At 40.8% G+C, this 115,343-nt stretch carries 94 protein-coding genes and 3 pseudogenes (1 of these 97 cut by a window edge); 49 read left to right on the top strand and 48 right to left on the bottom strand.

Annotated elements, in window-relative coordinates; genetic code table 11:
• Positions 1 to 27 precede the first annotated feature (27 nt).
• The 12 genes from V7K50_RS09400 (at position 28) to V7K50_RS09345 (ending at position 14,476) form a co-directional block, all read left to right on the top strand.
• Complete coding sequence (locus V7K50_RS09400; protein ID WP_334959343.1) at positions 28 to 1,602, top strand: GMC family oxidoreductase; 1,575 nt, start codon at positions 28 to 30, stop codon at positions 1,600 to 1,602.
• 113 nt (positions 1,603 to 1,715) lie between these two features.
• Entirely contained in the window at positions 1,716 to 2,096 is a 381-nt protein-coding gene (locus tag V7K50_RS09395; protein ID WP_334959341.1) for a hypothetical protein, read from the top strand.
• 451 nt (positions 2,097 to 2,547) lie between these two features.
• Positions 2,548 to 3,282, top strand: a complete 735-nt coding sequence (rppA, locus tag V7K50_RS09390) for a two-component system response regulator RppA (protein ID WP_334959339.1) — start codon at positions 2,548 to 2,550, stop codon at positions 3,280 to 3,282.
• Positions 3,283 to 3,580: 298 nt separating this feature from the next.
• Positions 3,581 to 4,915, top strand: coding sequence for a two-component system sensor histidine kinase RppB (rppB, locus tag V7K50_RS09385; RefSeq protein ID WP_334959337.1), 1,335 nt, complete (start codon positions 3,581 to 3,583; stop codon positions 4,913 to 4,915).
• A gap of 112 nt (positions 4,916 to 5,027) precedes the next feature.
• Positions 5,028 to 6,038 carry a DUF389 domain-containing protein gene (locus V7K50_RS09380; RefSeq protein WP_334959335.1) on the top strand — a complete coding sequence of 337 codons (1,011 nt, stop codon included), beginning with the start codon at positions 5,028 to 5,030 and terminating at the stop codon, positions 6,036 to 6,038.
• A gap of 323 nt (positions 6,039 to 6,361) precedes the next feature.
• Positions 6,362 to 7,363 (top strand): mechanosensitive ion channel family protein, encoded by a 1,002-nt coding sequence (locus tag V7K50_RS09375; protein WP_334959333.1) that lies wholly within the window; start codon positions 6,362 to 6,364, stop codon positions 7,361 to 7,363.
• Between the two features lie 72 nt (positions 7,364 to 7,435).
• Positions 7,436 to 8,833, top strand: coding sequence for a pentapeptide repeat-containing protein (locus V7K50_RS09370; protein ID WP_334959331.1), 1,398 nt, complete (start codon positions 7,436 to 7,438; stop codon positions 8,831 to 8,833).
• A 100-nt stretch (positions 8,834 to 8,933) separates the two neighbouring features.
• On the top strand, positions 8,934 to 10,505 hold the full coding sequence (locus tag V7K50_RS09365) for a Na+/H+ antiporter (RefSeq protein WP_334959329.1): 1,572 nt from the start codon (positions 8,934 to 8,936) through the stop codon (positions 10,503 to 10,505).
• Between the two features lie 444 nt (positions 10,506 to 10,949).
• On the top strand, positions 10,950 to 11,480 hold the full coding sequence (locus V7K50_RS09360) for a DM13 domain-containing protein (RefSeq protein WP_334959327.1): 531 nt from the start codon (positions 10,950 to 10,952) through the stop codon (positions 11,478 to 11,480).
• A 91-nt stretch (positions 11,481 to 11,571) separates the two neighbouring features.
• A complete protein-coding gene (locus V7K50_RS09355) occupies positions 11,572 to 12,147 on the top strand; it encodes an NADPH-dependent FMN reductase (RefSeq protein ID WP_334959325.1) in 576 nt (191 codons plus the stop codon).
• A 272-nt stretch (positions 12,148 to 12,419) separates the two neighbouring features.
• The gene (locus tag V7K50_RS09350) at positions 12,420 to 13,739 is read left to right on the top strand and encodes a 2Fe-2S iron-sulfur cluster-binding protein (protein ID WP_334959323.1); all 1,320 of its coding nucleotides are present in this window, start codon (positions 12,420 to 12,422) and stop codon (positions 13,737 to 13,739) included.
• Positions 13,740 to 13,828: 89 nt separating this feature from the next.
• On the top strand, positions 13,829 to 14,476 hold the full coding sequence (locus V7K50_RS09345; protein WP_334959322.1) for an MOSC domain-containing protein: 648 nt from the start codon (positions 13,829 to 13,831) through the stop codon (positions 14,474 to 14,476).
• Positions 14,477 to 14,589: 113 nt separating this feature from the next.
• Here the strand turns inward: V7K50_RS09345 and V7K50_RS09340 are convergent, their stop codons facing one another.
• The gene (locus tag V7K50_RS09340; RefSeq protein ID WP_334959320.1) at positions 14,590 to 15,093 is read right to left on the bottom strand and encodes a GNAT family N-acetyltransferase; all 504 of its coding nucleotides are present in this window, start codon (positions 15,091 to 15,093) and stop codon (positions 14,590 to 14,592) included.
• 140 nt (positions 15,094 to 15,233) lie between these two features.
• Between V7K50_RS09340 and V7K50_RS09335 the strand changes: the two genes are divergently transcribed.
• From V7K50_RS09335 to msrA (V7K50_RS09320), 4 genes and pseudogenes are all read left to right on the top strand, one after another.
• Positions 15,234 to 15,818, top strand: coding sequence for a TetR/AcrR family transcriptional regulator (locus V7K50_RS09335; protein WP_334959318.1), 585 nt, complete (start codon positions 15,234 to 15,236; stop codon positions 15,816 to 15,818).
• 290 nt (positions 15,819 to 16,108) lie between these two features.
• A pseudogene (locus V7K50_RS09330) lies at positions 16,109 to 16,650 on the top strand (hypothetical protein); the annotation flags it as partial.
• 316 nt (positions 16,651 to 16,966) lie between these two features.
• Positions 16,967 to 17,983 carry an L-histidine N(alpha)-methyltransferase gene (gene egtD, locus V7K50_RS09325; protein WP_334959316.1) on the top strand — a complete coding sequence of 339 codons (1,017 nt, stop codon included), beginning with the start codon at positions 16,967 to 16,969 and terminating at the stop codon, positions 17,981 to 17,983.
• Between the two features lie 122 nt (positions 17,984 to 18,105).
• On the top strand, positions 18,106 to 18,783 hold the full coding sequence (msrA, locus tag V7K50_RS09320; RefSeq protein WP_334959314.1) for a peptide-methionine (S)-S-oxide reductase MsrA: 678 nt from the start codon (positions 18,106 to 18,108) through the stop codon (positions 18,781 to 18,783).
• Positions 18,784 to 18,832: 49 nt separating this feature from the next.
• Here msrA (V7K50_RS09320) and msrA (V7K50_RS09315) read toward each other — a convergent pair whose 3' ends face one another.
• Both msrA (V7K50_RS09315) and V7K50_RS09310 read right to left on the bottom strand, forming a co-directional pair.
• Entirely contained in the window at positions 18,833 to 19,324 is a 492-nt protein-coding gene (gene msrA / locus V7K50_RS09315) for a peptide-methionine (S)-S-oxide reductase MsrA (RefSeq protein WP_334959312.1), read from the bottom strand.
• Positions 19,325 to 19,674: 350 nt separating this feature from the next.
• Positions 19,675 to 20,271: a peroxiredoxin-like family protein gene (locus tag V7K50_RS09310; protein ID WP_334959310.1), complete on the bottom strand. Its 597-nt coding sequence runs from the start codon at positions 20,269 to 20,271 to the stop codon at positions 19,675 to 19,677.
• An 84-nt stretch (positions 20,272 to 20,355) separates the two neighbouring features.
• On the opposite strand from V7K50_RS09310, the pseudogene V7K50_RS09305 reads away from it, so the two are divergent.
• Positions 20,356 to 20,577: pseudogene (locus V7K50_RS09305) on the top strand (AIPR family protein); the annotation flags it as partial.
• 188 nt (positions 20,578 to 20,765) lie between these two features.
• On the opposite strand, the gene V7K50_RS09300 reads toward V7K50_RS09305, so the two are convergent.
• Positions 20,766 to 21,248, bottom strand: a complete 483-nt coding sequence (locus V7K50_RS09300) for a hypothetical protein (protein ID WP_334959308.1) — start codon at positions 21,246 to 21,248, stop codon at positions 20,766 to 20,768.
• 258 nt (positions 21,249 to 21,506) lie between these two features.
• Between V7K50_RS09300 and V7K50_RS09295 the strand changes: the two genes are divergently transcribed.
• From V7K50_RS09295 to V7K50_RS09255, 9 genes are all read left to right on the top strand, one after another.
• Entirely contained in the window at positions 21,507 to 22,589 is a 1,083-nt protein-coding gene (locus V7K50_RS09295) for a tyrosine-type recombinase/integrase (RefSeq protein WP_334959306.1), read from the top strand.
• A 142-nt stretch (positions 22,590 to 22,731) separates the two neighbouring features.
• Positions 22,732 to 23,421: a hypothetical protein gene (locus V7K50_RS09290; protein WP_334959304.1), complete on the top strand. Its 690-nt coding sequence runs from the start codon at positions 22,732 to 22,734 to the stop codon at positions 23,419 to 23,421.
• A gap of 347 nt (positions 23,422 to 23,768) precedes the next feature.
• On the top strand, positions 23,769 to 24,062 hold the full coding sequence (locus V7K50_RS09285; protein ID WP_094345565.1) for an HNH endonuclease: 294 nt from the start codon (positions 23,769 to 23,771) through the stop codon (positions 24,060 to 24,062).
• Positions 24,059 to 24,235: a hypothetical protein gene (locus V7K50_RS09280; RefSeq protein WP_334959302.1), complete on the top strand. Its 177-nt coding sequence runs from the start codon at positions 24,059 to 24,061 to the stop codon at positions 24,233 to 24,235. Before V7K50_RS09285 ends, V7K50_RS09280 begins: the two co-directional genes overlap by 4 nt.
• A 79-nt stretch (positions 24,236 to 24,314) precedes the next feature.
• A complete protein-coding gene (locus V7K50_RS09275) occupies positions 24,315 to 27,710 on the top strand; it encodes an ATP-binding protein (RefSeq protein ID WP_334959300.1) in 3,396 nt (1,131 codons plus the stop codon).
• A 1-nt stretch (position 27,711) separates the two neighbouring features.
• Positions 27,712 to 28,140, top strand: coding sequence for a DUF7680 family protein (locus V7K50_RS09270; protein ID WP_015130210.1), 429 nt, complete (start codon positions 27,712 to 27,714; stop codon positions 28,138 to 28,140).
• 62 nt (positions 28,141 to 28,202) lie between these two features.
• Positions 28,203 to 28,493 (top strand): hypothetical protein, encoded by a 291-nt coding sequence (locus V7K50_RS09265; RefSeq protein WP_094345577.1) that lies wholly within the window; start codon positions 28,203 to 28,205, stop codon positions 28,491 to 28,493.
• Positions 28,490 to 28,987 (top strand): PIN domain-containing protein, encoded by a 498-nt coding sequence (locus tag V7K50_RS09260; protein ID WP_334959289.1) that lies wholly within the window; start codon positions 28,490 to 28,492, stop codon positions 28,985 to 28,987. The genes V7K50_RS09265 and V7K50_RS09260 overlap by 4 nt, the downstream gene beginning before the upstream one ends.
• A 5-nt stretch (positions 28,988 to 28,992) precedes the next feature.
• Positions 28,993 to 31,857: a DUF1156 domain-containing protein gene (locus V7K50_RS09255; RefSeq protein WP_334959287.1), complete on the top strand. Its 2,865-nt coding sequence runs from the start codon at positions 28,993 to 28,995 to the stop codon at positions 31,855 to 31,857.
• A gap of 34 nt (positions 31,858 to 31,891) precedes the next feature.
• Here V7K50_RS09255 and V7K50_RS09250 read toward each other — a convergent pair whose 3' ends face one another.
• A complete protein-coding gene (locus V7K50_RS09250; RefSeq protein ID WP_334959285.1) occupies positions 31,892 to 32,257 on the bottom strand; it encodes a clan AA aspartic protease in 366 nt (121 codons plus the stop codon).
• Positions 32,254 to 32,526, bottom strand: coding sequence for a hypothetical protein (locus tag V7K50_RS09245; protein ID WP_334959409.1), 273 nt, complete (start codon positions 32,524 to 32,526; stop codon positions 32,254 to 32,256). Before V7K50_RS09245 ends, V7K50_RS09250 begins: the two co-directional genes overlap by 4 nt.
• 117 nt (positions 32,527 to 32,643) lie before the next feature.
• Here V7K50_RS09245 and V7K50_RS09240 point away from each other — a divergent pair, with 117 nt between their 5' ends.
• The 5 genes from V7K50_RS09240 to V7K50_RS09220 all read left to right on the top strand — a co-directional run bounded on the left by V7K50_RS09240 (position 32,644) and on the right by V7K50_RS09220 (position 37,555).
• Positions 32,644 to 33,306, top strand: coding sequence for a Uma2 family endonuclease (locus tag V7K50_RS09240; RefSeq protein ID WP_334959283.1), 663 nt, complete (start codon positions 32,644 to 32,646; stop codon positions 33,304 to 33,306).
• 55 nt (positions 33,307 to 33,361) lie between these two features.
• Positions 33,362 to 33,580, top strand: coding sequence for a hypothetical protein (locus tag V7K50_RS09235; RefSeq protein WP_334959281.1), 219 nt, complete (start codon positions 33,362 to 33,364; stop codon positions 33,578 to 33,580).
• 158 nt (positions 33,581 to 33,738) lie between these two features.
• Positions 33,739 to 34,086, top strand: a complete 348-nt coding sequence (locus V7K50_RS09230; RefSeq protein ID WP_334959279.1) for a hypothetical protein — start codon at positions 33,739 to 33,741, stop codon at positions 34,084 to 34,086.
• The gene (locus V7K50_RS09225; protein ID WP_334959277.1) at positions 34,074 to 34,364 is read left to right on the top strand and encodes a type II toxin-antitoxin system RelE/ParE family toxin; all 291 of its coding nucleotides are present in this window, start codon (positions 34,074 to 34,076) and stop codon (positions 34,362 to 34,364) included. Before V7K50_RS09230 ends, V7K50_RS09225 begins: the two co-directional genes overlap by 13 nt.
• A 35-nt stretch (positions 34,365 to 34,399) precedes the next feature.
• Complete coding sequence (locus tag V7K50_RS09220) at positions 34,400 to 37,555, top strand: DEAD/DEAH box helicase (RefSeq protein ID WP_334959276.1); 3,156 nt, start codon at positions 34,400 to 34,402, stop codon at positions 37,553 to 37,555.
• Positions 37,556 to 37,670: 115 nt separating this feature from the next.
• Here the strand turns inward: V7K50_RS09220 and V7K50_RS09215 are convergent, their stop codons facing one another.
• From V7K50_RS09215 to V7K50_RS09200, 4 genes are all read right to left on the bottom strand, one after another.
• Entirely contained in the window at positions 37,671 to 37,886 is a 216-nt protein-coding gene (locus V7K50_RS09215) for a hypothetical protein (RefSeq protein ID WP_334959274.1), read from the bottom strand.
• Positions 37,887 to 38,163: 277 nt separating this feature from the next.
• A complete protein-coding gene (locus V7K50_RS09210; protein ID WP_094345574.1) occupies positions 38,164 to 38,466 on the bottom strand; it encodes a hypothetical protein in 303 nt (100 codons plus the stop codon).
• A 473-nt stretch (positions 38,467 to 38,939) separates the two neighbouring features.
• Positions 38,940 to 40,718, bottom strand: coding sequence for a bifunctional 3'-5' exonuclease/DNA polymerase (locus tag V7K50_RS09205; RefSeq protein WP_334959272.1), 1,779 nt, complete (start codon positions 40,716 to 40,718; stop codon positions 38,940 to 38,942).
• 279 nt (positions 40,719 to 40,997) lie between these two features.
• Complete coding sequence (locus tag V7K50_RS09200; protein WP_334959270.1) at positions 40,998 to 41,540, bottom strand: hypothetical protein; 543 nt, start codon at positions 41,538 to 41,540, stop codon at positions 40,998 to 41,000.
• 410 nt (positions 41,541 to 41,950) lie between these two features.
• Here V7K50_RS09200 and V7K50_RS09195 point away from each other — a divergent pair, with 410 nt between their 5' ends.
• The 4 genes from V7K50_RS09195 (at position 41,951) to V7K50_RS09180 (ending at position 46,970) form a co-directional block, all read left to right on the top strand.
• Positions 41,951 to 43,162 (top strand): RNA-guided endonuclease InsQ/TnpB family protein, encoded by a 1,212-nt coding sequence (locus V7K50_RS09195; RefSeq protein WP_190881523.1) that lies wholly within the window; start codon positions 41,951 to 41,953, stop codon positions 43,160 to 43,162.
• A 670-nt stretch (positions 43,163 to 43,832) separates the two neighbouring features.
• Positions 43,833 to 44,141 carry a hypothetical protein gene (locus tag V7K50_RS09190; RefSeq protein ID WP_334959264.1) on the top strand — a complete coding sequence of 103 codons (309 nt, stop codon included), beginning with the start codon at positions 43,833 to 43,835 and terminating at the stop codon, positions 44,139 to 44,141.
• Between the two features lie 111 nt (positions 44,142 to 44,252).
• Positions 44,253 to 46,244, top strand: coding sequence for a M23 family peptidase (locus tag V7K50_RS09185; protein ID WP_334959262.1), 1,992 nt, complete (start codon positions 44,253 to 44,255; stop codon positions 46,242 to 46,244).
• A gap of 3 nt (positions 46,245 to 46,247) precedes the next feature.
• Positions 46,248 to 46,970: a hypothetical protein gene (locus tag V7K50_RS09180; protein ID WP_334959260.1), complete on the top strand. Its 723-nt coding sequence runs from the start codon at positions 46,248 to 46,250 to the stop codon at positions 46,968 to 46,970.
• 305 nt (positions 46,971 to 47,275) lie between these two features.
• Here the strand turns inward: V7K50_RS09180 and V7K50_RS09175 are convergent, their stop codons facing one another.
• The gene (locus tag V7K50_RS09175; RefSeq protein WP_334959258.1) at positions 47,276 to 48,379 is read right to left on the bottom strand and encodes a DUF5895 domain-containing protein; all 1,104 of its coding nucleotides are present in this window, start codon (positions 48,377 to 48,379) and stop codon (positions 47,276 to 47,278) included.
• Positions 48,380 to 48,560: 181 nt separating this feature from the next.
• Between V7K50_RS09175 and V7K50_RS09170 the strand changes: the two genes are divergently transcribed.
• Together V7K50_RS09170 and V7K50_RS09165 are read left to right on the top strand one after the other, a co-directional pair.
• Positions 48,561 to 48,758: a hypothetical protein gene (locus V7K50_RS09170; RefSeq protein ID WP_334959256.1), complete on the top strand. Its 198-nt coding sequence runs from the start codon at positions 48,561 to 48,563 to the stop codon at positions 48,756 to 48,758.
• Between the two features lie 164 nt (positions 48,759 to 48,922).
• On the top strand, positions 48,923 to 50,785 hold the full coding sequence (locus V7K50_RS09165; protein ID WP_334959254.1) for a type IV secretory system conjugative DNA transfer family protein: 1,863 nt from the start codon (positions 48,923 to 48,925) through the stop codon (positions 50,783 to 50,785).
• Between the two features lie 160 nt (positions 50,786 to 50,945).
• On the opposite strand, the gene V7K50_RS09160 is transcribed toward V7K50_RS09165, so the two are convergent.
• The 8 genes from V7K50_RS09160 to V7K50_RS09125 all read right to left on the bottom strand — a co-directional run bounded on the left by V7K50_RS09160 (position 50,946) and on the right by V7K50_RS09125 (position 64,209).
• Positions 50,946 to 54,650: a helicase-related protein gene (locus V7K50_RS09160; protein WP_334959252.1), complete on the bottom strand. Its 3,705-nt coding sequence runs from the start codon at positions 54,648 to 54,650 to the stop codon at positions 50,946 to 50,948.
• A complete protein-coding gene (locus V7K50_RS09155) occupies positions 54,640 to 57,789 on the bottom strand; it encodes a hypothetical protein (RefSeq protein WP_334959251.1) in 3,150 nt (1,049 codons plus the stop codon). The genes V7K50_RS09160 and V7K50_RS09155 overlap by 11 nt, the downstream gene beginning before the upstream one ends.
• Positions 57,790 to 58,303: 514 nt before the next feature.
• Positions 58,304 to 58,960 carry an N-6 DNA methylase gene (locus V7K50_RS09150; RefSeq protein WP_334959249.1) on the bottom strand — a complete coding sequence of 219 codons (657 nt, stop codon included), beginning with the start codon at positions 58,958 to 58,960 and terminating at the stop codon, positions 58,304 to 58,306.
• Complete coding sequence (locus V7K50_RS09145; protein WP_334959247.1) at positions 58,960 to 59,814, bottom strand: hypothetical protein; 855 nt, start codon at positions 59,812 to 59,814, stop codon at positions 58,960 to 58,962. The genes V7K50_RS09150 and V7K50_RS09145 overlap by 1 nt, the downstream gene beginning before the upstream one ends.
• Positions 59,815 to 59,862: 48 nt before the next feature.
• Positions 59,863 to 60,606 (bottom strand): hypothetical protein, encoded by a 744-nt coding sequence (locus V7K50_RS09140; protein ID WP_334959245.1) that lies wholly within the window; start codon positions 60,604 to 60,606, stop codon positions 59,863 to 59,865.
• A 180-nt stretch (positions 60,607 to 60,786) separates the two neighbouring features.
• Positions 60,787 to 61,125 (bottom strand): type II toxin-antitoxin system RelE/ParE family toxin, encoded by a 339-nt coding sequence (locus tag V7K50_RS09135; protein WP_094344623.1) that lies wholly within the window; start codon positions 61,123 to 61,125, stop codon positions 60,787 to 60,789.
• Positions 61,122 to 61,376, bottom strand: a complete 255-nt coding sequence (locus tag V7K50_RS09130; protein ID WP_094333544.1) for a hypothetical protein — start codon at positions 61,374 to 61,376, stop codon at positions 61,122 to 61,124. The genes V7K50_RS09135 and V7K50_RS09130 overlap by 4 nt, the downstream gene beginning before the upstream one ends.
• 220 nt (positions 61,377 to 61,596) lie before the next feature.
• Positions 61,597 to 64,209: a DEAD/DEAH box helicase gene (locus tag V7K50_RS09125; protein WP_334959242.1), complete on the bottom strand. Its 2,613-nt coding sequence runs from the start codon at positions 64,207 to 64,209 to the stop codon at positions 61,597 to 61,599.
• Positions 64,210 to 64,485: 276 nt separating this feature from the next.
• Between V7K50_RS09125 and V7K50_RS09120 the strand changes: the two genes are divergently transcribed.
• From V7K50_RS09120 to V7K50_RS09095, 6 genes are all read left to right on the top strand, one after another.
• Entirely contained in the window at positions 64,486 to 64,779 is a 294-nt protein-coding gene (locus V7K50_RS09120; RefSeq protein WP_069069438.1) for a hypothetical protein, read from the top strand.
• The gene (locus tag V7K50_RS09115) at positions 64,776 to 65,126 is read left to right on the top strand and encodes a helix-turn-helix domain-containing protein (protein ID WP_069069437.1); all 351 of its coding nucleotides are present in this window, start codon (positions 64,776 to 64,778) and stop codon (positions 65,124 to 65,126) included. Before V7K50_RS09120 ends, V7K50_RS09115 begins: the two co-directional genes overlap by 4 nt.
• Before the next feature lie 44 nt (positions 65,127 to 65,170).
• A complete protein-coding gene (locus tag V7K50_RS09110) occupies positions 65,171 to 66,040 on the top strand; it encodes an ImmA/IrrE family metallo-endopeptidase (protein WP_334959239.1) in 870 nt (289 codons plus the stop codon).
• Entirely contained in the window at positions 66,033 to 66,848 is an 816-nt protein-coding gene (locus V7K50_RS09105; protein WP_334959238.1) for a hypothetical protein, read from the top strand. The genes V7K50_RS09110 and V7K50_RS09105 overlap by 8 nt, the downstream gene beginning before the upstream one ends.
• A gap of 91 nt (positions 66,849 to 66,939) precedes the next feature.
• Positions 66,940 to 68,058 (top strand): nucleotide kinase domain-containing protein, encoded by a 1,119-nt coding sequence (locus tag V7K50_RS09100; RefSeq protein WP_334959236.1) that lies wholly within the window; start codon positions 66,940 to 66,942, stop codon positions 68,056 to 68,058.
• 205 nt (positions 68,059 to 68,263) lie between these two features.
• Positions 68,264 to 69,154, top strand: coding sequence for a nucleoside triphosphate pyrophosphohydrolase family protein (locus V7K50_RS09095; protein ID WP_069069434.1), 891 nt, complete (start codon positions 68,264 to 68,266; stop codon positions 69,152 to 69,154).
• A gap of 245 nt (positions 69,155 to 69,399) precedes the next feature.
• Here V7K50_RS09095 and holA read toward each other — a convergent pair whose 3' ends face one another.
• From holA to V7K50_RS09035, 12 genes and pseudogenes are all read right to left on the bottom strand, one after another.
• Positions 69,400 to 70,383, bottom strand: coding sequence for a DNA polymerase III subunit delta (gene holA, locus V7K50_RS09090; protein ID WP_334959234.1), 984 nt, complete (start codon positions 70,381 to 70,383; stop codon positions 69,400 to 69,402).
• Positions 70,380 to 71,867 carry a DNA polymerase III subunit gamma/tau gene (gene dnaX / locus V7K50_RS09085; RefSeq protein ID WP_334959232.1) on the bottom strand — a complete coding sequence of 496 codons (1,488 nt, stop codon included), beginning with the start codon at positions 71,865 to 71,867 and terminating at the stop codon, positions 70,380 to 70,382. Before dnaX ends, holA begins: the two co-directional genes overlap by 4 nt.
• Before the next feature lie 246 nt (positions 71,868 to 72,113).
• A complete protein-coding gene (locus V7K50_RS09080) occupies positions 72,114 to 72,467 on the bottom strand; it encodes a XisI protein (RefSeq protein ID WP_094344630.1) in 354 nt (117 codons plus the stop codon).
• Between the two features lie 19 nt (positions 72,468 to 72,486).
• Positions 72,487 to 72,564: pseudogene (locus V7K50_RS09075) on the bottom strand (element excision factor XisH family protein); the annotation flags it as partial.
• A gap of 320 nt (positions 72,565 to 72,884) precedes the next feature.
• Entirely contained in the window at positions 72,885 to 74,336 is a 1,452-nt protein-coding gene (gene dnaN, locus V7K50_RS09070) for a DNA polymerase III subunit beta (RefSeq protein ID WP_334959230.1), read from the bottom strand.
• A gap of 203 nt (positions 74,337 to 74,539) precedes the next feature.
• Positions 74,540 to 75,091, bottom strand: a complete 552-nt coding sequence (locus V7K50_RS09065; RefSeq protein WP_334959228.1) for a WGR domain-containing protein — start codon at positions 75,089 to 75,091, stop codon at positions 74,540 to 74,542.
• A gap of 104 nt (positions 75,092 to 75,195) precedes the next feature.
• Positions 75,196 to 76,812 carry an AAA family ATPase gene (locus V7K50_RS09060; protein ID WP_334959226.1) on the bottom strand — a complete coding sequence of 539 codons (1,617 nt, stop codon included), beginning with the start codon at positions 76,810 to 76,812 and terminating at the stop codon, positions 75,196 to 75,198.
• Positions 76,809 to 77,066, bottom strand: coding sequence for a hypothetical protein (locus tag V7K50_RS09055; RefSeq protein ID WP_334959224.1), 258 nt, complete (start codon positions 77,064 to 77,066; stop codon positions 76,809 to 76,811). Before V7K50_RS09055 ends, V7K50_RS09060 begins: the two co-directional genes overlap by 4 nt.
• 45 nt (positions 77,067 to 77,111) lie before the next feature.
• Complete coding sequence (locus V7K50_RS09050) at positions 77,112 to 77,336, bottom strand: DUF2997 domain-containing protein (RefSeq protein WP_334959222.1); 225 nt, start codon at positions 77,334 to 77,336, stop codon at positions 77,112 to 77,114.
• A 3-nt stretch (positions 77,337 to 77,339) separates the two neighbouring features.
• Positions 77,340 to 77,786, bottom strand: coding sequence for a DUF1257 domain-containing protein (locus V7K50_RS09045; protein ID WP_334959220.1), 447 nt, complete (start codon positions 77,784 to 77,786; stop codon positions 77,340 to 77,342).
• A 185-nt stretch (positions 77,787 to 77,971) separates the two neighbouring features.
• A complete protein-coding gene (locus V7K50_RS09040; RefSeq protein WP_334959218.1) occupies positions 77,972 to 79,048 on the bottom strand; it encodes a hypothetical protein in 1,077 nt (358 codons plus the stop codon).
• Positions 79,049 to 79,547: 499 nt separating this feature from the next.
• A complete protein-coding gene (locus V7K50_RS09035) occupies positions 79,548 to 80,996 on the bottom strand; it encodes an ATP-dependent DNA helicase (RefSeq protein ID WP_334959217.1) in 1,449 nt (482 codons plus the stop codon).
• 363 nt (positions 80,997 to 81,359) lie between these two features.
• Here V7K50_RS09035 and V7K50_RS09030 point away from each other — a divergent pair, with 363 nt between their 5' ends.
• Positions 81,360 to 84,059 carry a hybrid sensor histidine kinase/response regulator gene (locus tag V7K50_RS09030; protein ID WP_334959215.1) on the top strand — a complete coding sequence of 900 codons (2,700 nt, stop codon included), beginning with the start codon at positions 81,360 to 81,362 and terminating at the stop codon, positions 84,057 to 84,059.
• On the opposite strand, the gene V7K50_RS09025 is transcribed toward V7K50_RS09030, so the two are convergent.
• Positions 84,040 to 84,180 (bottom strand): hypothetical protein, encoded by a 141-nt coding sequence (locus tag V7K50_RS09025; protein WP_334959213.1) that lies wholly within the window; start codon positions 84,178 to 84,180, stop codon positions 84,040 to 84,042. The two genes, V7K50_RS09030 and V7K50_RS09025, sit on opposite strands and share 20 nt — an antisense overlap.
• 119 nt (positions 84,181 to 84,299) lie before the next feature.
• Here V7K50_RS09025 and V7K50_RS09020 point away from each other — a divergent pair, with 119 nt between their 5' ends.
• The 3 genes from V7K50_RS09020 to V7K50_RS09010 all read left to right on the top strand — a co-directional run bounded on the left by V7K50_RS09020 (position 84,300) and on the right by V7K50_RS09010 (position 86,404).
• Entirely contained in the window at positions 84,300 to 84,521 is a 222-nt protein-coding gene (locus V7K50_RS09020) for a hypothetical protein (RefSeq protein ID WP_094346945.1), read from the top strand.
• Between the two features lie 94 nt (positions 84,522 to 84,615).
• Complete coding sequence (locus V7K50_RS09015; protein ID WP_334959211.1) at positions 84,616 to 85,929, top strand: AAA family ATPase; 1,314 nt, start codon at positions 84,616 to 84,618, stop codon at positions 85,927 to 85,929.
• Positions 85,922 to 86,404 (top strand): type II toxin-antitoxin system VapC family toxin, encoded by a 483-nt coding sequence (locus V7K50_RS09010; protein ID WP_196514204.1) that lies wholly within the window; start codon positions 85,922 to 85,924, stop codon positions 86,402 to 86,404. The genes V7K50_RS09015 and V7K50_RS09010 overlap by 8 nt, the downstream gene beginning before the upstream one ends.
• Before the next feature lie 248 nt (positions 86,405 to 86,652).
• Here the strand turns inward: V7K50_RS09010 and V7K50_RS09005 are convergent, their stop codons facing one another.
• The 14 genes from V7K50_RS09005 to V7K50_RS08940 form a co-directional block, all read right to left on the bottom strand.
• Positions 86,653 to 87,423, bottom strand: coding sequence for a hypothetical protein (locus V7K50_RS09005; protein ID WP_334959208.1), 771 nt, complete (start codon positions 87,421 to 87,423; stop codon positions 86,653 to 86,655).
• A gap of 172 nt (positions 87,424 to 87,595) precedes the next feature.
• A complete protein-coding gene (locus V7K50_RS09000; RefSeq protein ID WP_334959206.1) occupies positions 87,596 to 89,230 on the bottom strand; it encodes a hypothetical protein in 1,635 nt (544 codons plus the stop codon).
• A 17-nt stretch (positions 89,231 to 89,247) separates the two neighbouring features.
• Complete coding sequence (locus tag V7K50_RS08995) at positions 89,248 to 89,979, bottom strand: hypothetical protein (RefSeq protein WP_323198144.1); 732 nt, start codon at positions 89,977 to 89,979, stop codon at positions 89,248 to 89,250.
• Between the two features lie 197 nt (positions 89,980 to 90,176).
• The gene (locus tag V7K50_RS08990; protein WP_179075923.1) at positions 90,177 to 91,295 is read right to left on the bottom strand and encodes a hypothetical protein; all 1,119 of its coding nucleotides are present in this window, start codon (positions 91,293 to 91,295) and stop codon (positions 90,177 to 90,179) included.
• Between the two features lie 457 nt (positions 91,296 to 91,752).
• Positions 91,753 to 92,568, bottom strand: a complete 816-nt coding sequence (locus V7K50_RS08985) for a hypothetical protein (protein ID WP_334959201.1) — start codon at positions 92,566 to 92,568, stop codon at positions 91,753 to 91,755.
• A gap of 33 nt (positions 92,569 to 92,601) precedes the next feature.
• Entirely contained in the window at positions 92,602 to 95,937 is a 3,336-nt protein-coding gene (locus tag V7K50_RS08980) for a hypothetical protein (protein WP_334959199.1), read from the bottom strand.
• Between the two features lie 87 nt (positions 95,938 to 96,024).
• Positions 96,025 to 96,660 carry a hypothetical protein gene (locus V7K50_RS08975; protein ID WP_094353286.1) on the bottom strand — a complete coding sequence of 212 codons (636 nt, stop codon included), beginning with the start codon at positions 96,658 to 96,660 and terminating at the stop codon, positions 96,025 to 96,027.
• A 22-nt stretch (positions 96,661 to 96,682) separates the two neighbouring features.
• Positions 96,683 to 98,707: a hypothetical protein gene (locus V7K50_RS08970; protein WP_334959197.1), complete on the bottom strand. Its 2,025-nt coding sequence runs from the start codon at positions 98,705 to 98,707 to the stop codon at positions 96,683 to 96,685.
• Between the two features lie 396 nt (positions 98,708 to 99,103).
• Positions 99,104 to 100,015 (bottom strand): hypothetical protein, encoded by a 912-nt coding sequence (locus tag V7K50_RS08965; protein ID WP_334959195.1) that lies wholly within the window; start codon positions 100,013 to 100,015, stop codon positions 99,104 to 99,106.
• A 146-nt stretch (positions 100,016 to 100,161) separates the two neighbouring features.
• Positions 100,162 to 101,619: a lipase/acyltransferase domain-containing protein gene (locus V7K50_RS08960; protein WP_334959193.1), complete on the bottom strand. Its 1,458-nt coding sequence runs from the start codon at positions 101,617 to 101,619 to the stop codon at positions 100,162 to 100,164.
• Between the two features lie 398 nt (positions 101,620 to 102,017).
• Positions 102,018 to 102,650, bottom strand: a complete 633-nt coding sequence (locus V7K50_RS08955) for a hypothetical protein (protein ID WP_334959191.1) — start codon at positions 102,648 to 102,650, stop codon at positions 102,018 to 102,020.
• A 36-nt stretch (positions 102,651 to 102,686) separates the two neighbouring features.
• On the bottom strand, positions 102,687 to 106,493 hold the full coding sequence (locus tag V7K50_RS08950) for an AAA family ATPase (protein ID WP_334959189.1): 3,807 nt from the start codon (positions 106,491 to 106,493) through the stop codon (positions 102,687 to 102,689).
• A gap of 413 nt (positions 106,494 to 106,906) precedes the next feature.
• Positions 106,907 to 107,332: a hypothetical protein gene (locus tag V7K50_RS08945; protein ID WP_334959188.1), complete on the bottom strand. Its 426-nt coding sequence runs from the start codon at positions 107,330 to 107,332 to the stop codon at positions 106,907 to 106,909.
• Positions 107,333 to 107,717: 385 nt separating this feature from the next.
• Entirely contained in the window at positions 107,718 to 111,089 is a 3,372-nt protein-coding gene (locus V7K50_RS08940) for a hypothetical protein (RefSeq protein ID WP_334959186.1), read from the bottom strand.
• Between the two features lie 252 nt (positions 111,090 to 111,341).
• Here V7K50_RS08940 and V7K50_RS08935 point away from each other — a divergent pair, with 252 nt between their 5' ends.
• The gene (locus tag V7K50_RS08935; protein ID WP_334959184.1) at positions 111,342 to 111,668 is read left to right on the top strand and encodes a hypothetical protein; all 327 of its coding nucleotides are present in this window, start codon (positions 111,342 to 111,344) and stop codon (positions 111,666 to 111,668) included.
• Positions 111,669 to 111,797: 129 nt separating this feature from the next.
• Here the strand turns inward: V7K50_RS08935 and V7K50_RS08930 are convergent, their stop codons facing one another.
• The gene (locus V7K50_RS08930; RefSeq protein WP_334959182.1) at positions 111,798 to 112,937 is read right to left on the bottom strand and encodes a hybrid sensor histidine kinase/response regulator; all 1,140 of its coding nucleotides are present in this window, start codon (positions 112,935 to 112,937) and stop codon (positions 111,798 to 111,800) included.
• 738 nt (positions 112,938 to 113,675) lie between these two features.
• On the opposite strand from V7K50_RS08930, the gene V7K50_RS08925 reads away from it, so the two are divergent.
• On the top strand, positions 113,676 to 114,395 hold the full coding sequence (locus V7K50_RS08925; protein ID WP_162398328.1) for a response regulator: 720 nt from the start codon (positions 113,676 to 113,678) through the stop codon (positions 114,393 to 114,395).
• Between the two features lie 70 nt (positions 114,396 to 114,465).
• Here V7K50_RS08925 and V7K50_RS08920 read toward each other — a convergent pair whose 3' ends face one another.
• Positions 114,466 to 115,343, bottom strand: the 3' portion of a protein-coding gene (locus V7K50_RS08920; RefSeq protein ID WP_334959180.1) for a ThiF family adenylyltransferase. Its footprint extends 31 nt past the window's final position; the window shows 878 of its 909 coding nt (coding positions 32–909); its start codon lies beyond the right edge, outside the window — the gene reads right to left on this strand; it ends in the stop codon at positions 114,466 to 114,468.

Raw genomic sequence — 115,343 nt, 5'->3', positions numbered from 1 at the left:
TTAATCTGAAATTACTAATTATCAATTATGACTAGCATCACAGAACATTACGACATCATTATTATCGGTACAGGGGCCGGTGGAGGTACATTAGCCCACCGCCTTGCACCCACAGGTAAAAAAATTATAGTACTGGAAAGAGGCGACTTTTTGCCGAGAGAAAAAGCTAACTGGAATCCAGAGGAAGTCTATCAAAAACATCGCTACCATACTGATGAGCAATGGTATAACAAAGAAGGTAAAGCCTTTAATCCTCAGACAGGCTACTGGGTTGGTGGCAATACCAAACTCTACGGTGCAGCCCTAATTAGATTCCGGGAGCGAGATTTTGAAAGGGTAATTCATAAAGGAGGAATTTCTCCAGAATGGCCTTTGAAGTATCAAGACTTTGAGCCATACTACACCCAAGCAGAAAAGCTCTATGATGTGCATGGACAGGAAGGGGAAGACCCCACTGAACCACCTCGCAGCGAACCATATCCTTATCCGCCAGTCAGTCATGAGCCAGATATGCAGTCTCTTGCTGATGGCATCCGGGAACTGGGTTATTATCCATTTCACCTGCCATTAGGATTAAAGCTGAATGAAAGCGATCGCCTAAATAGTCCCTGTATTCGCTGCGATACTTTTGATGGATACCCCTGTCTGGTACAGGCAAAAGCCGATGCTGATATCAACGCCATTCGTCCCGCCCGCGAAAAGTATGCCAATGTTACTCTCTTAACTAATGCCAAAGTCTTGCGGCTGCATACCAGTGAGTCGGGGCGAGAAGTGACGAAGGTAGAAACTGAAATTGCCGGAGAGCAACATTGGTTCACAAGCGATATTGTGGTTGTCGCCTGTGGTTCTGTCAACTCAGCTGCTTTGCTGTTACGCTCTGCTAATGACAAACATCCCAACGGATTAGCAAATAGTTCCGATCAAGTGGGGCGGAATTTCATGAAGCAACTGGAAACGGCCATAGTTTCCATACATCTAGAAGTGAATCACGCCAACTTTCAAAAAACGATCGCTGTCAACGATTTTTACTGGGGAGAGCCAGATTTTCCTTATCCGATGGGCATGGTGCAGAATACAGGTAATGTACTTGCCGATATGATTCCCGGAGAAGCACCGCCACTGATGGCTCCATTTGTCAAGCTGATTCCTCATTTTGAGCGCCATTTGCTGGCCGAGCGATCGGTTGGTTGGTGGTTGCAGACAGAGGATTTACCAGATCCGAATAATCGGGTTCGGGTGGTGGGTGACAAGATTCATCTTGATTATACACTGAACAATACCGAAGCAAGCGATCGCTTAATTCACCGATGGACATCTGTACTCAAGTCAATCCCTCACTCTGCTAAACACGTTCTGCCATTTAGCCTTTATCCCCGCACTCACCTACCTGAACAAGCAGTTGCTCATCAATGTGGTAGTTGTCGATTTGGCACAGATCCCAAAACCTCAGTTCTTGACATCAATTGCCGTACTCATGATGTCGATAATCTCTACGTGGTAGATAGTAGTTTCTTTCCGTCAAATTCTGGTGCTAACCCAACACTTACAATTATGGCGAATGCATTGCGTGTTGGCGATCTGCTTGCAGCACGCTCCGCGTAGCAAAATCCCGTTCGCCCTTGGCATCTCGTAGGGAAGGGTACACTAACGCATAGCTTAACGACTGAAATGAACAGGTTATTGGTCAAGAGTAAATAGCAAAAAGGAGAAACATTATGACGAAGGATGAACGACAAATTACACCAATTGAGCAACCACAGATTCAATCTCAACAGGACGAGTCAGAACAGATAGATTCTGATTCCTTAGCGACAGGTCTAGGTGTTGTGGGAGGTGGCTTTGCAGGAGCCGCACTGGGTCGCTCAATTGGTGGTAAGATGGGTGCTGCAATTGGTGGGCTTGCAGGGGCAATTACTGGTGGGCTTGCAGCCAATAAGTTGGCAGAATATGTAGAGGAATTTACTGAAGAACTCGAACCGACAGTTGGATTGGGATTAGGAGCAAATCACAAACCAATTGAATTACCTAGTCACTATAGTTGGGAAGAACTACAAGCACTATCAAAACCTCAAGGTGAAAAAATGCAAGCTACATAAACAAAAAATTAATTACGAATTACGAATTAATCCAAAATAATCATGTCAATAAAGGCAACCCACAGTCACAATTGAGTCATATTCTTACGAATAAAATGTTTTTGTGACAACTATCAACAACATAGTTGTCACCTCATTTATAAAATAGCTCTACCAGTCCTAAATCATTCGTAAAAATCCCTATTTATTACCTCTCTTTGTCCTCTATATCTCTGTGGTTCGATTCAAAAAATATTTTCCAAAACTCATTTATGATTGCTATATAAAGTTTGCTTCCTACTATTGAGATAATAAATATTGATAACTTAACAAGCAGAAAAACTTTATTTTTGTATGAATCAAAAATTATGGAGGCATCAATATTTATTTCTTAAGTAGAATCAAAATTTCATAATGATTTCACTTTTTCGTGAAAGCGTAATTAAAGAAGGCTTTTAGCACTGGGTTGACTATGCGGCTGATATTAGTTGAGGATGAAGCAGATTTAGGCGCAGCAATAAAACAAGTCCTGAGCCATGAGGCGTATATAGTTGACTGGTTTCTAGATGGTACTCAGGCATGGCAATATTTAGAAACTGGTTGGACTGAGTACACACTTGCGATTTTTGATTGGATGCTGCCTGGAGTATCGGGGATAGAGTTGTGTAAATGGTTGCGAGATCGCCAATTAACTCTACCTGTATTGATGCTAACGGCTAAAGACCGAATGGAGGAAAAGATTATTGGTCTAGATAGCGGTGCAGATGATTATTTGGTTAAACCCTTTGATATGGCAGAACTGTTGGCAAGATTGCGGGCATTACAACGGCGCTCCTCTTACGTAGGAACAACGCTGACACCTCAAGTCCAACCCCGACGCTTACAAGTAGGTTGCCTGACTCTCAATTACAGCACTCATCAACTTACTCGTCAGTATTGTCACGGTGAAAATCAAGTATTCTCTTTAACTGTCAAGGAATTTCAATTGTTGGAATATTTCATGAGACATCCTAACCAAATTATCAGCCGCGACCAAATTATTAATCAGCTTTGGGAAATTGGTGCAGAACCAGTTAGCAATGTCGTAGCAGCACAAATTCGCTTATTGAGACGCAAATTAGGAGAAGAAGAGAACGAATCTTTAATTGAAACTGTTTATGGTGTGGGCTATCGTCTCAATATTCCAGCTGCGGAAATAGGCAGATGATTTCTGTTAACTCGACAGCGACCGAACAATTCGCAATTCGCAGTGACGCTCCTTCTCCTGACGGAGACGCTACGCGAACGTCGCTAACGCAATGGGCTAACGCCCCGCTCCGCTAACGCAATGGCGGACGTAATTGAATAATTGATTCATCCTTCAAGGTCATTGCCCCTAATTTTAATTATGTAAAAATCAAAACACTTAGTATCAAGATCCAAGCCCCTAACTAAAGTTAGGGGATAATAATTGCGAATTGGAAATTGCGAATTGGAAATGACACTTTCAGTAAGGTTATAGAAATATGGAACGCAACCCGATTTTCCACCAGACTAGGTTGCGCCTGGCAGCTTGGTATACCCTCGTCATGGGCGGTATTTTAGGGCTATCTAGTTTGGGGGTTTATAGTGTGGTTGCCCATGCCTACTATGAAACCATAGACCAGGGATTGCAATCAGTCGCAAATGCACTTCATAAAAGTATTGAACCGGCTTGGCAGCAACCCGGACAATTACAACGCCTTGCGAAAGAATTTTCTTTAGAATTATGTGTGGCTCAGACAAATTGCTTGCCTAAAACAACAGCCATTAAAAAATCAATCACAGAGGCGGCGAATCCAGTTAATTACTATATACGCTTATTGGATAGCTCAGGAAAACTTTTTGCTAGTGGAGGCATGGAATTTGACAAGTTACCGATTACCTCAGAATTACAGCATTGGCAAATCTTAACAGATTCCTCTGGTACTCGATACCGCGAAATCACTTTACCTTTGTATACTCAAAAACAGGTTTCGGGTTATCTACAAGTGGCGCGTAGTATCACTGATTTAGACCAACATCTGGCTTATTTAAGATTAGCTTTGGTGTTAGGATTACCAATTTCCATGATTTTCGTTGGTTTGTCTAGTTGGTGGTTGGCAGGAAGGGCAATGCAACCTGTATATCTTTCCTACCAACAAATGCAACAATTTACTGCTGATGCTGCCCATGAGTTTCGCACACCTTTAGCAGCAATGTACTCTACTATTGAAGCTGCTATTAAGTTACAGCAAGAACCAAAATCCAATGGTGGAATTTTAGATGTACTTAAACGCCAAAATCGGCGACTATCACAATTAGTCGGAGATTTGCTGTTATTAACGAGGATAGATCAAAAACAACTAACAGGAGAATATCAGTCTTGCTGTTTAAATGATTTAATTAGCGATTTAACTGAGGAATTAGCATTTTTGGCAGTAGAAACTAAAGTCAATCTCTCTAAACAGGTGCAAGTCTCAGAAAAACTGTATGTGATGGGAAATGAAGAACAGCTTTATCGCTTAATTTCCAACTTAATTGCCAATGCAATTCAAGCCACATCTAGCGGTGGAAAAGTCACGGTTTTTTTGGAAAAAAGTGAGCTTTACGCCATGATTAAAATTCAAGATACAGGAATTGGTATTGCTGTTGAACATCAACAGCGAATTTTCGATCGCTTCTACCGAGTAGATCGCGACCGCTCTCGCACCTCTGGCGGTTCGGGTTTGGGATTAGCGATCGCCATCGCCATCGCCAGAGCGCATAAAGGCAATATTCACGTTCAAAGTCAACCTGGGCTAGGTAGTACATTTACAGTTCGGCTTCCTCTTTCATCGTGATTTCTGGAAATAAATGTTGCTATCTAGTGCATTATTTATCTTGATAACGATATTCTATGCTAAAGCTTTTGTTTAAAATCCAGAATCTAAAACCATTTGATTTGGAGGAGTTTTGATAAATAATATTCGTAATCGCTTCAGAGGTTTTAAGCACAAAAGGGTTGAACCATCACAACTAAAACAGTTAGTACATGAATTGTTGTCAGAGTCTAGTCTCGACGCAACATATTTGGTTTTGATTATTGGCTCATGTGCGATCGCTACATTTGGTCTACTTGCCAATAGCACTGCTGTAATTATCGGCGCAATGATTATCGCACCTCTGATGTTGCCAATTCGAGGTTTAGCCTTTGGTGCATTAATTGGAAATATTAACCTATTTCGTAAAGGCGTAATAGCAGTATTCTTAGGCACATTACTAGCACTTTTAATTTCTTGCAGTATCGGTTGGATCGTTAATCTACCTAGTTTCGGCAGTGAAGTGCTATCTCGCTCCAAACCTAACCTGCTTGATTTGGGTATTGCAGTCGCAGCAGGTTGTATCAGTGGCTACGCTAAGGTTAATTCAAAAATCTCTGCTAGTGTGGCAGGGACGGCAATAGCTGTTGCCCTTATGCCCCCAATTTGCGTCATCGGTTTAGGTCTAGCAAAATTTAACTTGTCACTCAGCTTAGGAGCGACTTTGCTCTACCTAACGAACCTTTTGGGTATTAGCCTTGCTTGTATGCTGACATTTTTATTCACCGGTTATTCTCCTGTCGATCGCGCCCAAAAAGCGCTGCTATGGGCATTGGCGTTAACAGGTGCTTTATTAATACCTTTAACTGTGAGCTTTACCCGATTAGTTAGACAAGCAGAACTCGAAACCCATTTGAGAAAGGCACTGCTGAACCGAACTGTAACTTTTCAACGTTTGGAACTACTGAAAACTGATACTAATTGGCTGAGTAATCCGCCTCAAGTTCGCTTGAGTGTTAGCGCACAAGAACCTGTAACATCAAAGCAAGTAAGCCTTTTAGAAGCGTTTCTTGAAAAAGAAACTGGGCAACGTTTTTCCCTGATTTTTGAAGTTAGTCAGGTGAAAGAAGTCAGAGGAGAAAAATCAGATTCTCCTCACAAATAAAATATCTAAAATCCTATTATCTTGCCCTAAGATAAATGGTTCTTCCGTACCTGTTATGCCAAATTATTAGTTAAACATCAAAACTTGCTTGAAAAATATAGGTAAAAAACCCAAAACCCAACCAACCGCCTAAAATGTTATTAAATAATTCTTATTTTTTGTTTTAGCAAGAGTTTCATGTTTATTACGAAGGAGATTTAGCATAATATGTCAACTAAATTTTTCATCCTATTTATAGATAGGAAAAACTAACTAAAGGTGGAGTTAGATATCAGGATATTTTTATATCCTTATTAAGGTTGACTAATTAAGCAAGTAAGATCATGAATGCAGATATATCCGCACTCTGGGACAGAATCCAGGGAATGATTAACGGATTCATTGTCCTACTGCCGAATATCGTGCTGGCATTGATTGTCTTTGCAATCTTCTTCGTGGTGGCTAGAGCGATTAAGAGAGTAGTTAAACGATTAACTCGCGATCGCCACCAAGCTCGGAATCTAGGACTAGTACTGGGACGCTTGGCGCAAGGTACAATACTATTAATCGGGCTATTTGTGGCTTTGTCGATTGTAATACCGACATTTCGAGCCGGAGATTTGATACAACTACTGGGGATTAGCGGCGTAGCGATCGGCTTTGCCTTTCGTGACATCCTACAAAACTTCTTGGCTGGGATTCTGATCCTCTTGACAGAGCCGTTCCAAATCAATGACCAAATAGTTTTTCAAGGCTTTGAGGGAACTGTAGAAAATATTGAGACACGAGCGACAACAATTAGAACTTACGATGGTCGTCGCATTGTCATTCCTAACTCAGAATTGTTCACTAATTCGGTAACTGTAAACACTGCCTTTGACAGTCGCCGACTACAGTATGATGTCGGTATTGGTTACGGCGATGATATAGACCTAGCCAAGGAGTTAATGCTTGAAGCATTGCATAGTGTGCCGGAAATACTGAAAGACCCTGCACCTGATGTGCTGCTCATGGAACTTGCCGAAAGTACTGTTAATATCCGCATTCGTTGGTGGATTAACCCGCCACGACGTGCAGATGACCTCGCCTCACGGGACAAGGTACTTTCTACAATTAAGAAAACGTTAGTTCAAAACGGCATCGATTTACCCTTTCCCACACAGCAAATTTTATTCCATGACCAGACAGAAGAGATAGATGGCGATCGCTCTCGTCAGCGTGAAGGTTGGCCATCTGGTAAAGGCAAAGTACCAAAACCCCGTAACATTGGTGATTCACTCAGGTTACTTGCTCAAATGCAGACACAAAGAGATGATAATGGTAACGTAGATTCTCCACAAGCGTAGTCCTTGCACCGACTGCATTAAGTAGGATTAGTTGGGTACAAGTTTCTTTACACAACTTTGAGAGGTTCATCAATGAGTAATAATACTAATACCAATACCAATAAACTTGTAATTGTGGGTGTGGGTGTTGTAATCATTGTAGTAATTATAGTATCTTACCGCTTCTCCTGGTCAGGATTTGGGGAAAGTACTACTATAAATTCATCGACTATTACGGAAAAGCAAGCCGATAACAAGGGAGTTGAGAAGATAACTAAGAAGACAACTACCGATAAGCTTGAATCTGCAAAAACGCTTTGGGACTGGATAGGGTTATTAATCGCCCCTGTCATGTTAGCTTATTTGGGTTGGTTTTTTAAGGACTTACAGGACAAGGCTCAAGGTGCTGCTAAACTAGATGCTGATGCTAAAGCTGCTGCTAAACTAGATGCTGATGATAAAGCTGCTACTGCTCAAAAACATGAAGTAACTTTACAGGATTACTTGAAAATTTTGTCAGAGTTTACTGTCGATAAAAGATTAATGAAAATACTGAAAGCCGAAGCATCATATATTGATATTGATTCTGAAGCAGCAATATCTATCATTACAGCAAAAACATTATCCCTATTACGTTTGTTTAAATATGACATTGAGCGTAAAGCAAGTGTTTTATCCTTCCTTGGTGATAGCGGCCTTTTAGAACACTTGAAAAATTTAGACTTATCAGAGTTAAATTTTACAGGAGCCAATCTCAAGAAAGTCAATCTCAGGGGAATTATCCTGCCGGGAGTTATCTTCACTAGTGCAAACCTCACTAGTGCAGACCTTACGAAAGCCAACCTCAATAAAGCTGATTTCACTAGTGCAGACCTTACGAAAGCGGACTTCAAGGAAGCTAACCTCACGGAAGCGAAATTCGGTAAAGCTATCCTGAGCGAAACGGACTTCCGTGGAGCTCTATATGAGCATGGGGACTTTACGATAGCTAACCTCATTTCTTTTGGCTTCAAGGAAGAAGAGTTAACAAAATCTAATGTTAAATTTGGGAAGATTCAGAGCAGAGAGGAAGTTTGTCAGCGTAGTGATGCCCAAAAAATTACTTATGATTTTACCGTTAGGATAAAATCTGGTTCTAAACTTGGACAAATTTTTGTTGGTTTCTTCAGCTATGATCCCTCATCACATATTACAGAAAGAGAAGGAGAAGAATTAATCACAGTTTCCGAGATAAAATTCGATTATATGAGTATATATGACAAAGATAAACCTAATATTGTATTGGATAATAAAAAATTTAAGAGATTAGAGTGGGTTGGGGGTATACCTACTCAGAGATTTGGATTTAATGCTGGCTTTAACCGAGAACAATTCGGTCGGGATGAAGAAGCTTTTGTCAGAAACAAAGAAGATTATTTTGGCTATCTTGATAGAAACACTTATGTTGACGGTGTTGGAAGAATAGAATACAAACTGAGAGAGACAACATAAACGACATATTAGACAAGAGCTATAGGATGTAAATTTTGTGTGTTTTGGGGCAATTTTATAGAAATTGATCCTAAATATTCTATTTAACTGGAATCCCATTATGGTCTTAGATTCTACTACGGGTAAAGTTGTAATTGCAGAACAACTCAAGCAATTTCTACTAGTACTATCTGTCTCATTGGGTGTAGCAACACTACCGCAAATTTTTAGTTGGTTGCGCCGCATTCCTTATACACTCTTACTCGTCATAGTGGGATTAGGGTTAGCATTCGTGAATGTGCGATTGATTAATCTCTCTCCTGAATTGATTTTGATGATTTTCTTACCGCCACTGCTGTTTGAAGCTGCTTGGAATTTGAAATGGTCAGACTTAAAGCGGGATTTGTTCCCTATTTGTCTGTATGCAGTAGTTGGGGTGATAATTTCTATTGCCGGAGTAGCAATTGGTCTTCATCAATTCGCTGGACTTGAACTTAGCATTGCTCTATTAGTTGGAGCTAGTCTATCAGCAACCGATCCGGTTTCGGTAACGGCTCTATTTCGGGAACTAGGAGCAAGCAAACGTCTAAGAACGCTGATGGAAGGAGAAAGTTTATTTAATGATGGTATGGCCGTTGTGGCTTTTGGCTTATTAGTTGCTCTGCCGTTAGGTACTGCCAAACTTGATTTACAGTCTGCTTTATTAGAATTTTTTCAAGTAGTAGGCATTGGTATCAGCGTAGGAGGACTAATTGGGTTTGGTATTTCCTATCTAACCCAACGTTTCGACTTACCATTAGTAGAACAATCTCTTACCCTGGTTTCTGCCTACAGCACTTACCTAATTACAGAATATTTAGGTGGTTCTGGAGTGATTGGAGTTGTCACCACAGCTTTAATTTTAGGCAACTTTGGCTCACGCATTGGGATGAATCCGCGCACGCGGATCATTGTTACTGAATTTTGGGAATTTCTAGCTTTTTTTGTGAATTCGATTGTTTTTCTCTTAATTGGCGATCAAATTCGCTTTGCCGTCTTAGGAGATAACCTAAAAACTATTGCAGTGACGATCGCAGCTATGATTGTGGGACGGGCAGTATCTATTTATGCTTTAAGTAGTCTCAGCAACTGGTTAGCTAAATCCCAAATTCCTTTATCTGAACAAACTGTATTGACGTGGGGTGGGCTACGCGGCTCTGTCTCCATCGCCCTGGCCTTGAGTGTACCAGCCATACTCCCCCAAAGGGAAGAAATTATTGCCACAGTATTTGGAGTAGTTTTATTTACCCTGTTAGTACAAGGTTTAACCATCCAACCATTATTAGAGAAACTCCAACTTTTAGGTTCGCAACCGCTACGTCAAAAATACACCGAAGCAATTGCCCGTCAAGTTGCTCTCCAAAGGGTACTGGAATATTTAGAAACAGCACAAAAGCGTCCCGGCATTCTGCCAGAGTTTTATGACTACCAAAAGACGCTACTTTCAAGTGAAATTACCTGTTTGCAAGAAGAAATTGATAAGTTACTTGATGAATACCCAAATTTACAAGAATTTACAACCGAAGAACTGCGAGGGGAACTGCTGGCAATTGAAGCTGATACCTACGCTGAGTTTGTCCGCGCAGGTAAGTTAAATAAAGAACTCTCACCTTTTTTACAACCAACCCATGACAGAGCAGATGGGAAGGAATAAATATGCTAGCTAAAGTAAAAAAGTATGAAATTTTACTTAAATAAATGCAAATGCTTACAACAAATAGCAAGCAAAAGCCAGGGTGGTTATTGCTAAATTACCGTATCTTTTTTTACATTTAATTACCCGTAACCTAAAAATTTAAATTTTGCTGAGAAATCTCTAAGAACTTTCTAAGGAAAATATCAGTTTTTTAGATATCAATCCTTATATATTCATAATTCTTAGATGAATTATTTAAGCAATAATCAGTTTAAAGTTCAAGCTAAGATTTATAGCGCTTCTCGGTTGAGTCCAATACAGACCTAACCCCCAGCCCCTTCCCTACTAGCGTTGGGGAGCAAGATTCCATTCCTCTCTCCTTTTAGGAGAGAGGTCAGAGTGTATTGCATCCACGCGAGAACCGCTACATATTACTGATTGATACATTGAGGAATTGATATTATGAAATCAAGATATTTATTAATACTGGGCTTGTCTTCTCTTCTCATGGTTGGCTGCGTCCCCGAAGTATCAAAGAACCAGGCTAATGAAAGTCCTATAGCTGTGAATGCCTCTGTTCCCGTGTCTTCAACTCAGGTGAAAGCATTAGCAAACTCAGCACAATCTCCAGATTCAACTGCTATTAAGTCAGGCACGTTTGTTTCTGGAGAACATACAACTCAAGGGAAAGTTAGTATCACCACTAAAGATGGCAAATCATTTTTAGAGCTTGATGAGTCATTTAAGACTTCTGAATCAGGGCCAGATTTAGTAGTAATTTTGCATCGTTCAGATAACGTGATTAATTCAACTAAGCCACCATCATATCCCTTACAAAACGGAGATTATTTTATCCTAGCTCCGTTACAAAAATATAGTGGCGCTCAAACTTATGCTATTCCTAACAATATTCATTTAGCAGACTACAAATCCATCGCTATCTGGTGTCGCAAGTTTAATGCTACTTTTGGCGCTGCTAGTTTGAGTCAGTAAATATTAACCAACAATTCAACAATAAATTACCAGGAGAAAGTTGATGAAACTAGAAGGTAAAGTAGATCAAGAACAGTAGGGAGAAAAAACTATGTCAGATTCATCCTTATTTATTCCAGTTATCCTTGGTACTTCTCGTCAAGGTCGCCAGAGTGAACACGTTGCTAAATTTATCGTTGAGCAGGTTGCACTACGCGATCGCTTAGAAACCGAACTGATCGATATTAGAAATATAGCGATCGCTAATGATGATGCAGGTGAACCACTCAAAGACCCTCAATTTTCTGCAACAATGGAACGGGCAGATGGATTAATTATCGTTGCACCAGAGTATAACCACGGTTATCCAGGTTTACTCAAACACATACTTGACACCTGCCTTAAAGAATACATTCATAAAGCCGTTGGGCTGTGTGGCGTTTCCGCAGGCCCCTTTGGTGGTACAAGGGTAATCCAAAACCTTTTACCTGTGATGCGGGAGTTGGGGCTAATGACTATTTTCTACGACCTCAACTTTAGCAACGTTCAAAAACTATTTGATGATTCGGGTAATTTGATTGACAAACCAACCTACATTCGTCGTATGGAAAGGTTTATGGACGAATTGGTTTGGATGTCAACTGTCCTAAAATATGGGCGACAAGAAGTCAGCCTGGAGAAAAAGTGAAAGCTACCCCAGTTACTTAATTCATAGCGAATTAACTTTGGCAAAACTCTGCGTACCTTTGCGTTTACCTCTGTGTTCCTCTGCGTTTAAAAAGTTTTTCATAGAAGTGGGTGTGCCAGTTTCAGAGAGGATTTCATCACCTACTGTCACTCCCGCAGACATCGAAAAAGTTTTGGCTGCGGCTCCGAGGTATGGTATGGTCTTGAAATTATTCCTCCACCTGCTGAATTTTCGCAGATATAGTCACTAAAAGTATTAGACAGGAGACAACAATGCTAGAAAGTCTGGGAAGAATTAAGAATCTAATAGTCAGAAGTATAGCCGCAGCAGCTACAGTTGGTTCAGTAATCACCTTATCTGCTGCTGTTGTAATTGGAGTAACCAATGCCAAAGCTAAATCTGCCTATCAACTTGGTGTCTATTCCTCACTATTTGGAACAGCTAGTGGTGCAGTATTTGGCTTAGTTTATACAAGCAAAGCAATTGGAAATAAATCTACTCCAGACCTCAAAGCATCAGATAGTCATGTTTGGCAAGATTGGCGAAATTTTGTTGTTGTTCGTAAGGTGAAAGAGAGCGAAGAAATTACTTCTTTCTATTTACAACCTGAAGATAAAGGGGAAATCCCCAACTTTAAACCAGGTCAATTTTTAACCATCAAACTTGATATTCCTGGACACGATAAGCCTGTAATTCGTACTTACTCGCTTTCAGATTATCCTGAAAACTGTGAATACTATCGCCTCTCAATTAAGCGGGAACCTGCACCGAATGGATTAGATGTTATGCCCGGTATAGCATCTAATTTTATGCACGATCGCATTCAAGAAGGTTCAGTAATTCTAGCAAAACCACCAAACGGTAAATTTGTTTTAGATGTCCAGAAACCTATCCCCGCAGTCTTGATTAGCAATGGTGTGGGAATTACGCCGATGATTAGTATGGCGAAAGCTTGTACTCTCATCAATCCTACTCGTCCTATTTGGTTCGTACATGGTGCTAGAGACGGAAATTTTCATGCTTTTCGGGATGAAGTTAGGGAAATTGCAGGGCAAAATCCTAATCTGAATGTGCATTTTCGCTATAGTCGTCCCACACCTGAAGATGCAGGTGAATATCACAGTGTTGGTTATGTTGATGCTGCTCTGATTCAAGAGTTAGTACGACAAGAAGCTGAGTATTTTTTGTGTGGTTCTCCATCTTTTATGCAGTCCATAATGCAAGGGTTGAAGGAATCGGGAGTACCTGACAGTAGAGTATTCTTTGAATCTTTCGGTAAACCGATGAAAAGTGTATCTGAGAAACAAACTCAAACGGCAACTGGAGATGAGAAATTTGCAGAAATTGTCTTTGCTAAATCTGGCAAAACTTTGACATGGCAACCTAGTGATGGCACTATCCTAGAATTTGCCGAAGCTAATGATATTAATCCACCTTTTAGTTGTCGTGTAGGTGTTTGTGGTACTTGTATGTGTAAAATCAGCGAAGGTGCAGTTGCTTACCAAGAAGAACCAACTGCAACAACTGATCAGGGTTCGGTGTTGATTTGTATTTCTCAACCTGGAACGGCAAAATTGGTGTTGGATATTTAATAAATTCCTCTAATAATCCAGTAATATCAAGCTTATGATCTATCAGGCTTAATATCGGTACAAAATTTGATTAGAGGAGATATGAAATTGTGCAAGTTATCTCAGTCAATGTAGGACTTCCCCGTGAAGTACTTTGGAAGGGCAAAACAGTTACAACTGGGATTTTTAAAGAACCAGTTGAGGGACAAGTGATGATGCGATCGCTCAATTTAGATGGGGATAGACAAGCTGATTTGAGTGTCCACGGGGGGAAAGACAAGGCAGTTTATGCTTATCCATTCGAGCATTACGACTATTGGCGGCGCAAGTTACCTGACATGGATTTGCCCTGGGGAATGTTTGGTGAAAACCTTACCACAGTTGGGCTGTTAGAAGATGAGGTTAATATTGGCGATCGCTTCCAAATCGGTAGCGCAGAGGTAATGGTGACTCAACCTCGAATGCCTTGTTATAAACTCTTAATTAAGTTTGGAAGGGCTGATATAGTTAAACAGTTTTTAGATAGCCGCCTAACTGGGTTCTACTTTTCGGTGCTGCAAGAGGGTAAAGTAGGAAATGGTGATACTTTGTCGTTAATCAGTCGAGACTCAAATAATGTCACTGTTGCTGATATTACCCGACTTTATTCACGGGAAACACACGACTTAGAATTGTTACACCGCGCCGTACAAGTTGAGGCTTTACCTACAGGTTGGCAAGATTACTTTCAGCAGCAAATTGAAAAGTTTAAAAGATGAATTTCATTAATGTTAGAAAATAAAGCTGTAACCCGTTCTCTGTATAAATTATTTTATTTTTCAAGAGTTATGTAGGAGATTAATCTGTCACAGCGATCGCATCAAGCGGGCGCCTACTGCTCCTGAGCAGACAGCGCCTTACGGTAAACGATTTTGTCAGCGCCCGCTTGATAGAAGTCGCGTATCCGTGCTTCCTCTTCATAACCGCACTTGCGGTAGAAAGCTCGTGTGCGCTCGAAGTCCGGCGTACCCGAAGTTTCCACCAGCAGCACACGCCCGCCGCGTGCCATCAATGTTTGCTCAACGTAGCGTAGCAGGGTTGCACCACGTCCTTGTCCTTGGCGGTCGGGTCGGATAGCAATCAACTGTAGATTCCACGTCTCATCAGTCATCCGTTCCATCTCACAGTAAGCGACCCCCACCGCCCCGTTGTCGTCGTCGGTAATCCAAAAGCGTTCGGCTTTGCCGTCTCGTGGAGAATGGCTGTCGTTGATACCACCGAAGTAATCGGACAGCATTTCGCCAAGCTCCTCAAGTTGGTTCGGTTGGAACAGTCCGGTTGCATCGGCTAAGGCAATCAGCGCGGTTGTGTCATTGGGTATGGTCGGTCGAATCATCGCAAACTCCGTGTGTGTGTAAAACAGGTTAGCCTTTGAAGGAAATATTACAACAGTTGTTATGTTGCATTAAAACATAACAACTGTTGTGATAAGATGTCAAGATACTTGTTTCATGTTGCTGTAAATCGAGGAAAGCTATGAGTTATGACGATCGCCGTATTGAAGTCACGAAAGCGGCATGGCGGGTGATTGTCCGTGAAGGATTGGATCGTGCCAGTATGCGGGCGATCGCGCAAGAACTTGGCTCTTCGACTGGGGTTGTTACCCATTACTTTCGAGATAAAGAAGAACTCACCTTATTTGCGCTGGAACAGGTGTTTGAAAACGTCCTAGAGGACATGAAAACCTGTGCCGAGGGACAACAAGGAATTGACAGACTAGCACAGATGATTTTTGTGGCTCTACCTCTGGAGGACATTGACAAAGCTGATTGGAAGGTTTGGGTGGCATTTTTGGGCTATTCTATCGGGCGCGATCGCCTTGTTCAGGAACACCGAAAACGCTATGACCTTCTACGGCAGCTTATTTGTCAAGAGTTAGCTGACTTACAAAAAGCCAAGCTGATTCGAGCCGATCTTGATTTAACCCTCGAAGCCAATGCACTTATCGCCCTTGTGGATGGCATTGGCACTGGTGTTGTTATTTGTCCTGAGCAGTTCTCCGCAGATCAACAAAAATATCTTGTGCGGCGACATATCAATGCAATACTTGCATCATCTTGAACGCTGACGAGCAGATAGTATCGAATGATCATTTATTTTGATAATAAAAACTAATATAAATTTTTCCTGAGTTTATCCTAAATTTTTATTTATCAATTCACCTAGCAAATTTTAATCAAAATATCAGCCCCATCTTTGATAAAAACGTGATACTCAATATAGCAAATTAATTAAAATAAAGTGCAGATATGCAGAGGGTGAGATGATGACAACTCCAACCCAAGAAGAAATCAGATTAGCAGAAGCCCAAAATCACATAGCCCATTGGCGCAGATGGAGGCCATATTTAAGCGATCGCTCTAGAATTAGCCAAGACTAATCCTGTTTATGAAGATATTGCCACAAAATTCTTTGAGCATTTTCTCTACATAGCCGATGCGATGAATAAAATTGGCGAAATGGAAGCCAGTTTGTGGAATGAATCAGATGGATTTTACTACGATGTGCTACATTTACATGAACGGCAAATTACCTTTATTACCTGGGCGATGATTTCAAGGTGGAATGTCCTACCGGCTCTGGTAAGATGATGACGCTTTGGGAAGTTGCATCAGAATTATCTCAAAGGTTAACTAGAATTTTCTTGCAAAATGCCTCTGGTCAACGACCTGTTTATGGTGGAATACAAAAGTTTCAAAATGACCCACACTGGCAGAATTTAATTTTATTCCATGAGTATTTTCATGGTGATAACGGAGCCGGAATTCGAGCCAGTCATCAAACTGGATGGACAGGATTAGTTGCTCAACTTATTCAGCAATTTGGTGAATATGAAGCACAACATCAGGAACCAAAAATTCAGCAGGATAAAAAGGCGATCGCTATAGCATAAATCCCCTCAAATCACTGCTTTCATAACAGGAGATCGGGCTATAAGTTTGCATATCGAGCTTTTCTATACCTCAACGAAGAGGCAGGGAGCAGAGGGAAATGACCCCAACCGAGAGCCGTAAAGCAGAGCGGAACATGAGTCTGAGTGCCCCCACTTCTTACAAGTAGTTCTCGTACCCTACGGGATTGAGCGCAACAGGTGGGGTGGTCACTGAGCACAGCCTCTCCAAGAGTTGTGTCGAATCCCCTTTCTGTTCTGTCCCCCCTGCTCCCTTGCCTCTTTTTCAATCCAAAAATAAATTAAGGAGAGCAATAAATTGAGGATTCAACAAAAAGAAGATTCTCGCTTTCGCTGGATTAATTTACATTCGTCTCAGCTATCAATTCAGGAACACACAGATATTATTCAAGGACTAAGCAATCAACCTAAAACCTTACCATGCCGTTACTTATACGATGACCAAGGTTCAGAACTATTTGAGCAGATTTGTGAACTGCCAGAATACTATCCAACTCGCACCGAGCAAGCAATTTTAGAAACATCTGCCCTAGAAATCGCCCAAATGACAGGTTTATGTACCTTGATAGAACTAGGTAGTGGTAGTTCTCGCAAAACTCGCCTGTTGTTAGATGCATACAGTCAATTTCAACAAGAACTGCAATATTTCCCCATTGATGTTAGTGCCGGAATTCTTCAAACTACTGCTTTAGATTTGCTTCATCAGTACCCGAAATTAAAACTTTGCGGTTTAGCAGGAACTTACGAACAAGCGCTAGCACAGCTTCCACCTGCTGAATTTGAGAATCGAATGTTAATTTTTTTGGGGAGTACGCTAGGGAATTTAAATGAGCAAGAATGCAACGACTTTCTCACTCAAATTCAACGAGCATTAAAACCTGGAGAATTCTTTTTATTTGGGGTGGATTTGCAAAAGCCAATAGAAATTATCGAGGCAGCTTATAATGATTCCCAATCTATAACAGCAGCTTTTAATTTAAATATTTTGCACCATCTCAATCGACGCTTTCAAGGTAATTTTGAAGTCAACCAATTTGAACATTGGGCTTTCTACAACCCAGTAGCTCACCAAATTGAAATGCATCTACGAAGTCTCAAAAATCAAACCGCAGTCCTAGAAGCTTTGGATTATCAGGTTTCTCTCCAGTCTGGGGAAACAGTTCGTACCGAAATATCCCGCAAGTTTCATCTACCAACTTTAGTTTCTGTTTTAGAGAATCATGCACTCCAGCCATTACAAATCTGGTCAGATCCTCAAGGTTGGTTTGGGTTAATATTATGCCAACGTCAGATTACAACTCATGAATATCTATAAGCAGAAAAATACTTCTGCCCAAAGTTTTTATCGCCGAGTTGGGTTTGAAGATTGCTATCTAATGACAAAATAGCTGAATAAACTCGGTTCTTCGTCTATTAAATAAAGGAGTTCACAACCTTATGTCAATTCATAACTTTACTCTCTCCCGCCAGTTATTACGCAACTTGTCCATCATTTCGCTGACTGTTGTACTCCTATACGGTGCATCTCGTGTGATACTTTCTGCTCCCGCCACTGATATCTCGAATGCTGCACCGCAGGGAAAGCAAGTAGCGGTTTTCGCTGGTGGCTGCTACTGGGGAATGGAAGCGGTTTTTGAGCATCTCAAAGGTGTTTCTGATGTTGTTTCTGGCTTTTCTGGAGGCGATGCAAAAACCGCAGACTACGCAATTGTTAGTGCTGGATTAACTAATCATGCTGAATCTGTGAAAATCACCTACGATCCATCAAAAATATCATATAACCAGCTTCTAAAAGTCTACTTTTTGGTAGCCCATGACCCGACAGAGTTAAATCGACAAGGCCCAGACTCAGGTAAGCAATATCGTTCGGCGATCTTTTTTGCTAACGATGAGCAGAAACAGGCTGCACAAAAATATATCGCTCAACTCAACAAATCGCGAATCTTCGACAAGCCGATTGTGACAGAATTAGATCCTTTGAAAGGTTTTTATCAGGCTGCGGCATACCATCAGAATTATATAGTGCATCATCCGAGCGATCGCTATGTGGTAGTGAATGACTTGCCGAAGCTGGCTAAACTTCAAGCAAAGTTCCCTGATATGTATAGCAAGTAAGGGGATTTACAGCATTCGACTTTTAACATCCCCTCAATCCAGTGAAAGATTAGCCTATCTTGTAAGACGCTCGTCCATGCTTCTCCAGATATTGCTGATGATACTCTTCCGCTCTATAGAATTGCGATGCAGATACAATCTCCGTCACAATTGGATTTTTGTGATAACGAGAACTATTTTCAAGCTGCTCCTTGGAGGCTCTTGCTAATAATTCCTGCTCTGGAGTGTGGAAAAATATTACTGACCGATATTGATAACCAACATCTAGCTCCTGATGGTTTGATGCTGTGGGATTGTGCTTATTCCAAAACACATTTAGCAGTTCATTATAAGATACTATTGCTGGATTGTATTCCACTTCCATTACCTCAGCGTGTCCAGTTTTGCCTCTACAGACATCTTCGTAGGTTGGATTATCAAAGTGTCCGCCACTGTAACCAACTGCTGTAGAAGTTACTCCTTTTACTTGACGAAATGCTGCTTCAACTCCCCAGAAACAGCCTGCTCCAAATGTCGCTTTTTGTAGATTAGCGTTTTGCATATCTTTGACAACTATTTTGTGATAATTTTAAATGAAACTCATCAAATCAGACAGATACTTGAGAAGGAAATATTTTCTAAATCCTGCCTGATTTATTTTAATTATTAGAATTACAGATTATCCTGATACGAGTATGATATAAAGCTGAATATTATCTAAGAATTGGAAAAAATAGTGAAATCTAAAATTAATATACTGCTACCGCAGGGCAGAATTAAAAATGAATGCAGCATAAGCATTTCATGGTAACAGAGCTTGCCGTAAAGCCTGCGGCATAGCTACGCTTAAGGCGTAGCCTCTCCAAGAGTTGTATTGATTTGGAATGGGTGGTTTATTTACGCCGTACTGTACTAGCTTTTGCTAACTATAGGAATATTTCTTAGAATACTCACTATTTCAATTGGGTCTAACCGTTTAGTATAATCTGCATCAACAAAAGCATAAACGATTTTTCCGTCTCGATCGACTACAAATGTAGCTGGAATAGGTAGTTCAAAAGACTCATCTCCATTGTATCTAGGTAACACATGACCCTTTGACTCTAATATAGGTCTTAGATACTCCGGGATTTGAAACACAATTCCAAATTGACGAGCAATCATATTGCTGCGATCGCTCAATACTTCATAAGTTAGTTCATGTTTTTCTACAGTTGATATGGTATGACGAGTAGTTTGAGGTGAAATAGCAATTATTGATGCTCCTAATGTTTTAATTGCAGGTAATGCTTGTTGGAGTCCTGCTAGTTCCAAGTTACAGAAAGGACACCAAGAACCTCGAAAAAAGGAAATAACTACAGGCCCACTAACTAGTAGTTTTTGTAATTCTACTGCTTGGCTGAAAGCATTAGGTAGAATGAAATTAGGAATAATATCTCCTACCTTTAAAGCTTGTTCAATTATACCTGAAGATATCAGCTCATTTTTGAGAGACTCTGTAAAATTCATCGTAATTTTCCTGAAAGTTAACTTATACTTTTATGTACCTTTCTAGAGAAATACTGTTGCAGTGAATTTACTGAAATAAGAAAAGACGAATTTGCGGAAAACTTTCTCCAACACCTGTGGGGTAACTATTACCGTAAATACTTGATATCGGAAAAAACAGCAGGAAATACAGTGGGGACTAAAATTTGTCGCAATCAAGAAATTTGGGAAAGTCTGTACATTTCGGCCCAAAGTTATTTAAACCAGCATTTGGTGAAAATTGTCAATTCCGCCAAGCGTGAAGAATTAACGCTCACACAAGGCTAAAATCTCCACTAAATAATTACAGCAGATTTCAAGTCAGGTGAACTACACCAAGTGTTCTGCTGCGGGGACACCTGGTGCTTGAAAGCATGGAAGAAAGGCGCAGGCGAATTTATTCTCTACGAGACGCTGCGCGTTAAGCTTAGCTATGCCGCAGGCTTTACGCCGTCCCCATTCTTCAATTCCCATGCTTAAGTTAACGGTAGTTCAGCACCGGAGTCTTCCCCAAAAAGCCAATCGCCATCACTGTTTGAATTTACCTCGCCATCCACTTGAAGATTTAAGGAAGGCACCAACTGTTCAATTTGGCTTTCAAGCCGGGAGAGCGCCAACGTCAAAGAAGCAAGTTGCTCCCTATCCTTCTTAATTTCATTTGAAATCCCCACCCGCAATTGATTTAACCGCTCCTGGAGGGTATGCACTTCCGTTTTGCTTGCAGAAGGAATGCTCACTTTCTCTGACAGGGCGGCGATTTGAGCTTTCAAAGCTTCAATTTCAGCAGCAGTTACACTATCTGCACTATCGGGACTCTCTTCCACGAGTGCATTTCTAATACAATCCAGCACAAACTCTTTAAAAGTTAAGCGCAAATCCTCAGCACGCTGCTTGGCCCTCTTCACCAACTCCCGGTCTTCTTCAGACAGAAGTTTTATATTTATCTGCGGATATTCCACCAGTCCCTCGCGCTTTTGTTGTGGAAAAGTGATTTCTAATCAGTTCTTTAACCATTTGCTTCGAGTTCTAATATTTACTTACTCCCCCTACCTCTCTATCTCCCCCTACTATCATCGCATACGGGATATCCGCGTATATACGATATAGATGATTCTAGATGGGCAATTGGATCGTGTCTGGGAAACAACTATCATAAAGATACCGGGAATTATAGTTCTCGGCATCATAATTATCAGTGGGGGTTGGGGATTTATCTTATGGAAAATTTACCTGTATTAAGCGTGGAATCACTTGCAGTGGAGGTGGTGACTCTGCCGCTTGATGAAGCTCGTGTCGCGCTTGTGGATTATTATTTTCCCAACCGCCAGAGAATTAATTCGACGGAGCAGCTAATTGAGCTATGGGTACATTCTGTCACTATTAAAAGCGACCAAACGCGACGGGCATATCGGCAAATTGGTTATGAGCTTGCTGATTATATGCAGTCGCGGTTTGGGATATCTGATTTGAGGATGGTAACGTTATTCCATCTACACGCAAATCTTGCTTGGCTAAAGGATGAAAAGCCAGTACGGGGGCAGAAAAATACTTATGGAATTAGTAAAAATACGGCAGCTAAATACACGGCGGCGATTAAAAGTTTGTGGGAGTGGGGTACTAGAGCTTCTATTGGTTATTTTGCTATCGACTTGGGCAAGGACTTAAGTATCCAATGGGACGATAAGCTCGCAGAGCGCATTCTGTCGGAACGCGAGATTGCTAAGTTGGAAAAAGCGGCGATTGAAGTAGATTTGCAACACAACACTAATAAGATGCATTGGCTGCTGTTGACTCTCGTCTTTTACAGTGGGGTGAGGGCGGGAGAAATTGCGCGGCAAACTTCTGATTATGGTAAGCGCATAGTTACACCGGGGTTATTTTGGCGGCAGTTTCGGGAGGATGGAGATTGTCTGTTATTAACTGTGACGGGGAAACGAAATAAAACCAGAACCATTAGTCTCGATCCGGAGACGAGTGCGGTGCTACTGGATTACCGTGGCAATGCCAGCAATGATGAGCCGGTATTTCCTAGTCCCAGTCGTCGAGACAGAGGTAAACCTCTAAGCGATCGCGGATTGCGGTTAATGATGGCGGAAATTTCTGCTTTTGCGGGAATTAAGTTCAGCGCCCACTTTCTGCGCCACACTCATGCGACGCTGGCTAAGAAAAATGGAGCTTCTGATTTTGACTTGCAAGCAGATTTGGGCCATGCTTCGCCGGCGACGACTGCAAAGTACATTCACCATGTCGGGCGTGTTGGGACTTCTCACGCACTGCGTAAAAAAAGCAAACATCGGTAAAAAAGCAATCGCCACCGGTTCATGGCGGGTACGCCATCGCACTCATGCGCTCCAAAATGATAGTGTCAAGGTAGTTATCTTTTCGGGATGACGCGCTCACTCAGCCGCGTCCAGTCACGGTTTACCTAGATAGTACCTAGACATGAGCCAAACAGGGAAAAACAAGAAGCTGGCATCTTTTAACTGCGACCAAAAGATGTGGTCGCAGTTTATTGCCCGTTGTAAGTCGAAAGGGACGACGGCAACAGCCACGCTGACCCAATTTATCGAACTCTACCTAGATGATATAGATAACCTTGATGCAATTGGTGGCAATGATTTAGATAAACGCCTCGACTCTAAGATTAAGGCAAGTGTTGAGGAGTACTTGGTTGCTGGTAACAATAGTAACGTCAGTCTTACGAATGAAACGATATTAGCTATTTGCTCACGACTTGATAAGCTGGAGTCACAGTTTTCAAGTGAATCTAATAGCAACGAAACCGGAGCAATCCATAATCTCGCCGATTTATCAGAAAAAATTGAGGGGATAACAGCCCGAATGACACAGTTTACTGAGGCGATTATTAAAATTCAAAATCATCTCAATAACCAACCGAGGCGGGGCAATAAATCGTACAATAATTCATCCTTCAAAGTGCATACTCCCCGAATCCAACCATTAAGCGAAGAAGGTTTAGCTTCCAGACTTGGTGTAAGTCAAGAAACTGTACGCGAACAGCGAATTAAGCTGCACCCACCGCTTTTTGTGGCATGGTGCAAGGGCAAGGATAGATCGGGTATGGGGTGGGAATTTAACGAAAATACTGGATTATATCATCCGGTAAGTTAGTATTTTTATTAATTTTAAATACGCCTACACACTTGTTGATTTTTGGCATAACACCAGCTTAATTTCTCTCACGAGTGCTAGAATTTTTTTTGTTCAAAATAGCAGCTTTAAATATTAATATTATTGAAAGCGTAATAAATATTCTTTTTTACTTAGGAGATAGTTAGGCGATCGCCTTCTGCCTCACCACTTCTCAATCACTTTTAGTCCTGATTCTATTGTTGGTATAAAAGCTGTCTGTACTATACTCATCAAAGCTCTAAACACGTTTTTGTGCCACAAATACTACCTTAAGAGTACTTAATCGATTAGAATTACCTCATGTTGTTGCTCTCTCAAGTATTTTCATGAGTACCAGCCGCTATCCCCAGAATTGGAAAGAAATCGCCACCTCTATCAAAGAATCTTTTGATTGGCGCTGTACTAGATGCAATCGCGTTTGCCTGCGTCCTGGACAAAAGCCACCAGAGCTAACCTTATCCCAGCGCCGAGTCTATACACTTCAGGTACACCACTTTAATTTTGATCCTTCTGACAATCGCTTAGAAAATCTTGCCCCGTTATGTAGTGGTTGTCATCTTTACTACCATCGATTCCGACGAGGCAATATTTCTCCTGGTCAATTGTCATTGTTCAAATGAGTGATGCACAAACATTACAGAACCTTGATGAACGCACCCTGGCAGTACATGAAGTGCGATGGCGTACCCGCTCTTTTCGGTGGCGATCGCAAATCTCTGCTTTGGGGACTTTGCCCAACTTACACTGTTGCTTACAATATTATGGAAATCAGAATTTTAAAACTTATACTTAATATAAGTTGTATATTTAACAACAAGCTACTGTTGGCGGTTGTTAGTTAACTGTCAATTAACAACTATTGATATATACCAATGCTTTCGCCAGTATTTCAAACGTGTCTTCCCAGAGAAGAAATTTTAGCAGGGGAACTCTCCCCCGAATTATTCGCCGCCAAGCTACGACTGGTTGTGGAAGGGAAAGCGCCGCAAGTCTACCAAGACCCCACAGCCTTTTTCGCCAATACATTTGCTACCGATGGTTTGAAAACCCTAATTTCTGAAGTGTTTGGGCGGTTAGTCGGGGAAGCTGTCGGTTCTCCTATTATTCGACTGGAAACCAGCTTTGGTGGCGGTAAAACCCACGATGAAATTGCTTTGTGGCATATTGCTAAACATGGACGAGAGATTCCTGGACTAGACCGTTTTACTGATAACATTAATTTAATTCCAGACCGACCGATTCAAGCAGCTGCGATCGCTTGCCAAGACCTTGATCCAGTTAACGGTGTTTACCATGCGGACACTGGCGTTACCACTTATACCCTTTGGGGAGAAATTGCTTATCAAATTAATGGTGTAGCGGGTTATAGCTTGCTTAAAGGTTCTGACGAACAGCGAGTCAGTCCAGGCACAGTGGTTTTAGAAAGGATAATCCAAGGGCAACCCACAGTCATTATCATCGACGAAATTGCCTCATACCTGAGAAAAGCCAAGGCTACTCTAGTTGGTAACAGCAATTTAGCCGGACAGGTAGTTGCTTTTTTATTCGCCCTCATGGATTTAGCGGCATCTTGTAATAATTTAGTATTTGTTTACACCCTGGCTTCTTCCACTGACAGTTTTGGCGAAGAAACCACCGAAATCCGGGAAACCATTTCCGCTACCGCTAGGCAAGAGCGGATCATTAAACCCAGCACTGATATTGAAATTTACAATATAGTTAAACAGAGGATGTTCAGCAGTATTGAAGCTAACGCTGCCAATAATGCTTCAAAAGAATATTTACAAACTTATAAAGCTAGTCGGATTAATTTACCAGATGGTTGCAAAGATGCACGTTATGCCGACAGTATCGAGCAGAGTTATCCCTTCCACCCAGAATTATTTAATCTGCTGACTAAAAAGATTGCCTCAATTCCTAACTTCCAACGCACCAGAGGCGCTTTGCGGTTATTTGCTGGAGTTATACGTTATCTGTGGCAAAATGCTGACGGTTCACAGTTAACTGTTGACGGTTCACGGTTGACGGTTAACCGGAAAAATACAGTCAACAATCAACAGTCAGCAGTCAACAATCAACAGTCAGCAGTCAACAATCAACAGTCAGCAGTCAACAATCAACAGTCAACAGTCAACAGTCAACAGTCAAGAAATTGGATACCGCTAATTCATTCTCACCACATTCCTGTTGGTATTGAAGAAGAAATCACCAGCGATTTAACAGCCCGTTTAGAACGTCCTTTGATGCGGATTACGATCCAAGCAGATATTTACAACAAAGATGGTAGAGAGGCACACGCTCAGTTACAAGATGCAGAATGGATTGCTGCTGGTAAACCTCCCTTTTCAACTTGGGTAGCCCGGACTATTTTTTTGCATTCCATCACTCAAGGTATATCTGCGGGTATTCGTCGCGCCGAATTAAATTTGTCTTTGTTGACACCAGGGCTAGAAATTGGTTTTGTTGATACTGCCTTAGAAAGGTTGAGTGAAGTTGCTTGGTACTTGGAAAATGATCCGATGACAACTCTGGCTCGTTTCAAGGAAGAACCATCAATCAATAAAATTATTGCTGAAGAAAAAGCCCAAGTTGGAATTACCGAGGCGAAGGATGATTTACGAAGTCGCCGCGATGCCATTTTTGCTAATAGACTACTGACGTTAGTTATTGCACCGGAATCACCAGCAGATGTGGATGATGTGTCTGATAGCATCGCCCTGTGTTTAATTGACTTTAACGAGGCGACTATTTCTGTAACTACCGAAGGGCCACCGCCAATGGTGGAGAAAATTTTTAATGAAACAGGTGAGTCGGGTAAATTCCGTACTTTTAGAAATCGGTTGTTATTTTTAGTTGCCAACAGGCAAGAATTAGAACGAGCAATTGACAATGCTAGAGAGTTTCGGGCTATTCAAAATATTCTAAATTCTCCCAATCGCTTGCAAGATTTATCAGAAAATCAGCAAAAGCAACTCAAAGATAAAAAAGGTTCTCTTGATTTAGGGGTAAGAGTATCTTTAACAAATGCCTACCGCCATTTATTTTACCCTGCTAATGACCCAGTAAAAGCTCCCAAGGGTTTGATGCACTATACCCTTCCCGCCCAAGATTCTAGCGATGTTAAGGGTAAAAATAATCAACAAGATGTCATCTTAAAAGCACTGAAAGATTGTCAGAAAATTCGTGCTGATGACGCACCATCTTACGCCCCTGCTTATATTTTGCAGAAGGTATGGCTGTCTGGGTTAAACCATTGGACAACTAAAGCATTAAAAGAAGCTTTCGCTAAAGATTTGAGTTTAAATATATTCGTCGATGCCGAAATCTCAAAGCTGCGAGATACCATCCGCCAAGGTTTGCAGACTGGTAACTGGGATATGAAAGTAGGAGAAAAGCTGTTTATTAAAACTGATGACGGGAAGTTTACCCTACCCGACTCCATAGAATTTTCTGAACGGATGGAACTCTATCGCCGGGGAATTCTGGAACCACCGAAACCGCGAGAAATTGAACTGAATGCTCAAGTCTTGTCCAGTACAGAATCGGTAAAACCTGTACGGATACGGTGGAAAGCATCGGGCGCTTTGACGATTAAGCTGTATCAAGATGGGAATTTGGTTACAGGGGAGTTTCGCCCTAGTGATGAGTACGAAACAGCGATCGCTAAAACCACAACTTTCAAAATTGTAGCTGACTACGGCAATGGCGAAGTAGAGGAAAGGGAAACCCTAGCGAAGATATTGGCTTATGGTACTGGAACACCCAGCACACCAAGCGCAGGCGAGGATGGGAACGGTTCGTGGGATGATCTGTCTATATTTAAAGCCAAGCCGGAAGAATTTGATTTGGAGGGAACACTTGATCGGGTGTTTAATGAATTAGGCGATCGCATCCAAGATAATCAAGTTCAGGGTATCCAGTCGTTGGAAATCTCCGTTGGGCAAGTGATGGACTACCGCAAGTTGATGACGGCTTTCCCTATGTTGATCAAGCTACCCTTGCAAATAGACCAAACGGCAACTATTACTGTTAATGAACAGTTTATCAGGTTAGAGTATCAAGGGCCAGTTAAAGGATTTCAGAGTTTTCAGGGGGCTGTTAACACTTTGCTAAGTAGCCCGGATGTAAAAGCTGACGTTTCGCTGAAGCTAGTATTTGAATTTTCATCTCCAGTGCAACCAAACGGCGCAGAAATCAGTAATATCAAACAAGCCCTGAATCGTAATCCGGTTGACAGGCTGAATTTGACGGCTAAAGTAACGTACTGAGATGCAAGAGTTTCAATTGCGAGTGGTTCCTACAGATAATAATAACTTTGCCCTGGAGTTGTATCAATGTGCTTATAAAAAAGCCGGTGAAAAAAAGCGTCCTTCTGCCAAACGCATTGGGCGTTTAAAGGGCAATGCTTTAATTCAGGTGAAACAGGCAATTTATGATTCTTTGAAGGCGAATAATTATGACCCTAAAACCCTAAGTCACAATCGCCAAACTCCTTATGTTTTGAATGAGGAATCAGGGATAAATCTGGCATTATTGTTTCAGACTTTGCAACCGCTTTCTAAAATAGAACGCATTGCGAATATTGCCCAAGGGATTAGAGCTATGAGTTATGAAGAATCGCACTACTGGTTTGCCAAGATTAGCAATGGTAAACGTAATCAGGCTTTGAAAGCGATTCGTGTACTTTTGGGGGATTAGTTGACGGTTGACGGTGAACAGTTATAAATAAAGTTATAACTATAAATCAGGAGATAAAATATATGAAAATTGACGTGCGTGGTGCTGTTCTAGCTGCTAAAAAATATTTTGAAGATATCCAGGATATGATAGGTAATTCTATCAATGATATCTTGCTTGAAGAAGTAGAATTGTCAGAGAATAAAAGGTTTTGGTATGTAACTTTAGGTTTTAGTCGCCCTGTTGCTAAGACTGAAAGAACACTTATCCCTGAAGCTATTTCTTTAGCTACTAAATATGAACGTGAGTATAAAATATTTACCGTAGATGCCGAAACGGGGGAAGTAAAATCGATGAAAATTCGTGAGGTATGAAAGATTATATTAGCTCGTTGTTTAAAACTTACAAACAAAAAGGAATTTTAATTGACACAAATATTTTATTACTTTGGTTTGTTGGGACTGTAAATCGGGGGCGAATATCACAATTTAATCGGACTGAAAAGTTTTTACCGGAAGATTACGATTTGCTAGTGAGTATCTTGTCATATTTCTCAAAAATTGTTACAACTCCTAATGTGCTGACTGAAGTGAATAGTCTGGTTAACCAGATTGGTGAACCAGAACGTTCTCAATGTTACTCTGTATTTGCTCAAGCGATGACTGCATTAGATGAATTTTATATTGAAAGTGTCAATGCTGTTCAGCTAGATAATTTTACTAAATATGGGCTGACTGACTGTGGAATTGTGACTTTAGCAAAAAATAAATATTTAGTGCTTACAGATGATTTCAAGTTAGCTAATTATCTGCAAAAAGTAGGTATTGATACAATTAATTTTAATAATATTCGGACTTATGGTTGGTAATAAAAATGTCTGACTCAACTTCTAAACGCCCTACTGTATTTATTGAAAAAATGATGCCTGTGCAGGTATTAAATGAGCAAGTTAATTTTGAACACGGGGGAAATCCATTTAAAGGATTACATCGCTGGTATTCGCGTAAGCCATTATCTTTTAGTCGCGCCAGTGTGTTGGCTTCTTTATTACCAGCAGATATCACAATGCAAGAATTTGAATATTTGCTGGGGTTAGTACCGGGGAAGGAGGTAAAGCTATATAAAACACCGCCTAATTCTGTGCAAATTAAGAAGGTGCAGGATTATTGTGAAAAGGTTTGGGGAACTCGCACACCAACTGTTTTAGATGCCTTTGCAGGTGGTGGAAGTATACCTTTTGAGGCGGCGAGATATGGGTTAAATGTGCTGGCTTCTGATTTAAATCCTGTGGCGGTGGTGACGATGAAGGCGGCGATGGAATATCCGCTAAAGTTTGGCCCAGATTTGCAGCAGGATATTGATAAATGGGTGAAGTGGGTAGGGGATGAGACGGAGAAAAGGCTAGCTGAATTTTTCCCTTCTTTACCTGGGGAAACTGTGCAGAATTATTTATGGGCGCATACGGTTGTTTGTCCAAGTTGTGAATCTGTTGTACCGCTTAGTCCAAATTGGTGGTTATACAAACGCCCAGAAAAGCAGAATTTACATAAGTGGTGTGGTGTCAAGCCAATTCCTAATCTAGAAAATAAGCGGGTTGATTTTGAATTGGTTAAGGGTGGGAAGGGTCAGGGGACGACAATACAAACTGAGGTGGGAGATTTTGACCCAAATGATTATAGCACCATGAGCAGAGGTGTAGGCAAATGTCCTAATTGTGGAAGTGTAATTGAGGATGATGTTATTAAATCTCAAGCACAAGCTGAAGGGTTAGGACATCAACTATATGCAGTGGCTTATAAAAAAGGCAAAGGAAGTTTAGAGTTTAGGACATTGCAAGATATTGATATAGAAGGAGTTGAACTAGCAGTATCGACATTAGAAAAGAATCGTAGTAAACCAGATAACTTTATTCCTGATATTCTTATTCCTTATAGTAATAGAGTTTACGAAAGAGATTGTGTTGATAAATTAGGCTTGATTAATTGGGAAAGATTTTTCAACCCCCGTCAACTTTTAACCCTAATTACCTATGTAGAAATTATCAATGAAGCAAAAGTATTAATTCGATCTGAGTATGAATGGGAAAAAGCAGAAGCTATTTCAACTTATTTAGCTTTAGTTTTTGACAGGTGTGCTGATGCTAATTGTAGGTTAGCTCACTGGCAATCATCGAGAATATCTGCTCAAGGCGCATCTGCTCAACATTCACTTAACCTCATGTGGAATTATCCAGAAACTAGCGGTATTGATGAATTATGGTATAGATGTGTCGATGCTTGTGCATCAGACTACAAAAACTTATGCACATTAATTGGAACTAAACCAGGTTCAACAGGTATTCCAGGAATTGAACAACACGATCCAAAATCAATTCAAATTGATGCAGCGTCAGCTGATAATTTAATTCACATTGCTGATAACTCTGTAGATGCAGTTATCACAGATCCACCTTACTACGGTACAATCCAATACGCCGAACTATCAGACTTCTTCTACATCTGGCTCAAACGCACTCTTGGCGACATCTTCCCAGAATTATTTTACCTAGAACTCACCGACAAAGACCGCGAAGCTGTCGCCAACCCTTCGCGCTTCCGCAACATGGGAGTATCACCCGAAGAACTCGCCAACCAAGACTATGAAGCAAAAATGGCAATGGCGTTCGCCGAATACCACCGAGTCCTCCGCGACGACGGCGTAATGACAGTACAATTTAACCACAAAGACTCCGGCGCGTGGGATGTGTTAGCCAAATCCCTCATTGATGCTGGTTTCGAGATTACCGCATCTTGGGCAGTCAATACTGAAAACCCCCAAAACTTGCACCAAGCGCAGAAAAACGCAGTATCCAGCACCGTGCTTTTAGTATGCCGTAAACGCGATCCAAATGCCGAACAAGCTTGGTGGGATGATGTGCGAATTGACGTGCGAAATATCGTCTTTGAAAAAGCACCAGAACTCGAAAAATGCTTAACTGAAGATTCTCGTCCTGCTGCTGATAGAGTAGCAGATCCACAACGCCGCATTAAACCCCCTGGTATAAACTTGTGCTTAAGTGCTTTCGGTTCAGCTTTAAGTGTGTTTACCAAATATAGTTCCATCCTCGACAGCGCCGGGAATCAAGTTGAACCTAAAGCAGCATTTGAAGAAGTACGCCAAGCAGTAGTCGAATACCGACTACAAAAGCTATTAGAAGGTAAAGACTTCAACGGTATCGACCCCTTAACCCAATGGTACATCTTGGCATGGGATACCTTTGAAGCGCGAGAATTCCCCTTCGATGAAGCGAGACAACTGGCTTTAGCAGTGGGTGGTTTTGATGTTTCCGATTTAGTCAAAAAACACAAATTACTCGATTCTGCAAGTGGTTACTGTAAATTACTCACCCCGCAACAACGCTTGAAAAAACGCGCCTTCTCCGTCACCGATACTGAATTTTCTGCCAGATATTTAGTTGATGGACTCCACGCCATTATCGCCCTTTACCAAGAGGAAGAAAATACAGAACCAGTCCGTAGATTTATGAAAAATACAGGCTTAGTTAGCAACGATTTATTTATGCGGACATTTGAAGTAGCGTTGAAAGTCATTCCCCGCATCGGTGATGAAAAGAAACGCCTGACTGAAGAAAAAGCCTTATTAGATTTGTGGTTGGCTATGGATGAAATCAAAGCCAAAGTGTCTTATGTGCAACCTGAGATACCATTTAATGAAGGTGGACAATTGAACTTATTCTGATAATTCCGAACCCGCCCAAACAACAAATAATCGATTAGAGTTTCTTTAAGGAAACTAAACCATTGTCTTGAAAATCTATTTCTAGATGATATCCTGCCATCAGAGAAGTCCCAAGCAAAGGTTTATAACCAGCAGCTAAAACTGGAACTAATCTTTCTATACCGTCCCATACAATTGTTGCCAAATGTATAGACAATAAAGCTTGACTACCGTCGGCTAACCTTGCTTCGGTACTAGAATATAAGGGAAGGTTCATCGCACTGACTGCCTGTGATGGTAAAGTAAGATGGTCATTAAATCCAGTATCAATGACAAAATCCAAATTAAAATCTGGCTGCGAAGGTAAACGAAAAACCACTGGAATTATTGCCCTACCATCGATTACTTTTCCATAAATCATTCAGCAGTACGCTCCATTGCACCACCAAAACTTACAGCAACATCATAACCAATCCGTATAGTAAACAATCTAGCATTAGGGTTTTTCTGTTTTAACTTTAACGCTGTCTCTACACCAGTTGGATCAATCCCATATTCACCCGTTTCTGCATCAATCACAATCATCTTGCCGATATTGTCACTAGACTCGACATTTTGACGAATACCGTTTTCATAAAACTGTTTAGCTCTTAGGGCTACTTCTTCTACACTCCAGAAAATTGATTGCATCACAATTACACCTATTTTTACTTATTAAAGCATTGTAGTATTTAGTAGTATTTATTTGATAAAATTTGATGTAGGCGTTAGCCTGTAGTGACAGTATTCTGTCTTCGCTTAAAAGTTATGTATAAATACAATCCCCTACATTGCCTACCTTCATCGGCAGAATTACCAGATTCAGATGATACCCCTGTGGATAACGAACTGCAAATATTAATTCCTAACTTATTGTTAGCTATCTTAGCCGCTATTTGGCAAAACCGCGATGACTGGTTTTTCGGCATTAACATGGGAGTTTACTATACACCCAATAAAAGAGCCATAGTCCCGGATGGATTCCTGAGTTTGGGTGTTGAACGTTTTGTGGGAGAAAATGGACGTTCTAGTTATGTTTTGTGGGAAGAAGAGGGTATTCCACCAATTTTAGCTTTAGAAGTTGTTTCTCAAACTTACAATGGCGAATATGAACAGAAAAAAATTGATTATGCACAATTAGGCATTTTGTATTATGTTATTTATGCACCAACACGGTTACGTCGTAAGCGTCAACGTTTAGAAGTTTATCGCTTAATTAATGGTGAATACATTTTACAACCAGGGGATAAAATTTGGATGCCCGAAATTGGTTTAGGTATTGGACGGGAACAGGGTAATTATCAAGGACGAACAAGAGAATGGCTATTTTGGTATGACGAAAATGGGAACAGATACCAAACCCCAGAAGAACAATTGCAAAATTTATTAGCCAGATTACAACAGCAAGGAATTGACCCAAATACACTTTAATTTTGTTGACGGTTAACAGTTAACTATTATTTAGCAAATATAGGAGTAAATAGCAATGAGAATTAGAGGAGTTAAGCGTGGTAAAACTATAGAATTATTAGAACAAATCAACGAGATTCCTGATGGTAAAGAAATTATTATTGATTTAAAAATTAGTGCAGCTTCAATTGAACAAACAAAACAGTCTTTAACAGATTCAGAGAGATTAGCAAGACTCAACAAATTATTCGGTGCGTGGAAAGACCAACCTGAGTTAATAGAAATATTTGAATAAATAGAAGAGCATAATTATTGATTATTAAAAATTTGGTAAACCGCCAACAACAAAAGCTCCTAAATTTGCTCAATTCTGGTCTTTTAGCTAAAATTAGATGAGAGTTAAGTGAAAAATGTTGTAATTAATAGTAGAGATACTAATAAAATTAAAAGCTTATGACAGCAAGCAATATTAGGCAGCAAATTTTAGAGCATATTGAAACTTTACCCCCAGAACAGGTAAAAACTCTCCTGTTAACATGGCTAACTAGTTCATCAGGGGATTTAGAAGATTTTGAGCAGTTAGTGACAAATCAAGTTACTCAAACCACAGAAGAATCATTTGAGTACGGTGAGATAGACGCAGCATTAAATTTTCAACCTCTTACTGAAGCCCAAATGGTTCAGCAGAGCCAATCCGCTCTCGAAGCGTACCGTAGCACAGGTTCAGGAGTGGCGCATGACCGTGTGCGCGAATGGGCAGACAGTTTAGGAACTGAACAAGAACGCCCATGTCCCAGATAGTTTGGACACAAAGTGCAATTGACGACTTAAATCGTCATTACGATTTTATCAAACTTAATAATCCTGATGCAGCAGCACGGGCAGTACAAGCAATTGTCTCTTCAGGCGAGAGTTTACAGCAGAATCCTCGTCGAGGCACGATTGTAGATGAAATAGCAGGATTACGAAAACTTTTAGTTTCTTTTGGTAAATACGGTTTTATAATTCACTACGTTATTCTTGAGGATGATGTTGTTATTTTACGCATTTATCACGGGCGAGAGAATCGACCTCGTTAGTATTAATTTTTAAAGGATATAAACAACCGCATAATATGCCGAAAATTTTACGTGAATATCCTTGGAAAATTAGTTACACCAGCAACACCCATAACACCATCACTGATTTCTACATTCCTGCTTTAGAGTGTGCCATTCAATATGACCGGAAAGCAGGTTTTTTTAGCAGTGCTATCCTGAGTAAAGTTGCACGGGGTTTAGGTGCAATGCTGCACAACAAAGGGCGAATGCGGTTAATTATGGGTTGTCAGTTTAGCCCCCAAGATTTACAAGCAATTCAACAGGGATACGAACTGCGAGACGCATTGCTATCTCGTCTAGACGCAGACTTAAAACCACCAGAAAGTTTTGCCCAACTCAAACACTTAGAAATTCTCAGTTGGTTGATTCAAAACCAGTATCTCGATATTAAAATTGCTATTCCTCTCAAAGAAAATGGACTACCTGAAGATAGTACACAGCAACTAGATCCACAGCATATATTTCACGAAAAAGTTGGCATTTTTACTGATAGCAAGGGCGAGAAATTAGCATTTAACGGTTCCAATAACGAATCTATCGGTGGCTGGGAGAGAAATGTAGAATCCTTTCACGTTTATTGTTCTTGGGAGGGAGGAAGGGAACTAGATAGAGTTGAAGAAGAAGTAGCGAGATTTGAGCAACTTTGGTATGACGTATCGCCTAACGTGCGAGTTTTTGAAGTTCCAGAGGCGGTACAGAAAAAGCTGTTGCGTTACGCAAAATCTACTAAACCTGATTGGAATGCCCAGGATGAATTTGACTCTAGACCTCTAACAAAAATAGAATTAACTGAAACAGCAGCACAACCAGAACCGGAACTAAAACCAGACTCTTCAGCTATTTCTACAGAAGTAAGGGAAGAAGAACGGTTGGCATTTACTCAACTTGCCAATATTCATAAACATCCCGGTTGCTTGGACTTTTGTTTAAAATCAATTCCCATTCACCCCTGGCCACACCAAATTAAAATCCTGCGCCGCGTTGCTCAAAATTTTCCCCAAAGTTTTCTCATCGCTGATGAAGTTGGTTTAGGAAAGACTATTGAAACTGGTTTAATTCTGCGTTATCTACTGTTATCCAAAAAAGTGAAGCGGGTACTAATTTTAGCACCTGCTAGTGTCCAACCCCAATGGCAAGAAGAACTACGGGAAAAATTTAATCTGCATTTTTGGAGTTACACATCTACAGAATTTAAAGACCCCTACAAGCGGACTATCCCCGCAGCAGCTAATCCCTGGAATACCCAAGATTTAATCCTGGCTTCTTCTCATTTGGTGCGGAGAACTGACAGAATGCACCAGCTACTATCAGCAGAACCTTGGGATTTAGTAATCTTAGACGAAGCACACCATGCACGTCGCAAGAGTCCCCAAGACCGCAAGGAAACGCCTAATCGCTTGTTACAGTTAATGACACAGTTGAAGGAGAAGACAAAATCCCTGATTCTTCTCTCAGCAACTCCTATGCAAATTGATGCCATAGAAGTTTTCGACTTGTTAAATCTGCTGGGATTGCAGGGACATTGGAGTTATGGCGATAACTTCTGCTATTATTTCGCCTCGCTACAAGGTGCTGTCAAGCAGGAAGTAATTAATTTTTGGCAAGTCATGTCTAGTGATTACTTTGGGCGCGGCGGACAACCAAGTTCTAGATTAGAGCAGTTTTTGACCAAGAGCGATCGCATCCTTGCTTACAAAATGCAGGATACTTGGCAACGGGGCAAGAAAATCTCCAATCACAAACAACTATTGGCAGATGAAGACTTTATCGACACCTCACGCCAATACTTGACAGTGAATACTCCCTTAAAAGACTTGATGTTCCGCCACACCCGCGACACTCTCCGACAATACTATCAGAGGGGACTGTTAGAGCGGGATATTCCTACTAGAGTTGTGCAGGATAATGCTATTACGCTGGAACCCCAACGGGAAGTACCGCTTTATGTAGCTGTCAGCGACTATGTACGTCACTTTTACCGACTGGCACAAATAGATCAGCGTTCTTGTTTGGGTTTTTTGATGACCCTTTACCGCAAACGTTTGACCAGTTCATTTTATGCTATCAAGTCATCTCTGCAACGTCGTTTGGATTATTTGTTAACTCAACGGGGAAGCGTTTTAAGTGACGACGATTTAGTAGATGTGGATAATGAGGATGATGCAGTGATTGCTGGGTTGGAATCTTTCTTTGAACCAGTAGACCCCCAGGAAATTCAATATCTTGAAGAATTACTACGCCAATTTGAAAACACTGGGGAAGATAGCAAGCTTTCTCGCTTTATTCAGATTTTACGCCAAGAATTAACTGACCGAGAAAGTGCGATCGTTTTCACCCAGTACACTGACACGATGGACTATCTACGGGATACATTAAAGGAGTTGTACGGTAGCCAAGTAGCTTGTTATTCTGGTCGTGGTGGGGAACTGTACCAGAATGGGGAGTGGTGTTTAGTTCCCAAGGAAGAAATTAAACGCCGATTTCGCCAAGATGAAATCAAAATTCTCCTCTGTACTGAATCTGCTTCTGAGGGGTTGAATTTACAAAATTGCGGGGTGTTGATTAATTATGATATGCCTTGGAATCCCATGCGGGTCGAACAGCGCATTGGGAGAATTGACCGCATTGGACAAAGATACCCGACTGTGCGAATCCACAATTTTTATTATGATGGCACTGTAGAAGCGAAAGTTTATCGAAAATTGCGCGATCGCATAAACGCTTTTGCCACTGTTGTTGGTAATCTTCAGCCTATTCTAGCCCAAGTCCCTACCTTTATTGAACGGGCTGTTATGAGTGCTGATCCAGAAGAAGAGGATGTTTTAATGTCTGAATTCGATTCTGTGTTAGATAGCCCACCGCCTCGTTTAGCAATTGAAGAAATGGTAGCAATGGACTTGGACGCTGACTTAGCAGAAATTCAAAAACCAATCCCCTCTACTCCTTTTACGCCAGAAGCTATCGAGCAGTTATTCACCGACTCAGCAATTTTAAAAGCCAGTGGTGTGCAGTTTGAGAGAAGGAGCGAACGTACTTGGCAACTGAATTACAAAGGGCAGAATTACATGGTTACTTTTTACCCTAATATTTTTGATGAAATGCCTTCACTACGTTTAATGAATTTTGGCGACCCTTTGTTTGAAAAAATGCTAGAATCCATTAATTTTTGAGCCTACAGTTTTAACATTTATATTCCTGGCGTAGTGGGATATGGGGTGGAAATTTAACGAAAATACGGGATTATATCATCCCATAAGTTAGTATTTTTATGATTTTAAAATCTTCTCAAAACGAACCGTTCAAAGCTTCATTATCCCGTGGTATATTGACGTTTTGAGCCTTAAAAATGATTTGAAAAGCAATATCTCTCGCTGACTGCTTCAACACTTGCAGATAAGCAACAGCATCATCACGTCGGCGGAATCTTTTCACAACAATATTTTCTTGATTGGGAATATCACGGACAATACACCACGGTTTTAATTGCTCAGAATAAGTCATATTTTCCTTCTTAAAAATGCTGTAAAATAACCATGCTATGTAGTTTTAAATCGCCAAATTTTACCTTAAACGAGGAGGTATACTCAAAGACAGGTCAAATTGATATTGACAATTAGACTTATGTGTGTATTAGATTGATTTGACAGATATATAGCGTTCCGACTGGAATTTTAAAAGTGTACTGAGTCTGAAAACCTTGCAGGGCAAAGCTTTTGTTTTAAAAACCTTTCAGTAATCAAACCGGATTGCTATATGTAGAATAGAAATGTTATTGAGATCAAGGCGAATGAGTCAGACATAGCAATTGCCAAATTTGTTCGGGAACTTCTTCAAAATGTTCCAGCAAAAAGTCCATGAATGCCAAATGTCGTAAATCATTAGGCTGAGGATAGCGTCTAAATTTACCTTGCTTAAACCAACCTCTGACCGTAGAATCGGAACGACAGCATATTAAGGCAATTTGTTCATAACTCACATCCCATTTGGCATAAAATTCTTCTGGTTTCATACCAAATTCCCAGTGACTGTAGAGTGAAATTAGATGAATTTCTCTTGCCCCTAAAATCCGGGGATTAGACATTAATACACCTCAAATAGGTAAAATTTTGAACTTATTTCTTACATCATGTATTTGTCAGTCACGGAGTTTATAGACACACAAATAAAACCCAACTAAGCGGGTTTTAAACTCTGGATTCACTCTCAATCTGCGTAAGCAGATATAGTTAAAATAGTTCCGTTATTTATAATCGCTAGAATACCGATTCAGGAACAGCCATAAATAGTGGATAGGGTGCAATACGCTTGGGTTAAGCCTTTTTTCTCCCCCTGCTTCCCCTGCTCAAGAACAGCCCGCCCCAACAGATAAATGTCCTTAACTAAACGGTATTGGGATAGGGCGGGGATAGTGCTTCGAGTCAAAAATGAAACGCCCTCTAATCACATTTTTGCACGAGCTATACTGTGAGGAGGGCAATTGAGTTTTTGACAAATCTTCTCAGAATAGCTTGACTGCAAATCTAACTTCAGTCGTACTTGGCAAGTTGGGATAGTTCACCAGCTATTTGATGTTTTAATATCTATAACAACTGGAATAGGGCTGAGAAACTTTTGGGCAGCAGCAACCATACAATTGTGTAATATATGGCTAACTTGGTCAACTTCAGTCTCTGGACATTCCAGTACAATTTCATCATGTCTTACACAGATGAGTTTTGTTCTGAATTTAGCTAATGGATTTGAAAGTTTTACCATAGCTAATTTGTTGATGTCGGCATTTAAACCTTGTACTGGATGATTAAATAGCTCTGATAGTCGGGGCTTGTTTACCCATCTCCGTCGTCTATTTGCTAGTGTACGACTTTCCTTAATGCCTTGGATGTATTTACGTTTGATGTTTTCATGCCACTTAGCTATTCCAGGATAAGCTTCAAAGAATCGTTTTCTGAAAGCTTTTGCTTGCTCTAATGTCATTGCCACCCCATATTTTACTTGGGCGTAAATTTGGAGTTTGGCAGCGCCCATACCGAAAATCAATCCAAAGTTTATTGCTTTTGCTAGTCTGCGGTCTTCTTCAGTCACTTCATTGATATATTTTCCAGTTACTAGAGATGCTGTTAATCGATGTAAGTCAGCCCCCTGGCGATAGACTTGGCACATCTTTGTATCACCACTAAGCCGAGCCATAATTCGTAGTTCTATTTGGGAGTAATCGGCTTTGATAATTTTATAGCCGGGGGCAGCAATGAAGCAGCTACGAGCGGCTTCATCACGGGGAATATTTTGTAGAGGTGGTTTGCGGCAAGAAAATCTACCGGATTTTGCCCCTAATTGATAATAGTTAGGATGAATTCTCCCAGTTTTGGGGTGGATATGCTGGGGTAGTTTCTCGGTAAAAGTGCCGATAATTTTGGATAGACGGCGGTAATCTAGCAATGCTTGAATTATGGGATACTGTGCAGCTAAAGAAACTAATTTACTTTGATTAGTTGAGTTGATTTTGATACCAATAGCTTGGAGAGCAGCCAAAACTTGCTGAGGTGAATTCGGGTTTACTGCATCTGTCAGTTCTGGCAGCAATGACATCTGAGAGCTAGCAATACGGAGTTGCTTAAGTTGGTTTAAAGCATCTGTTTTTTCAGTTTCTAGTTTTGCACCCAGTATCTGCCATCGGGACAAGTCAAATAGCATCCCGTTAAGTTCCATTTGAGCTACAACAGGCATACACTGAAATTCCAGTCGGGCAATTTTGAGTAACTTTGCCTGCTTTAACTTGTTGAGGAGAATTGGGTAAAGGTCAAGTAATATGGCAGCATCTACGGCAGCATAGTGCAATTGAACCTTGGTAAGAGGTTTACACCAATCACTGATTTGTTGAGTTTTATCTAGTTGAAGGTGTAGTAGCTTTTTAACTATATTTTGTAAAGATGAGCTTGTTTTTAATCCTGCGGTTAGAACTTTATAAGCAAGTTGGGTATCAAAGAATTGACCAGAGGGTTGAAGTCCTGCGAGTGTGAGAAATTGCCAGTCGAATTTGGCATTATGTGCAATTTTGATAGCAGAGTTACAAAGCAGTTTTTTGAGTAGTGGGCGATCGCTTTTGGGAATAGCTGGTAAATCAATTAGCACTACCGGATGGTTTGGTGCAGCTATTTGAATCAGTCTAATAGAATCAGTTAGAGGGTCAAGTCCTGTTGTTTCACAATCTATGGCTAAAACTTCTGCCTGAAACAGAGGTTGGAGAGCAGAATTAAGAGTTGAAAGATTAGAAACAAGAGTATATTGTGGGGTAAAAATACTGGAATTATTTGTATTTATTAAGCCTGTATTCATAATGAATTAAATTTTAATTTATCACTTAGAAGCGATAGCTTGTATATCTATAGCAGTCCTAAATCATTTGTGAAAATTCTATATCTCTTTCTTCTTTCTTCCCTTTGTGTCCTTCTCTAACGAGACGCTCCGCGAAGGCGTTCTTGGCGGTTCGTTTCCTTATTTATATTTTTCACGACTCATTTAGGATTGCTATAGCAACTTCAAATTAGTTTTATACAAAGATTTGAAACCCTATTAAAGAGAGGTAATACTATCGATATTCCTCTCTTTCTATGATTAACTGACTTTACGCTTACCTGTTTTTGCAATGTTAGAATGCTGAATATTCTCTCCATCAGATGTAAAAGCAGTAGGAGCCAATTCTCTAATAATGGGTGCGACAATTTCTGGTGCCAGTTCTAAACGATGCTTAATCTGTGCTTGCAACCAGGCTAAAGGCACACTTTTAGTGTTGACTTTTTGTTTGATAATTAAGTCAGGATTGGATGTTGAAGCTTTTTTGATGGCAGTGGCAATTTTTCTGGCTGTCCGTAAATCAATTTTGTCTACATCAATGCTAACAAAGTTGTCTGGTTGAGGTTCTGGTTTTGATGTAATACGGTTAGTTGATTGGTTTTGATTTTCCAAGTTGAGAGATTTCTTAATATCAATAGATTCCATCTGTGATTGTTCAGATGTTGTGTTTTCGATGTTGAGTGTAAATTTCTGCCACAGATGGACTATTCCCACAACGAAATCAACGACCATTACAATGGTGTATAAGGCTGTAATTCCAATGATGAGATGATTTAAAACTTCTTGAATTTCTTGAGTATTCATGATGACTAACTTGAAAATTTATGTTCATAATTAAAGAAGCGATCGCTTCCATTTAACAGAAAAATCCTCAGATGAAAATTTGAATAGACTGAGGATTTATTGAAAATTTAGAACAAGCTAATTTGCACAGTTGAATTTGATGAAGGTTTAGGAGTTGGAGTGCTTTGGGTCGAGTCTAAGTTAGGCAAGGCATTGACATGACGCTTACCCCATCCCTCTTGTGCTGCGTGTTTAACTATGCTGCGTCGAATTGATCTGCTAAGATAGTCGAATTCATTTTTTACGAGTCGTGATGCGTAAAGCCCCCGTCTTTCTAACTGGGGGATATAAGCGAATGTGCCAAATTTATTTGGCTGGAATATTTACAAAGCGTAGGTACGGTTTATAATCTCAGAGGAGGTGATAAACAATTGTTTAATCTGACATACGAATTTAAGTTAAAGCCAACCCATGCACAGGCTCAGATATTTGAAGACTGGTTAGAAATTAATCGTCGTGTCTATAACTATGCTTTGGCTGAACGTAAGGATTGGTATTTGTCGCGTAGTTGTCGGATTAACGCTTGTTCGCTCAAACATGAATATATTATTCCTGCTGACACTTCTCGTCCAACCTATGCCAGCCAGTGCAAAGCGTTAACTGCTGCCAAAAAAGACTTTCCTGAACTCAAGAAAGTACAGTCTCAGGTTTTGCAGCAAACCCTAAAACGCCTTGAGGTGGCATTTGTGGCAATGTGGGAGAGAAACCACGGATTCCCCCGATTCAAAAAACTTGGAAGGATGCGGTCTTTTGTGTTCCCACAAATACAGTGTCAGAGGTTGAATCCGGGAATGGTTAATTTGCCTGTGATTGGTTGGGTTAAGTTTCGTCAATCACGAGCAATACCTGATGGTGGCGTAGTAAAACTTGCCCGTGTAGTGAAACGGGTTTCTGGATGGTACGTGATGCTAACTGTTCAATGGGATGTATCTGTACCGAAGCCTTTGCCACATGGGGAAGCGGTAGGGATAGATGTAGGACTAACAAGCTTTATTGCAACTTCTAATGGGCTACAAGTCTTGCGTCCAAAGTTTTTTGTAGATACCGAACGCAAGCTTAAATTGCTGCAACAGCGTGTCTCAAGAAAACAATTAGGCTCGAACAATTGGTACAAAGCTATTAAGAAAGTTGCTTCATTGCATGAGTACGTTGCCAACTGTCGTAAAGACTGGCATAGAAAACTGTCTCACCAAATCTGCAACAATGCTGGAATGGTATTTGTTGAAGATTTAAATTTAGTTAGCTTATCTCGCGGAATCTTGGGTAAGCACTGCCTAGATGCTGGGTTTGGGCAATTCTTCAACATACTACAGCAAACCTGTTTCAAGCGTGGTGTTTATTTCCAAAAAGTAGACAGTCGCAAAACCAGCCAGATTTGTCCGAGTTGTAGTGTTGAGACAGGCAAGAAAGAACTCTCAGAACGTACTCATGTTTGTTCAAATTGTGGCTATACCACAGATCGGGATGTAGCAGCCGCACAAGTAGTTCTTAAAAGAGGACTTGCAGCCGTTGGGCAAACGGTCAAGATGCTTGCTGAGGGTAAATTCATTGGAATCCCTTTGAAGCAAGAATCCCCGAATTAGAAATTCGGGGAGTGTCAACTGATTAAAATGAATGATGCGATTATTGCTGGCATTGCTCGTATCACCATCACCTAGAAATTCATAAAAATTCTTGCAACCCTTTGGTAATTTATCGTATTTGGTTAAAACTTCATTACCTACCCAAAGATAAAGGTCAGCGTAGTCCCTATGCAGAGGTGCTTCGTAAGTTGCAGGCATCATGTAGGTAAGAACTTCTGTGGCTGTGCTGGAAACACCAACCTGATTCTGTTCGTATTCAGTGAAGATAAGTTCCAATCGCTCCTGAATACAAGCAAACTTCAGCCATTGGGGAATCGTATCACTCCAAGGACTGCGATGAATTACCAATGGGCCTGCAAGGTAGCGAACATGGTGTAGGGAAAATTCAGCTATTTCTAAAAGACTTGCTAGTAATTCTTTTGGTGTATTTAAACTTGCCATAATTTGCAGCATTTTTCGGGTGTTATCTGGCAGTTTGGTACTATTCCCATTACTAATTTCTGCCATTATTTCTGGTGAAATTAAATTCATTTGCTCCATTTTTCATCTCGATATGAGCGCATCACCAAAAATAGCCAATTGGCTAAAAAATAAATGTCCAATAGGTGAAGGCTGATATTAGATAAATCTTTTTATGCTGGCATTGATACAGTTTTTTTAGGTAATGTCAATGAATAACGAACCCACAATTAACCAAAATCTTGATACTGACGACAGTAGTAATTATCAGTCTGGCAGTGGCTATCAATCTTTATGTTACGGTGTTGAGCAATCAAGTTCTGGAGATAGTAGTAATCCTTTGCAAGCAGACCAATTTAGGGATGGTTATCAAGAGAATATTTTTGAAATCAATCTTGGGGATACACCTTACACTGAATCGGCTGCTAATCCCAATCCTCAATTATCAGGATATGGCTCTGGCTCCGGTTACAAGTCTAATAAAAGTCAACAGTCAGCATCCCCAGAGCTAGAGTTATAAGTCATATTTCTACTGATAACTATACCCCACAAGTAACAAAAGAATGGTTTGCATTAAGTAAATTACTTTGCTTCTTGGGGTATAGTTGCTGTCATTTTTAAACCTGGAATTATGAAGATACCAAAAGCATGGATATCTCTTCTGATTGTCATTGCTTGTATTATTTATAGTATCGCTGTACAAGCCACAATCAACACATTTAGTGATGGCAATTTACCGACTCGAATTGTAGAAGTTGCAAATCCTCAGTCTCGACTACCTGCTACTAAAGTTTTGCTGCCAGACTGGAGCCGCATTTCTCTGGCCCAGCTACCAGGTATCAGTCAATCCGGTGCAATTGATGGCAGTCCCTACAGTCAAACACTGGGTTATGACCTGAGTCGCACTTGGAATGTGGGTATGACTCCTGACCAATATTTGAAGTTAGGAGATATCAGTGAAGCATTGCAGGCAGAGGAGTTTTCTTTACAGGCGATTCAAGCGATCGCTCTACGCACAGTACCAGAGGCGAACACAGACATTAACAGTATAGATTTAAACAAAATTGCCTTGAGTGAATTTCCCCTGATTGGGGAGCAGACATTGAGCCATTTAGCTCAGGTTGTTCCAGAATTGGCTAAGACACAAGTAAACAATATTACACCTGTTGCAACCTTACTAAAATCTCACTTAATTACTGCATCTAATTTAACACTAGCTCAGGTACTAACACAGTATGAAGTTGGGCAAATGAAGCTGGGAGAAATCGACTTGTCAGAGTTTTCTATCTCTTCAATTCCTAACTTAGATGCAGTACAGCTACAACAATTTACAGGTTGGATGAATAGCAATGTTTCGGATATTCCTGGTTTGGGACAAGTACCTTTAGGATTAATGCCTAATCCCATCACTGAAATTGGTAGCTTGGTAATGCGGATTGATGTAGTTTATGGCCCAGCAGAAAACCGCCGTAACAATACGATTTCTGGTTCAGACGTGCAAGGGTTTTCTGTGCCTTGTACTGAAAAAGACTGCGCTTATTTAGAACTGGATGATTTGGAGAATACAGGTCGTAGCGATCACCTACGGTGGGCGTTCCGCCATCGCAGTAAGTTAGAAGGTAAACAGTGGATTTCCGGTAAATACCAAGAAGTCGAGGGTGGGCGGGGTATCCTGAAAGCAGCGAATAACGGTCGGGAACCAACAGGAAGGCTACCGTTTGGTAAAGCTTTTAAGGTGGTGATAATGGAGCCGGATGAAACCACTGATACGGTAGATACGGCTTTGTTCTTTCGGTTTTGTGCTTGGCGAATGGGTTGTACACCTTATTTTATCGGGCCTGTTCCTTTTTTCAGCTACAAGGTTAACTCCCTGATATTTGTAGGCAATTTGAGTGAACAGAGGACAAATACTACGTCTTTACCAACTGGAGCGACAAGAGAGCCTAAAGCTAAGACTACCAACGGTACTGGAGTAATAGAGAAGATAAATCCATGCACCTTTAGTAGTGCTAGTCAATCGATAACAGATCAATCATTCTCCGGTATTGATTTGCGATCGCTCTCAAATGCAATTGCGGAAATTGAGAGCGCTGGTAGCGGGGATTACAAAGCCATTGGCATACATACCTGTGCGGATGGAGGTTTAAATTGTGGTCGCGCTCTCGGTCGCTACCAGTTCATGAGTTATAACCCCTATGCAGTGAAGTTAATTGCTGCCAAGCCTGGAGGTCAAGAGTTCTTGAGTCAAGTGGAGCAAGGGCATCAACCAACAGAGGCTGAACTATTTGAGTTTTTTCCTCCAGCTGACCAAGATAGGGCATTTATGGCTGATATGGCTAACAAAATTCAAGTAACACAAGAGCAAATCGATCCGGCTACAGGACAGCCATTTACGGGTGAACGCCTAATTGAACGAGTGGCTCAAAAGCATTTTGGTGGTGATTACAGCAAAGTTGATGGAAATGGCTCAGATGCCCTCGGTCGTCTCAGCCTCAAAGATTACGGTAAAACCGCTTTAGCTAGTTATCGCAACAGTAATAGCGATAATCGAACGCTGACCTGTTCTCCTAATGTAAATTCTAGCTACATCAGCACTGCTAAAAATACTGAAAATGGGAGGTAGAGTATGACAGATTTATCTAAAACCTCTATTACTTCACCCCATGAGATAAAAGAAATACTGGATACTGAGTTGCATTCAAAAATACACTTTGGGCAAACAGGGGAAGGAAAGAGAGTTTATTCTTCCTTCGCCTCCCCTATTCAGTCTCAACCACTGAAGGCAACTGCATATCAATTACCAGCACCTTCTATGAGGGTACGCTACTGGGTTCATTGGTTTCGCATTGGTTTGGGCATCTTTTTGTTGCTGTCAATTCTCATGAGCTTAGGGGGCTGTAGCTTAAATGCGGCAACCGTTACTTGGAACAAAGCTGCTAATGTTGTGCCTGCTTCAGTCATTGAACAGGTGATTGTAGAAAATACAGAGTTAAATTCCAAAGTATCTGCTAAAAATATACTGGCTTGGAGTGTGGAAGGAAAAGACGGTAGATTCGCAGTTTTCAACTTGAATACGCCTGATGTCTGCGGTGCTTTGGGATGTCTGTATACTGGTTACTGGCTCAGAAAGGACAAACCAATTACTCAGGTATTCTTGAGTTACTTGAATTCCAATCTGCCACCAGGTAAGCATTTGTTGTCAGTGGGAGACAACCGAGGTCAGGCATTACCGTGCATTAAGGTACTGCAAACCGAGCAAGAGCAGCTACGTCAATTGAATTTTTGTTTCAATGGCACTGGCTATCAACTTGCTGATAGTCAGCTTTTCACAAGTCGTAAAAATTCCTAAAGTTGATAACTCGAAATCTAGAAGAAAACTCTGCCATAGTCATCTTAGCTACGGCAGAGTTTTCTTCTAAAACCTCTAGGAAATTCCCATTAAATCGGTATCTAGGTCAATTGTGGATGAAGAGTGCTGTTAGCGGTAGCGGGGCGTTTAGCCCGTGCTGAGTTAAAAGGCCGCCCACAAGTGGATGCCGTGCGGGGCATATACCAAGTACATAAGTACTGAGTGACTTTTAATCTACTCAGAACTCATGACTCAGCACTGAGTAGTAGGTAGTTTACCAGCACAGACGCTATAGTTGCATTGGACTATTCCTCATCATCTAGTTCATCGTCTTCCTCCTCAAAATCATCGTCTAACTCAGCTTCCAAATCGTCGGTTTCATCGAGGAAGTCGTCATCGTCAATAAGTTGAATTTTGCGAGGTGGCTTGGTCGCTGGTTTAGATTTACGGACGCTTTGAGTTTTGTTCCTATTCTTATTTGGTGGCAATACTTCCACGTCTACAGATACCGATTCTCCTGGCAAAGCAGGTAGGGATTGAGGTTCATTAAAACCAGCGATCGCATCATGTTGTTGCCAAATGAGGGCTTTAGCTGTGGGCTGACCCAAATAAAATTGAGACAGATTTTCAACGGTGGGTTTGGTATAATCTACAGTCTTACAACAGTCGTGTTTATTCTTACCTTCGCCCTCTTTGACAGCTTTGAACTCGACTGACAGCACACCTAAGCTACGCCACCTATCGGTTTTGCCGCTAAATGGCACTTGGAAATAGTCAGCAAAGGTTTTCTCCAAAGAACGGTAAAATTCCTCACGCACTGACTTAAAACTCCAGAGAGCTACATTCTTAAAGCGGACAACGACAGGAGTAGTATGCAGGGGTTGATTATCCTCATCTAGAAACACCAGTGCATGTTCTGAACACACATCCATTGTTTTCTTGTCAAGGTTATGTTTGTATTCATCATAAAGCCCAACAAAAGAACCACCTAAGTCTTCAACATCTGATTTATAACGGATATACTCTGGTACAAAAGCTAAAACTAGTAACCGTGCTTGAGTAATTAAGAGTCCAGTAACATCTTCAGTTAGGGTGACAATAGTTAGGTCGTCCTCAATTGGCATATCAAGCCAGCCAGCCTTTTCTAGCTGATCTTCTGGAATCAGAAGTCCGGCGGGTTTGTCATTAACGACAATGCCGTAAGGCAGTAACGGTCGTCTAACTTGGTTATAACTGTCGCTAAGAAGTTCTGGGTCAATATCGTCAATATCAAGGTCTGACAATTGAGTGTTAGGAGCTTTAGATTTAGCTGCTTGAGCTTTGGTATTAGCTTTGGGATTAGAAGCAGCAGTTTTGGCAGTAGATTGATTGGAGCGATTAGAGTTGTTTGAAACCCTAGATTTAACCATTAGACTACATAAATATGATTGCCCAACGCATGAGGCGTTAGCCTCAAAACTTATTTACCAACCGTTGTTTATGAGGCAATTACTCTCCACCACAGATTGAAATTACGCCATAAAATAAAGTATCTTGAATGCTAATTTACAAACTAGCGAAAATATATATGAGGATGAAAGGAGGTTAATCATGAAATTATCACCACTATATATACAGTGGGAGCAAGAGGCTCAAAAGCAAGGGCAACGTATGGTTGTAGAAAATTTACTAACAGTTCGATTTGGTACGCTTGATGAACAATTAGCCACAATTATTCAGCCTATTCTAGAGTTACCTTCACGCATCGTATGCTTCTTTACTGTTGCAGTTATCGAATCTCTCCCGTGAGGATGTATTGGCCAGGTTTAACAGCAATCATTCATAAAGCTGTTATGTATCTGACACTCCTCTATAAATAGAGTTTCTAACACCTCTAAAAAAATGTCCAGAAGGTCAATACCCTAGCTTTCACTTGGTAGCTAAAATTTCTGCTAAATGCATACTTCACTGCTATGAACATTTCCCAGAAAAATCTACCACACAACCAGATCACTGCTAACTCGACATTAATTGAAGTGTCATCCTTCCAAGCACCTCTGGCTAGCATTGACTTTGGCAAGTTGTTTCAACAGTATAACAATCCCCAAGGTTGGATGATGGTAGGTGGAATACTGTTCGTTATACTGTTGTTGCAAATCAGTGGTACTGGTAAAGGAAAAATCACCACTGGTAAAGTCTCCGGTATCAGCGAGAAACTAGCAGCAACTAACCTAGCACTCAAGCAAATCAAGGAGCATAAACACAATAAAGTTACCCTGTGGTCTGGAACTCCTCGCTATTGGGTAAAAGGTAAATGGCGGGGGTTGCTGGCTAACATACAAACTATGCTTGGTGCTGCACCTACAGTTTGGTTTCCCAATGCCGAAAGGGGAACACTGGTAATAGGTGCGCCTGGGTCTGGTAAAACCTACTCAACCATAGACCGGATGTTAGAAAGTGCGATGCAGCAGGGTTTCCCGATTTTACTCTACGACAAGAAGGGCGACCAACTACGACTCCATGCACCCCTAGCAGCCCGTTATGGCTATAACGTGCGAGTATTTGCCCCCGGTGAACCCTTTAGCGGTGTGATCAATCCTTTGGATTATATGCGTGATGCACGGGATGGGGTAATGGCAGGAGAAATTGGGCAAGTGATTAACCGCAATGCTTCCAGTGGTGGTAAAAGTGATGAGTTCTTTGCTAAAGCCGGGGACTTGTTAGCTAAAGCACTTTTACAGTTAGTTAAGGGTTCACCTTACCCAGATATGGCGATGCTTTATGCTGTGCTGCGGTTGCCAAAACTGGTGCAACGTCTTGACCATGCGGTACAGTCCAAAAGGTTGGATGAATGGGTGGCGACTTCATTTATTCAATTTTTGAGTGCTAAGGATGCAGAGAAGACTATTTCGGGGATTTTGACCACAGCAGCAGGTACTTTCTCATCTTTCATCCAAGCTGATTTGCTGAGGGCATTTATAGGGAAATCGGATATTCCCACTAAGCTTGAAGGTAGAGAAATGGTGGTGTTCAAGCTAGATGATGAACGCCGCAGTGTGGTTGGGCCTCTGCTGGCGGCTGCAATGCACTTGATGATTGTCGGTAATTTAAGCCGTCCCCGCAAAGATCCGTTGATTATTTCTTTGGATGAATTACCATCAATTAAGCTGGACAGATTACCACAATGGATTAATGAATATCGTTCTAATGGTGCCTGCTTTATTCTGGGTATCCAAAGTTTAGAGCAACTTTACGATATTTATGGGGATAAAATGGGGAGTGCGATCGCTTCTGCTTGTAGTACCCATGTTCTGTTCAATCCTGGTAACTACAAAACGGCTGAGGATTACTCAAAGCGTTACGGTGAGAAGGAAGTACTGATTAAAAATCGTACCACAGGGCGATCGCTTGGCGGACAAATGAGCCGTTCAATTAGCTGGAGTGAGAATTTGCAAAAAATGCCTGTAATCAGTGCTGACGAAATTTTGAAATTTCCTCAAGGCAAGTGCGTAATTACTAGTCCTGGTTATAGTTCAGAGGGACAAGCTTCTATTCCCTATCCTTTAATTATTCCAGTGTCCAAAGCCGATGAAAAACGAGCGCATGATAGTGAGGCTCTTTGGGACACACAAGTTAAACCTGCTTTAGAAAGTCAGGTGATAATTCCTGATATTAAAACGTTAACACAAGCATTACATGAACGGATTGAGTCAGCCGCGCGAATGTTGCCATTACCAGAAGAAGATGTAGCACCTGCACAGGAGTCTAGTAGTAGCGAACCTGATGTTTTGGAAAATTTTACTAGGCGAGTTTATCAAACACCAGGATTGCAGTAAATTTTGACAATGCTGTTGTTAGCAAAGCTGACTTTTGACGGGATGGGGAAAAAGGAACTGGTTCGCGTATTTATTGATCGCAATCATGCGATCAGCCGCTGTAAGCGACGGACAATAATTTTACTGGTGGAGTAGCCAAAACTATCTAACTCAATCTTACTTATTGTGATAGAATTAAATTGAGAATATTCATTTCTTTCGATTGAAATATTTGATTTTCATTAAATAAGCTTTTTCTTAATTTATCCATCACAGCACTATTAAATACTACATAGGGAATATTTTGATAATTAGAGTCAATTGGCAAAATATTGTATGCTAAAGCCAGTGTATAAACATACTTAGCCAAAATATCTCTGAAAGATATATTAGATACTATTCTCTCATTTTCAAAATAATCTTCAAAAGCGTGGAATGAGATAAAGGTCTGTATAGGCAAGGCGTAATAACGCTCTGATGAGCGTGAAGTCTGACTTAGTTTTTGAGAACGTTCTAACTCACTAAAAAGTGTTCTTGCTAAGTCTATTAGGGAATAAGCAGCACTAGTAATTTGTTTTGGATACTTCCCAGATTTGACCAAAAGTCCAAGCTTCTTGATAAAGTCTTCATTCCGCTCAGGGTCAATAATTTTTTCTAAATCGATATAATTGGTTTCCTTTACCAACTTTTCTGATAACGGTACAATTAGCAAACTTCCTCTGACATATGTTTGCTCAATCGGTGGAAGATTAAGTAATTTATCAAGACTAGTCTCCATTTGGGATAAAACGTGAAAGCCTATTGAAAAATAGGATACTTCTTGATTTTCCGAGAATGATTCTTTTTGAGAATAAGGAATAATTTCGGTTTTTTGAACAGAAAGCAATTCATATAAAGTATGCTCGATATCTCGTAACAATCTATCTTCAGGTTGCTTTTTAAACTCCTTACGGATTCCTCTTAATAAAGTAGCCAATGAGCCAATAAAGGTTTCTCCCGCTTGGCTAATTGATTTACCACCAATAGGAATAATAACATATCGCTCTCTACCTATTTGTCCTGAACCCACAATTCTGGTCATAATAGAGGCTTTGAGAATAATCAGAATATTTAGTACATTCAAGCAAGCCTCTTGCAATGAAAGATTTGCAAGTTTTTCAGATTCATCAGCACTTAAACGGTTTCCGTCCTCATCAAGTTTTTTAGGGTAATATATTGCTTTATCAGATAAGTAAAAAGTCAAATTTTTATCGCCTTTATCTAGTTCACCTCCTCTTCCTCGGTAAATTACTTGTATTATTTCCATTAAGTTTTGCTCAATTTGGAAACCAGGAATTTGTACCAGAATATATTTAGTATTAGGGAAAGACAAGCCACGAGATGCTGAAGCAGTCATAAAGACTACTTTTATTTGTTCTTGATTTTGATATCTCTGAATCTCAGCTTCTTCCCTATCTGACAAACTAGCGTGTATTTCCAAATACTCTTGATATAGCTTAAAGCTCGGTCTTTCTTTGGAAATATTAGTAATTAATTGCTTAAGGCTATCCTTATTTTGAATATAAACTATAATTTGACCATCATTAGCTTTCAGTAGCTTCAAAATATCAATTTTTATTTTTTCAGCAACATTAGCATCTAACTTGAAATTGTCATCTGCAACTTTTTCTGAGTTTAATGATTGTATAAACACTTCATAATTAATGGTCAGCTTGTCAGCAGGATAGGAATTTGCATTAATTAGAGTTGCCGGCTTACTTAAAAATTCAAATTCTTCAATTGATAAACATTGACCCATAGAATCTGCAACTTGCCTAACAAATATTTTGTCCCCTTGAACCTGGTTGTTAGCAAGATGACTGTTAACTACGTCTTGTATTGTCAGTGATGCGTCAGCAGTAATCAGCTTTATATTAAAGCCATATTCAGGATTTAATAAATCATATTCTTCAATAAACTCTAAAATGCCATGCAAAAAAGCTACTCCTTCTTGGGAACCTGTAATTTCGTCAATCATAATGAAAATATTTTTCATGCGACTAGCGATTGCTTTCATCCTGTTTTTGATAATTCCAGGTGGCTTGCTTGAGGAATTATAAGCACTGCTAAATATTCTACTGAAATGCTTTAAAGTATTACCGTAGCAAGTTTCCTTAAGTGATTGAATTGACGCAGTAGCAACAATATTGTTAGGTAAATCATGATTAATAATACAGGTATGAATCGCTTCACATAAAGTTGCTAATACTCCAACTTGGTTACGTCTCTCCACTTGTATCAAGTTATCTGCATATCTAACTAATTCACTTGAAAGCTCAAATGGATTGTCTTTTAAAGTATTAGCATCTAAGAATTGAACCTGTCCTATTGAATTATTTCCGTGAAGTTTATTGCTATGGTATTCAACAGCATAGCGCCCTTTTGCATAATCAATTATTCTTTTGTTTGTATTAATACAAATCAAATTATCGTCAAATAATTTTAGGTCTGGTTTTTCTCTAAACTTCTCGATAATATCCCTGTTTACCTGAATACGAGGACTGATATATATCAGGAGCGAACCTTCATTTAGCTGTTTAATAATTTGCTTTGCAACTGCTGTAGTTTTACCAATTCCGGGATTTCCGGTCAAAAACAGAAATGCTATTCTAGAATCTGTAAGCGCCCGATGTATTAACTCTGCATGAGCATCTCTGAATTTTGTTTTTGTTAGTTGTAGGGATTGCTTTACTGACTCAGGTACAATACCAGCCGTATTAAAGAAGTTTTTTTCCGCTTCAAATACTTCAATATTTTGGATGTGGCTTATTGTATCCTTTTTGGCTTCAACTATATCTTTAACGAACCTTCTACCATCCTGAAAGTTTCTAGCCGCGTTGCTTTTAATAACTTCAAGTACTTTGCTGCGGCTCTCATTAATATCTTTGAAACTTTTATCTTTGTAGATTTTATAACAAGTTTTTAATATTTCCAGGCTATCTTGACCATCATCTTTTTCTTTAGTGAGGGTAATGCCATTAATCATCCTGTCACTATACCCAAAACAGTTAAACTTCACTGGGTCAGTGGAGGATATTTTACCTGATGATAGTAAAAATTTATAAAAGCTCCAGGCGTAACTACAGGCTTGGATAACCTTAACAGCTTCTTTATCTTTCGTCTTGAAAGCAGAGAAGTATTGCACCAATTCCTTGGAGTAAATCTCGTTAAACTTATTGTCCTTATCGCTACTATTACCAGTATCTATACCAAGTCCACAAAAGCTAGATTTGGAGCGCACATAGTTCAACTCGGTACGCAATGAATTTTGTAAAGTTTGGATATTATTTAAGTCAGTTACAGAATTAATAGCTGAAGTGGTAAAGGTGGATAGGTCTACAGTCAAGATTCGATATTTACCCAAATACCGAGTCAATAAGAGGGTATCAGCTTTCAGAAATTCACCAGTGTCTTTGTAGCGAATAATATCTACATTTTCAAATCCCTGGCTCTCCAAAATTTCTTTGTAGCAAACTATTTCATCTCTGTCTAAAATACCAAAGGAGTTGTCACCGTATAAGTCACACTGAAAATAAAGAATTTCTATTTTGCTTTTATTACGCCAGCCAGTTGCTTCTATATACTCTCTAATAAAGCTATAGCCAGAAGTCCAGCCTTTTTGAATAAACAACTTTACCCAGTCTCCTATAATCTCTTTATGAGATTTATCTATATAATTCTTGGTAATAGCTTGTTGTATTTTATGTAAATATAAACTACTTAACGGTTTTAGATAAACATCGTCATAGGAATGTTGAAACTTGGAGTGTTGAAAATAAGTTAGGATGCCGATATTAAAGCTTATTTCAAATACCCGACCTAAATTAATGCCTAAATCATCTGCCATAAAGCGCACTCCTGATGCTAGTCAAAAAGGCTAGGTTATTAAATTTCACGTTTCTATTTGAATAGGTGTAAGTAGAGATTGTACCGATACCTTCATCTCCAATTAGCTTACTGTAAGGATTCAGCTTAAATGCTATATTTCGGTTAACTTCATATCTAGAAAAATGAAATAAAGTAATGTACTGTACAATAGCTTGTTGCAAAGGTGAATTTTTATCCAGAAGACCTGCCATAATATCTCTGGTATCAGCAACATCATAAATATTTAATAAAGTGCTATAACAAACTACACTATTAAAAATTGTGCGCTGTTCGTCTACAGAACGTCCTGTAAAAAGGTTAAGAAATACTCTAGTTTGTTGGCTTTTATCTTTAGATAACTTTTCTAATTCTTCAGTATCAGGAATGTAAAAAGAATCAACTGTTCCGCGAGTAAAATTTAGGGCAGGATAAGTATCCATAAATATTGGATACAGCTTAATATCTGGTTTGCCTTGTTTAAGATACTGGACTACACTCTGAGACATAAAGAATAATGAATCTGGGTCGGATTCCAATTTAGTTATACCCAAGCTTCTACTATATGGAGCCTTGGCTATATATAAAAAATGTTGATACCCTTGCTGGTAAAGCTTGCTAATTTCATCTTTAATAATCTCTGGCTGCGTATATATTTTCGAGTGTGGTTGATTATCAGCAAACGTTTTGATAGTTTCAATTTTTACTGCTGTATCAGATACTTTATTAATGACAATGATTTCACCATAGATATTAGAAATTCTGGCTGTTTTGTCTTTCTCATCCCAAACAGCATCACTCAACCAGCTAGATACTACTATAATTGCTAGTTTATCCAGTTGAGGTTGATAACCTCCTTTAAACTCAAAAGTTTTGGGGACTAAACCGTACATTGATGACAAAGCATTTTTGACCCGAAAATCAAAATCTGCTGGTTTATATTCTTTTTTTTGCGTTTTATTATATTTATAATTTTTAAGATTAATTCCTTGAGTATCGGCCAGACAATCTCTGCGTAAAATATGTGCTAATGCCTTCGAGAAAGAATTGAGAAATATTTCATCTTCTGTCGTATCTTGAATATCTTTTAAATGCAATCTAACAATTGGGATAAACAGTTTTTCATTGACAGGCTGGCTCTTGAGACTGATTTGCTCTCGACAAATATTGATACACAAGTAAGTTAGTAAAGTAAATACTTGCCTATATATTCTTGCTGCTGGGGATTGACTATTGTTAAATATAATCTCTCTGGCTGGCTTAGGTCTCCAGTAAACAGCAATAAGTTTTTGTGATTCATAATATTTTTCATATAAGGCATGGTTTTCCCATTCCTTTGTTTCGGGATTGGAAGCAATAGGGTAAAATACGACTGGTAATACTTTAATTCCTGTAGTGTCATATTTCATTGAAAAATTTTGTTTATCGCTATCTGTGAAATAGCGGACATCATCAAAAGTAAAAGTGACAGCCAGCGAGGTAAGAGATTGCAAATTAACAGTAGGTTGCACAACCTCAATATACCCTAAAGCCTCTCTAGCTTTTGCTTTGGCTTGTGATTGGTTTTCTTGGTTTAGATCAATTTTAAAAAAATTACGAGACTTGAGAATTTTTGCAGCAGTTTTATTGAGAATAGCTGTGTTAATACATAGTTGAACTGGTTTAGAGAAAGGAGGTAATATTTCTTTCTTTTTAAGAAAAGTTTGTAACAGATTTTTTAAAGATGCTAGCTTCTGTCTAACTTGCCAGCCATCCTGATTCAATATTAAATTTCTGATGTTGCATAGTACACTTTTTACTTCATCATCAGAAGTAGCACCTGGTTTTAATTTGTTTAAAACATCTATCTCAAACTTAGGAATAGGGTTATAATCTTTATCAGCTACTTTGCCATCTTCATCGACGGCAAAAATAAAATAGTAGAGACAAGCAATAATTAAAACCTTTGTTTTAAAGTTTTTAGATTTAACTGGATCTTGCAATTGCTCTTGATGCCGCTGACTTCTAGGATCAAGTTCAGTCATATAGTAATCAAGTACAGATTTTTCATCATAAGCATTTACGGAACCATTCAGCTTTAGCCTCAACCCCAAATTAAATTCTTTAATGCCTTTTTCTTTATCTATGCTTTCGCCTATCACTCCTTCGTACTCAGGGATGACAGGCAACTTATCAAAAGCATCTGCTTGAGAAAAAGCTGTCCTAAGACTAGTCGCTGTCTCTAATAAATAACTAACTTCAAAATGTGTATTATCTAAATTTGGTTCGTTAATGTAATCTGATAACAACCTCAACCGATTAATTAAAGTCTCTAAACATTCAAAACCTTCGGTGTTAGAGTTGGGTATATTAGTTTTCGCACATTCTACTCTCAAATAATCCAGATAGTCTATTTTGATATCACGTAACAGTCTGGGTAGAGATTCCGTATCTACGATTCTTCTAAGTTCAGTTAGTTCAGACTTTTCTCGTTGTGATAGTTCTGTTAAAAGTTCCGTCACTTCTTGCCAATCGTCGGTATCAGGAGTAGCTATTTTATCTATATAAAGCCTAATGCTCTCTAACAACTTATTATCGAACTGCGATATGCCTTCAAATCTGACATTCAAATGATGAGCCTTGATGACTGACTCACCACCTTTACGCCTTTCTTCAGCCAAACTATTTTCAATAGTTAAGCGCTGAGATGTAAAGCTAGAAGGCTTATTAAAAGGATAGGTAAATGGTAAAGATGACTGATTATCATTAAAATCAGACAATGAGCTACAAATATTTTCTAAGCAAGCTTGGGTTTGATTTTGTCCACAAGCATCATCAAGTTGTTTTCTTAATTCATCTCTAATGGCTTGAATTTTAGAGTAAAACTCTGTCTCTGAAATAAAATTGACAGTTGCAGCTTTAACACCTACTTCTTTGTTTAAAGTATTTAGTGGTTGCTGGTTTGAATTAATAGCAATTTCATATGCAAGTTCATAAGCAGATATCCGTAGTTTATTTTTATCTGGAGATAACTTAAAAATTTTCTTTCTCTGAATTAATGGTATAATTTTGTCAAGCAGCGGAATGTAGTTTAATTGTGCTAAGGGATTGGAACTTTCCTCAAAAGTATGTTTTGATGTCATTATGCAAGTATATTTAAGATTAAGTGTTTTAACTCGCGCTTATCAGGTGAATTATAGTATAAATGTATTCAAATGAGCAATTGAGGGCAAAAATAGCGAGCTTGCCACCATCTGCCATGCAACTACCAAAAGTATTGCTATACAAGGCTTTCAGTAAAAAATATTAAATTATACACTATAAGTTTTTGCGCGATCGCACCCTAATGAGGTTGGGCTAGTTGAACAATGATACCAATGAGTGCATCAACATCAACTGGCTTTGTGATGTGGCTTTGAAATTTTGCCTGAAGTGCTTTAAGCTGGTGGAGTTCTGCGGCATAGGCTGTCTGTTGCCGTCGTGCCTTTGTAGCGCCAACGGCGGTAAACTACTCCCACATCTTTTGGTCACAGTTAAAAGATGCCAGCTTCTTGTTATTCCCTGCCAATCTGACTGCCAACCTGAGCGGTGTCAACTTGGAGAGTGCTATTGAGATGCTCCCCGATGCACTCCTGTAATTCACCTGTAACTCCTGAATTATTTTAGTCCAATATGATTTTGCCAAACTTCTGTCATAAACCTTTTAAATTCTTCCATAATTAGCGGTAAATCACTATCAATTTCTTGGGTTTGTTGCCCATTTGTGATTAGACGAAAGAGACGACGACCTCGACTATCAAAACCAATTTTATCTGCAACTGCCATAAAAATTGAGTAGTCTTCTGGTATTGGCAAATCCCCACCTTTGCGCTGAAGAATTAAAAAGCTGGTGATAATTCCCAACCCACATTCTACCTGAAAGTTTTCTGTAGGTAACTGAATGGAAGCAATTAGCAAAGCCATGTCTTCTAATAGCCATCGGCGAAAGTGTGCTTGGTTAGATGAAGAAAGAATTCCATTAGACACCAAGATACAGACGATTTCACCAGGTTGCAATTGATTTAAACACTGTTCTATAAATAAGCACTCTTGTTCTGCTTGGGTTTTCAACTTGGATGTAATCACGTAGCTTCCATCTCCGTGTTTTATCCATTTATAAGCCATCTCAAATCTGGTTAGTTCGGAATCGGAAGTGAGATTAATTTTGCAATAGGGAGGATTGGCAAGTGCTATAGTAGGCAAGGAAATTGGCAGAGGAAGATTAATGACACAATTTTGAAATAGTTGTTGCCACTCAGTAATTTTAATTTTCATCAAAATAAACTTCCTTGCAACATATTTTCTGCTTTAGTATTCTCATATTTGATACCATTAATCAGCAAACTATTATTTAGCTTAGGTTTAGGTGCTGATGCGGGAGTTTCATACTTTAAATTTGGTCGGATAAAAGAAATACCCTTGCCAGTCAGGGTATCTCCGATGACTAAATCTCCACCCAAACTAGGAATAGGCAATGCCAAGTAGGGAGCATAAAGCATAAAGTTTAAACTTGCTATTTTCATTAGTAATGAATCCCACTCCCAGCCTGTTAAACTGATGGCATAATTGGACATTTCCAATGCTAATCTTCCTGTACCCAGTGCTGGTTCATATATATGAAATGGTGCTATTGCAGCAGAACTGTCAACTGCTGCAATAGCCATTGTCCTGGCTGTCCAAGTAGGAGTAGGATAGAATTTAGCTCTCGATTGTCCGTAACGATTAGCAGCTAACAAATGACCGAAGTAATCGAAGGGACAAGAAATCAAAAGCTTCAGTTCCAGTTCTTGAATAAGACGATTACTCGCACCGTTACATCCCTCTGGCTCATGAGGCAATTTAGCAATGCTGGGATGCCCTAGAGCATAAAGTAACCAGTCAGTGAAATAGGGAATAAATCTGGAAGGACTGCCACATCCACCTTTATAAATAGATTGCAGACAGCTTGAGAGCATCTGTAAAACTTGAGGATGTCCTAAGTCTAAAAACTCAGTTTGTGGTATTTCTTTAGGTAGTTCTCCAGTTTCCATTGTCCATCGCCATTGCTCCCACCTACCTTGATATTCATCATCTAATTTCAGTAGTTTTGATAGTAGCCATCCATGCTCAAAAGTTGATTTGAGTACCATTGGTGTTATCTGTAACAAGCATTTGCCAATGGCAGAGGCATTAGCCTCTTAAATCTTGACTTCTGGAATAGCTTTTAAATTGACCATTGACGATAACTCAGGAATGACTATGTTTGATTGTGATTTGTTATCTGGAGATTGAGTCAGTAGTTTAATTAACCATTTTTCAGTCTGCATCTGATCCTTTTTATTCCAGCGTACATCTAATCTTTGGGCTGGTCTAACAGGATGTAATGCTAAAACTACGAGTTGTATTTGGTTAGGAGTGACTGAGTAATGTCTAGCCGTAGTCCACAACTTTACCCGGTCTTGCCAGCTTAATCGTGGATGGCGTATAGCCCATTCATAAAGCCTGGGAATACCTTGTTTAAATGCTATATTTGTTAATACTTGAATAAAGTGCTTGTTGTCATTAATTGCAAGAGGTGCAATTACTGGATTATCGACTAATAACTTTTTTCGAGATTTAAAAATTTCCGGTGCAAGTTCCTGTATTTGATCAACCCACTGAGCAATTTGAGGATAGGCATTTAATAAAGGTTCTACAGTCAGTCCTAAAAATAGTTGTCTCATCACCAAAGAGAAGTTATCTGCAACTATAGAGTCAAAGGCAGAGCGATTTGGATGAAATTTTTGACTGGGGAATAGGAGTTGTTGCTGTGTTTTAGTAATTTGTTGAATATCGGCAAGATTAATTACTGGCATGGTGGAGAGAATATAACATCTCTCCCATGCAGCGGTAAGCTGCAAATTAATTATACGTACAGCCAAGATACAAGAATTAGCTGTCATTTCCAATTCGCAATTCGCAATTAATAATACCCCACGCATGAATGCGGGGGCTTGAATATTGATACTACGTGTTTTGTTTCTTTTCATAATTGAAATTAGGGGCTTGTACCCTAAATGAATCAATTATCAATTACGTCCGCAATTGCGAATTGCGAACTGCGAATTGTTCGGTCAATATGATCAATCCTCTACTTCCGGCTCACCAATTGTCTTCTGTGCGCCATGACGAATATGGAGAATTCTCACCGTTGGAACAGGCTGATCTTCAAGAACCGTAAATAGAATACGATAGGTTTGCTTTCCTTGCCCGTAAAGAAGCTGACGAATTTCTTGACTAAAGAAGGCATCCTCTCGAGCGATTGGACAGCGCCGAGGCATTTCTTGCAGAGAGACGATTGCTTTAATCAGCCCTTGATACCAGAGTTGGGCGCGTTCATCTGTGGTAAACTGAGAAAAACTTAAGAATGCGGCATCCGCTTCGGCTTTCGCAATGCTAGAGAAATCAATGCGGTACGTCATGCTTCAAGAGACAATCCATATTTCTGATTTTGTTCAGCAATGAAGTCCTCTAAACTCGAAAATTGTCCTTGCTCAAAATCATCAAGCCCACGTTGGATTCCCTTTAAAGCCTCAAAAAAATCTTGATCGTCCAAACTCAGTCCTAAAGTCAGCACCGCTAGCGCCATTTGCGAAATATCTTGTCCAGTACTTTCAGCACGCTGTCGCAGCAGTGCCTCAACTTTCGGTGGCAGATCAAGTGTAATGGACATTGTGAGTTTTACCTCAGTGATACTGGTTTTATTATAGCGATGCCCTTCTCTACGAGACGCTGCGGCACCTCATAGATTGGGTAAAGCGGACTGCTCAAGTGTGGGAGTGCTTCAGCTACGCCCGTTATAGACATCGCGCTAATTCTAGATACCTGTAAAATTAAGCTGCAAGCGATGTCTACGACGATACTCATGTCAAACATCAGATGTAGCGACGATACTACGCCCCTGTGGAGGCAATGATCTCTGACCGACCGGAGGCGATCGCATCTAATAACAATAATCCCATTTGCTTCAATAAAGCAGTGTTACTATCAGGGCAACCATGTTGAATTAGACACTTGGCACAGCCAGTATCGCAGTTGCAATCTAGGGCGATCGCTCTCGCAGCACCAGCAAGTTTTGGCAGATGCTTAAACACAGCTTCAGCCGCACCATTACCACCATCACTGGTATCATAGAAATAGCCTGTGTAGTTGTTATTTTCCCCTAACTCCTTCACTACTGTAAAATTCACCTGTTTTGGGTCAACTCTAGCCACCAGCTGTAACGCTCTCATAATTTGATGCCCAAAGCTGTGGATAGCAATCAAGGGACTGGAATATTCCCACAACTGTTGATAGCCCGGTGGAATCGGTTCTCCACTGCGGGTTAAATTGGTTCTAGTTTCCAAGGCATTGTGCTGGAGGTATTCCCGCGCACTTGAGTTTATGGCTACTTTGACCATTGGTGCGGAAAATTGAGTACGGAAAGGCTGCTCAAACTTTTCTTCTGACAGGGTTTTCACAATTACAGCCTTACGTGTGAGTTTGCTACAAAGTGGACAACGACGTTCTTTAGGTAGCAGTTCTTTGTAGTTAAGACACCGCTTGTTCAAACAAGTCTGCTCATAGATTTGGGTCATTAAACTGTAACCACTGGTAATGTGTTTAACTTCACCAAAACTAAGTTCCAGGGTTAGGTATTCCTGACAGTCATCAACTTCACTGAGTTGAGAAAACAGCAATGGTAACTTCACCGGATCTGTTAGCATTGTTAGGCTACTGGTTTCTGATTCTGTAACTGCAACTGTAAACAGTGGGCTATCTGCTGTCTGTTTTAAAATTGCTTGTTTGCTGTTCAAGTCAAGGGAGATGCACTGATAAGTCAGCATTCGTCCATTGGCATCTTGTCGTTTGTAGATGGCTTGGGGATGGACTTCCCGGTGAGCAATATCTTCTGAGATTTCCTCTAGCTCTTCCCCAGTTTCTGCATCTACTAGCTTGATGGTAGTTAGGGATAAGCCACCCCGAAAGTTAACATCTTTATGGGGATAGCCTTTTGCCCACAGTCCATTACGACCTTTATTTAGATGCCCTTGGGCTAATAGGAGTTTTGCTACCTCGTAAGCTGCTGTGCCAAAGTAGTGCTTGATTTTATTAGTAGGAATACCAGTTTCTGCGGCTGCACACATCAAATGTTTAGCAGCAAAGATGGGATATTCGTCATTAAAGAAGACTTCCTCGGCTTCTGGCGATACTAGCATTTCTGGATGTTCTGCTACATAGCAGTCTATGGGGTTGAGAGCATTGGGAAGCAGCACTGTCAGTCCAGACTGAGAACGTCCGGCGCGGCCACTGCGTTGCTGGTATGCCATTTTGGAACCAGGCCAGCCACGCAAAATGCAACATTCTAACTCTGGTAGGTCAATTCCAGCTTCTAACGCTTCTGTGGCAATAATCCACTTGATTGTGCCAGACTGGAGTTGGTCAACTACTTCTGTGCGACGCTCAGAAGTTATGCCACTGTAGAAGGCGGCTACTTGGTTTGATTTGAGTAATTCTGTTAGTTCCCGCACACTGCGACGGGAGTTACAAAAAGCGATACCTGATTTACCTTGATTGAGCAAAAATTGAATTATCCGAGCGGTATCCCCAGTTAGATTGTAACTGGGCTGAGTGATTATTATTTGTCTAGATGGTGAAGCTGCTCCACTTTTGCGAATCCAAATTAGGGGTTTGGGGTTGAGTTTAGTTGGTTTTAAGCCGGAGATTTTCAGAGCCAGTTGTTTAGGATTACCACAAGTGGCACTCAGGAAGATAAATTGCAGTTTCTTGGAGTCACCACCGTAATGATCTACTGCTAGTTTAATGCGACGAATCAGCCAGGACATATTTGCGCCATAGCTACCTGAGAGGGTGTGAGCTTCGTCAATCAGTACATAGCGCAATCGCTGATAAAAGTTTGCCCAATGCGCTGATTTCCAGGCTTGCTTGAGTTGAAAGTGGATTAATTCTGGAGTGACACCTAAAATATGCGGTTCACTCTTGAGGATTTGTTCTCGTTTTTCTGATTTGACATCTCCAGTGATCATTGCCAGTATAGGTCTGGATTGTGTTGGTATGGTAGAGAGTAATTCAGAGATTTTGTGGAACTGGTCTAGTGCTAAGGCTCGTAGTCCATAAAATGCTAATGCTCGATGTTCTTCATTGATACAACCTTCCAGAATTGCGGGGTATGTGCTGAGAGTTTTGCCACTGGCTGTGGGAGAGGTGAGGATTAAACTTTTACCTTGTCTAATTGCTTGTAAGGCTTGAAGTTGGTGAGAGTAAAGTTGGGTGATTCCTAATGAGTGAAGTGCTTTAATTAATTTATTTGGTAGGTCATTAGGGATATTTTTCAGATTAGGTTCTTTGGCAGAGATAGTTTGCTGCCAGAGTAAATCTTCACCTAGAAATCCAGCAATATCTGTTGGTTCAGTAGGATGGTTATTTGAGTTGGAATTTTCTGTAATGTGTGTACGAGGTGGTGTCCAAAAGCTTTGTAGCAGGGCATTGTAGTTGGGCGTGGTCATAGTCGTAGTCTTCGCTCACTGCCCTAAAAAATCCCCCATTGGGGGAGTGCTACTGAAAAAATATGTATTTATTATAACCTTTGCTACGTATTGCCTCACCCTGGGCATAAGAATATTCAGCACACAGTGCGCTACATATAACTTACCTCTGGTCGGTTTCAAGGACTTTGAGATGATTAACATCTAAATGCCTAAATATTACCCTGAACTCCGATTGACATTTTATCCTACGCTTGGTAAGATTTTCTTACCAACGGTAATATAGTGTGCTGCACTATGACCCCAGAAAATGTAAAGGTCAAGCTCATAGAAGTGTTTAAAGAAATCCAGAGCGATAGCGGATATGAAGGACAGCCAATCACAGAAACAACTTGTCCTATCAATGATTTAGCATGGCTTGACAGTTACCTCTGGCCTGTTGCCATCACTATGTTGGCTACGGAACTTAACGTGAACATCCCTAATGACAAAAACATTTTTTTGTCAGAGGATTGCACGCGGCGACTCACCATCAACGAATCAGCTGATGTAGTTTGTGAAATCGTCAGTAAAGAGGAGAAACGGAGATGACTGAAGCAAAAGACAAGAAAGCAATAATTGCTTCTCGCATTCGCGAAGCACGTAAAATGGCAGGTTTGTCTCAGGCTCAGGTAGCTCAAACTCTTGGTCTACATCGACCCTCTATTTCTGAAATAGAGGCTGGCAAGAGAAATGCTTCCGCCGAAGAAATTACAAAGCTTGCAGAAATTTTTGATGTCAGTGTGTCATGGCTACTTGGTGAAGGTGCGAATAAGGTCGATGTCCATGACAATAAACTTCAGCTTGCTGCTAGAGAACTCCAAAAGCTTAAGCCAGAAGATTTAGACCGACTGTTAACATTACTTGCTTCAATGCGAACGGGGAGAGACAACCTGTGATTAGTAATATTAGTTACCTTGATACCAAGTGTAGGAAAAAATCTGTGGCTAATCAGAGGCAAGAATTGGCTCAACAGGCCATGCTTAAATCAATCGATATTCGGAAACAAGTTGGTCTAGACCTTAAAAGCCCGGCTTGTATCTATAACTTGTGCGACAAACTCAATGTCAAAGTTAAGTTTGTTGATATTAGTAGCATGGAAGGCATATATCTCAAAGGAGATGAACCACAAATATGGCTTTCTGCGCTGCGACCCCTTACTAGGCGTAACTTTACCTGCGCTCATGAACTCGGACACCACGTTTTTGGACATAGTTCAACGATTGATGAACTAACAGAGGATTCGGAGAAATCTAAGACTTTCCATCCTGACGAGTTTCTGGTTGACTCCTTTGCAGGTTTCCTACTTATGCCAACTTTGGGGGTGAGAAAAGCATTTGCTTCGCGTGGCTGGGATATTGCTTCAGCAACGCCACTTCAGATTTTCACGATTGCCTGTAGTTTTGGTGTTGGGTACGAGACTCTGATCAATCACATGACTTATACCCTAAAAATGATTAATCGCATCAAAGCTGCGTCACTTCAAAAATCTACACCCAAGTCTATCCGCCAAGATTTTCTTGGGCGTTCATCAGCAGAACCGTTGATAATTGCTGATGCACATTGGTCAATGCCTACACTTGATGCTGAAGTTGGAAGTCATCTTCTACTACCAAACACAGCAGAAGCAACGAATGACACTATCACTTTCCAAGAAAATCACTCACAGGGTCGTCTCTTCCGAGCTAATCGTCCTGGTATTGTGCGCGTTTACTGTCGTGACGCTGAGTGGGCAGCTTTTGTTCGGGTTTCGCGTTATCAGTTTGTAGGACTAAGCAAATATCGCCATCTTGAGGAGCCGGAAGATGAGTAATAGTGCGCCTCTCCCCATTAACGAAACAAACCTCTCTTGCGCTTGGAGTCGTATATTTCTACACATTATCGATAATCCTGGCAAAGAAATTTCGCCATTGGTGGTTAGTTTAACAGGTTTTAGCAGCGGTATTGTAAATGAAGACAAATCAGTTCGAGATGCTCTTGATAATTGCCTTGTAAAGAACAAAAAACAAAAAATTCACACAGTTGCAAATACGATTTTTCCTAGCTCTCTCTGGCGAATGGCTAAGTATGACCGAAAGAAATTCTTTGAGATTTATCTTAATGCTCTTCCCAGATACAAAGCTGCTGAACCGTCGAAAAACCGACGTGGTATTTACTTTGAAAGACTGATTGGTTTTGGTTCTGGGCCCCACAATGGCAACCAACTCGAACACATCATTTTTGAGTATAATTCACACCCAACAATCAGAAGAAGTATGTTTCAAGCTTCTATCTTTGATCCAGGGCGAGACCATATTCCTAATTGTAGGCAACTAGGCTTTCCTTGTTTACAACATGTTAGCTTTGTACCAAATAATCAAGATAAAACCCTTATTTTAAATGCTTTCTACGCAACCCAACAACTTTTTGATAAAGCATACGGCAACTACTTGGGACTATGCAGATTAGGCAATTTCATGGCTTACGAAATGGGACTGACATTTGACCGGATGAACTGCTTCGTAGGTGTAGCAAAATTAGAAAGAATTGGAACAAGATCGCCAACTTTAACTCCAGTTATAGAGGCGGCTCGGAATATTATGCAACAAACAACTTGCGAACATACAATAGATCAAACATAGCTTTTTTCCAGACAAGCTTAATAAAAGATATTTACGGGTGAGAGTACTTTACGGATTTAAGGAAACAGAAATGTTTCTTTAGAGAGACAAAATGGGAACAAAACGTCAGAAACAGTCTAGCGAAAACGCCAATCAAAACAAACAGTTAAGTCTTGGAATTGGCGATAGTGCAGAAAAACCTATCTCATCGCCAGTTATCATTTCACATATTCTACCCGCCAAGCCTACAGTTGTATTCAATACTTATTGGCAATTCGCTGCCGAACGACAAAAGATATTTTATAAGAAGCTAGAAAATGCACAAGTGCCTTGGACTGATGATCCAATTCTTTCCACATACAAATTTACCAATGCCTACCGCGCAAGCGACCGCACGAGCCAGTACTTGATACGAAATGTCATCTATCGGGACGATCTACCATCTTCAATCAATGAGGTATTCTTTAGAATTATCCTCTTCAAAATTTTCAACAAAATTGAAACTTGGCAGCTTCTAGAAAAAAATATTGGACATATTACTTATGCTGACTATTGCTTTGAACGCTACGATAAAATCCTCACAGAAACCATGCAGTCCGGTCAGACTATCTATTCTGCGGCATATATCATGCCATCGGGTGGCAAAACATTTGGATATACTACAAAGCACCGCAATAATCTCAAGTTGATTGAAAAGATGATGACTGATGATCTGCCACAGAAGCTAGCAGATTCACGGAATATGCACCAGGGTTTCGATTTATTACATAATTATCCAACTATTGGCGATTTTTTGGCATACCAGTTTATAACTGATGTTAACTATAGCGAGATTACTAGCTATAGCGAGATGGAGTTTGTAATTCCTGGTCCTGGTGCGCTTGATGGTATCCGCAAATGTTTTCTTGATCTGGGTGGTTTAAACGAACCAGAAATTATTAAATTCATGGCAGATATCCAAGAATCTGAGTTTGAGCGATTAGGACTAAATTATCATTCCCTTTGGGGACGGAGACTGCAATTAATCGACTGCCAAAATCTATTTTGTGAGGTAGATAAGTATTCTCGGATGAAACACCCTGAAATATCGGGAATATCAGGAAGAACACGTATAAAGCAAAAGTATTCAGTTAACGTACAACCAATTAGTTATTGGTATCCACCAAAATGGAAAATTAACCAAGCTATTGAAGAGGATATAAAAATTAAAGCTGCTTCCAAATCTAAATAGAAGGTATTACTAAACGAGGGGTGCAAATTTAAAAAATGTAAAATTATTTGCCCTCCTTGCAAAAGTTTCTAATCAACTCCGATAACTCTACAGAAGGCTTTGCTTCAGCAACTTTAGCATGGCCAAGTGAGCCTGCTTTCAGACTCTATTTTTTCATGCCCATAATCAGCAACACCAAATATAATCTCAAGATAAGGAGTGGATAATGGATTTTCGTAAGTATCAACAACAAGCCCTGAAAACTGATCAAGTTCCTACTAAAAGTGGAGATGGAATAATCATACCTCTGCTGGGTTTGGTTGGTGAAGCAGGTTCACTCCTCGCTGAATATAAAAAGCATCTCCGGGATAAAGATGCACATAAACTTTTTAAAGATTGTGTTGCAGAAGAGTTAGGGGATTTACTTTGGTACGTTGCTAACGTAGCCAGTAAATTTGATCTAGATTTGGCAGAAATTGCACAAATTAATCTGAATAAGTGTCGTGACCGTTGGGGAAGAAGAGATTCAGTACAAATAGATAGTCAAACTACAGCCTACATATTTGATAGTAACTTTTCCGAACACGAAAGTTTACCGCGACAGTTTGAGCTATATCTTACTGAAGTGAGCGAAGATAACTCAGTGAAAGTGAGAGCATTTATTAATGGTCAACAGATTGGAAATTACCTTACCGATAACTCCTACTTTAGTGATGGCTATCGCTTTCATGATATTTTTCATTTGTCTTATGCTGCTGTTTTGGGATGGTCGCCAGTCATTCGCAGTAACCTTAAACGCAAGCGTAAAAGTAATCCTCGTATTGACGAGGTTGAAGATGGTGGTCGGGCAATAGCTATTGATGAAGGTATATCAGCACTTGTATTCAGCTATGCCAAGGATCATGGGTTTTTGGAAGGCGTTGTAACGATAGATGACCAACTATTGAAAACTATAAAAAATATGACCTTGCATTTAGAAGTTCGAGAGTGTTCGCTAGGTGATTGGGAGAAGGCAATTGTTGATGGGTATAAAGTTTGGCGACAAGTAGAAAAAAATGGGGGCGGTAAGGTTATTATTGACATTGATACAAGTTCGATAAGTTATCAAGCAAAATAAAGTGGTAAACAGATCGTTTAATACTTCCTCCATCTGGTGTAAGTAAAAGTGGTGGTTCACATCAAGCGTTCACAGAAACCTGGCTGACTATTATGGTACTTACCATATGCCTTATTTCCTTTGCCTCCTGCCTTTTACCAACGTGAAATATTGACTTGGACTTACTTAAATAACTGATTTTGGATTTTAGACCGGAATCAAATATACAATCCAAAATCCAAAACTATCAGTCAACTTTATGTTGATTAAGTTAACTTAAATAACCTGCTAACACTAAGAATTATTAGCAGTAAATCCTTACTTGACGCTCGATGACTCGCTACCGCTCCGCTATCAGCACCTCTCTTAATAGACATCTCCAAATCCAGCACCATAGTCACTGCTTTAGCTAAAGCATTGATGCTTGTATTTGCTACCTCCTGACGCAAATAGTAAATGCGATTAGGATTGCTGATATTGCATAGTTGAGCTAATTCACTATCTTTCTTAATCCCAGAAACAATCGCAGACTTAACCCACAGCCAAGTTCTAAACTGTGTTAGGAGAGTAGCAACAATCACCATTAATGGTTCCGAGCGTGACAGTAAATCATCCAGCAGGTGCAAAACCTGATTGCTTTCTCCTTGGCGAATAGCAGATGCCAGTTGTAGGCTACTTTGAGTCTGACATGGCACTAACTCTTTTACTTCTGCAAGTTCAAGTTGTCTGCCATTACCATAAATATACAGTTTGCGTAACTCAGTAGCTGCACGAGTCATGTCGTTACCAATTGCTTCTGCTAGATATTCCACCGCATTCTTTGACAACACCAGCTTAATTTTTTTCGCCTGAGTACTGATCGCTTTTTCAATCAAATCAGTACGCCAAGGTGGTATCAATGAAAACTCAAACAACTTGGCATACTTGACAAAATGTTTGTAAATCTTCAGGCGCTTATCTACATTGGTGGCGACAAACACCAAAATTGTGAATTCAGGCACTTGAACAAGCTGCTGCAAAGTTGACAACTCAGTATCACCCCACTGCTTGAGGTGGCAATTTTCCACAATCACCAGTTTTTTACCTCCAGTGAGGGAACAAGTGCGAGCTACGCTGATGGCTCGGTCAAGGTGATCGGCTGGAAATCGGTGATAGCAAAGTGTGAGCCATTGGGAATCAATCTCTGCTTTGTATTGGTTTAGCTGTTCTTGAATAGCGTGTTGGTCGTCACCTGTCAGCAAGACAATCATGCTTTTACCCTCCCGTTACTGCTCTTGTTGGCAGTTTTAATTAACACAGTCATTGGTTGTTGACTTTGGGTAGCTCGTTGCAACATTTTAGCGATCGCTTCTTTACTACTCTCAAACTTATTCAGGTAAGCTGGTGTAACCTCTAAAATCGCCTTGTCACCTTGCAATTTAACGAGATGAGCATGAGCCAACAGCTTTTGATTGCTGGGTTTAGCTGTATCCATCACCTGCTGCCAAATTTGATCCAGGTTAGTAGTCTGGGCTGCAACTGCTGGTAATAATTTGTCATCTACAGGTTTAGCTGTCACCTTGTTTGTGGTGTATACTCCAACTGTCGGTAGCAACTTGCCGTTATGCACAGGTTTAGCAGTTAGCGTCTTGGTTGCACTGACAGGCAATAAACTGGGTATCAGGTTCAGTAAGCAAACTTCTAGCCACACAGCAGCATTTACTGTGTACCTAAGATAGTTTTCTGCTTTTTGTAACTCTGTTAGGGACAAATTCAGCGTCTCGAAATTCCAGTGATTTGCTAAAACCTTGAGTTGAGCATAGCTAACACAACCAGTTAGTAGGGATTGCTCTTTGGGTGCAGACTTGATAATCAGTAAATCTCGGTATGTTTGCAGTAAATTAGAGAGAATCAATTTGGGCGTTTTACCAGAGTCTACTAGAACTCTTGCTACTTGCAGCAAGTTAAAGGTGTTGTTGGTGGAAATTGCCTGTAAAATTGAGATTAATTCTGTTTCTGTCACACCACCAGCGATTTCCATGACATGATTAGCAGTGATATCTTCATCTAAAAGACTCACCTGACCCAGTAATTGCAGTGCATCCCGCAATCCACCATCGCTGAGTCTTGCGATCGCTGTTAGTGCCTCATCATCAATAGAAATAGATTCTGCATCTGCTACAATACCGAGGTGCTGTACAATTGCCTGAACAGACAAAGTACGGAAATTAAACACCTGACAACGGCTGACAATAGTAGGTAACACCTTGTGCAGTTCTGTTGTGCAGAGAATGAAAACAACATGAGGTGGTGGTTCTTCAATACACTTAAGTAAGGCATTGAAGGCGTTACCGGTTAGACAATGGCACTCATCGAGAATAAAAATTCGGTAACGTCCTGCAACAGGTGCTAAGGTACTGCGCTCAATTAAAGCACGGGCATCATCTACACCATTATTAGAAGCAGCATCAATTTCACTAACATCTAGGCTATTACTGGTTTCAATTGAACGGCAGGATTGACAAATACCACAAGGTTGGTCAGTTGGTTTTTTAGTGTTGAGGCAATTTAGGGATTTAGCAAATATCCGAGCAGTTGAGGTTTTACCTGTGCCTCTAGAACCTGTGAATAAATAAGCTGGTGCAATTTGCAGGTATTTGACAGCATTAGTCAGAGTAGTTTTGATGTAGGGCTGTCCAACTAATTCGGCTATTGTCTGGGGTCGATATTTTTGATGTAGGGCGACTGTAGACATAGGATTCATTAACCTTAATTTGTCGCCCTTACCCCTGTTAAGGGGGTGTAATTTTGAATCCAAAGTAGGCTGATTTGCTCAACCGTTACCAGCAGTATTTACCTATACCATAAATTGAGTATGCCTAATTATTTAAACGTTGAAACAGGTGTATAAGTTTATGGAATTTACAACCGAGCTATAGCCATTTTAGAATTCATATCCTTGGCTCATAAAACGCTAAATTTCTATTTTTTACCTGCTTCCTTAAGCAGTAGCGAATTCTGTTAAACCTCGTTTACTGGGATGATGGAAACCCAAAACAATATCGGCTTGGGGTATTCCGGCTGATAGCAAATCATCAACAACGCATAAATTAGTTGCATCTTCTTCCACCCAAACTTTGCCGTTTTTAATGCAGAGATAGATGATAATATATTGTATCTGCTTTTTGTCATCCCACCCAAATCGAAACCAAAGATATTGATCTCTTGTTTCATCAAAAGCCAAGCGATCGCTTACTTCAACTCCCGGATCTTTTACAACTTGAGTATTAGTAGTTTCGTAATACTCAGTTAATATCTTCTTAATACCATTGCGGTATTGCTCTAGCTTATCCATTGCCAAATTTCCTCCTTTAAGGATCATCTGTGATAGTCCAACCGTCTTTTATCAATGCGTTCTTGACTTCATTATGGTATATGTCTCTTGCTGGCATGGTGGAACTATAGAGTAATACTCTGATTGTAAAGTGTTTACCATATTGGGTAACAATTAGATTCTAAAACATACTTTTCTATCTTTCCTTCTTGCACCCTACTTTGCTTCCTTTTTTCTTGATAAAACTGGATAAATTTGGCATTTTGGCGGCAAATACTCGGATATCTACCGCCAAAATGTACAATTTCTATTTGTCAAAATCGAGGATTTTCGTTTATATTGTCAGTTTTGTCCAGAGTTCCTCAAATCCCCGTCTAAAATAAACACCACTCGTATCCAAAACACCCTACAAAACTTCAAGATTCCGATTAACATTTATTAAGCATTTAGAGTGTACAGTGGCAGTAAGAATTGACGCATTTCCATTTGCAGTTCTGGATTTGGTCTATCTCCATAAGGAACCAACATGGCAGGATGATCTGATTGTTGTAAGTGCATTTTGATAGCGGAACTGGGAATTGCCTTGGCTGCTTCTACTAAATACTTGAGGTTAAACTGAATATTCAATGACATTTCTGATGGTAGATGAGCAGCAATAACTTGATCGCCTTTGCCAAACTCCCGTTCAATTGATAGTCGTAGCTGCTGCAAAGCTCCATCAAACTGTAAGTAAATACCTTTCTCTTTTTTATCTGTTAACACAGCTAACCGTTCCAGTGCTTTGACTAAGAATGCTTTTTCTAGGATTACTTCTCGGTCAAAGCTAAATCTTGCCAATAGCTGTTCGCAGTCAGGGTAAGTTCCTTCAAGACATTGACATCTGAGGATAATATCTTGCCAAGCAAAACCCAAGCGATTACTTTGGGCATCATACAACAGATTAATGAATTCGACAGAATCATCCAAGTTACGCGCTAGTTCCTTGAGGACTCGACCAGGAATAGTAAATTGTATCTCTTCAGATTCTACTTGTTGGCGGGGTTTTCTACCAATTCCTTGAGTTGAAAGTTCGGTGGTTGCAACTCGATGCCCATCAGTACCAATAAACTTTAACTTTTCCTGTGTAAGTTGAATATGAACTCCGGTCAAGATATATTTATTTTCATCAGTGCTGACAGCATAAATTACACCTTTCAAACCATCTTTGAAAACTGTTGTTGGCAGAGGAATGGGAGTAGCATCAATTGTAGAACTAGGTGGAAATTCTTCAGCACTAATGCCTCTAACTTCATATTTTCCATCAGCATCAGATAAACTGAGAGAGCAGACTTTTGTTTGCTTATCTTCATCATTAAGTTGTAGAATCTGAGTCTGACTACTGAGGCTAATATTACCATTAGGGCAATGCTTAACTATCTCAAATAGCATTTCCACTGGCACAGTAATTTCACCCTTGAGCAACACCTGGGCTTCAAAACTTGCCTGAATTGTTAATGCTAAATCAGTAACAGTTAAATGTATCTGTTGTGTTTCAATATCTGCAATGATTAAAGCATTAGCAAGAATAGGATGGGTAGGTTTAGCTGGGGTAGCACAACTAACTAAAGAGAGTGCATCGTGAAATTTAGTTTGTGAGCAGATTACCTCCATTCCTGATTCTATAAGTGGTTGAGAGTTTAACTCTGATTTGGCAGAACGTTTATTAGTACGCTTATTTGAGATAGGCTCAGTTGAAGCATCAGCATCAGGAGATGTAGATTTTTTCTTTTTACCTGTAGATATTTCTGGGATATTTGCTGATACTTCATTTTCGCCTTTAGGAGTAGCTACACTTGTTTGTTTTGTCTGATTGGCAGGCTTTACCCTTTGTTTCGATGCTGTTTGAGTCATGATGATTTATTTCTGGTTGCGTCATTGTTAGAAAGGTGACTGCGATAGCAGAAAATAAAGGATGTGAAGTTTTGAATCAGATGCTTTTACTCTGTGAGACATACAGAACTTTACTGATATATCCCATTTCACGGCTCTCAGGTAAGCCTTTATTCTAATCTTAGCTTTCGGAGTATCAGGCTCCGCTCCTGAATTATTAAGTTCTACAAATGCCTCCAAAAGTTCTTTCCAATGCTTTTTAAACTAATAATTTTGCTGTTATTAGCAGATTCTTCTGTAGTGTTATCACCCAGCACAGAATCATTTTCCAACAAAGAGTTCAGCAGTGATAGTTGATGTTCAACATCTGCCACATCGCGATATATTCGAGATGGGTCTATTTTCATTCCTAAAGGTGTAGGAACGATTTTCAAATATTGGTTTAATGTCTCTAGATAATTTCTATTGGCAAATTGTCTTTGTACTACATAAGGGCGCAAAATCTCCAGTAATTGGATAGCTCTTTTGATTTCTAGAGAATCAGAAGTACTATCAATTTGAGGTTGGCTTTCTCGGTAGCCTTTCATTTTCTTCTCAGCCACGAGACTGTGGAATTTAGAAACTGCTTGTTGATAATTACCGAAAGAGTGAACTTTTTGCTGAGATTTGTAGCCGACCCTACCCCACTCAACAGTTAGATTACCTTGCTCAACTTTTGCACTCCAGAATTTGTTACTGTTCTGAGCCGCATTGACAAATATTAAGTAAACTTCCATATTTTTGACATAATTTAGAGTAAAGTATTGCCATGTCAAATGAATATCTCAACAACAGATGTTCATTTGACAAAAGCTTCAAATCATTACTAATTTGGAAATACCTAATTAGTACGGAACCTAGAAGTACGAAGACCTTTCTTAGACACCTGCACAGGACTGGAAGCTGGTCGCGCAATCTTTGACCAAGACTGCATCCGCTCAACAGCAGCAGCATCTTGAACAGCTAAAGGGGTGATGTTTTGCTGACAATTTTCTAAATCAGCCAGTGTGACCTGCTGAGGTCTTCCCTCATCAAAAGCCAGTAGTGCTGCTTCTGATGCCAGGGTTTCCAACTCAGCACCACTAAACTTGTCAGTAGCAGCAGCGATCGCCTCTAAATATTCCTGTGGAACTTCTATACCAAACCGTTCTAAGTGAATTTTGAGAATCTGGCAACGTTCCAACTCAGTAGGCAGGTCAACGAAGAAATTCTCATCAAACCGCCCTTTTCTCTTGAACTCAATAGGCAGCGCTGTTGGGTCATTACAGGTTGCCACCACAAACACCCCCGCCGTACACTCAGACATGAAAGTGAGGATATTTCCCAGAATCCTTTGTGATACTCCAGAGGTATCGCCATTAGCTGAAAGTGCTTTCTCAACCTCATCAATCCACAATATACAGGGTGCGATCGCTTCAGCAGTCTTGAGTGCGCGGCGGACATTGCCCTCAGATTCTCCCACCAGGCTACCAAGCATTGAAGCAATGTCTAATTGCAGCAGTGGAAGATTGAGTATGGTTGCAATGTTCTTTGCTACTATCGATTTACCCGTCCCTGGTGGCCCTGCCAGTAGTACACCTTTAGGTTGGGGTAGATTTAGCGATCGCGCTTCTTGGGAAAATAACCGGCGGCGGCGTTGCAACCAATCCCGCAACAGGTCTAGTCCACCAAACGGTATTGTTGCCGGTTTACCTAATTCAATACCCATTTGAGCCAGTAGGCGGGTCTTGTATTCCACAACCAAAGGGATGACAGTAGCATCAATTACTATACCTTTAGAAGTTAATCGCTCCTTAACAGTGAGCCGGAGAAAGTCGCTGATTTCCTCCAAGGTTAGCCCTAATGCTGCTCTTGCCAAGGTTTCTTTATCTTCAGTGGTGAGAGATACGGTAAAAGTTACCTCTTGCTCACTGGCAGATTCTTGCAAGTACAGCAAATATGATTCTAAGTGGTCTTGAATTTGCTCAATGCTGGGCAAAGGAACTTCACAGCAAGGAATTAGCCTCAGCAGGGATTCGTGCAGTTGAATGTTTTGACCTAAAAACACAATTCGCTTTTCAGTCGGTTTGAGGCGATGGTACAAGTTTTTGACTCTGGTGAGAACTTCCCAACTCAATTGCAGAGAGTTTTTACCCACAAAAGGGTGAACATCTCCCAGGATGAAAACCCCATTACCGCCGAAATTGTTGATGTACTCGAACACATATATTAAAGGGTCTATGTTATGAGGCTTTTTATACGTCTCGACTGATTTGAATACCAGTCCACCGTCGTCAGCAATCAGACATTGCTCCAAGCCGGAAACTCCCAAATTCCAGAAGTATACAGGACTGTTAAGTTTGTCCATCACTTCAGTAGTTAACCACTGAATGATAGTGGCTTCTTCGGGGGACAGAACATCTATTGCCACGATGGGTATTTGAGAGTCAATGGTGGTAATCAGGTTTGATAATTTCATTGTTGCGAATTTTGATCGGGTACGGGAGAAAGTTTTTCGTGAGTGGTAACAAGATGCACGACTACTTCGTAAACTTCGGCATCGCCGTTAAACACTTCAGCAACTCCAGAAGAATTTGGATGAGCAATGGCGGAAATTAGGGCATTGACTAAAGCGCACAGTCCCTCCGCATTTCCTTTGATAATTACTGGTTGCCGCGCTCCTTTTGAGGGGTAAATATGGAGCATCGGATAATCTTCAGCTAGTTCACTCATAGAAAAATTGTGCAGGGGGATTTTCTTCGTCCCCCCATCGAATATTTATTGGTGCAGTCGTTGTTGATGAGTAATGATGCTACGAAGCTGTTGTTGAGATTCTGGTTTGTAAGTGCGTAGTTCACCGCCGTAGGCATCGCTGTGTACCACACCCAAAGCTTCCTCAAAGGGTTGGGTTGCTTCTAGGCACGACAATCCCTCAAATCCCTCGGCTTCTATTTTCACTTCACCTGTAGCAGTGTCAAAATGTATCAAGATTGCCCGTTCCATAAATTATCTCCGAACTTGTTGGGTTTGCTGATGTGCTGAAAATGCCAGGCGCAGGGTATGTACCTGACCGTTGGTTTCTTCTGTGATGGTGCATTCTCCCAGATGTTCTTGTAACTGGGCTGCTTTAGCGCGAACCATCTTCTGTCCGTAGGCTTGTATTAGGGTGTGCGAAAAGAAGTCTTCTCCTAGTCGGGGTACAGTTTCATAGGCATCATGGATCAGTTGATACACCCCTGCCTCTTGATCCCACCTAAACCCGATATCTGCGCGGACACTTAAACTACGGCCAGGGACAACAATCTCAGCACTTTTCCCCTGGGAGTCGTCGTAATAACCTCTCAGCGATTGTGGTTTTTCATAAACTTGGACGGTAAGCTGCAAATCTTGTAGAGCTTGTACTAAACATTCACGGTTAGTTAGTTTTGTAGTGACAGTTGAAAAATGTGACATTTCCTACCTCTAAATACTGTGGACTGGTAAATTAATGCGAACAGTGGTGATAGACAAGGAAGCAAAAAGTTCCTTCCCCTCTCAGTTCCGTAGCAAGCTTGGGAAGTGTGGGCGTATTGTCTTCCTCTACACCCACACCTCGTTTTCGATCAAGGACGATACAGACACGCTCTTGATTGTTTTTTCTAGCGAAGTTTGAGAGACATCGCTGTAGCTTTGGTTAAGCCCATACCCTGATCACTTGCTAATCGTTGGAGATGGCGTTGTTCATCCAAAAGCTTGGAGCAAATTTCATCCATTTTTTCCTGTAAGTGAGAACGCCCTTGTGAATCCAGCTTTTTAGCATCCACAGAAGCGTTTTCGAGAACATTTTCTAGATGAGCCATCATTTGTCCAAGGCTGCTACCTGCTTCAAAACTGGCGTTAGCCAAAAGCATTTGGACTTTTTTGAAATGGCGTTCCATCTTCTTCTTGAAGTTGACTGGCTTGCGTCCTGGTTCCCAATTGCTCAAATCTTCGAGCAACTGGGCTGCTAGTTGTTCTCCTCCAGCGATCGCTGATTCCCTCAGTGTTTGTTCTAAATTTCTGTCATACTGTTCGATAAACCGAGTTATTTGCCCTAAGCATTCAGCTTGTTTCTCTGACAGTTGTTCACTGATGGCGGGAATAATGACAGGACGACCAATTACTACTTGTAAATAGTCCTCTAGTTCCTCTAAACAGGGAAAAGCTTTGGCTAAGTTCTGCTTAACTTCTTGTTGTTGTTCTACAGATAACTGCCAAGCATTGAGTGAGAGAAATTTGTCAATACGTTCTTGATAGTCTGTGTACCCCTTTTCATACTCTTCTTTCAGTTGAGTGCGTAAAACAGGTGCAATATTATCTCGAATTCCGATTAGTTGATTCCAGACCAAGGGCGCTAAGTCTATAGAACAAATCCAATCACCATTGTCATAATTCATCCATTCTTGGACTGAAGCAATTTCTTGCCTTAATTGGTTTGCTGCTTCGTCTAAAGCTTTGAAAACTTTGATGCCCTTTAAACCAACTTCTGAGGTTGTAACCTTCACTAAGTCAGATTCTTGTTCATCTTGAGAATATTTGAGAACATCTGTCCATTTTGGAGCATTACTCTTGGTTGTCTTCTTTAACTGAATCTTGAAACGTATGCGAGTTTTATTCAAATTAGAGAGATTATATCTTTCAACAACAGCGTCTTTTAGAAAGGTTTCGCTTGAATTGGTAATCACTGCTTGTACCACATTTACTAGGAATAATAATGTTTTTGGACTCAGTGAAATAAAGCGTAAGCTTTACCTTTTCGCCACTAAGTTGGGCTATAACTTTATTCACGTAAATCATTTAAATGGTTATTAAATATAGATAAATTTGATTGTAATTTAAAAAATAATTTGAGACTAAAAAGCTGTTGAAATCAGATTATTGCGGAAATATTGTAAAAAGAAGACAGTTTTTCTATAGTTAGTAAGCAGTTATAAAAGTGAGCAAACGTTTCATAAGACATTATCTATTTCGATTTCATAATCTAGCAATCATAAGCTAATCGTCATTTGTTTTTACAGATTTATTCGCTTATAGTAAGGGCTTAAGCCCTGCTTTCATCCAACTTAAATGCTCATTAGCTTATTTGATTTGTGAAAATCACAAGGCACAGAACCCCGATTTATCTAATAAATCGGGGTTCTCGTTGTTCACGAATGATTAATCGGAATTTTGTGTTGAGATTGCTATACACAATTATTACCGAATAACTAATATCCGTTGTCTAGCCCGTGAGCTAGAAACATAGTACAAACGATTAAACTCTCTAATCTTTGCCAGGACTGCCTTACTGTCATCTCCTCGTTCTGGATAAAGTCGCTTACTCAAATCTTTACCATCAATACCCGCTTCTAAGAAAGTGCTACCTTGGCTATTGTGAACAGTTAATGCAAAGCAGTTTCTAATGTTGGCAAACTGCTCTGAATGTTTGTAGTACTGCTTCCACAGAAAGGGATTACGCTTGGCACTTTTGAGTAAGCGTTTGGTTTCTTGGTCAAATTGTTTTTGCTCATCTTCCTGCAAAACATAGAACTGACGCACAATCCCCTCATCTGTCTCTACCTTCAACCTCCAAGTATCATAGTTGTTGTAACGATCCCCAAAGACATCTAAAACAGTAAACTCTGTAGATGTAGAAAGAATCGTAGTTTTACCATCAGGAGCCATCACTGGATCTCTGGTAATTAATCTCTCTCCAGGAATAAACCGATTGATATTTTCACCATATAAATGTGTGCGAATCTGCTGATTGTAAAAGTCAACTTGAGTATTAGTCCAGGACAAAATTCGGAAACAATCTGGGTTCTGAGCAAATTCTCTCTTCATCTTTTTGCAGGCATAATGCAGCAAAGTTTGACGTTTAACCATCAACGCCCCATTACTTTTATCAGGCAGATATTTGGCATAAGGCTCAAAAGGAAACTTACTCTTCGTAACTGCATAGCGAGAAGCAGTGACAAACTCTAACAAAGGGCTACCAGTTCCTTGACGCACAACTTGAGTCAAAACTGCTTTATCTGGCACTTGAAAACTAGGAGATTTTCCTTCATTAACTGGATTTAATTGTGCTGGATCGCCCATGAGAATAATTTTGATTTTTGTCCAGGTGGATGATTGGTTAGCAACATCCTCAATCCAGCGCCAGAGTTGTTTGCCAATCATGGAACATTCATCAATAAAGACAACATCAAATAGATTGATGTAAGAAGGCCCAGTTTGGTCAAGTACTTTCTCTTTACCTCTAGTTACCATACCCAGTCCTAACAACTGGTGAATGGTGAAGAATTCTACCCCTGTTACGCCATTTTCTGCCGCCATACGTTGCAGCACACCTACAGCTTTATTAGTGGGTGCAGTCAGTACAACTCGCTTACCCGCAGCGACAAGAACTTTAACTAGTTGGAATACAATAGTTGACTTGCCGGTTCCCGCATAGCCAACCAGCAGAAATAAAGCAGCCATCACAGTTGGCTGTATAAATGTCCACATTGCATCTAAAGCTTTTTGCTGCTGTTGGGTGAGTTGAAATGGAAAAGAACTTGTTGCAGCGAAAGTAGGAAGTGTTTGGATCATCATCGCTTCGCTAATTCCATTAATTGATCCACTCAATGCAGCGATAGCTGTTGGTTTTACTTCTCCGAAAAACAATACTCCTTTTGGTTTGAGGAATATATGTTTCTATATCCATTCGGCATCATCAGAAATCAATATATTGAAAGTTTTTTAACATTCAGATGATTTAGTTAAATCTGGAGTTGCACATATATATTTTTCTATGAAGGTAAACATCCTCAATCTTAAAATTATTGCTACTCGGAAATCCTACTTTAATTCTTGTGATTACAAATTTTCGCGCATGTCACCATACATTAGACCTCACTACGCATTAATACGTATTCAAATATACCAAATATTTATTACACTGAAAATAGTTTTTAGCATAGGCGTGACCCGCCGTAGACATCGCTCGTTTTTTATCCGGCCTCACTTTGGAGCGTTGCTCCCATCTCTATGTTATTCATCAAACAAAAATACCTGCCCTACAGGATTGCATTTTTCAGTGTGGGAGTAACCTTGCTAGTTAAGTTAGGACTAGAGCATCTAACTGGAATCACAAGTTCTTTCAGCTTGTGGCTGATTGCTATTTCTATAAATACTTGGTACGGTAGCATCACTTCAGGATTGGCATCAGTGTTTTTGGCTGCTTTAGCTAATCATTACTTTTTTACAAACCCATCTTCTACTCTCGATAGTCTAGAATTTGTATTATTTGTTATCGAGGGTCTATTAATCAGTGCGCTAACAGCTAACTTCCAGTCAAGCAAACAGCAGTCAGATACTGACAAAACAGAAGCCCAAATTAATCTAAAAGATTTATTACAGAGTCAGCGTTCACTTCGTCAACGTGAAGAACTATACCGAAAATTAACCCAAAATATACCCAATGGAGTAGTTTTTCTCTTTGATCGAGATATGCGCTTTATGGGTGTTGAAGGCACAGAACTGCAAATTTTTGGTTTACCAAAAGAAGAGTTCCAAGGTAAAACGCTGCACGAAACTGTTCTCCCTGAGACTTACGAAGTGATAGAACCAGTTTACCGTAGTACCTTACAGGGTACTCCAATGTGTATTGAAATCCCTTATAAAAATCAAGTTTATCTAATACAAACTTTTCCAGTCAAAGATGAAAATAGCAAAATTCTGACGGGCTTGGCAATCTTCCAAAACGTTACGAACCGCAAACAAGCAGAAGCAAAAATTATCAAGTTAAACCAAGCTTTAAATCGACGAGTTAAAGAACTACAAACTTTGTTAGAGGTGATTCCAACTGGCATTGGCATTGCAGAAGATCCAGAATGCCGAACTATTAAAGTTAATCCGGCTCTTGCCAAACTGCTGGGCATACCTGTTGACGCAAATGCCTCTCTCAGCGCTCCTAATGATGAACGTCCAACTAACTTTAAAGTTTACCAGTCAGGCAGAGAATTAGCTCCAGAAGAACTAGCTATGCAATATGCTACCACTCATGGTGTGGAAATACTGGATTCTGAGATTGAGGTGGTTCGTGATGATGGTGTGAGAATTAACCTGTCGCAGTATGCTGCCCCTTTATTTGATGAAGATGGAAAAGTGCGGGGGTGTGTAAGTGTATTTCTAGATATTACCCAGCGCAACCAGGCAGAAAGAAAATTGCAAGCTGCTAGAGATCAGTTGCAGACTGTACTGGAGGCTGTACCTGGAATTGTATCTTGGGTCAGTTCCGATTTATGCTATCTAGGTGTCAATAAGCACTTAGCTGATAGTTTTAATTTGCCTCCCGAAGCTTTTGTTGGCCAGGATATTGGTTTCTTAGCTAGTGGTAATGGGTTTCGTGAGTTCGTGCAAAATTTCTTTGCTGGAGATCAATCTGAAGCATTATATGAGTTGAAATCCATAAGCGCAGATCGTAGCTATTTAATTGTGGCTCAAAAATATGACCAGAACAGAGCCGCATTTTTAATCGGTATTGATATCACTGAACAAAAGCGTGTAGAGGAAGAACTGAGACAAAAGACTGAGGAACTGGCAGAAATAAATCGAGTCAAGGATGAATTCGTCGCTGTCTTGTCTCATGAGTTACGTACTCCCATGCATAATCTCCACGGCTGGGCGCAACTATTGCTAACTGAACATGAGATGGATGAAGCACTGAAAATTGAGGGACTGGAAACGATTGAGCGGAATGCCCGTCTACAAGTTCGCTTAATTGACGATTTGCTGGATCTGGCTAGGATGCAGAAGGGCGAGATGAATTTGGAAATCGAATCTGTTGATTTAGCAAGTGTAATTCGGTCAGCAGCAGATACTATTCGATTGTCAGCCGAAACAAAGGGCATTCAAATTCATTTACATCTTGATGCTGCTGTGTCCAACGTTTTAGGTGATGCCATTCGTTTACAACAGGTGGTTTGGAATTTGCTTTCAAATGCAATCAAGTTTAGTTCCAAGAATGAAAGTGTAGAGGTGAGGTTGGAACAAGTTGAGTCTCAGGCTCAGATTACTGTTATCGATCAAGGGAGGGGCATAGAAGCAGAGTTTATACCATTCGTCTTTGAACGGTTTAGTCAGCGTGACGCTTCAACTACTCGTTCTGCTGGTGGATTAGGATTAGGACTTGCGATCGCTCTGACAATTGTAGAACTCCACAATGGCAATATCACAGCAGCCAGTGCGGGATTCGGCAAGGGTTCGACGTTCACGGTGAGGCTACCTATCATGACAATGACAAAGCAGTTGAGTAATGACGAACTAGTAGTAGGAGAATTGCTGCATGGCAATCAGAAAATTACCCAATTGCAGAACTTGTGCATTCTGGTTGTGGATGACGATGCAGATGCTCGGATGTTAATGCAGACTGTTCTCCAAAGCGCCGGGGCAGATGTATTAGTGGCAGCATCAGTAAAAGAAGCATTGGCAGTTTTAGAACAGCGCTCGCCCGCTCTACTGATTAGTGATATCAGTATGCCAGATGAGGATGGCTTTACCTTGATTAGTCAGGTTCGCTCCCGCACTATAGAGCAAGGGGGACAAATTCCAGCGATCGCTCTCACCGCTTTTGCTGGAGCTGAAAATGAGCAACGTATTTTAAAAGCAGGGTTTCAACTTTTTATTGCCAAGCCAATTAAGCCAATGGAACTTGTGGACAAGATAATCAAGGTATTAAAAACTTGATCAACAGTATAGCAATCACCTGACGGCATTCGTGGTGAGTTAACTGAAACTCACGGTTATTGCAGCGAATGGTAATGTGATAACAGTATTCTGGTTTGATCTCACGGGGTTTTCTGGACATCTTTCAGTTAGCGAGTGAGGTATTCTTGCTTGAATACCCCACTGATTACCTTACTATTCCTGTCAAATATCGCCTGACTAGCATGGTAGTATTTGGCGGGGTAAGTCATGGTGTGTAAGATGGCAATAGAACTGTATCCATCATCCTTTCGCTGCGACTGTGGGCATCAATCGGATTTCTTTGAGAATACCGTCTCTGATATGAAAAACATGAGCATCCGTAAACGAGTCACTTTAGGAGACTCTGAAGATAACGAACACAGAATTGTTTTTTTCAAGAGTAAGGCAATAGAGATTATTTGTCCCCAACTCGGAACCTGCACAATAACCGACTCACAGTAACGGGCTTTAGAGATGAGTCACCACGCCTCACTGTCAGAACTCGATGCCCTCTTCGCCTCCCTCCACCATTGAGCCTTGAGATGATAATTGTAAGATGAGTGCCATGCTGACAGAATTTACCCTCGCCAGCTTCAAAAGCTACAGTACAAGCCGATTGCCCCTTGGGTCGCTGACAGTACTAATAGGTGCAAACGCCGCAGGTAAAAGTAATGCCCTTGAAGGTCTGCGCTTTCTGTCATGGCTAGCACAAGGACAAAAACTCTCCAGCATTCAATATGCGGTGAATAGTGCAGAGCGCGTTGTACGCGGTCGAGTAAATGACTTGTGCCATCGGGGAGAGTCAAATTTTACCATCGGTTGCCGTTTAGACTCAAGAGAGTGGAACCAACTCGATATAACCCTGAATGTGCGTGACGGAGAACTGCATATCAGTAGTGAGCGAATCGTTGGCTCCACAAGTCAAGTCCCGCTATATGACCTAGATCAGCCTTCTCAAGGAGTAGAGACTGATGTTGGTGTCGCATATAACAACTTTACAAAAGGGAAGAACAAACCACGAGTAACGTGCAGCGATCAGATGGCTATATTCGTGCAATTAGACACCCCTGCCCATTTTGATCCAAAGTACCCCATATCCCAAAAGATAATTCCTGAAACCGTCCGCGAATATCAACGAATTTTAAAGAACATCCTGTTTCTAGATCCCGTTCCCGCCAGAATGCGGGAGTACAGCTTCAAATCTGATAAGCGATTACAAGAAGATGGTACTAATCTTTCCAGCGTTCTGTATCGCTTGTGGGAGAACCAAGCCGAAAATCAACAGGCAATTCTCAACTTTATCCAGAGTCTACCAGAACAGGCTATAGATGGGCTAGATTTCCTTTTCGGCCCACGGGATGAAGTCATGGTGCAACTAGCAGAAACCTTTGGCAATACCCGTCGCTATTGTGAGGCCGCATTATTATCCGATGGTACTTTGCGGGTATTAGCGATCGCGGCGGCTATGCTATCAGCACCCGTTGGTAGTTTAGTGGTAATCGAGGAAATCGACAACGGCGTTCATCCCAACCGCGCCAAGCATCTACTCGCCAGCATCCGGGATATTGCCGAGCGGCGAAAATTGCGGGTGCTGCTTTCTACCCACAACCCAGCATTAATGGATGCCTTACCCGATGCTGCCCTCGGTGATGTAGTATTTTGTTTCCGCAATCCAGAGTCAGGAGATAGCCGCCTTATACGGCTTGGGGAGATGTACGATTTCCCCAGTCTGATATCTCAGGGGCCGCTCGGTCAACTGGTAACTGCTGGGGTAGTGGATCGGTTCGTCAAGTCGCCGCACACACCAGAAGATAGAAAACAACAAGCTATGGAATGGCTGTCTCGTTTGCAGGAGTACAGCAATGAGTAGTATCTGCCTAATAGATACCAGCATATTCCTCGAAATACTGAACGTTCCCAACTATAATCAGCATAGAGCATCAGTTCTCGAAGATTTTCAGACCTATGCTCAATCTGGCTGTACTTTTTTGTTGCCTATGGCGACGATACTTGAAACAGGCAACCATATTGCCCAGAACGGCGATGGCACAATGCGAAGGAAAACCGCCTTACGTTTTGTTAAAGAAGTTAAAGAGGCATTCACAGGCGTAGCTCCCTGGAGACCTACTACATTCCCAAACACGGCAGAGATATTGGAGTGGATTGACGACTTCCCCGATCTGGCTGGCAAAAACAAAGCTCCTAATAAGCAAGAAGGAACCAGTTTCGGTGATTTTAGCATCATTCAGGAATTTCATAAGTCCTGTAATCTCTTTCAAATGAGTGAAGTGTTTATCTGGTCGCTAGACAGCGATTTACAGAATTATCACCAAAGGGGAAAATGACAATACTTAGCATCAGCATTGAGATTAGGGCGAACGGATATTGTCATTAAGAAGCCTGTGTTCTCAACAAATTCTCAAATAATCGCATTAAGCAATGCTTACTGACTTATCACTCAGTTGGCTTTTTGACCGTCGCTATCTCCCTGCTTCAAAATTATTGCATTAATTAATTTTTCTATTTTCAAATTCTAAATTATCTGAATTTAGTAAAAAGAAATGTATTTTAACCAGTGCATAATGCATAACCTCTAGCGTTGCTGTCCTAGTCTGAGTAGGCGGTCATTTAAGGCGATTCTTCCTAATTCAGAAATAACCTCAACTGGAACACCAACAGATGTAGCTGCTTCTTTTATTGTGACTCTGCTATTTCGCAACAGAGATAAAACTTGCTGCATTTTAAGAACAACTGGATCGCTTTTGTTTGTGTAACCCCGATTAATAGCAATTCTCAGCCCGGTTTCAATATCATCTACTCTCGCTCTGCGATTTTTATCTATTAATAGTGTCTGCTGTCCAGCTATCACGCTACTTTCAGAAGCCGCTCCGCGTCTTGGCGCAGTGCCAGAGGTAATCGCATTTGCAATCTGAATACCAACATACTCAATGTTTGTACGCACTGGAACGATATCGAAGTTGTAGAGTCGCTTTTGTCCCGTTTTGTCTATAGTTTGGACAAGTAAGTTAGTAATGGCAGTGGTGGTAGCCCCTGGAAACTTTAACGGTTGGATTGCCCTCAGAAAGATGGTTGTAGCGCGTCCGCTTTTTAAATCTGTATCTGTGGTGTAGACCAGTCGTGAAGGGTCTGCTACCAAAATATAGGCGATCGCCTCGTCGGTTTGAGTGAAGCTAATAGGTGTAGCACGTCCTGGAGTAATTTGAACCTGAATTCTGTTGTTTGCAGCCATATCCCGTTCAATCAAGCGATATGCAGGAGTTTGTGCTTGTGCCTGTACAACAGGTATCGTGACCCCAAACAGTATTGTGGTGCTAGTAATAACAAGAGTGGCAAATAGTTTCATACCAATTTTTAATTTTGGACTAGAAGTTTTGACTTATAAACTGTTCTAGTAATCTCAAACATTAAGTTGTAAAACGTTCAGTTTGTATGTATTCAATAGCCAGGATGCTGTACATGAATCGATTCCAATTTGTTTTAATTTTAAATTGCTGGCTACTTATACCAAATTAGTATCATCGTTCAACTTTCAAAAAACTATTGACGACAACCGAGACTTCTGTACCTTCAGGTAAAAACTGGATATTGGGACGCTGTAGTAATTCCTGTACTGCTTGGTCAGAGCGTCTAGACAGACGTTCACTGACTGGACTAAAAAAGCCTTCTAGCGCCGCCGCCCAAATCTGAGGATTAGAGTTACTAGTAATAGTACTTTGGTTAAAAGTGCCACTAGAAACAACAGTGCTAGATTGAGTGCGGGGCTGATTCACTATGCTTCCCACCTTACCCAAACTACTGAGTAATCCAACTAATAAATCTTGTTGGGCAATATCCGTCCCCACATCATTCAGCTTTTTAGCAATTAAGGGTTGCTGTCCTCGACCGCGAATTAACAGAGCCTCAGCCGGAATGCTTTCCTGTTTGACCGTGCCTTGGGAGTCAGGGTAAATAAGCGCGATCGCACTAGCAGATACCAAGTTATTCTTTTGACCTACTGCCACTGTTTTAGTAATGAAAACAGTTCCAGCCGGGAGTGCCACTGTGCCATCTGTGGCTGTGAGAGGTTTGGTTAATTCGATAGCAAAGCGATCGCTCTTATTATTCCCTCCCTGATCCCAAATCATCGGCATGATAATTCTACCTGTGGCAGATGTACCCAGTGCTACCTCTTTAGTTTCATTGACATTGAGATTGGTTGTAGCTACAGGGGTGCGATTGAGGATACCTACCATTCCTGGAGTCAAGTTATCAGTTTTACTATCAGTGCTTTTGGAGCCAATTAAAACTGTTTGAATACCAGGGTCTTCGGGAGTGGAAATGGATGCCCTAGCTGTTGGTTTCAAGCCTGTTGGAGTTTGAGTGTTAAGAGCAACTTCTGACTGAGTTTCAGCTGCTTTAGAGTTACCGATTTGCGACTGTCCCAGGCTAGCTAGTTGGCTCCACTGCTGGAAAGGATCGACATTACTTTCAGGCTGTCGTCTTGGTGGTGAAGCTTGATAACTTACAGGATTTCGAGAAATATACCGCACTACTGGGGGCGCAGGTTGAGAAATTCTTACAGGAGTTATTGGTGTTGTGCGTGATGTAGGAGTTGTGCGCGGTGAAAAAGTCTGAGGAGGTTGAGATAGCGTTGGTTTGGATTTATTTTGTAGGGTTGGACTTGGGGATTTAGCCGCAACAGGTTCCACTTTGAGTTGTTGCTGTTGATCTTGAAAGGCTAATCTGCTTTTAAGTTCGGCAGATTCATCTAAAACTGGTTCGTCTTTTGGAGATGTAGTAGGGGTTTGAACTACTTGTTTGACAGGAGGTTTCGGTTGGAGAAATCCAAACCAGATCAGTGCTACAGAGCCAATAACGATTCCCACTAAGGCAACTACTGAACCTAGTCGAACACTAGGTTTTTCTGCTAACGGTCGCTCTACCGCTCCTTCTGCATCTTGTTTCAAGCGATATTCTTCGGAAATGAGGTGATTTGCAGTAGGGTTATAACCTGCCAACAACTGCTCCTCTTCAGGGCTGATATCATCATCAGCGACCAAAGTGGCTTGGGTAGAGCGATGATTGCCGTTAGTACTGTTGAATTCCGGCAAAGAATCACCAGAGTTTTCGTTTAGGTAGTCAAATTCATGATTTTGATTTGAATTGCTCATAATTCTACCTTTTTCCTTTAGCGTCGTTGCTGAGAATTGAACTCAACCATCTTGGTAATTTGCAGTCCAGACGATCGCACTTCATAAATTTTCTGTTCTACCAGGGGGGCATCTTTACCTAAAGGAGATCGGGGAATCTCCACTGCTTGGACGGTAAAGGTGCGGTTAAAAGGAATACGCTCATCTCTACCAGTAGTTCGGTCAACTAAGATACGGGTAGCAATCATGTCTATTTCCCATTCCCCAGGTCGTACTGCTCTTGGCTCTGACAGATAGGAAATAATAGTGGTACTACGCAGCTGACCTGAAAAGAAGTTAGTGGGAACTAATTCGGCAATCTTCGGTAGAGAAGCTTTGGCAAATTCCGGTTCTAGTAGCAGGGAAGCAAACCAAGTATTTGTGGGAATCCGCCCATTTCTACCAACTTGAATGCCTTGGTCTGGTTGATTAGTGCCAGTGAGTTTGTCATCCCAGTTAAATGTTAGAGTTGTCCAGTCACTAACTACCTTTTGAATTACAGCTGGATAGCGCCAGTTGCGGTCTTGCTCAGAAATGTAGATTGTCTCGCCATTTACCAACTGGGCAAAAGTCGTCTTGCGATCGGCGATTTTATTGACCCTGAAAGCGGTGAATAGAGTCAACAAAAATATCAGACCGTTAAATGCAGTTAGGCAGATAAAGCAAACAGCCAGGAGGTTTTTGGCTTCTGGAAGCAATGGAGCTTGAAGTCGTTTAATTTGCAGAGTCATACCAAATTGGCATAGGTAGTATTGTTTGAGAATCCACCGAACAGCCTTGTGTTAAAGGTTTTTAATTCGTCTTGGAAATTTCTGATGCCTGTCTTGAAAATAGGGACTAGGGACTAGGGATGAGGGTAGGTTAATTTTCATGCCCTCGTTGTATGATTCATCACATGACCGTCTAAATATTTCTGTCCGATTACTTATTACCCCCTGCGGAGTAGAGCAATACTGGTTGCAGTTCCAATGGCACTGCTAAAAATATCGATTAAGCCTTTGACATTGGCAGAAATGCCGTTATAGATTGCCATTCCCCCACCTCCAGCTATCAATACCGCCAACACTGGTGCAAAGATGCTCAGGAAACATAAAAATGCTACATCAGATGCTAATTCAGCACCCGACTTCACCAGCACGACGGCTGCTAAACCTACTAAAATGTTGTAACCAAGTTGAACACCAAACAAGGAAATAAACCCTGTCAGCCACGCCCAAATAGGACGACCTTGTAATGGCAGCAAAGATAAACCAACTGCGATCGGTGCAAATAATGCCGTCAGCAACAGAGCAGCTTCCAAAATATTTACAAAGCCCCATTGCAGGGCATAGAGGATAAAGCGAATAATGGGGATGGCAGTATCTCGAAACACACTACCTGGATCATTAGCAAACTGAACAGCAGTACCAATTTGACCAGGCAAAGTTCTATTCCAAAGAAAACTACCAAAATCTCGTAGTGGTTGGAGTGGAGATTTAGCTTGCTCTTCAGCTTTGGTAACAATTGCCTGTGCCTGGGCTTGCTTTGAGTTCCAGCATTCAACTAACTCTGTACCAACTTTTCCTTGACATTCGCTATAGAGGTTTTCTAGCTGTTGTCTAGCGATACTGCTAATTGCCACATTGGTAATAGCATCTCGAAATGTTAGTTCACCAACTTGAAGCTGAAGAACGCTTTGCACTTGGTTGTAAGCGAAGCCTCGGATAACAGTAATTGTCTTCGCCAGCATATTGCCGTTGGCCCCCAAGAAAATCATAATTACGATGGGCCAAACAAAGATTGATGCCAGTTCTGACCATGATTGCTTTTCAATGATTTCCTTCCCAGTGGTTAGCGCCACAAATAAGATGCTGGCGGCTCCCAAGGTGATGCCCAATTTAATCAACCCAATCCATAATGCCGAACCGAGCGGATCTAAAGTAACTAGCCAGACGGTATTCCACGACTCAACTGTGGCACGAGAAAGCTCTAAAGAACTGGAGATAATTTCTAAGGCATCGGATTCTCCGCCTGTTACTGGAAATGATTGAGCAATAATGTGGATCATGAGTGTCGAAAGCGTTAGCGATCGCAGCTAAAATTGACAGGACTTACGGATAAGGAATAAGTTCGCGGAGCGTCCCATAAAGCCTGCGGCATAGCTCCGCTTAGGGCACAGCCTCTCGTAGAGGAGGGAAGACACGAAGAAATGGAAGGTTTTGCGTAAGTTGTAATTGATTTACAATGTTTAATTCATTACTTAGAGCTAGTACATCACGCAATACGGTTCGGTTAAGGTTAAAATTCTTTGTGAAAGTCAAATTTTTTAACGAACCACAGAGGCGCAGAGGACACCGAGAGAAGAAAGAAATGCTTAACCCAAGCGTATTGGTACAGCACGGCATAAATAAACCAACCATAGCCCTACTCTTAAAACTTGCTAGGAAATAGCTAAAAAGGTTGATTAATCAGCTTTTTGACTTTTGACTTCACGGCGGTACTAGCTCTAAGATTCCAATTGGTAGCTACTGCTTGTCAGAACCAAGGGTAATGCCACCAGGCATGATCAATAACCCCGCCTGTTGAGTGGCAGCATTGCCTGCGGCAACACTTTTACGGCGATCGGCAGTATTGATGGCTGAAAGTTCCTTGGCTGTTTGAGCGGTTAAGGTGTTACTTAATGCCCTGTCAATGCGTGCTTGCTGGGCTTCAATAAGCATCCGCTCGTTGACGCGACTGCTAAGGGCAGTCTGTTGGGATAGGTTTTGCAAAATCTGTTGGGTGACATCTAAACTTTGGGATTCCTTACCCAAGCTGACGTTTTCTTGAGTATCTTGTTGAGTCGCTTGCTTAATTTGAGCCATCTGACTTTGGGCTGTTTGGCTCAAAGTAGCCTGATTAGCGATCTCTGTGGCAACTGTTCTAGTAGCGTATTTACCAAGGTCTTCACGGATACCATAAGAGCTTTGACCATTAGTTTTGTTCTCCAAAGTTTCAGACAGCACCGCACCAGGATCGTTGTTAGCAGAACCGTTCATAATTCCTGCCAAAACTTTGTTTAAATCTGGAATTTGAATTGCACCCAAGGCAGAATTGAGCAGATTGCCAAGAGGATTAAATAGGTCATTTTGAGCGAAATTTTTGACATCTCCCACAAAATCATTGATTTGAGATGCTGTGTCTGAGGTGAAAATACTACCAGTAGTTTTGTTACTAACAGCAGCAGCTACTGGATCTTGACCGTTGTCTTGAGTGCGAGCAAGGGCTGGACTGGCGATAGAACCAAGTGACAAAATTAGAATCGGTGCTATCAATCTGATAGAGGTAAGTTTAGATTTCATGATTCACCTTCCTTAATGCAGTTTCTAGATATATCAACTTGCAATCAGGCTACTTTCAGCCTGTTGGCCATCGTTATTCTCTGAGCGATCGCCTTCTTGTTGCAGAGATGCTCCGCTTTGATGCAGTCTGTCCGCAGGACTTAACCAATCGCGCAATACTGGGGTTTGATCTATCTCTTCACCAATATGCTTAAAGCCTCTGTTTTCCTTCAAAGCAGGAATGTAAGCATCTGTAAATGCTCTCAGTCCTAACAGGTTGCCTTTAGCGGTATCTGGATACTGAGCCATCACCCGTTCTCGTGCTTCCCGTTCATCCTGGTTATTGGCAACACTGGCCAGAATCATTTCTCCAGGGTAAAAGCGGGTACGCCAGAATCTACCACCTGTTTCTACTAGCCAGCAGGAATAAAGGTCGCTGGTACGGGGCAAAAATGCTTCAGTCGCATTTTGACCGATAATATTGACGGGATAGCCCAGATACTGTTGGAAAGAAGCAATACCGCTACTGGTAATACGTCCGGTAATCCGGTAGGTCATGTTCTGCATAATTTGAGCGCCTGTTGAACACTCGCAAATGGTATCCGGGTCTTGGGACATCAGCAGAACAGCAATGCCTTCTTTCCTTCCCGTGGCACAGGTTTCGCCTATAATCTGGGCAAAGCCATCTTTACGTAAAAGCACTGAAAGCTCATCGCCAATAAACAAACTCTTAGGATGGGATAGGGCATTACGGATACAGGCACTATGGGCGTTAATTGCCATCAAGTAAGCATCCTGTTCGTTACTCAATCCACTGAGGGCAAAGAATTTAATCGCCGGTAACGGGGAAAAAGTGCTGGGACGAGCGATCGCTTTCCCCAACCTAGATGCTAGTAAAGCACTAACCTGATTTTGGATTTGGTTAAGTGCCTGTCGGTCAATCTCTTCAAACGACCTCAGATTAAGGCGCTCTCTAGTGCAGAACTTGACGAAATCTGGTAGCGTGGGTATCTGCTGCCATTCTGGTGAAAGCCAGCACATCTCAAAGGCTCGGTTGTAACGAGTAATAATTTCTGGGTCTTTTAGAAATACGTCCAAAGCTTTGACTAGCAAGGCATCAACCCGTTGAGCTAGATGAGGATTTTCGACTTTACCCATTGCGATCGCTGTTAATGCTTTGCGAATAAAATCCTTCCACGATTCCATGCGCCGTTCCCGTTCTGACTTGTCGAAGCGTCGCAAATCTGGCGGTTCCAGTAGGTTACTGCTGCCACTGGAAATATCGTAATATGCTCCTTGCTCGCCCAAAAGTTCAATTGCCGTTTTGAAGGTGCTATTGCCACTGGCAGAGATATCCATACCAACAACGGGAATATTGTTCGCTAATGCCTCTAGAGCAAAGCGCCATCCCAAAACGCTCTTTCCTGAGCCGGAAGTACCTGTAATTAGAGCGCGTCCAATCTGTTGGTGAAATAAGTCAACATAAATAGGCTTGCCACCACGACTGGTAAGGAATTCTACACCCTGTTTATCGATGTCTTTGGGGACAGTTAGGGGCATGATTCCAGCTACAGTATGTGTATCTAAAGTTATTCTGCGTTCGCTGAGATTGCCTCCGTGTAGCAACCATTTGCAGGTAATCGGCAGGGTTTGCAGCCAAATTTCCCAAGCAATATTACGCTCTCGAATGACTTTGGCAGTCTCAAAACTGTTAGCTAACAAGTTACAAGCGTGGGTTAACTCTTGGGCACTGTGGCGGTAAACTAGAAATACAGGCGCACAGTGCAATGCTTTCGTCCCTTCATAAAGTCGTCGTTGGGCTTCAAAGGATTCCTCCTGTTTTATTTCCGCTCCAACGTCCCGTCCCTGTCCTTTGGTGATGGCTAAAGTGCGGGCTGTTTTGGATTGTTTTGCCTGACGCGCCAGGTTGTCTTGGATGAAGAAGTCATTGCTGCGGCTGATTTCAATCCAAGCTTCTGTATCGTGGACGTAGCTGGAAGCAAGGATTTTCCACACCCACTTTAGCTGGTCTTGGGCATTAGACCAACCAACGGGGGGATCTGCTACAACCATGACTCCACAAACCTTGCTTTTACCTGTGAGGTAAACTCGGTCATTATCTCCCCGATGTTCGGGACAAGCGGAACGTCCCTGCTGTCCTTCAATCAGTAATGTACAGATGTGTTTATCGGTGGTTAAGGTTTCTGTTAACTCCAGTCCCGTCTCAGTCTCCTTCAGTGTAATGACTTGGGGAATAGGAGGTGCTGCACCCTCATTAAATCGATTCCAAAGCCACTGCCACAAATCTGTAGCATTGCAAGGTGTTACTTCTAAGCCAATTTTGGTATTGAGCAGCAATTCCCACTGGATAAATCCCTGCTGAAACCCTTGCAGTAATAGCTTTTTGAAAAACTCCTCTTGGTAAATGCGTTTGTTCCCTGTAATCAGTTCAACTGCCCAAGAGCCGAATTTTCTACATTTTTCAATCAGTCCACCTACAAAATCCTTTTGCTGTGAACCAGCTTCATCATCGCTTGTCCAAGTACAGAAGGCGATTTGGCTCCAGATTTGGCGAGAACCTGCTTCCTTGAGTTGTTCCACCCGCAATTGCTCGTTGCGAAGCAGCACAGAAACTGGTTTCAACTGGCAATCGTCTGCTAAGGCAGTAAGTGGGGTTTGGCGTTTGTGGGGTACTCCCTTGGTAGAGCCTGTATGTAGGGGATATGACTCAGTATCATCACTATAACAGCCTGTACAAAAAGTAATTTTTTCACCGGGGGGTAGTTCTTTCAAACCCTCTTCGATAGAGTGGGCAAATTCGCTGACCTCATTTTCATGCAGTATGTCATGCAGTCCAGCGATGCGAAACCCAAACACGAGTTGATACTGAGAGTTGCCTTTATCCAATAACAGGGCAGCCACTTCACGATCATCTTTCTTAATTTCTGCAATACAGCAGATGTTTACCTCATTTTGGAAGGGCATGAGCTTACTTTTGCCTCCATATTGATTCGGTACAATCAGTGGCTTGAATCGGATTTGTACTTGCGAGTCTGCGTACCGCCGACGCACCCACCAGGGTCGATATTCGGGAATCGGTGAGATGTAAATGCTGTTACTATTGCACCACTCTGTTCCCGGTGGATTACGCCATCGATCTAAAAACTGATGGGGCTGTTTGCCTGTGAGAATCCACCAACTGATAATTAGCCAGAAGGAGGTGGCAAAGAACCAACCCATACCCAAACTGAGTAAACCATTGGTGAGAACATAGCAAACTACAATGATGGCAATCCAAGGAAGTAGCTGTTCAGCCGGAATTGGCCCAATGCTGGCTTGCTTGCCCAGAATCCGATTGACTTTGATGAATTCTCGATTGTCTTGTGCCATATTTATGTAATTCTCTGGTGCTGCATTCTGACGAATGTTTTCTGACTTCTGAATTCTTATTTAATGGGTATAAAATTCAAGTTGGGTTTACCTGATGGCTGATGTTGTTCCTGCACCATTACCGACAAATATGAAAGTGATGACATCAATGGCAATTACGATGGAGAACGCTAGACCAACTTGAGTAACAATCGGTCGCCAGTCGTTACCTTGCTGTGCTTGGTTGTAAGCAAATAAGGAAGCAGCAGCAACCAGCAGCAAGAATGCACCTCTGATGAGGTTGAATGTTAAACCAACAACGTTGGCATCCAAAGTGCTAGTGGAACCGCCTCCTGCTTGGGAACTTTGTTGAGCTAGATTATTGAAGAAGCTTTCCAACCCGCTTAAGAAAATAGCTTGGGCTGGAGTTGTAAAGGTATCGAGTAAAGCGGTAACAGTGATAATGGCGGCAACAATATGCCAAAAGCGAATTTTTCTACCTAAATACTTTTCTAGAATGGGTACTGTCCGAATTACGTACCCAATACTCAAGAAAACAATGGTGGCACATCCCAAAATAGTGACGAATATGGGTTTGGTAGCTAACAAATAAATTCCAATCGCAAGACATAGTAAAATGAAAAGTAAGTCTGTGCGGTTGATTTTCAGGTTTCTCAAGTTGGTTGAAAATTTCCGAGATGACAGCAGTTTTAACTGAGAAATGTGAGATTTTGTATTGTTCATTTTTCTCTTCTCGTTTGTAGAATTAAACTTGCATTTCTGGTTTGCTGGCTTTTCTTTGAGTTTGTTTCTGGCGTTGCCTTGCAGTATCTTTATCAGTCTGGGCTTGGGTAGAGCGAGTTGATTGTTGATTGTCCAGTAGCGTTTCTATCTCACGCAGGGGGATGCTACACTGCAAAATCTCCGGGGGCTGCCCTGGTACTAAAACGGCATCAAGCACTTGTTCATCGTTACGATTAGGGTTAAATCCTTGAAGTAACCGTGTACCGTTGGGCAGTTTTACTACTTCAAACTCGTACTTGACTTTGCCCTTTTCAGTCCAGGTGAATGTCGGTTCATCGTTGCTGTTAAATCGGTTAGGTAGTTGTTCTTGAAATTTTTGAATTAATGCTTGGGTACTGGCTTTGAGGGCATATTCTTCTTTCGACTGTGGCAGTTTGCAGATGCCCGTCTTTTCATCAGGGCTGAGATTGTCTTGTGCGATCGCCCACTTTCCCTGACTGCGAGTACCAGCAAAGAGTGTTTCACCTTGGGTATTCTCTAAAGCGATGGCTACCTGCTTGTCCTGTGGTTCTACCCATAAAGTTTTGTTACTGGAAATGGCGATACCTGCTTGGGGAGATTGGTCAAATAACTCACCAGCTACTTTGGCAAACCCCACTAAAGCATCGGCACAGGCAGCTTGTTGTTGCTGTGCTTGGCGTTTCGTCAGATGTTCTAAAATGTCAACGTCTGCTGGTGGCTGGTTAGCAGAGTTAGGTTGGACAATATCTGCATCAGTTTCTGATTCGACAACAGTAGAATTATTCTGTGGTGCTGCCATCTGTTTTTCCAATCGGCTAATTACCATTTCTAAACGGTCAAGTCGCTTGGAAAGAATTTTCAGGTAGGCTTCAATTTGGTCAAGCTGTTCGCTAACGTTAGCATCCTTATCTAATTCAAATGGTTGAGATTGGTATTTAGGGTCTAGTTTGGAACCAAGATTGTCTACTTTCGAGCCGATTTTGGTAGCAGCTACAGCCAGTGGATTATCTGTGACTGATTCTTCAGATACAGTTTGAAAATCTTGAGACTTTTGAGACTCCGGTGAGTCCGGCTTTGCTTCTTGCAAGCGACTGGCTATGTTATCTACGCGCTCATTCTGCTGTTGGAGTTCTTTGAGAATTCGTTCAAGCCGCTTGGAATCAGCCTCGGCTGCTAGCTGTTCCAAAACACCTTGTCCTACCGCAATTCCCAGAGATGCCAGTTGACCTGTTAAGCCTGCTAAATTCACCCCATTTACTTCTCGTCCATTGGTGGCAGCTGTGGCACTTAAACGCGAAGCTTCGTCTAGAGGCTCTCTGGATTTGGAGTTTTTGGCAGCAGTTTTATTGGTCTTAGCTCTGTCCTGAGTTTTAGGTTGTGTTTTAGGCTGAGACTTACTTTGGGTTTTAGTTGAAGTTTTGGCTTGAGTTTTAGTTTGGGTTGCGCTAACACGACTAACAGATGGCTCGTCTTCTTCACCTAAGTCATCTAGGTCATCAAGTTTGGTGTTGAAATCGTCATTTAATAGGTCGTCTAGTTCGTCGTTTGTATCATCTATTTCTTCATTTTCGTCATCTAAATCTAGCAGGTCATCTTCTAATTCATCATCGAGATCGTCTAGTTCTGTTTCAGCAAAACCGCAAATTTCTGCAATGTTAGAAGGGGTGAAGTAGTTTTCATCTTTGCTGGTAATTCCTTCGAGGTTTTTAATCAGGTACTTGCCACTGGTTCTGTGGTTGGGATCGCTGGTGAGGTAGAAGCGATAGCCTCTAATCTCGTCATCATCGCCACCTCCAACGCAGAGTTCTACTGTGATAGGGGCTTTACCCGATTCCTGGCTGTAGTTTTCTACATAGGCTTTAAAGTCTTCGTGGGATTGGATAGAATCATCCTGAATTGAGGATGCGATCGCTTTATCCAATGTGTTTTCAATATGGCGGAGTTTGCGGCGATCTGTCAGGTTTTCCCATGAGCGATTTTGAGAATTTTGTCTTTGCTTAGGTTTGGTCAGTGTTTTGGTAGCCATAGGTACTCAAAGCTGATTGCCTTAAGAGTTAACCTAACAAGACTTTATCTGGAAACAGCTAGACCAAATGGCGATTTATAAGTTGTCCAGTTGGCTAATGTTGACAGTTAGCAGTTTTATGAACAATTATCCTCAAGCTACTTTTCTCATATGACTGAGAATAAACAACGTTTTGAGAAAAAATAAATTATCAAGTGTTTCATGTTTTTGTATTGTTACAGTCTCACCCTGGAAATTTACTATGAGCGGTAGTGTATCTACTTTTTTAAACTGCAATTGTTCTGGTATACAATCTGTGGATACTGGGGTCATGTACAAAACTGCTGAAACTCTTTGTTAATCTAAATTTTCACAGTTTTTGACCCCTCTTTTTTTAGGCTTTGTGAGAAATTAGGGTTAAAGACTATCAAATTTGATTCCTATAAATTCTCCACCTTCTATAGTATCAACTTCTTGTATAGATTTTAACTTTCCACCACCCTGTAGTCCTGTTGCATCAATACCTATTACTTTACCGTTTTTGAGTGTGCCAAATTTTTGCTTTGCTACAGCTGTAATTACTTGAGCTGCTTCACTTGATAAACTTGGAAATTCTAAAGGCTTAATCTTCCAAAGATATTGAGCGGCTGCAATATCAATTGCAAATTTAAAAGGTCGCTTCGGGTTGCTAAGTTGTTGACGACCAACATCAATAGCTCTATCAAATTTTAAGCTTCCGTCTTGCTCCCGTTTCTTGGCTTCTGGCTGCTCCAAATCACTCAAAGTATTGGAGTGAGCAAAACCTGTACATTCGATGGCAATATAATCTCCATCATTAATTAGCCCCAATAGTTTCTCTCGTTTTTCTTCTCCTGCAAACAATTCATTATTATTAAATAAGTTCCGCTCTGCCTCAAAGGCTTTATTCCATTCATCATTCTGCCGCTTATAGTTAAGAGATACTGCTGCTAATGCGTGACCTTCAATTACAATCAGCAATGGTAATAAATCACACCCAAAGCATATACTACAGAAGAGAAGTGCTAAATCTAGGCACGTTCCTTCTCCTGGTTTTGAGAGAATTTCAGAAGGTTTTCGTATAAGTTGTGTTTCCTTCTCTGGTTGATATTTTTCATGAGCATAATGAATTTTAAGACTGAGGAGAGTTTCATAAATTGTCTTGATTAGTTCTTTGCGGTCTTCGGGAGTGTTAATTAAATCAAAACGATTGACAGGTAACTTAAGTAATAGTTCAAATGCTTTATCATTTACAAACTGTGCTAATGATTTTTCGTTTGCTTTAGACCATTTCCATTCATTCTGTGACATACAAGATTCCTTGATTTTTATATCATAAGATATGTTTGTAGACAAATCAATTTTATCAGCGCGTCAGATAAAGTTTATTCGCGTTGATACTTTGTTAACCATCTCTCTACAAAATTCATCTACTTAATTGCTCATTACAAGTGAGATTATTTCACTACTTCAAACAAGCTACTAACAGGAATAGGAGCCTGAACGCCAGTTTTTTCCGTTTGTACTTTTAGACGATACAAACCTTGATCTAAATCGCCAAGTGTTAGTACCCATTCTCCGTTTTGCTCCTGAAAATCTACATTCAAAGATTTACCGTCACCAGAAATCGGTTCTATTTTGGCTTTCAATTGCCCGTTATCTCTATCTGTGTTAAGTATTTTGGCGCGTACCTCGATAGCCTCATCTGCTAAGTAGAGGTCATCCAAAGTCAAACTAATAGCTGGTTGCTCTGCGGCTTTTGGACTTACTTCAACATCAAATGGATCGCGAATATTACCTAAACCTTGTACTTGCATTCCTTTTAAACGTTCGAGGAGTTGCCCTAAAATTTTGTTGTTGTTTTGGAGCGAACCATGTTGCTCAGAGATGTAAGTTTCCCTGTATTCACTAGATAATTCGATGGGTATCGCTGATAAATAGGGAACAGTTCCATCACCATCACCTAAGAGGGAATCAACCCCTGTAGGTAACTCTAAATTAATTGTTAATTTACCAGCAGTGAAATTTGCTGATTGGAAAGTAGTTTGTTTAGTACCTACTATAGGAATGATTTTGTAAGATTTAAGATAAGCTGCATCATTTTGATACCTATCTACAGCATCTTCAATTTCGCGGTGAAACTTGAGAGCATCTTCAGCGCGTTCTTTGATAATGTAGGGAAGTTCTACAGGTGCTTCGGCAATACGATGGTAATCGTTGCCTATTTTTAAAATTTTGTATATGGGCATCAATTGATAGACGGAAGGAAATGATCGCATTACCTCAGTTAAGTCTAAGAATTGTTGTTTATAACCGTTTGCTAAAAAGCTAACAGCATTAAGAGAACCTCGGTAGGGTGTACCGAAGGTAATAAGAGCTTTACAATCTCGCCATCCTTCCAACACTTCCAGGTAATACCGAGAAACGAGTCCACCCATGCTGTGTGCCATTAAAATGACTTTAGCATCCTTAATACCCGTGTATTCTCGCCACTGTTTTAAACGCAAATCCAGATATTTTTTGAGTATTTTCGCGTTTACACGATTATCACGTCGCCAGTCGTAGGGAAATTTAAAGAAATTTGCTGGTTTATCTTCGCGAATATCGCCAGGAATAACCTCAAAGTGATCAGTTATCAATCGTGCAGTCGTAGTGTAGCCATCAATTTTGACCAAACCTGGAACAAGGTGTGCATCGTCAACCAAACGAGTTGCTTTGATACCATCGTCCAAATACTCAGCGTTGGGGTCGTCTCCTGCCAATTTTAGCCACTGAAGTGAGTCCCCTAAAGTACGCAAAGCCTGCCACGCAGCCTGTCTCGATACTGCCCACACATCTTTGCCATCTTTCTGAAGCACACTACCTATAATCCCTGGTAGAATAACGACAATATCACGCATTTGTACTTTTGCCATTGGTTTTAGCTCGTTTCAAGCTTTTTATATTTGTTTGCTTATTAACTGGTTGTGTCGCAAAAAGGATATGAGGACAGGCAATCCTTCTCAATCTCTATTTTTTATTGGGCAACTCCAAAAAGTTGAGACACCAACTCTACCCATCGTAGTCACAGGTCACTAAGACTAATTCCCGTGTTCCCTCAATTTCTGAGGAGGGTAAGACAGCAACCTTGAAGGAACCCTTTAAAGACTCATCTGTGTCCTTTGGAAGCTCTAGATCTCGTAATTCCAAATTGAAATCAATTTATTGGCTTTTGTTATTTATACTTACTCCTTTTGAATTGAATAAATTTGTCTCGAAAACAGATATTGCTCTAGTGCATCTCTACACCGAAGTTCAGAATATAGCTATATTACTACTGCGATACACTACCTTCTATGCTTCTACTGGGCTGACATAAGTTATCGGTTATTTCACGGTCAAACCATGCTATTGGACTTTTCCCTGGAGTGCAATAAAATTGACGAATTAACTGTTTTTTTACAAAATTGTTTACATTTTGTAGACGCTGATTAATAGAATTCGGTTTACAATATAACAAAGGAAAACCATCATCAGAGTCAGCACAGATATTTACATAAAGAACCCATCGTGGAGCTAATATAGATTTCCGCTGAAAGTTTTCATACCCTTCTAAATAGCACCATCTCCCTTGATCATTCTCAACAATACGACAATATAGTATCTCAACCTGAGTATTCTTTGATAAAGTTAGAGTGGTGACAGAATTTGTGTTTGGATACCAGTAAGTAGCCAAACACGAATCTTCATTTTGTTGTCCACAGTCTCTCACTTGAGCTGGAAAGGCAAAGCTACTGTTAGCTACATTCAAAATAGAAAGTGTTATAATCGAGGACAGAAAACGAAGACTAGTTGAGTTTACTAGCATTCTTTTGAAACTCTTGAGTAACTCCAGCCTCTCATTACCTTTATTAAAGTTGGCTTCTTTGTCTGCCGTTTGCAAATGTTTATAAGTACGCTTTTCCATTTTTTGTTGCTCCTTTTTAGAACTTACGTTGAACTTTTATTCAAAGCTTTGGTGTAAACTGATAATTTTTGTACTAACACGCAGTATAATTTGCTCCCGAACAATTTTTTCAATACCTTCGAGGGTAATTCCGCTTTTGGGGATGTTATTGTAAAGAATGCTAGCCACTTCCTGAATGCAAGCTTCAAGTCGTTGGGCTTGTTCAGGGGGGATAGTTATGAAATCCCCGTTCTTTTGTAGTTCTCTATTATCCTGTATTCTTTTATTTAACAGTTCTTTGTCTTCTAATTTCAGTATTGGATTCCCAAAAATAGGAACTTCTCCGATGCTGTTACAAAGCAACTGGTCATAAATTTGACCCCAGTCTGGATATATCCACCCAAAAATGCGTGTTGTTTCTTTGAGAATCTCTAGCTTTTGCTCAACCTCCTCAGAAGCATATATCCATTTCGCCAAGTTATCTAAAAAGCGGCTCGGACTGTTTTTTAGTTCAAGAATGCTGAGAGCTTCCTTAAAGTAACCAAGCCCAGCCACAGTTTCTGTAAAATCACTTAGCATCTGTGTCTTCTGCTCTAGGTCATCTTCAACTGCGCGTATGACTTTTATTGCAGTAGTAATTTGCTTCACCATAACCATGAATATTGCTAATTCCCCTAGGTCTTTTAATTCAGATAGATTTGTAGAATTTCTTATAGCATCTGCAATTCTCCTCACTTCAGTAGAGTTCCTAGCCTGATTTATCTCTGCTGCCAAATTCTTATATTCTTCTACCTGACTTTCATTCGATGATAAATCTTTTACAATTTTACGAGTTTGTTTTATGTGTTCCCTACATTCATCCATCTGTTGTTTTACTTCTGCAAATTTCACAGGATCAGTGCAAATTAGAGTTGCTTTCTGAGGATAGTCAGCTTGCGATAAGACTACTGCCCATTTACTTAGTGCTTGTTCCCGTGCATCTTTCCTTGTATTAAATGCAAGTTTCTCAGCTTCAATAAAAACTTCACCAGCTTGTTCAGTTAACTTAGCCTGCACTAGAACTGCTGCCAACTTTCGCAAAACCTTTGCTTGCACCCACTCCTTCCCCACTCCCTTAATGGCGTCTATGGCTCGTCTAGTATCTTTGAAGACTGAATGCGCTTCCTCAGCAAATCCAGCCTGAACTAAGATTTCTGCAAACTTCAGCCTTAACTCTGCCTCCTCCCAACCTTCCTCAAAGGCGTTTGGAACTTTCATCGCTTTGCTGAAAACTGCACATGCTCTCTTGATATCTTTGGCTTGAGCTAATGCTTCTGCCAACTTGCGTAGCATATTTGCCCGCTTGTCCTTGTCCTCCTGTTGGCAGGAAAAATCTTCAACTTCGTCGAAAATCCCTTTAGCTTCCTGAGCAAACCCAACTTGCGCTTGTAAGATTGCCATAATTAGCAATATTTCTATCCGTTCCCAATCATTTTCTACACTTGCAATTTTCTTAGTTTCTCTCAAGACTCCATTAGCTTTCTCAGCTTCCCTAAAAAGGAGACTTGCCTTTTCATCATCTCCATCCTTCGCTAGGGCAGTTGTCAAATACAGCAATGCCTCTCTCTTAATTGAGGGTTCTTTTATTGCTGCTACAAGTTCCTCTGCTTTTCTAAAAAAGAGACTTGCCTTTTCATCATCTTTAGCCTTCACTAAGGCAGTTGCAAAATTCAGCAGTACCTCTATCTTTTCAATTGAGAGTTCTTTTATTGTCTCTACAAGCTTCTCAGCTTCCCTAAAAAGGGAACTTGCCTTCTTGTCATCTCCATTCTTCACTAAGTTAGTTGCTAAATACAAAAGAGCCTTTATCTTAATTGAGGGTTCTTTTATTGTCCCTACAAGCTCCTCAGCTTTTCTAAAAAAGAGACTTGCCTTCTCGTCATCTCCATTCTTCACTAGGACAGTTGCCAACTCTCGCAACAATTCTACTTTTTCAAAGGTATCATTCTTGATTTTGGGTAACAGTTCTTCAGCTTCGTCTAAGCGTTCAGCCTGAACTAAGGCTATTGTCAAATTCCGCAACAAATCTGTTAAGTGCGAAGCTTCCTCAATCTCGTTTTGTGCGACTTCCTTAGCTTTATCTAAAACCTCATCTAAAAAAGTGGGATTAAACTGACCTTTTTCTTGCAGCGCATTATGGATAATTAGTAAAGCGTCCAACTTCTGCTCAGCATCAGCACGTAAGTAAGCATGACTTAGTGTCTCTGTTTCTCGTCCTAACCATACTAATGTTTTTAAATCAGTATTTTCATAGCTACTGGCTCGCTGGTATACTACCAACCTTGCTGTGTAAAGCTTTACTAGTGTTAGCAGTTCGTTTGGTTCCAATGGATCAACAAACTTATCAATTGCTAATTCAAGGTCATCTACATAAGGTGTATCGCTGGAAAAAACCCTAAATTTAGTTTCCATCCATTGTTTTGATGCAGTTAACAGTGAATAGAATTCTTCTTCCCGCCCAGCAGCATCTAGGTGTTTTGGTAAGTGTAAAAGCCCATACTTGTCTACCTTTTTAAAATCTACCTCTTCCCAAGACTGTTCGGGTTTTTTGTAGTAGTTGACAATTAGGTTATTCTGCTTTTTGGCATCGCACCAAAAATCAGTGTTTACGTTTCTGTCTAGCAAATAATTCCATAATGATTTGTGAAAAATAGTGTAAGTCTTATTGCCTGCTTTATCTTTCTCCTCAGTCAAAAACTGGCGTGCTCTTCGCAAGTATTGCTTCACTTGCTCAAGCTCGATTGTTGTAAACTTTGCCAACTGTTCTTCTGTAACTGGCTCCTGTATTACCGACAAAATTCCGAAGATGGGCTGATATTTGTTTTCCCAATCTTCTTTGAATCGGTTGAGGAAGTTGTGGTAAATGTCATTAATCTCCTTGGGTAAATCAAACAAGTCATCCTTCAAGTCCAAGGATTGTTCTTTGTTTTCAATCGCGTTCAGTAGAACCTTGGTGTATAAGAAATTGCCTTTTGAAAGTTTTACGATCTCATCAATCAGCTTTTCGGGATTCTGAACTTTCTGCAACTCCACCTGGAGCTTTTCCTGATTCGCTCGAAACTTGACATATAGCTTGATATCATCCAGACGCTGCTTCAGAACCGATATTTTCTCTAGTTCTTGGTGCTGAAGTGGTATAAAGTCTCCCAATACTCGCTGATCTGAACGAGAAGTTAGGACAAAACGCACCCATTTGGGTAAGCTTTCTGAGCGGGACAATGCCCTCAACAGGGTGACTAGGTTTTCTTCTCCTGTGGTGGTTACAGCTTCGTCCAGTTCGTCAATCAGGATTACTAAAGTAGGCGGCTTTTGTTGCTGCTCGGCATACATCTCCTGCAACTTCGCCAAGGGTGCCCGGATCAGGATATCCAGTTCATTTTGCGGATCGCTTGGTTTTAGTTCTTTGATGTAGACTCCCACAATCTGGCTGTTAATCGCAGAGCCAACATTTTGAATACTACGTTCTACTTGCACTATGTAAGGTTTGATGGAATTTACTAGAGCTAGTCCATAATCTGGCACATTCTCTGCCAAGTGAGCAGCCAAAGACCTAAGGACGCGACTGGGTGTTACGGTTTCCACATCCCGCGATCGGCAAAAGTGATAGGCTTTAATGTCATCGCAAGTCTGGATTAGTTGAGCAGCAATGGCGCTTTTGCCTATCCCTGGCTCCCCTGTAAGGATAAGAAACTGTCCATCCTCACCTTGCAGCCACTCATTAATTTTCACGAAGACCCAGCTACGCCCTTGAAAATTTTCCTTCAACAATCGAATGTGCTCTTCAAAGGATATAGCAGCAAGATTAGTCGCTGGTAATGATGTCATAGGAGAGTTATGTATCACGGGTATTCTATTCTTTTGGACTTTGGACAAAAAAGAAAGAATTTATTCGCAGATGAATTGACTTTATTGGCGAATTCATGTAGCCTTTGTTTCTGACTTGATATACTACGACATTTCAAGGGTTTTGGGATGGCGACCGAAATTCGCGCTCCAGAGTCATGAATTAGGCGGGAATGTGCCAAAACGGGAAATTACGCTAACAAGTCACAGGCATAAAAAAGGATAGCCACTAGTCCCCCAACGCATAGTAATATCGACGACAAAGCGTCAGAAAGGGAAGTACTGACAGGCTATGCCTCAATAAAATAACAATAGACATCTTGCATAAATGCTTAAATTGTCATATTGAGCGGAGCGAAACATCTGGTGAGATTCTTCTCTCCACTGTGTTCCGCTCAGAATGACATTTCTGATTTTTTGACTTTTGCAAGCAAGACGTGTAATCTATAATAGCGCAATTTCCGGAATTTAGACAAAAACTTTATAACTTTTTTGTTTGGAATACGTCGTGACAGCATCATGGATTTGCTCGATGCTTTGGCTGGCAATACAGCACTTACGGCAGCTATGAGGTACATCCCCAAATCTGAAAGCTTTGATAGGAGAGGGCAAGGAGAAAAACTGTATTGCATAATAGCCGGAAGCGCTGTGAAGAAGCTAACAAGGGTTGCGGAGTTATCATTAAATCCAATGTTTGTGAAGAAGCTATAGCGCTCTTTATAAGGCAATTGAAGAATCATTTGAAACCAGTAGTCAAGTTTCAGGAGAACCGGGAGAGCCAGCAGGGTAAACGCATCTAATTTTATTTTACAAATAACCAATTGTATGAGTTCTGATTAACAAATGCGTTTTGTGATTTCTAAAACTGGGGTATAAGTATCATTGGAACAGAAAACCGCGATAAGAAGCATTTAATGAATTGGGGCTAGAAAATAAAGGAGGACATCCTAATATTTTTTCCTATCAAATACATAAATTTAAAGATAAACGTTGGGCGATAAAAATGGTTTTTTATCAAAGTATTATATTTTTGGCATTACCTTGCTCTCCAGCATATAAATTGATAATTTAGTAAAGAAAAGTACTTGTTGATTTGCGATTGATGCGTTTATTAAGGAGTTGAGGAAATGAGTAAAATATCACTTTGCCCAGAGGTGGGACTAAAACGGCAACGAATATATTGAGTTAGATATGCACTGTGAGACTTTAGTTTAACTCAATATTCTGACTGCTAATATGGTGTCCATTATGTGATAAATCATGTTTTCTGTGAAGTAATCGTTCCCTCTCTAAAATCATCGCTTCTAGCTCACTGGCACGTTCTTCTGAAAGTGGAAATATCTCCTCACCCGTCTGTAGATTACCTCGACAAATCGTCCGCTTACCCTCATTACGCACAATAAAATCACCACTGGGTTGCACATAAGCAGTCCAATGGCTACCAATTTTAAACTGCTCAATTTCATTACTTGCAGATTGATTGGCTTGTCGCTGTTCGTAGGTAGTAGCGATCGCCCCCACTAAATTATCAAACATTTCTTTACGCCAGAGTTCACGGTGAATGGCTCGGAATTGCCCAGCAGTATCTAACTTTGGTTCTGATTCCGGTAAGGGAACTTCTGGCAAATTGATTGACTCAGGATTAACCTTGAGGATAATACTAGAGCCATCTGGTTGCAAAGTAGCGGCAAATGTAGCACCAATCGGCAGTTTCGGACTGTCAGGAGCAAAAGTACCTAAATTCTTACCATCAATCTGTAATATTGGTGTACCGTTGTAACGATAAAACTCTGGATGAGATTCGGGTAACTCAAAAACTCCCACTTCCAAAGTAACGCTGCGCTTTTTCCATTGCTTACTAGCAAAGTTTTCATTGGCGAAGTGATTGTATTTGATACCCAACACTTTAATTTCATCAAATTGAAAATCTTGAAGCTGTTGACATACTTCCTCTGTAAACAGGTTATATGCCAAAGCACCAACACCTGAATCCTGACGTGATGTTGCCCAACTATGATCTGCCGGCGGGATAATTCTCAAATCCTTCGGAATATTAAGGTCATCTAAATCGTTAATGTTTTCGCCAAATTTAGCTGCTAATTTATCAACTACTTTGGGGGATAAGTCTTTCAAAGCAAATTCAATCAAAGGTAATTGAGGATGAATAGTGGCATCAAATTTAATTCCCTTTTGTTCTAAAGATTCTTTCCATTTAATAGCACCTGCACCGAAAGGAACACTCAAAACATAAATATCCTGTGGTAATGCAACGCTTGGCAGTTCATAATCGTGCTGAAATGAAAACGTAATTTCCATCTGTTCTGCCAGCTTTAAACAGTCTTTGCGATGCCGATCTAATTCTGGACGGGTGTGTTGTGTATGCCACAGTGCCGCCGCGCCTTCTCTGCGAGACGCTACGCATTGGCGGAACCTGTCCGCAGGATTTACAAACCTCTCTTCTGGACTAATGAATAATTCATCAATTTCCGCCCGATAGCTTTCGTAGAGCTTTCCTAGTTCCTCATTAAAGGCTTCCCTGTCATCTCCCACCCGTTCCTTAATTTCGTCTCTAGCTTCCTGAAACCTTGTTTTCAGTTCTTCTGCCCATTCCAAGGCATCTACAGATAGCGTCTCTTTGGGAAACAGGTAGCGAAACTCATGCCTATCTCTGCTGCGAATGCGTGTTGGTTCCCACACAGGATTGACTACAACTCTTGCAATGACGTTAATTGAGCCGGGAGCATCCGCAGGCATGGCAAAGGAACGATAAAGCCGTTCATCTTTCTTAAAGTCAAAAAAGTAACTGGGGTGAGACTCTGACCATTTTTTGGCATCGGCGAGCAAATTTTCCCCACCTATTTCTTTGATATCTTCCAATCTTTCTGCACTTTTGGGCGAATCTACCTCAACCTGAAGTGCCTGAAATAGACGGTTTAGTAGCTTCCTTTGTCGTCTGCCAAATCGCTCTACATTCTCCCCCTCTTGGGGCATCGATGACTGTACACGTCCAATATTTGTTGCTACCAGCCCTACTTTATTTTGACTGCTGGCAGCAGCAATCTCTGCTAAATTCTTGTATTTTAAGTTGCCTTCTTCGTCTGTAATTTCCGTATACGCCAGCTTAGGGCGTTGTTTAACTGGCTCAAATCGTCCCGGTTCACCTGCGCGGAGAGTTTCTTGAGCAATATTAGGCAGTTTACTGGCAGAACTGACCATTAATTGGTCGCCGTCAAAATCGGCTTGGTGGTATTCTTCAGCATCCTTGGGGTGAATCCAAACTACATTGCGAGTTTTCTTTAATTCTGGATCGTGGATGTTTTGGTAGAGGCGGATGTTGTCTGAGTTGACAATGGGGTAACGGGTGAGAATGACATCTCCTTCCGGTAGATGGGGTACACAGATTGTGCCACGAGTTAGGCGATCGCATGGCATTGCCATACCCGAATTATGGTTGTATCCTCCCTTAATCGCTAAGTCACGCCATTGATTGGCTATGTAATCGGTAGCAAACTTGCGGAATTTGGGAGTTTCAATCAATTGACCATATTTATCGCTGCGTAATAGGGAAATCCAGCGAGATTCCTGTGCTTGGTTGTTAGCATTACCCTCAATTTCGTTTAAAGCTTCTTCTGACTGCTCTTGCTGCGATCGCTGTTGTTTGTCATATTGTTGGATGATGTATTTTGCCAACACCAAGGGATTGCGCTGTAACTCGGCAAGTTCTCTAGCTTTTTCTTCGGTGGGTTTGCTCAAATCTTGTTTGACTGCTTCTTCTGAGTACCAAATGGTAAACTGCCAACTATTATCGTAGCTGGTAGCTTTGGCGTTACCTCGATTCCCGATTACCGCTTGGGGAAACTCATAGTCACCGCAGGGTATTAAGTTTTTGAGTTCCGACTTTTTAATGCCTTTAATTGAGGAACGATCCATAATAATGTCGTAGCCTTGGGCATCAGTCAAAGTCGCATCGGGTAGGAAAGTACCTTTGGATAAGAAGCTAGTTTTTGGGCACTGGGAATTATCTGGTTCAGCCCAATTACTCCTCCAAGCAAACCGAAATTGGAATGGACAATTCCCTTCTCCTCCCAATTGTTTGGCAAGTTGGGGCGAAATCTTGCCGTGACAGTCTCCTGTTTTATAATGAGCATACTGTGGATCTTCAAAGTCCACAATTTTGACTCGCAGCCCTGTAAAAGTTTCTGAGCCTTTGTAGCAATTACTAACTAGTAAAGAACCATAGCGACAGGCAGTATCCGGTTCTGTAGCGAATAAGCGTCTAATTTTTTTATGCAGTGAACCATCAGCAAAGTAATAACTATTGCCAGAACTGAAAGCTAACTTGCGTCGGATTCCATCCTGAAAGGTTCTTTGTCTTAAATGGTTGGCATCTGGATTTTTACTGTCAATTTTAACCAGTAGTAGAGATTGTAAATCTTCTGCTTCAAACATCTGTTCGAGCAGAGAATTTTTAATGATTTCTGGTTCAGATAAATATCTCCCCTTACCATTGTTATACGACCCATCAAAGATAGGTATGCTCAAACCAGAACCTTCTAAGACTCTAGTGGTTAAATCCATTACCAATCATCTATTAGATAGCTTATCTAGCAAGCATGAAACTCCAATATTCACCTTGGCACGAAATTACACTCGAGAAAATCATCCAAGTGGATAATTTACTGATTTCATGGCAGACGGTATTTTATACGGTATTAGCTCTGCTAGCAGACTTCCAAGAAAGTTAAATAGCTGAACAGCGCTTTTAATCGTATTATCATTTCCCCACTGTGTTACTTAAGCTACACAATTTTGAAGCTACCACTAGATTTTATGAATAAAAGAATTCAACGGCTAGAAGATGGTTTATTAGTAATGCTTTATGACGATGACCCAGATTCACCAGGAGATGAGTTGATCGTTCCTTCTGATGATATATCGCAAGATGAGCATTACCCCGAATATGCTCATCTCAAACCTGGTGAAAGCATAATAATTAAGGAAAATCCTATCAAACCTACATCAGGTTTTTATTATCCAAGTGGATATGAAGATTTAGATGAATTCCTCAATAGCGATCCTGGCGCAATTGATAGACTAAGTGATGAAAGTTCAACTACTCGTGGTTGGCGTCCACCTGAACCAGATGAATCTTGGTAAAACTTCCCTTAAGAGGCACGCATTAATAAGTTACCTTTTTGAATAGCTGAAAGCGTTTATAATCAGTTTTTTTGATAAATTAGGTAACTTATTTCGCTGCAAATCCTTAAGCTCGATTTACCAAATTTTTTATGCTGATAACATTTTTGAATAAGCTGTTGTCACAGGTAAATAAACAGTGAAGATACTGCCTTTCCCAACAGTCGATGAAACAGAGATATTCCCTTGATGGGCTTCAACAATTTGACGGGACAAATATAATCCTAAACCGTTCCCCCGACGTTGATGCTTACCCTGTCGAAAGCGATCAAATAAGAGTAATTGTTCTTCTGGATTCATGCCAATACCTGTATCCTCTACTTCAATCGTTACCCCTTGAACAGTGGAATTGAGGCGAACTTCTACTGACCCAGCATCACTGAAGCGAATGGCGTTACCAACTAAGTTAGTGAGAAGTCGGCGTAGTTCCAGGCGATCGCCTTTAACTCTAACTAAAGAAGCTTCAGTACCCTCTGTCAAGACAGCTTTGAGAGTTAAATGTTTAACATTAGCCAAAGGCATTAGTTCTTGCACTACTTGCTGACATAATTCCCACAGGTCAACCACAAAGAAATCCAAAGTTTTGCCTCCAGCTTCATACTGGTAAACTTCTAATAAGGTATCGACCATTGACAACAAAGTTTGATTACTCTGAGCCATTTGTTCTAAAGATTCACGCATTGCTGATAAGGTATTGCCAAAAACACCTCTTTGCAGCAACTTTAGAAATTGGTCAGCAGCTATCAACGGAGTTCGCAGATCGTGAGTGAGGCGGGTCACAAAATCTTCCCGTCGCTGACTAAGGAACAGTTGTTCGTCCATACTGTGTTTCAGTCTCAACAAAGCCCGCACCCTGGCCAGTAATTCCTTCTTATCTACCGGCTTGCAAATAAATTCATCTGCACCTGCATCTAAACCTTTGACGACACTTGATTTTTCAGAACCTGTCACCAGCAAAATTGGGATAAAAGGTAAGTTTGAGTTGTGCTTAATTTGTCGGGTAACTTCATAGCCATCCATATCCGGCATCACTACATCAAGCAGTACTAAATCGGGAGGAGATTCAGCAATTTTTACCAATGCTTCAGCACCACTGTCGGCTATGATCACGTTGTATCCCTTCAGCTTCAAAGTGACTTGCAGCAAGCGGAGGCTGTCAGCTGAGTCATCCACCAGCAGAATTCTTTGGTTTCTTTGTTCTGAAGTTATATTCCAAGATAAAGTGTTCATAAAACGCCTTTGATAAACCTAATTTCTTTTGAGCAGAAAAAAAAATAATAAAGCTAAATTTCGTTGTCAAAAGTGTATTTTAAAGCGCCATGCTAACCACTACGCAGCGATGAAGATTCATCAGATTTTTCTAAAAGTCAAGGCATTGGTCAATATAATTACTAATTCGTAATACTCGCCTCCAACGAGAAGCAAGCTACCTAATTGGTAATTAAGAAACTGGTTATAGTCTCCGATCTCTACAGGTCACAACCTTATGATTGAGGTCTAAATTCCCATGCATAACGTAATTACGAATTGTTAATCTGGCTATGTTATATGTAAGAGCCAAGGTTCTCGCTTAGAAATAAGCTACATCCTCCTCTAAGTGTGATGTGGACACAAGTCAGAATAAACTGTATTGGTTTCAGTTTAACTTCAGTGCTTTTATATTTTTTTATACTTTAGGAAGATTTTTTCAGAGAATTTTCAGATTAAACGATGTCCATTTTGAACATTGGAGCTTTTTCAACAGCTAGTTGAGATATGTAGCCCTTGATATATGAACTTTTCAACCAATACTGTAAAAACTACTGGTTTCAACCTGGATGAGGTTTAATAACATTGAAATGCCGCTTTGCATCTCAAGAGCCACATTTTGGCTGAATAGCTAAAATTTTTCGTCCAATGGAGTAATCCTTTCCTTGAAACCATATTCGACAGTTAAAAAAGATAGTTACCAAGCTGCTGAGGTAAATGATGGTAGATATTCGAGTAGCAATTATTGAAGACCATAGCTTAACGCGGATTGGGATGCGTAGTTCTCTCAATGAGCAAGAAGGTATTCAAGTCGTGGGTGATGAAGCTACAGCATCCAATGGGTTGAAACTGCTCCAAAGTACAAAACCAGACATAGCGATCGTTGATATTGGCTTGCCGGATAGAGACGGAATATGGCTGGTGCAGCAGTTTCGGGAATCTCTAGTGTCGGAAACAGCAGCACAGACTAAAGTCATGATGCTCACTTCCTTTGCCAAGGAGCAAATGGTACTGGCAGCGTTTGCAGCTGGGGCAGACTCTTATTGTGTGAAAACAATTAAGTTCGAGTTGTTGTTGGAAGCGCTGCATATCACCCATGAAGGTCAGTCTTGGATTGATCCAGCGATCGCTCGTATTGTTCTCAAGCATACTCGTCAAGGAGCAGCAGCAGCGGTAAAACCGAATGCTACTCAGACGGTAACGATCTCTGCAATTGACCCAGAGCAAGCAAGCATTCTACAAGCAGATCCACTGACAAATCGGGAATTGGAAGTCTTGGAGTTAATTGTCCAAGGCTATAGCAATAACGAGATTGCCCAGAAACTCTATCTCAGCTTGGGAAGTGTAAAAGTATATGTGCGTGGGGTTTTGAACAAGCTTTGTGCAAGCGATCGCACCCAAGCAGCTGTATTAGCTTTACGGGCTGGTTTGCTTAATTGAAGTCACTGTACAGAAGCAACTGTACAGTGCTTGGTTGTTAACTTAAGAGGGGAGCGATGTCTACGACGGTCTACGCCCAGGAGTGACCCAGGAGAATCGCCTGCATAATACTGACTTGCGTTGTATACAGGGATTTTCCGCTACCACTCTCTAAGTTGAAATAAGTAGCAAATCGTCGTAGTTTCCCCGTCGTCAATTGCAATAAATAATCAAATGCTTCCGCAGCAACTCGCTGGTTAATGCTCAAGGACTGGCTATTGAGCAAGGCCATTTGTTCACAGGACAAGTTGTTGTCTGCCAACTCTTCTGGTTGTGAAACCAGTAGATCGGGTTGCTGTATAGTTGGTGCAGGTAAGCGAAAGCAGCCTAAAGCCTCGAAATCATAGTCATTGGGGTTAGTAGACAGATGGGAACCTAATAGTACCTGACCACTACGCTTGGAGTTACCGCAATCCAAATGCCAAATGTGAGGCGCAGGGCGATGAGTGTTGTGCTGAAGTACTTGGGTAATTGACTCTCTGGCTTTGGCATTATCTACGCAAGCAGTGACAACAATCAGGGTATTGTAACTGGGAACAATCCATTTGGATTGGAAAGGTTGAGCGATCGCTGTAACTTCCATCTTCCAAGCCAGGGAGTAGCGCAGCGCCAACGTTTTAGCTTTGTTGAGTCCGATTTCTGCATCACAGAAGCACTGGCGTAAAACGTTAGCTGACTCAACATGATCCGGGTCAACAAAGTAGAGTTTCACTTGTTTACCTTGCTGAGAAAGAACTCTGCCTAACCGAACCAAAGAAGGAGCCAACCAAGAACCAGTACCGCCGCATCCAACTAGCCACAGTTCTATCTTCGAGTAGTTGACAGTCACGACAGGAGAAGCATTTGCCAAATCAAGATTTAGCTCCATAGTACGGTTGGTTAAGTTGATAAAGGTATTGGTGAGGGGAC

It is taken from the genome of Nostoc sp. (assembly GCF_036917135.1).
Classification (GTDB): Bacteria; Cyanobacteriota; Cyanobacteriia; order Cyanobacteriales; family Nostocaceae; genus Nostoc.
Note: the sequence above shows the minus strand (reverse complement) of the source record. Positions and strands in the feature narration are given on the sequence as shown.

Excerpts from the sequence above, each read along its gene's own strand:
- V7K50_RS09220 (WP_334959276.1), top strand. The coding sequence starts at position 34,400 with ATGCCGAAAATTTTACGTGAATATCCTTGGAAAATTAGTTACACCAGC.
- V7K50_RS09285 (WP_094345565.1), top strand. The coding sequence starts at position 23,769 with ATGAGTACCAGCCGCTATCCCCAGAATTGGAAAGAAATCGCCACCTCT.
- V7K50_RS09335 (WP_334959318.1), top strand. The coding sequence starts at position 15,234 with ATGAGTTATGACGATCGCCGTATTGAAGTCACGAAAGCGGCATGGCGG.
- V7K50_RS09130 (WP_094333544.1), bottom strand. The coding sequence starts at position 61,376 with ATGTCCATTACACTTGATCTGCCACCGAAAGTTGAGGCACTGCTGCGA.
- V7K50_RS08930 (WP_334959182.1), bottom strand. The coding sequence starts at position 112,937 with ATGAACACTTTATCTTGGAATATAACTTCAGAACAAAGAAACCAAAGA.
- V7K50_RS09230 (WP_334959279.1), top strand. The coding sequence starts at position 33,739 with ATGACAGCAAGCAATATTAGGCAGCAAATTTTAGAGCATATTGAAACT.
- V7K50_RS09340 (WP_334959320.1), bottom strand. The coding sequence starts at position 15,093 with ATGATTCGACCGACCATACCCAATGACACAACCGCGCTGATTGCCTTA.
- V7K50_RS09190 (WP_334959264.1), top strand. The coding sequence starts at position 43,833 with ATGAATAACGAACCCACAATTAACCAAAATCTTGATACTGACGACAGT.
- V7K50_RS09010 (WP_196514204.1), top strand. The coding sequence starts at position 85,922 with ATGAGTAGTATCTGCCTAATAGATACCAGCATATTCCTCGAAATACTG.
- V7K50_RS08975 (WP_094353286.1), bottom strand. The coding sequence starts at position 96,660 with ATGAACAATACAAAATCTCACATTTCTCAGTTAAAACTGCTGTCATCT.
- V7K50_RS09245 (WP_334959409.1), bottom strand. The coding sequence starts at position 32,526 with ATGCAATCAATTTTCTGGAGTGTAGAAGAAGTAGCCCTAAGAGCTAAA.
- V7K50_RS09145 (WP_334959247.1), bottom strand. The coding sequence starts at position 59,814 with ATGGTACTCAAATCAACTTTTGAGCATGGATGGCTACTATCAAAACTA.
- V7K50_RS09005 (WP_334959208.1), bottom strand. The coding sequence starts at position 87,423 with ATGAAACTATTTGCCACTCTTGTTATTACTAGCACCACAATACTGTTT.
- V7K50_RS09140 (WP_334959245.1), bottom strand. The coding sequence starts at position 60,606 with ATGACAGCTAATTCTTGTATCTTGGCTGTACGTATAATTAATTTGCAG.
- msrA (WP_334959312.1), bottom strand. The coding sequence starts at position 19,324 with ATGCAAAACGCTAATCTACAAAAAGCGACATTTGGAGCAGGCTGTTTC.
- V7K50_RS08995 (WP_323198144.1), bottom strand. The coding sequence starts at position 89,979 with ATGACTCTGCAAATTAAACGACTTCAAGCTCCATTGCTTCCAGAAGCC.
- V7K50_RS08965 (WP_334959195.1), bottom strand. The coding sequence starts at position 100,015 with ATGTCACAGAATGAATGGAAATGGTCTAAAGCAAACGAAAAATCATTA.
- V7K50_RS09215 (WP_334959274.1), bottom strand. The coding sequence starts at position 37,886 with ATGACTTATTCTGAGCAATTAAAACCGTGGTGTATTGTCCGTGATATT.
- V7K50_RS08980 (WP_334959199.1), bottom strand. The coding sequence starts at position 95,937 with ATGGCACAAGACAATCGAGAATTCATCAAAGTCAATCGGATTCTGGGC.
- V7K50_RS09370 (WP_334959331.1), top strand. The coding sequence starts at position 7,436 with ATGAGTAATAATACTAATACCAATACCAATAAACTTGTAATTGTGGGT.
- msrA (WP_334959314.1), top strand. The coding sequence starts at position 18,106 with ATGTCAATTCATAACTTTACTCTCTCCCGCCAGTTATTACGCAACTTG.
- V7K50_RS09185 (WP_334959262.1), top strand. The coding sequence starts at position 44,253 with ATGAAGATACCAAAAGCATGGATATCTCTTCTGATTGTCATTGCTTGT.
- V7K50_RS09045 (WP_334959220.1), bottom strand. The coding sequence starts at position 77,786 with ATGTCACATTTTTCAACTGTCACTACAAAACTAACTAACCGTGAATGT.
- V7K50_RS09235 (WP_334959281.1), top strand. The coding sequence starts at position 33,362 with ATGAGAATTAGAGGAGTTAAGCGTGGTAAAACTATAGAATTATTAGAA.
- V7K50_RS09280 (WP_334959302.1), top strand. The coding sequence starts at position 24,059 with ATGAGTGATGCACAAACATTACAGAACCTTGATGAACGCACCCTGGCA.
- dnaN (WP_334959230.1), bottom strand. The coding sequence starts at position 74,336 with ATGACTCAAACAGCATCGAAACAAAGGGTAAAGCCTGCCAATCAGACA.
- V7K50_RS09065 (WP_334959228.1), bottom strand. The coding sequence starts at position 75,091 with ATGGAAGTTTACTTAATATTTGTCAATGCGGCTCAGAACAGTAACAAA.
- V7K50_RS08925 (WP_162398328.1), top strand. The coding sequence starts at position 113,676 with ATGGTAGATATTCGAGTAGCAATTATTGAAGACCATAGCTTAACGCGG.
- V7K50_RS09205 (WP_334959272.1), bottom strand. The coding sequence starts at position 40,718 with ATGAATACAGGCTTAATAAATACAAATAATTCCAGTATTTTTACCCCA.
- V7K50_RS09395 (WP_334959341.1), top strand. The coding sequence starts at position 1,716 with ATGACGAAGGATGAACGACAAATTACACCAATTGAGCAACCACAGATT.
- V7K50_RS09015 (WP_334959211.1), top strand. The coding sequence starts at position 84,616 with ATGAGTGCCATGCTGACAGAATTTACCCTCGCCAGCTTCAAAAGCTAC.
- V7K50_RS09055 (WP_334959224.1), bottom strand. The coding sequence starts at position 77,066 with ATGAGTGAACTAGCTGAAGATTATCCGATGCTCCATATTTACCCCTCA.
- V7K50_RS09375 (WP_334959333.1), top strand. The coding sequence starts at position 6,362 with ATGAATGCAGATATATCCGCACTCTGGGACAGAATCCAGGGAATGATT.
- V7K50_RS09180 (WP_334959260.1), top strand. The coding sequence starts at position 46,248 with ATGACAGATTTATCTAAAACCTCTATTACTTCACCCCATGAGATAAAA.
- V7K50_RS09095 (WP_069069434.1), top strand. The coding sequence starts at position 68,264 with ATGGATTTTCGTAAGTATCAACAACAAGCCCTGAAAACTGATCAAGTT.
- V7K50_RS09135 (WP_094344623.1), bottom strand. The coding sequence starts at position 61,125 with ATGACGTACCGCATTGATTTCTCTAGCATTGCGAAAGCCGAAGCGGAT.
- V7K50_RS09295 (WP_334959306.1), top strand. The coding sequence starts at position 21,507 with ATGGAAAATTTACCTGTATTAAGCGTGGAATCACTTGCAGTGGAGGTG.
- V7K50_RS09100 (WP_334959236.1), top strand. The coding sequence starts at position 66,940 with ATGGGAACAAAACGTCAGAAACAGTCTAGCGAAAACGCCAATCAAAAC.
- V7K50_RS08935 (WP_334959184.1), top strand. The coding sequence starts at position 111,342 with ATGAATAAAAGAATTCAACGGCTAGAAGATGGTTTATTAGTAATGCTT.
- V7K50_RS09060 (WP_334959226.1), bottom strand. The coding sequence starts at position 76,812 with ATGAAATTATCAAACCTGATTACCACCATTGACTCTCAAATACCCATC.
- V7K50_RS09310 (WP_334959310.1), bottom strand. The coding sequence starts at position 20,271 with ATGAATTTTACAGAGTCTCTCAAAAATGAGCTGATATCTTCAGGTATA.
- V7K50_RS09250 (WP_334959285.1), bottom strand. The coding sequence starts at position 32,257 with ATGATTTATGGAAAAGTAATCGATGGTAGGGCAATAATTCCAGTGGTT.
- V7K50_RS09210 (WP_094345574.1), bottom strand. The coding sequence starts at position 38,466 with ATGTCTAATCCCCGGATTTTAGGGGCAAGAGAAATTCATCTAATTTCA.
- V7K50_RS09000 (WP_334959206.1), bottom strand. The coding sequence starts at position 89,230 with ATGAGCAATTCAAATCAAAATCATGAATTTGACTACCTAAACGAAAAC.
- V7K50_RS09170 (WP_334959256.1), top strand. The coding sequence starts at position 48,561 with ATGAAATTATCACCACTATATATACAGTGGGAGCAAGAGGCTCAAAAG.
- V7K50_RS08940 (WP_334959186.1), bottom strand. The coding sequence starts at position 111,089 with ATGGATTTAACCACTAGAGTCTTAGAAGGTTCTGGTTTGAGCATACCT.
- holA (WP_334959234.1), bottom strand. The coding sequence starts at position 70,383 with ATGATTGTCTTGCTGACAGGTGACGACCAACACGCTATTCAAGAACAG.
- V7K50_RS09365 (WP_334959329.1), top strand. The coding sequence starts at position 8,934 with ATGGTCTTAGATTCTACTACGGGTAAAGTTGTAATTGCAGAACAACTC.
- V7K50_RS09255 (WP_334959287.1), top strand. The coding sequence starts at position 28,993 with ATGTCTGACTCAACTTCTAAACGCCCTACTGTATTTATTGAAAAAATG.
- V7K50_RS09175 (WP_334959258.1), bottom strand. The coding sequence starts at position 48,379 with ATGGTTAAATCTAGGGTTTCAAACAACTCTAATCGCTCCAATCAATCT.
- V7K50_RS08990 (WP_179075923.1), bottom strand. The coding sequence starts at position 91,295 with ATGATCCACATTATTGCTCAATCATTTCCAGTAACAGGCGGAGAATCC.
- V7K50_RS09030 (WP_334959215.1), top strand. The coding sequence starts at position 81,360 with ATGTTATTCATCAAACAAAAATACCTGCCCTACAGGATTGCATTTTTC.
- V7K50_RS09240 (WP_334959283.1), top strand. The coding sequence starts at position 32,644 with ATGTATAAATACAATCCCCTACATTGCCTACCTTCATCGGCAGAATTA.
- V7K50_RS09290 (WP_334959304.1), top strand. The coding sequence starts at position 22,732 with ATGAGCCAAACAGGGAAAAACAAGAAGCTGGCATCTTTTAACTGCGAC.
- V7K50_RS09360 (WP_334959327.1), top strand. The coding sequence starts at position 10,950 with ATGAAATCAAGATATTTATTAATACTGGGCTTGTCTTCTCTTCTCATG.
- V7K50_RS09080 (WP_094344630.1), bottom strand. The coding sequence starts at position 72,467 with ATGGATAAGCTAGAGCAATACCGCAATGGTATTAAGAAGATATTAACT.
- dnaX (WP_334959232.1), bottom strand. The coding sequence starts at position 71,867 with ATGTCTACAGTCGCCCTACATCAAAAATATCGACCCCAGACAATAGCC.
- V7K50_RS09025 (WP_334959213.1), bottom strand. The coding sequence starts at position 84,180 with ATGTCCAGAAAACCCCGTGAGATCAAACCAGAATACTGTTATCACATT.
- V7K50_RS08960 (WP_334959193.1), bottom strand. The coding sequence starts at position 101,619 with ATGGCAAAAGTACAAATGCGTGATATTGTCGTTATTCTACCAGGGATT.
- V7K50_RS08955 (WP_334959191.1), bottom strand. The coding sequence starts at position 102,650 with ATGGAAAAGCGTACTTATAAACATTTGCAAACGGCAGACAAAGAAGCC.
- V7K50_RS08985 (WP_334959201.1), bottom strand. The coding sequence starts at position 92,568 with ATGAAATCTAAACTTACCTCTATCAGATTGATAGCACCGATTCTAATT.
- V7K50_RS09155 (WP_334959251.1), bottom strand. The coding sequence starts at position 57,789 with ATGACATCAAAACATACTTTTGAGGAAAGTTCCAATCCCTTAGCACAA.
- V7K50_RS09270 (WP_015130210.1), top strand. The coding sequence starts at position 27,712 with ATGCAAGAGTTTCAATTGCGAGTGGTTCCTACAGATAATAATAACTTT.
- V7K50_RS09050 (WP_334959222.1), bottom strand. The coding sequence starts at position 77,336 with ATGGAACGGGCAATCTTGATACATTTTGACACTGCTACAGGTGAAGTG.
- V7K50_RS09125 (WP_334959242.1), bottom strand. The coding sequence starts at position 64,209 with ATGACCACGCCCAACTACAATGCCCTGCTACAAAGCTTTTGGACACCA.
- V7K50_RS09355 (WP_334959325.1), top strand. The coding sequence starts at position 11,572 with ATGTCAGATTCATCCTTATTTATTCCAGTTATCCTTGGTACTTCTCGT.
- V7K50_RS09165 (WP_334959254.1), top strand. The coding sequence starts at position 48,923 with ATGAACATTTCCCAGAAAAATCTACCACACAACCAGATCACTGCTAAC.
- V7K50_RS09350 (WP_334959323.1), top strand. The coding sequence starts at position 12,420 with ATGCTAGAAAGTCTGGGAAGAATTAAGAATCTAATAGTCAGAAGTATA.
- V7K50_RS09150 (WP_334959249.1), bottom strand. The coding sequence starts at position 58,960 with ATGAAAATTAAAATTACTGAGTGGCAACAACTATTTCAAAATTGTGTC.
- V7K50_RS09200 (WP_334959270.1), bottom strand. The coding sequence starts at position 41,540 with ATGAATACTCAAGAAATTCAAGAAGTTTTAAATCATCTCATCATTGGA.
- V7K50_RS09400 (WP_334959343.1), top strand. The coding sequence starts at position 28 with ATGACTAGCATCACAGAACATTACGACATCATTATTATCGGTACAGGG.
- V7K50_RS09105 (WP_334959238.1), top strand. The coding sequence starts at position 66,033 with ATGAGTAATAGTGCGCCTCTCCCCATTAACGAAACAAACCTCTCTTGC.
- V7K50_RS09115 (WP_069069437.1), top strand. The coding sequence starts at position 64,776 with ATGACTGAAGCAAAAGACAAGAAAGCAATAATTGCTTCTCGCATTCGC.
- V7K50_RS09120 (WP_069069438.1), top strand. The coding sequence starts at position 64,486 with ATGACCCCAGAAAATGTAAAGGTCAAGCTCATAGAAGTGTTTAAAGAA.
- V7K50_RS09275 (WP_334959300.1), top strand. The coding sequence starts at position 24,315 with ATGCTTTCGCCAGTATTTCAAACGTGTCTTCCCAGAGAAGAAATTTTA.
- V7K50_RS09020 (WP_094346945.1), top strand. The coding sequence starts at position 84,300 with ATGGCAATAGAACTGTATCCATCATCCTTTCGCTGCGACTGTGGGCAT.
- V7K50_RS08970 (WP_334959197.1), bottom strand. The coding sequence starts at position 98,707 with ATGGCTACCAAAACACTGACCAAACCTAAGCAAAGACAAAATTCTCAA.
- rppB (WP_334959337.1), top strand. The coding sequence starts at position 3,581 with ATGGAACGCAACCCGATTTTCCACCAGACTAGGTTGCGCCTGGCAGCT.
- V7K50_RS09225 (WP_334959277.1), top strand. The coding sequence starts at position 34,074 with ATGTCCCAGATAGTTTGGACACAAAGTGCAATTGACGACTTAAATCGT.
- V7K50_RS09160 (WP_334959252.1), bottom strand. The coding sequence starts at position 54,650 with ATGGCAGATGATTTAGGCATTAATTTAGGTCGGGTATTTGAAATAAGC.
- V7K50_RS09260 (WP_334959289.1), top strand. The coding sequence starts at position 28,490 with ATGAAAGATTATATTAGCTCGTTGTTTAAAACTTACAAACAAAAAGGA.
- V7K50_RS08950 (WP_334959189.1), bottom strand. The coding sequence starts at position 106,493 with ATGACATCATTACCAGCGACTAATCTTGCTGCTATATCCTTTGAAGAG.
- rppA (WP_334959339.1), top strand. The coding sequence starts at position 2,548 with ATGCGGCTGATATTAGTTGAGGATGAAGCAGATTTAGGCGCAGCAATA.
- V7K50_RS09265 (WP_094345577.1), top strand. The coding sequence starts at position 28,203 with ATGAAAATTGACGTGCGTGGTGCTGTTCTAGCTGCTAAAAAATATTTT.